General features: G+C 67.5%; 102 protein-coding genes, 1 tRNA gene and 1 pseudogene (1 of these 104 running past the window's edge). 51 read left to right on the top strand and 53 right to left on the bottom strand.

The features are described 5' to 3' along the window. The first annotated feature begins 10 nt into the window (after positions 1–10). Together RKE50_RS13700 and RKE50_RS13695 are read left to right on the top strand one after the other, a co-directional pair. Positions 11–187 carry a BrnT family toxin gene (locus RKE50_RS13700; protein ID WP_350037871.1) on the top strand — a complete coding sequence of 59 codons (177 nt, stop codon included), beginning with the start codon at positions 11–13 and terminating at the stop codon, positions 185–187. Positions 188–296: 109 nt separating this feature from the next. Continuing rightward, positions 297–533, top strand: coding sequence for a hypothetical protein (locus RKE50_RS13695; protein WP_350037202.1), 237 nt, complete (start codon positions 297–299; stop codon positions 531–533). A 142-nt stretch (positions 534–675) separates the two neighbouring features. Here the strand turns inward: RKE50_RS13695 and RKE50_RS13690 are convergent, their stop codons facing one another. From RKE50_RS13690 to RKE50_RS13680, 3 genes are all read right to left on the bottom strand, one after another. After that, positions 676–1,653 (bottom strand): aromatic ring-hydroxylating oxygenase subunit alpha, encoded by a 978-nt coding sequence (locus tag RKE50_RS13690; protein ID WP_350037869.1) that lies wholly within the window; start codon positions 1,651–1,653, stop codon positions 676–678. Positions 1,654–2,050: 397 nt separating this feature from the next. Continuing rightward, positions 2,051–2,995 carry an acetamidase/formamidase family protein gene (locus tag RKE50_RS13685; protein WP_350037200.1) on the bottom strand — a complete coding sequence of 315 codons (945 nt, stop codon included), beginning with the start codon at positions 2,993–2,995 and terminating at the stop codon, positions 2,051–2,053. Between the two features lie 36 nt (positions 2,996–3,031). Next, positions 3,032–5,272: a TonB-dependent receptor gene (locus RKE50_RS13680; protein WP_350037198.1), complete on the bottom strand. Its 2,241-nt coding sequence runs from the start codon at positions 5,270–5,272 to the stop codon at positions 3,032–3,034. A 375-nt stretch (positions 5,273–5,647) separates the two neighbouring features. Here RKE50_RS13680 and RKE50_RS13675 point away from each other — a divergent pair, with 375 nt between their 5' ends. From RKE50_RS13675 to RKE50_RS13660, 4 genes are all read left to right on the top strand, one after another. Continuing rightward, on the top strand, positions 5,648–6,316 hold the full coding sequence (locus RKE50_RS13675) for a TetR/AcrR family transcriptional regulator (protein ID WP_350037196.1): 669 nt from the start codon (positions 5,648–5,650) through the stop codon (positions 6,314–6,316). 71 nt (positions 6,317–6,387) lie between these two features. After that, entirely contained in the window at positions 6,388–8,328 is a 1,941-nt protein-coding gene (locus RKE50_RS13670; protein ID WP_350037195.1) for an NAD(P)-binding protein, read from the top strand. Beyond that, entirely contained in the window at positions 8,294–9,040 is a 747-nt protein-coding gene (locus RKE50_RS13665) for an alpha/beta fold hydrolase (RefSeq protein ID WP_350037193.1), read from the top strand. Before RKE50_RS13670 ends, RKE50_RS13665 begins: the two co-directional genes overlap by 35 nt. 107 nt (positions 9,041–9,147) lie before the next feature. Beyond that, a complete protein-coding gene (locus RKE50_RS13660) occupies positions 9,148–10,341 on the top strand; it encodes an MFS transporter (protein WP_350037191.1) in 1,194 nt (397 codons plus the stop codon). Between the two features lie 118 nt (positions 10,342–10,459). On the opposite strand, the pseudogene RKE50_RS13655 reads toward RKE50_RS13660, so the two are convergent. Further along, positions 10,460–11,037 (bottom strand): annotated as a pseudogene (locus RKE50_RS13655) (transposase); the annotation flags it as partial. Between the two features lie 285 nt (positions 11,038–11,322). On the opposite strand from RKE50_RS13655, the gene RKE50_RS13650 reads away from it, so the two are divergent. The 5 genes from RKE50_RS13650 (at position 11,323) to RKE50_RS13630 (ending at position 14,599) form a co-directional block, all read left to right on the top strand. Beyond that, entirely contained in the window at positions 11,323–11,724 is a 402-nt protein-coding gene (locus RKE50_RS13650) for a GFA family protein (protein WP_350037189.1), read from the top strand. Between the two features lie 18 nt (positions 11,725–11,742). Further along, entirely contained in the window at positions 11,743–12,147 is a 405-nt protein-coding gene (locus RKE50_RS13645) for a hypothetical protein (protein WP_350037187.1), read from the top strand. A gap of 46 nt (positions 12,148–12,193) precedes the next feature. Continuing rightward, a complete protein-coding gene (locus RKE50_RS13640) occupies positions 12,194–12,574 on the top strand; it encodes a VOC family protein (RefSeq protein WP_350037185.1) in 381 nt (126 codons plus the stop codon). 242 nt (positions 12,575–12,816) lie between these two features. After that, positions 12,817–14,145, top strand: a complete 1,329-nt coding sequence (locus RKE50_RS13635; RefSeq protein WP_350037183.1) for an MFS transporter — start codon at positions 12,817–12,819, stop codon at positions 14,143–14,145. A gap of 97 nt (positions 14,146–14,242) precedes the next feature. Next, complete coding sequence (locus RKE50_RS13630) at positions 14,243–14,599, top strand: YkvA family protein (protein ID WP_350037181.1); 357 nt, start codon at positions 14,243–14,245, stop codon at positions 14,597–14,599. A 52-nt stretch (positions 14,600–14,651) separates the two neighbouring features. Here the strand turns inward: RKE50_RS13630 and RKE50_RS13625 are convergent, their stop codons facing one another. Further along, entirely contained in the window at positions 14,652–15,203 is a 552-nt protein-coding gene (locus RKE50_RS13625) for a DUF456 domain-containing protein (protein ID WP_350037179.1), read from the bottom strand. A 154-nt stretch (positions 15,204–15,357) separates the two neighbouring features. Here RKE50_RS13625 and RKE50_RS13620 point away from each other — a divergent pair, with 154 nt between their 5' ends. The 4 genes from RKE50_RS13620 to RKE50_RS13605 all read left to right on the top strand — a co-directional run bounded on the left by RKE50_RS13620 (position 15,358) and on the right by RKE50_RS13605 (position 17,685). Further along, a complete protein-coding gene (locus RKE50_RS13620) occupies positions 15,358–15,735 on the top strand; it encodes a VOC family protein (RefSeq protein WP_350037177.1) in 378 nt (125 codons plus the stop codon). Beyond that, positions 15,732–16,505 (top strand): amidohydrolase family protein, encoded by a 774-nt coding sequence (locus tag RKE50_RS13615; protein WP_350037175.1) that lies wholly within the window; start codon positions 15,732–15,734, stop codon positions 16,503–16,505. The genes RKE50_RS13620 and RKE50_RS13615 overlap by 4 nt, the downstream gene beginning before the upstream one ends. Then, positions 16,502–16,882 carry a VOC family protein gene (locus RKE50_RS13610; RefSeq protein ID WP_350037174.1) on the top strand — a complete coding sequence of 127 codons (381 nt, stop codon included), beginning with the start codon at positions 16,502–16,504 and terminating at the stop codon, positions 16,880–16,882. The genes RKE50_RS13615 and RKE50_RS13610 overlap by 4 nt, the downstream gene beginning before the upstream one ends. Positions 16,883–17,124: 242 nt before the next feature. Next, a complete protein-coding gene (locus tag RKE50_RS13605) occupies positions 17,125–17,685 on the top strand; it encodes a DUF4386 family protein (RefSeq protein ID WP_350037172.1) in 561 nt (186 codons plus the stop codon). Here the strand turns inward: RKE50_RS13605 and RKE50_RS13600 are convergent. Then, positions 17,682–18,344: a 2-hydroxychromene-2-carboxylate isomerase gene (locus tag RKE50_RS13600; RefSeq protein ID WP_350037171.1), complete on the bottom strand. Its 663-nt coding sequence runs from the start codon at positions 18,342–18,344 to the stop codon at positions 17,682–17,684. The two genes, RKE50_RS13605 and RKE50_RS13600, sit on opposite strands and share 4 nt — an antisense overlap. 181 nt (positions 18,345–18,525) lie before the next feature. On the opposite strand from RKE50_RS13600, the gene RKE50_RS13595 reads away from it, so the two are divergent. Genes RKE50_RS13595 through RKE50_RS13585 form a run of 3 tightly spaced genes read left to right on the top strand, consistent with a single transcriptional unit; the run spans position 18,526 to position 20,890 of the window. After that, complete coding sequence (locus RKE50_RS13595; RefSeq protein WP_350037169.1) at positions 18,526–18,897, top strand: PA2779 family protein; 372 nt, start codon at positions 18,526–18,528, stop codon at positions 18,895–18,897. A gap of 23 nt (positions 18,898–18,920) precedes the next feature. Next, a complete protein-coding gene (locus tag RKE50_RS13590) occupies positions 18,921–19,895 on the top strand; it encodes a PA2778 family cysteine peptidase (RefSeq protein ID WP_350037167.1) in 975 nt (324 codons plus the stop codon). Next, positions 19,892–20,890, top strand: coding sequence for an Acg family FMN-binding oxidoreductase (locus RKE50_RS13585; protein ID WP_350037165.1), 999 nt, complete (start codon positions 19,892–19,894; stop codon positions 20,888–20,890). The genes RKE50_RS13590 and RKE50_RS13585 overlap by 4 nt, the downstream gene beginning before the upstream one ends. Here the strand turns inward: RKE50_RS13585 and RKE50_RS13580 are convergent. Then, the gene (locus RKE50_RS13580; RefSeq protein WP_350037163.1) at positions 20,887–21,693 is read right to left on the bottom strand and encodes a M90 family metallopeptidase; all 807 of its coding nucleotides are present in this window, start codon (positions 21,691–21,693) and stop codon (positions 20,887–20,889) included. The genes RKE50_RS13585 and RKE50_RS13580 overlap by 4 nt on opposite strands. A 142-nt stretch (positions 21,694–21,835) precedes the next feature. Here RKE50_RS13580 and RKE50_RS13575 point away from each other — a divergent pair, with 142 nt between their 5' ends. The 3 genes from RKE50_RS13575 (at position 21,836) to RKE50_RS13565 (ending at position 23,980) form a co-directional block, all read left to right on the top strand. Further along, complete coding sequence (locus tag RKE50_RS13575; protein ID WP_350037161.1) at positions 21,836–22,978, top strand: PQQ-dependent sugar dehydrogenase; 1,143 nt, start codon at positions 21,836–21,838, stop codon at positions 22,976–22,978. A 104-nt stretch (positions 22,979–23,082) separates the two neighbouring features. Then, entirely contained in the window at positions 23,083–23,487 is a 405-nt protein-coding gene (locus tag RKE50_RS13570) for a RidA family protein (RefSeq protein WP_350037159.1), read from the top strand. 22 nt (positions 23,488–23,509) lie between these two features. Continuing rightward, positions 23,510–23,980 (top strand): Rv1443c family protein, encoded by a 471-nt coding sequence (locus tag RKE50_RS13565; RefSeq protein WP_350037157.1) that lies wholly within the window; start codon positions 23,510–23,512, stop codon positions 23,978–23,980. Here RKE50_RS13565 and RKE50_RS13560 read toward each other — a convergent pair. Next, positions 23,888–25,201, bottom strand: a complete 1,314-nt coding sequence (locus tag RKE50_RS13560) for a DUF418 domain-containing protein (protein ID WP_350037867.1) — start codon at positions 25,199–25,201, stop codon at positions 23,888–23,890. The genes RKE50_RS13565 and RKE50_RS13560 overlap by 93 nt on opposite strands. A 118-nt stretch (positions 25,202–25,319) precedes the next feature. Here RKE50_RS13560 and RKE50_RS13555 point away from each other — a divergent pair, with 118 nt between their 5' ends. Next, positions 25,320–25,904 (top strand): alpha-ketoglutarate-dependent dioxygenase AlkB family protein, encoded by a 585-nt coding sequence (locus RKE50_RS13555; RefSeq protein ID WP_350037155.1) that lies wholly within the window; start codon positions 25,320–25,322, stop codon positions 25,902–25,904. Here the strand turns inward: RKE50_RS13555 and RKE50_RS13550 are convergent. Then, on the bottom strand, positions 25,901–27,421 hold the full coding sequence (locus tag RKE50_RS13550; RefSeq protein WP_350037154.1) for a CYTH and CHAD domain-containing protein: 1,521 nt from the start codon (positions 27,419–27,421) through the stop codon (positions 25,901–25,903). The genes RKE50_RS13555 and RKE50_RS13550 overlap by 4 nt on opposite strands. 119 nt (positions 27,422–27,540) lie before the next feature. Between RKE50_RS13550 and RKE50_RS13545 the strand changes: the two genes are divergently transcribed. Together RKE50_RS13545 and RKE50_RS13540 are read left to right on the top strand one after the other, a co-directional pair. Further along, the gene (locus tag RKE50_RS13545; RefSeq protein ID WP_350037153.1) at positions 27,541–28,734 is read left to right on the top strand and encodes a cation:proton antiporter; all 1,194 of its coding nucleotides are present in this window, start codon (positions 27,541–27,543) and stop codon (positions 28,732–28,734) included. A gap of 66 nt (positions 28,735–28,800) precedes the next feature. Further along, entirely contained in the window at positions 28,801–29,343 is a 543-nt protein-coding gene (locus tag RKE50_RS13540) for a lipocalin family protein (protein ID WP_350037151.1), read from the top strand. Between the two features lie 60 nt (positions 29,344–29,403). Here RKE50_RS13540 and RKE50_RS13535 read toward each other — a convergent pair whose 3' ends face one another. The 5 genes from RKE50_RS13535 to RKE50_RS13515 all read right to left on the bottom strand — a co-directional run bounded on the left by RKE50_RS13535 (position 29,404) and on the right by RKE50_RS13515 (position 35,545). Beyond that, entirely contained in the window at positions 29,404–29,754 is a 351-nt protein-coding gene (locus RKE50_RS13535) for a hypothetical protein (protein ID WP_350037149.1), read from the bottom strand. A gap of 206 nt (positions 29,755–29,960) precedes the next feature. Then, a complete protein-coding gene (locus RKE50_RS13530; protein WP_350037147.1) occupies positions 29,961–30,293 on the bottom strand; it encodes a DUF3240 family protein in 333 nt (110 codons plus the stop codon). After that, complete coding sequence (locus tag RKE50_RS13525) at positions 30,286–33,357, bottom strand: efflux RND transporter permease subunit (RefSeq protein WP_350037145.1); 3,072 nt, start codon at positions 33,355–33,357, stop codon at positions 30,286–30,288. Before RKE50_RS13525 ends, RKE50_RS13530 begins: the two co-directional genes overlap by 8 nt. Further along, the gene (locus RKE50_RS13520) at positions 33,354–34,364 is read right to left on the bottom strand and encodes an efflux RND transporter periplasmic adaptor subunit (RefSeq protein ID WP_350037143.1); all 1,011 of its coding nucleotides are present in this window, start codon (positions 34,362–34,364) and stop codon (positions 33,354–33,356) included. The genes RKE50_RS13525 and RKE50_RS13520 overlap by 4 nt, the downstream gene beginning before the upstream one ends. Beyond that, positions 34,364–35,545: a TolC family protein gene (locus tag RKE50_RS13515; protein ID WP_350037141.1), complete on the bottom strand. Its 1,182-nt coding sequence runs from the start codon at positions 35,543–35,545 to the stop codon at positions 34,364–34,366. Before RKE50_RS13515 ends, RKE50_RS13520 begins: the two co-directional genes overlap by 1 nt. Positions 35,546–35,673: 128 nt before the next feature. Here RKE50_RS13515 and RKE50_RS13510 point away from each other — a divergent pair, with 128 nt between their 5' ends. Then, positions 35,674–36,180, top strand: a complete 507-nt coding sequence (locus RKE50_RS13510) for a helix-turn-helix transcriptional regulator (protein ID WP_350037139.1) — start codon at positions 35,674–35,676, stop codon at positions 36,178–36,180. Here RKE50_RS13510 and RKE50_RS13505 read toward each other — a convergent pair. Then, positions 36,173–37,591: a Y-family DNA polymerase gene (locus RKE50_RS13505; protein ID WP_350037137.1), complete on the bottom strand. Its 1,419-nt coding sequence runs from the start codon at positions 37,589–37,591 to the stop codon at positions 36,173–36,175. The genes RKE50_RS13510 and RKE50_RS13505 overlap by 8 nt on opposite strands. A 235-nt stretch (positions 37,592–37,826) precedes the next feature. Between RKE50_RS13505 and RKE50_RS13500 the strand changes: the two genes are divergently transcribed. Then, positions 37,827–39,662, top strand: a complete 1,836-nt coding sequence (locus RKE50_RS13500; RefSeq protein WP_350037135.1) for a DUF885 domain-containing protein — start codon at positions 37,827–37,829, stop codon at positions 39,660–39,662. Positions 39,663–39,726: 64 nt separating this feature from the next. On the opposite strand, the gene RKE50_RS13495 is transcribed toward RKE50_RS13500, so the two are convergent. The 11 genes from RKE50_RS13495 to miaB form a co-directional block, all read right to left on the bottom strand. Continuing rightward, complete coding sequence (locus tag RKE50_RS13495) at positions 39,727–39,933, bottom strand: DUF2788 domain-containing protein (RefSeq protein WP_350037133.1); 207 nt, start codon at positions 39,931–39,933, stop codon at positions 39,727–39,729. Positions 39,934–40,086: 153 nt separating this feature from the next. Next, the gene (locus RKE50_RS13490; RefSeq protein ID WP_350037131.1) at positions 40,087–40,521 is read right to left on the bottom strand and encodes an OsmC family protein; all 435 of its coding nucleotides are present in this window, start codon (positions 40,519–40,521) and stop codon (positions 40,087–40,089) included. 91 nt (positions 40,522–40,612) lie between these two features. Further along, positions 40,613–41,341, bottom strand: a complete 729-nt coding sequence (imuA, locus tag RKE50_RS13485; protein WP_350037129.1) for a translesion DNA synthesis-associated protein ImuA — start codon at positions 41,339–41,341, stop codon at positions 40,613–40,615. A 177-nt stretch (positions 41,342–41,518) separates the two neighbouring features. Then, on the bottom strand, positions 41,519–42,538 hold the full coding sequence (holA, locus tag RKE50_RS13480) for a DNA polymerase III subunit delta (protein WP_350037127.1): 1,020 nt from the start codon (positions 42,536–42,538) through the stop codon (positions 41,519–41,521). Further along, on the bottom strand, positions 42,538–43,062 hold the full coding sequence (locus tag RKE50_RS13475) for an LPS-assembly lipoprotein LptE (protein WP_350037125.1): 525 nt from the start codon (positions 43,060–43,062) through the stop codon (positions 42,538–42,540). The genes holA and RKE50_RS13475 overlap by 1 nt, the downstream gene beginning before the upstream one ends. Then, a complete protein-coding gene (gene leuS, locus RKE50_RS13470; protein ID WP_350037123.1) occupies positions 43,062–45,521 on the bottom strand; it encodes a leucine--tRNA ligase in 2,460 nt (819 codons plus the stop codon). The genes RKE50_RS13475 and leuS overlap by 1 nt, the downstream gene beginning before the upstream one ends. A 121-nt stretch (positions 45,522–45,642) precedes the next feature. Next, positions 45,643–47,181, bottom strand: coding sequence for an apolipoprotein N-acyltransferase (gene lnt, locus RKE50_RS13465; protein ID WP_350037121.1), 1,539 nt, complete (start codon positions 47,179–47,181; stop codon positions 45,643–45,645). A gap of 2 nt (positions 47,182–47,183) precedes the next feature. Beyond that, positions 47,184–48,029 carry a CorC family transporter gene (locus RKE50_RS13460; protein WP_350037119.1) on the bottom strand — a complete coding sequence of 282 codons (846 nt, stop codon included), beginning with the start codon at positions 48,027–48,029 and terminating at the stop codon, positions 47,184–47,186. Beyond that, positions 48,022–48,507: an rRNA maturation RNase YbeY gene (ybeY, locus tag RKE50_RS13455; protein ID WP_350037117.1), complete on the bottom strand. Its 486-nt coding sequence runs from the start codon at positions 48,505–48,507 to the stop codon at positions 48,022–48,024. Before ybeY ends, RKE50_RS13460 begins: the two co-directional genes overlap by 8 nt. Then, positions 48,504–49,538 carry a PhoH family protein gene (locus tag RKE50_RS13450; protein ID WP_350037115.1) on the bottom strand — a complete coding sequence of 345 codons (1,035 nt, stop codon included), beginning with the start codon at positions 49,536–49,538 and terminating at the stop codon, positions 48,504–48,506. The genes ybeY and RKE50_RS13450 overlap by 4 nt, the downstream gene beginning before the upstream one ends. A gap of 62 nt (positions 49,539–49,600) precedes the next feature. Then, entirely contained in the window at positions 49,601–50,953 is a 1,353-nt protein-coding gene (gene miaB, locus RKE50_RS13445; RefSeq protein WP_350037113.1) for a tRNA (N6-isopentenyl adenosine(37)-C2)-methylthiotransferase MiaB, read from the bottom strand. Between the two features lie 205 nt (positions 50,954–51,158). Between miaB and RKE50_RS13440 the strand changes: the two genes are divergently transcribed. Both RKE50_RS13440 and lon read left to right on the top strand, forming a co-directional pair. Beyond that, positions 51,159–51,500 (top strand): DUF1820 family protein, encoded by a 342-nt coding sequence (locus RKE50_RS13440; protein ID WP_350037111.1) that lies wholly within the window; start codon positions 51,159–51,161, stop codon positions 51,498–51,500. Positions 51,501–52,092: 592 nt separating this feature from the next. Further along, positions 52,093–54,504 (top strand): endopeptidase La, encoded by a 2,412-nt coding sequence (gene lon / locus RKE50_RS13435; RefSeq protein ID WP_350037109.1) that lies wholly within the window; start codon positions 52,093–52,095, stop codon positions 54,502–54,504. 9 nt (positions 54,505–54,513) lie between these two features. Here the strand turns inward: lon and RKE50_RS13430 are convergent, their stop codons facing one another. Next, positions 54,514–55,245: a sulfotransferase-like domain-containing protein gene (locus RKE50_RS13430; protein ID WP_350037107.1), complete on the bottom strand. Its 732-nt coding sequence runs from the start codon at positions 55,243–55,245 to the stop codon at positions 54,514–54,516. Positions 55,246–55,250: 5 nt separating this feature from the next. Next, complete coding sequence (locus RKE50_RS13425) at positions 55,251–56,192, bottom strand: aminotransferase class IV (protein ID WP_350037105.1); 942 nt, start codon at positions 56,190–56,192, stop codon at positions 55,251–55,253. A 123-nt stretch (positions 56,193–56,315) separates the two neighbouring features. Here RKE50_RS13425 and cmoA point away from each other — a divergent pair, with 123 nt between their 5' ends. Both cmoA and cmoB read left to right on the top strand, forming a co-directional pair. Then, on the top strand, positions 56,316–57,050 hold the full coding sequence (gene cmoA, locus RKE50_RS13420) for a carboxy-S-adenosyl-L-methionine synthase CmoA (RefSeq protein ID WP_350037103.1): 735 nt from the start codon (positions 56,316–56,318) through the stop codon (positions 57,048–57,050). Between the two features lie 24 nt (positions 57,051–57,074). Continuing rightward, positions 57,075–58,046, top strand: coding sequence for a tRNA 5-methoxyuridine(34)/uridine 5-oxyacetic acid(34) synthase CmoB (gene cmoB, locus RKE50_RS13415; RefSeq protein ID WP_350037101.1), 972 nt, complete (start codon positions 57,075–57,077; stop codon positions 58,044–58,046). 13 nt (positions 58,047–58,059) lie between these two features. Here cmoB and RKE50_RS13410 read toward each other — a convergent pair whose 3' ends face one another. Both RKE50_RS13410 and rbsK read right to left on the bottom strand, forming a co-directional pair. Further along, positions 58,060–58,278, bottom strand: a complete 219-nt coding sequence (locus tag RKE50_RS13410) for a hypothetical protein (protein ID WP_350037099.1) — start codon at positions 58,276–58,278, stop codon at positions 58,060–58,062. 152 nt (positions 58,279–58,430) lie between these two features. Further along, positions 58,431–59,357 carry a ribokinase gene (gene rbsK / locus RKE50_RS13405; protein WP_350037097.1) on the bottom strand — a complete coding sequence of 309 codons (927 nt, stop codon included), beginning with the start codon at positions 59,355–59,357 and terminating at the stop codon, positions 58,431–58,433. A 214-nt stretch (positions 59,358–59,571) separates the two neighbouring features. On the opposite strand from rbsK, the gene RKE50_RS13400 reads away from it, so the two are divergent. After that, on the top strand, positions 59,572–60,762 hold the full coding sequence (locus RKE50_RS13400; protein WP_350037095.1) for an amino acid aminotransferase: 1,191 nt from the start codon (positions 59,572–59,574) through the stop codon (positions 60,760–60,762). A 9-nt stretch (positions 60,763–60,771) separates the two neighbouring features. Here the strand turns inward: RKE50_RS13400 and RKE50_RS13395 are convergent, their stop codons facing one another. Further along, positions 60,772–62,682, bottom strand: coding sequence for an ATP-binding cassette domain-containing protein (locus RKE50_RS13395; protein WP_350037093.1), 1,911 nt, complete (start codon positions 62,680–62,682; stop codon positions 60,772–60,774). A gap of 242 nt (positions 62,683–62,924) precedes the next feature. On the opposite strand from RKE50_RS13395, the gene RKE50_RS13390 reads away from it, so the two are divergent. Both RKE50_RS13390 and RKE50_RS13385 read left to right on the top strand, forming a co-directional pair. Continuing rightward, complete coding sequence (locus RKE50_RS13390; protein WP_350037092.1) at positions 62,925–64,874, top strand: acetoacetate--CoA ligase; 1,950 nt, start codon at positions 62,925–62,927, stop codon at positions 64,872–64,874. A gap of 115 nt (positions 64,875–64,989) precedes the next feature. After that, the gene (locus RKE50_RS13385) at positions 64,990–66,090 is read left to right on the top strand and encodes a COX15/CtaA family protein (protein WP_350037090.1); all 1,101 of its coding nucleotides are present in this window, start codon (positions 64,990–64,992) and stop codon (positions 66,088–66,090) included. Here RKE50_RS13385 and RKE50_RS13380 read toward each other — a convergent pair. Beyond that, entirely contained in the window at positions 66,078–66,653 is a 576-nt protein-coding gene (locus tag RKE50_RS13380; protein ID WP_350037088.1) for a helix-turn-helix domain-containing protein, read from the bottom strand. The two genes, RKE50_RS13385 and RKE50_RS13380, sit on opposite strands and share 13 nt — an antisense overlap. A gap of 110 nt (positions 66,654–66,763) precedes the next feature. Between RKE50_RS13380 and RKE50_RS13375 the strand changes: the two genes are divergently transcribed. Next, positions 66,764–67,093 carry a hypothetical protein gene (locus RKE50_RS13375; RefSeq protein ID WP_350037086.1) on the top strand — a complete coding sequence of 110 codons (330 nt, stop codon included), beginning with the start codon at positions 66,764–66,766 and terminating at the stop codon, positions 67,091–67,093. 43 nt (positions 67,094–67,136) lie between these two features. Here RKE50_RS13375 and RKE50_RS13370 read toward each other — a convergent pair whose 3' ends face one another. Then, positions 67,137–69,044, bottom strand: coding sequence for an EAL domain-containing protein (locus tag RKE50_RS13370; RefSeq protein ID WP_350037084.1), 1,908 nt, complete (start codon positions 69,042–69,044; stop codon positions 67,137–67,139). 23 nt (positions 69,045–69,067) lie between these two features. Then, positions 69,068–69,772, bottom strand: a complete 705-nt coding sequence (locus RKE50_RS13365; protein WP_350037082.1) for a transglutaminase-like cysteine peptidase — start codon at positions 69,770–69,772, stop codon at positions 69,068–69,070. Between the two features lie 323 nt (positions 69,773–70,095). Here RKE50_RS13365 and RKE50_RS13360 point away from each other — a divergent pair, with 323 nt between their 5' ends. Beyond that, the gene (locus RKE50_RS13360; RefSeq protein ID WP_350037080.1) at positions 70,096–71,979 is read left to right on the top strand and encodes a TolC family outer membrane protein; all 1,884 of its coding nucleotides are present in this window, start codon (positions 70,096–70,098) and stop codon (positions 71,977–71,979) included. Positions 71,980–72,076: 97 nt separating this feature from the next. On the opposite strand, the gene RKE50_RS13355 is transcribed toward RKE50_RS13360, so the two are convergent. Continuing rightward, positions 72,077–74,608, bottom strand: coding sequence for a TonB-dependent receptor (locus tag RKE50_RS13355; protein ID WP_350037078.1), 2,532 nt, complete (start codon positions 74,606–74,608; stop codon positions 72,077–72,079). Positions 74,609–74,729: 121 nt separating this feature from the next. Further along, positions 74,730–76,196 carry an amidase gene (locus RKE50_RS13350; protein WP_350037076.1) on the bottom strand — a complete coding sequence of 489 codons (1,467 nt, stop codon included), beginning with the start codon at positions 76,194–76,196 and terminating at the stop codon, positions 74,730–74,732. 184 nt (positions 76,197–76,380) lie between these two features. Between RKE50_RS13350 and RKE50_RS13345 the strand changes: the two genes are divergently transcribed. Next, positions 76,381–76,896: a phosphatase PAP2 family protein gene (locus tag RKE50_RS13345; protein WP_350037074.1), complete on the top strand. Its 516-nt coding sequence runs from the start codon at positions 76,381–76,383 to the stop codon at positions 76,894–76,896. Between the two features lie 20 nt (positions 76,897–76,916). Beyond that, positions 76,917–78,011 carry an MJ1255/VC2487 family glycosyltransferase gene (locus RKE50_RS13340; protein ID WP_350037072.1) on the top strand — a complete coding sequence of 365 codons (1,095 nt, stop codon included), beginning with the start codon at positions 76,917–76,919 and terminating at the stop codon, positions 78,009–78,011. Positions 78,012–78,018: 7 nt separating this feature from the next. Here the strand turns inward: RKE50_RS13340 and RKE50_RS13335 are convergent, their stop codons facing one another. Together RKE50_RS13335 and RKE50_RS13330 are read right to left on the bottom strand one after the other, a co-directional pair. Further along, positions 78,019–79,353, bottom strand: a complete 1,335-nt coding sequence (locus RKE50_RS13335) for an MFS transporter (protein ID WP_350037070.1) — start codon at positions 79,351–79,353, stop codon at positions 78,019–78,021. Between the two features lie 8 nt (positions 79,354–79,361). After that, entirely contained in the window at positions 79,362–81,338 is a 1,977-nt protein-coding gene (locus tag RKE50_RS13330; RefSeq protein WP_350037068.1) for a BCCT family transporter, read from the bottom strand. 381 nt (positions 81,339–81,719) lie between these two features. On the opposite strand from RKE50_RS13330, the gene RKE50_RS13325 reads away from it, so the two are divergent. The 7 genes from RKE50_RS13325 (at position 81,720) to RKE50_RS13295 (ending at position 93,947) form a co-directional block, all read left to right on the top strand. Then, a complete protein-coding gene (locus RKE50_RS13325) occupies positions 81,720–84,326 on the top strand; it encodes a TonB-dependent receptor (protein ID WP_350037066.1) in 2,607 nt (868 codons plus the stop codon). 31 nt (positions 84,327–84,357) lie between these two features. Then, positions 84,358–86,343, top strand: coding sequence for a tetratricopeptide repeat-containing sulfotransferase family protein (locus RKE50_RS13320; RefSeq protein WP_350037064.1), 1,986 nt, complete (start codon positions 84,358–84,360; stop codon positions 86,341–86,343). A 33-nt stretch (positions 86,344–86,376) separates the two neighbouring features. Then, positions 86,377–86,850: a MarR family winged helix-turn-helix transcriptional regulator gene (locus RKE50_RS13315; RefSeq protein ID WP_350037062.1), complete on the top strand. Its 474-nt coding sequence runs from the start codon at positions 86,377–86,379 to the stop codon at positions 86,848–86,850. Between the two features lie 93 nt (positions 86,851–86,943). Further along, the gene (locus RKE50_RS13310) at positions 86,944–88,710 is read left to right on the top strand and encodes an ATP-binding cassette domain-containing protein (protein ID WP_350037060.1); all 1,767 of its coding nucleotides are present in this window, start codon (positions 86,944–86,946) and stop codon (positions 88,708–88,710) included. Beyond that, positions 88,711–89,760: an efflux RND transporter periplasmic adaptor subunit gene (locus tag RKE50_RS13305; protein WP_350037058.1), complete on the top strand. Its 1,050-nt coding sequence runs from the start codon at positions 88,711–88,713 to the stop codon at positions 89,758–89,760. Beyond that, positions 89,760–91,187 (top strand): TolC family protein, encoded by a 1,428-nt coding sequence (locus RKE50_RS13300; protein ID WP_350037056.1) that lies wholly within the window; start codon positions 89,760–89,762, stop codon positions 91,185–91,187. Before RKE50_RS13305 ends, RKE50_RS13300 begins: the two co-directional genes overlap by 1 nt. Before the next feature lie 60 nt (positions 91,188–91,247). Next, positions 91,248–93,947 carry a cation-translocating P-type ATPase gene (locus RKE50_RS13295; RefSeq protein WP_350037054.1) on the top strand — a complete coding sequence of 900 codons (2,700 nt, stop codon included), beginning with the start codon at positions 91,248–91,250 and terminating at the stop codon, positions 93,945–93,947. On the opposite strand, the gene RKE50_RS13290 is transcribed toward RKE50_RS13295, so the two are convergent. Next, positions 93,944–95,152 carry an EAL and HDOD domain-containing protein gene (locus tag RKE50_RS13290; RefSeq protein ID WP_350037052.1) on the bottom strand — a complete coding sequence of 403 codons (1,209 nt, stop codon included), beginning with the start codon at positions 95,150–95,152 and terminating at the stop codon, positions 93,944–93,946. The genes RKE50_RS13295 and RKE50_RS13290 overlap by 4 nt on opposite strands. 210 nt (positions 95,153–95,362) lie before the next feature. Between RKE50_RS13290 and RKE50_RS13285 the strand changes: the two genes are divergently transcribed. From RKE50_RS13285 to RKE50_RS13265, 5 genes are all read left to right on the top strand, one after another. After that, a complete protein-coding gene (locus RKE50_RS13285; protein WP_350037050.1) occupies positions 95,363–96,127 on the top strand; it encodes an OmpA family protein in 765 nt (254 codons plus the stop codon). Next, positions 96,124–97,206, top strand: a complete 1,083-nt coding sequence (locus RKE50_RS13280) for a pectin acetylesterase-family hydrolase (protein WP_350037048.1) — start codon at positions 96,124–96,126, stop codon at positions 97,204–97,206. Before RKE50_RS13285 ends, RKE50_RS13280 begins: the two co-directional genes overlap by 4 nt. Before the next feature lie 16 nt (positions 97,207–97,222). Then, positions 97,223–97,732 carry a DUF4124 domain-containing protein gene (locus tag RKE50_RS13275; RefSeq protein WP_350037046.1) on the top strand — a complete coding sequence of 170 codons (510 nt, stop codon included), beginning with the start codon at positions 97,223–97,225 and terminating at the stop codon, positions 97,730–97,732. A 59-nt stretch (positions 97,733–97,791) separates the two neighbouring features. Beyond that, positions 97,792–99,192, top strand: a complete 1,401-nt coding sequence (locus RKE50_RS13270; RefSeq protein WP_350037044.1) for an MBL fold metallo-hydrolase RNA specificity domain-containing protein — start codon at positions 97,792–97,794, stop codon at positions 99,190–99,192. An 86-nt stretch (positions 99,193–99,278) separates the two neighbouring features. Continuing rightward, positions 99,279–99,869: a c-type cytochrome gene (locus RKE50_RS13265; protein ID WP_350037042.1), complete on the top strand. Its 591-nt coding sequence runs from the start codon at positions 99,279–99,281 to the stop codon at positions 99,867–99,869. Between the two features lie 150 nt (positions 99,870–100,019). Here RKE50_RS13265 and RKE50_RS13260 read toward each other — a convergent pair whose 3' ends face one another. The 12 genes from RKE50_RS13260 to RKE50_RS13205 form a co-directional block, all read right to left on the bottom strand. Beyond that, positions 100,020–101,087 carry an L-threonylcarbamoyladenylate synthase gene (locus RKE50_RS13260; protein WP_350037040.1) on the bottom strand — a complete coding sequence of 356 codons (1,068 nt, stop codon included), beginning with the start codon at positions 101,085–101,087 and terminating at the stop codon, positions 100,020–100,022. Further along, positions 101,084–101,245, bottom strand: coding sequence for a hypothetical protein (locus RKE50_RS13255; protein ID WP_350037038.1), 162 nt, complete (start codon positions 101,243–101,245; stop codon positions 101,084–101,086). The genes RKE50_RS13260 and RKE50_RS13255 overlap by 4 nt, the downstream gene beginning before the upstream one ends. After that, positions 101,242–102,318 (bottom strand): nucleotidyltransferase domain-containing protein, encoded by a 1,077-nt coding sequence (locus tag RKE50_RS13250; protein ID WP_350037036.1) that lies wholly within the window; start codon positions 102,316–102,318, stop codon positions 101,242–101,244. The genes RKE50_RS13255 and RKE50_RS13250 overlap by 4 nt, the downstream gene beginning before the upstream one ends. Further along, the gene (locus tag RKE50_RS13245; RefSeq protein ID WP_350037034.1) at positions 102,315–103,193 is read right to left on the bottom strand and encodes an HprK-related kinase A; all 879 of its coding nucleotides are present in this window, start codon (positions 103,191–103,193) and stop codon (positions 102,315–102,317) included. The genes RKE50_RS13250 and RKE50_RS13245 overlap by 4 nt, the downstream gene beginning before the upstream one ends. Positions 103,194–103,239: 46 nt before the next feature. Beyond that, positions 103,240–103,524, bottom strand: a complete 285-nt coding sequence (locus tag RKE50_RS13240; RefSeq protein WP_350037032.1) for an HPr-rel-A system PqqD family peptide chaperone — start codon at positions 103,522–103,524, stop codon at positions 103,240–103,242. 12 nt (positions 103,525–103,536) lie between these two features. Next, positions 103,537–103,953 carry a hypothetical protein gene (locus tag RKE50_RS13235; RefSeq protein ID WP_350037030.1) on the bottom strand — a complete coding sequence of 139 codons (417 nt, stop codon included), beginning with the start codon at positions 103,951–103,953 and terminating at the stop codon, positions 103,537–103,539. A gap of 402 nt (positions 103,954–104,355) precedes the next feature. Further along, positions 104,356–104,432: transfer RNA gene (locus RKE50_RS13230), tRNA-Met, on the bottom strand. Between the two features lie 74 nt (positions 104,433–104,506). After that, on the bottom strand, positions 104,507–104,776 hold the full coding sequence (locus RKE50_RS13225; protein ID WP_350037028.1) for a hypothetical protein: 270 nt from the start codon (positions 104,774–104,776) through the stop codon (positions 104,507–104,509). A gap of 25 nt (positions 104,777–104,801) precedes the next feature. Beyond that, positions 104,802–105,065, bottom strand: coding sequence for a hypothetical protein (locus tag RKE50_RS13220; RefSeq protein WP_350037026.1), 264 nt, complete (start codon positions 105,063–105,065; stop codon positions 104,802–104,804). Between the two features lie 188 nt (positions 105,066–105,253). Next, positions 105,254–106,678 carry a TIGR03013 family XrtA/PEP-CTERM system glycosyltransferase gene (locus RKE50_RS13215; RefSeq protein ID WP_350037024.1) on the bottom strand — a complete coding sequence of 475 codons (1,425 nt, stop codon included), beginning with the start codon at positions 106,676–106,678 and terminating at the stop codon, positions 105,254–105,256. A gap of 162 nt (positions 106,679–106,840) precedes the next feature. Beyond that, on the bottom strand, positions 106,841–108,100 hold the full coding sequence (locus RKE50_RS13210) for a pyridoxal-dependent decarboxylase, exosortase A system-associated (protein WP_350037022.1): 1,260 nt from the start codon (positions 108,098–108,100) through the stop codon (positions 106,841–106,843). Continuing rightward, a complete protein-coding gene (locus RKE50_RS13205; RefSeq protein ID WP_350037020.1) occupies positions 108,097–109,680 on the bottom strand; it encodes an acyl-CoA ligase (AMP-forming), exosortase A system-associated in 1,584 nt (527 codons plus the stop codon). Before RKE50_RS13205 ends, RKE50_RS13210 begins: the two co-directional genes overlap by 4 nt. Before the next feature lie 118 nt (positions 109,681–109,798). On the opposite strand from RKE50_RS13205, the gene RKE50_RS13200 reads away from it, so the two are divergent. Together RKE50_RS13200 and RKE50_RS13195 are read left to right on the top strand one after the other, a co-directional pair. Then, positions 109,799–110,596 (top strand): S1C family serine protease, encoded by a 798-nt coding sequence (locus tag RKE50_RS13200; protein ID WP_350037018.1) that lies wholly within the window; start codon positions 109,799–109,801, stop codon positions 110,594–110,596. Between the two features lie 34 nt (positions 110,597–110,630). Then, positions 110,631–111,119 (top strand): arsenate reductase/protein-tyrosine-phosphatase family protein, encoded by a 489-nt coding sequence (locus RKE50_RS13195; protein ID WP_350037016.1) that lies wholly within the window; start codon positions 110,631–110,633, stop codon positions 111,117–111,119. Between the two features lie 15 nt (positions 111,120–111,134). Here the strand turns inward: RKE50_RS13195 and prsR are convergent, their stop codons facing one another. Next, entirely contained in the window at positions 111,135–112,499 is a 1,365-nt protein-coding gene (gene prsR / locus RKE50_RS13190; RefSeq protein WP_350037014.1) for a PEP-CTERM-box response regulator transcription factor, read from the bottom strand. A 22-nt stretch (positions 112,500–112,521) separates the two neighbouring features. Further along, positions 112,522–113,901, bottom strand: the 3' portion of a protein-coding gene (gene prsK, locus RKE50_RS13185) for an XrtA/PEP-CTERM system histidine kinase PrsK (RefSeq protein ID WP_350037012.1). The gene runs 747 nt beyond the window's last position; 1,380 of the gene's 2,127 nt are visible here — the last part of the coding sequence; its start codon lies off the right edge, out of view — the gene reads right to left on this strand; its stop codon occupies positions 112,522–112,524.

Below are 113,901 nucleotides of genomic sequence, written 5' to 3'. Positions count from 1 at the left end.
TTAGCCATATATTTGTTATAAAGCTATTCTGGAGAAATCTAAATTTAAATGGGATGAGGCCAAGAATGCAGCCAACCAGCGCAAACACTGTGTTTCATTTTACGAAGCTCAATATGCGTTTCTGGATGAACTGCGGATAATCGCTGAAGACTTGAGCCATAGCCAGAAAGAAAGGCGGTATTACTGATTCGGTTCCAATCGCGAAGGCACTGGGATTCTCACCGTTAGATTCACCTATCGATCTGGCCGCATAAGCATCATCGGCGCGGGTTACTGGCATAGAGGTAAAACAGTTTATGAGCAAACCAATCAAGTATAATGATGAACCGATTGGTGAATTCAGGTTGGTGCCTGAATTCCTCCCCTCACCGGAAGAATTAGCACTCAAAAACAAGCAAACAAAAGTCCCGATTTCACTGAGTTCAGAAAGCGTTGCCTTCTTTAAAGAAGCCGCCAAAAAGCACCATATGCAATATCAGAAAATAATCAGGCAGCTGCTGGATGAATATGTAGAGCAGCAAAAACGGCGTTAAGCACTCCGTTGCCAATCAGGGTGGTGATCAATCCCAGGCGGCACCATCGCCACGTTATTGAAAGAAAGCGTGCCGGCACCCACTCATAAATTGCATGGAGTGCTGCATTCCCAGCTGACCGAAGTCCGTTATCTCCAAAAGATCACGAACGGGAAACCTCCTGATGCCGGATATCGCGAACCGGAAGGTCAATGAGCTCCTGAGGAGTTTGATCCTTACCTATGCACATACGGGCTGCCACGATACGAAGGAACTGAAGACTGGTTGCCTCTTGAGGCAGGGCAAATACACCACCATTGAAACCTGGGCAATGCCGGCCCTGCTGCACTTTTTCACAAGCGCCTATATCCTGCGAGTTTATCAACGTAAGAAAATCTGAATTACTTCGCCGTTGATCTGCCAGTGCGTCATCAAGAGCCGCATTCCCATAAAACAAAATCTCAATACGTTCGGAGGTTGTCGCCGGGGAGGTTGGATTTATGATGATTATAAACGTAAAATCCGGAAGCGGCCCGATAATTAAATTTGGGAGCAAGTAGAATGCTTCGTAACTTGTTGTATCTCCGCCGGGTCGACGCGGTAAACCGGCGAGTTCTTCACTCTCACCTGCCGTGTAACTATCGCCGCCCTGACCAAGATAACTGTGGCCACCCAGAATTTGATAATGCATTCGCATTGGGTTTACTTTTTCCAATTCGGGATGCACCGGAGGCACATGATAGCTTTCTACAAAATTCTCCACAACGAGCTTCCAATTGGCATTGAAGCACATTGTAGAGGACAACGGAGAATCCCTGACAAGAGCGTCAGCGGGCAACTCCCCGATACGTTCATCGAGTGGGCCGATAAAATCAGCGAAATCCGACTCCGTAGCGGATATATTGACAAATACCAGGCCTTTCCACGTCGCGGAGCGAATCTCTTTAAGGGAAAATTCTTTTGCATCAAAATCGCAGGGCGTATGCTTACCTGCGCCGCCGGCATGTGGTGTCCGAATCAAAGTACCATCCAGATCATATGCCCAACTATGGTAAGGACAAACGATATTCCGCCGGCAACGCCTGGGCTCGACTGCAAGCACCGATCCCCTATGCACACAAGCGTTCTCGAAAACACGGATGCATTAATCGCGCCCACGCACCATAAGCATTGGTATGCCCGCGAATGTGACTGGCGCTATATCACCAACCTCGGGGACATCCTCCACGAACCCGATACACATCCAACTGGCGCAGAATACTTTGTTGAGTTCCGACTCAAAATGTACCGTGGATGTATACGCAGTATTGGGAAGACCCACCTGACCTTTTAACGGACCCTGGTAATCCGATTGCAAATCAGTCATCGTTTTGTCTCCATGAGATCCAGTCAACCAGAATCAGATTGTTTAAGCACACATGGGCTCCTCCCTCGCCCTCGTACAAGCGCCCAGGTAACATAGGCTCTAATAACTTGCGGTAGTGGCTTCTTTCAGGGAATCGCCAGCGCCGCGAATTTAAATTTTTCTATACAAGCCTTTACTGAAATATCTTATTTGGCATATAGAATGACACAACCCAATTGGGCCTATCGACAATCTCACTTATACGTAGGTCACCGGTGACGCTGCACAACATATACGCTTGGGCGGCGTCCAACTTATGCAGCTTCATTAATCTGTCAATCATTCCCCGGACAGCGTTCTGACTCGCCTCCATAAGATCCGGACCTATACCGGTAGTCACTTCATATCCCAGTTCATCGTGGTGGCGGCTTACAGGCCCCGGCGTTACATATCTCGGGAAACGCAAATTCTCTCCCTTGACTAAATCAAGCCTGACGGTAACTCCCATCGGGGATTCAATGGCAGTGCCACAGACTTCGCCGTCTCCTTGAGCACAGTGAGGATCACCGATCGAGAACAACGCGCCGGGCACTTCGACAGGAATATACAGATCGGTTCCGATATTGATATCTCGAATGTCCATGTTACCGCCCGTCGCATACGGCGGAATGGTGCTGAACTCGCCGGCTTCAGCATGCGCGACACCGATAGTTCCACAGAAAGGTTTAAGTGGGACCCTGGCGTGCGAATTAAATACACACGGCGTCTCGAAACCTAATTCGTACTTCCATATGTTCAGGGAAGGATTGGCAAAGTCGTCAGCGAGTAGTCCAAAACCGGGAATAATGGCTGTCCACCCCCAACCGCTGGGCTCGAAGCCGAGGATCGTAACTTTAAGCGAATCCCCTGGCTCTGCACCATCGACGTATATAGGCCCAGAAATGGGGTTTACCAAATCAAAATCCAGATTCTCCACGTCCTCGACCGTTGACTCGGGTGAAAGCTGGCCACAAACGGCATCGATCACTTCGAATTGCACTTCATCTCCCGGCGCAACAACTTGAGCAGGTGTCCTACTGTTGCACCAACTCATATGTTGATGGTTAGAGTGTATCGTATGCAATTTTTTGCCTTTCATGAGAGTTCTCCTAACCGAAAGGTTTCCCTAACTTCTCTAGTTCCAATTATACTCAAGTTGTACGCCGTACCAGCGAGGCTCTCCTAATGTGGCGCGGGTCGTTCCAATTAAGCCTGAGTTATCGAAACCGTTAATCGTGTACACCTCGTCCGTCGCATTGTCCACAAAGCCGCTCAGCACCCATTTTTCAGCCCGATCACTGATCGACAGCCGCGCGCCGACCACGGTATAGGAATCGCCAAGTGTGATCGGGGCATTTAGTGTGCTAAATTGCTGCTCATCCACATAGGATAGATCAGCCTGCACACTGAGCACGGTCTCCGATAAGACCCACTCCTTGCGAATCAACGCGTTTAAGCTAATGTCAGGTGAGAAAGGCGCCTCACGATCGGCCGCGCGGCCAGAGGGTAAAACAATATCCTCCACAGTTGTGTCCAGTACCGACACACCGAGCAATATATCCAGGCCAGGAGCAGGTGTCGCCTGAAGTTCCAGCTCTCCGCCATAAATCTCAGCATCAGCATTGACGATCAGCGACGTCAGGTTTGAGAATTGAAATGCCTGAAAATCCTGATAATCATAGTAGAAAACACTACCGTTAAGTCGTGCCCTACCACCGAAGAGTGTTGACTTAAACCCGGCCTCATAACTGGTTAACGCTTCACCATCGAATGCTGTTTCCTCAGGAGGAATCGTCGCAACAACTGGTGCATTGAAGCCACCTGCTTTGTACCCACGGCTTACACCTGCAAACAGCAGCGTATCGTCAGTTACCGACCAACTAAGCTGAGCTTTGAATTCATAGTCATTTTCATCCTGGTCCCCTGAAAAGCCGTCGGCCTGAATCGTACCTGGCGCGGAGAAAAAGAAAAGCTCAGGATCGCAAGTCGCACCGAAGCATACCCCGGTAAAGTCAAAATCCTTGTTGTCCTGAGTCCAACGCAATCCCGCGATCAATGACAACTGGCTGGATAAACGATATTCAATCTGACCGAACACGGAGTACGACTCGGTTTTCAACTCGTAGAGGTTTTCTGTTCTGCCTGCATACAGCTCGGCCGTATCCACCCCCCCTAGGTAATCCCCATCTATATATAGATAATATGCACCCACAAGCCAGTTCATGACGTCGGAATCTCCCTCAAGACGAAATTCCTGCGTAAACTGCGTATTTTCCTGTGAAGTAAAGTAGTCTACGGCCAGTACCGGGGTAGCATCAGCGTCCCCCAGGTAATCCTTCTCGAAGGTCTGCCAATCGGTGACAGATACCAGGCGCAACTGTTCACTCAGTGACCAATCCAGATTTAACGAAGCACCATAGTGGTCTCTGTCAAGAAATCCTTCAGTATTTGCAGCACCGGAAAAGGGGTCGTCATTCTCCTTTACATATCCAAAGCAGGTATCCTGATCAGGTACACTCGGGATGAGAAAAAAGCCTTCACAGAATTCGTTATAGGCAGCCTGATTAGGAGGGGCGAATCCAAGGCCATCGTCGTTAATCATGGCTCTTGCTGTCAGCATACCGCCGAAACCATCTGCGCGATCTCTGCTGCCATTGAACGACAACAGAGCATTGACATCTTCTAGACCGATAAACTCCAGATGAGCGCGGACACTGTAATTGTCCTCGGTGTTTTTATCTAAACCTATGCGGTTCTCCCAGTAGCCGTCGGCTTCTCGCTTTGATACTGCCAGCCTTCCCAGCAATTGATCCTCGATCAAAGTACCGCTGACAGCGCCGTCCAGATAAACCTGGTCGTATGATCCAAATGTTCCCCTGAAATAGCCTTCAAATTCTTTAGTGGGCTTTTTGCTGGTCAAGTGGATTACTCCACCGGTTGAGTTTCGGCCAAACAGCGTGCCCTGAGGACCCTTCAGAACTTCCGCTCTCTCAATGTCGAACATCTGGTTTCCGACCGCACTCATGAAACTGATGTAGCTACCGTCACGATAAAAGGCAACCGGAGCCTCCTGATGGTCTTCAAAACTGACCTGCGATACCCCCCGCAACGAGAAAAGAGAGACGGTAGCCCCGCCACCAAAAGACCCCCACTGCAATCCAGGTGTATGCTTCATTAAATCCTGTGACGAGGTCAACCCTAGGCGATTCAGGGTTTCTCCACTCATAGCTGTCACAGAAACGGGTACATCCTGTAGATTCTGCTCGCGCTTTTGTGCCGTAACTATTACCTCCTCCAGCGTTGCGGACATAACGCCCCCGGAAGCGAATGCTGAGATCAATACAGCTGCAACGTTTGATTTATACATATTTTTCATGGTCCATCCTCCTACTATGCCTCGAAGTTACTTTGATAATGGCCTGTCGGCCGAGGGTGAATGCGAGCATCGGCTACGAAGCCTGATACCTAATTAGCAGTTTTCGATATAGATCAGTTTCCTGATCCATTCAGCAAAACCCTCAACTGCATCTGTATAAAACGGAAACCAAACTCCGCGAAAAAATAATTCAGTTGCATTAATTATAATGTAAATGTATTATATGTCAAGACGTCCGCCGGCTTGCGTGACCACCAGGCGGGTGACTTGGACAGAAGCGCGGGAAAAAACAGCGCCGGGAGATGTGCAGCACGCTAACTTATTGTTATTCTTGATAAATATCCGACTATAAAGTAATTGATACAGGCCATCGCTATGACAAACCAATCCAGATACACCAGCGTTGACATAGCAAGCACGAAAGAAAAACTGCTACTGACAGCGCTCACTGTATTCGCGGAGCGGGGAATCGACGCAGTGTCGATTCGCGCATTAACGAAAATGGCGGGGGCGGGGAACACATCAGCTGTTTACTACCATTTCGACTCCAAGCAGGGGCTAATAGAAACACTTATCAACTTTATACAGGACAAGTTTGATGAGGTCAGAGAACCAATGCTTTCTGAGATCGAACTGGATCCGGCGCTGGGACCGAAAGATTTGCGACGGTTTCTATTCAGCGTTGCGAAACCTTACGTTCATATATTGGAGCGGGAGCAGTGGGGTGAATGCGCCATACGTTTTCTCGCACGCATCGAATATGAGGATCACCCGGAAGCGTCAAAGATACTGAGTGCACGATCAAAGCCAGCGGCCAACAGGATGTTCAGCATTCTTAAAACCTGCACACAGGGTATACCAGACAGACGCTTGAGAATGCGCTTCAATTTCTTCATCAATACCATCATCCAGGGTCTGGCCAACGCCAGGCATCTTAAAACAAGCTACCTTGGCGACCTGTCGACGAAAAGTTCAGAAAGACTGGCGCGTTTTTACGTCGATTGCGGCGAGCAGGTAATACTGGCGCCAAAAAATAAATGTTGACAGGCAGGGAGCGTTTAGCCGTGCATGTTATCTCGCCACGGCGACAGCAACACATGTAAAGGACGTTAGAAATGACATACTCGAAACATACTCCTAAAGTAGCCCGCGGCTTTACGAGGCGGGACTTCCTGAATTCGGTGATGATAGGTTCGGGGGCGTTACTCGCTGCACCGCACTATTCCATCGGTTCCGATTCCGGCAGTACCACCCTGCCCGCACCAGTGCTTGGCGATGAGTGGTATGGCTACGGGGGTATCGGAGATTATCAACCGTCGCACGGCAATACACCGGAAGCGGTGGAACGTGCTCATGCGCTGCGCGATGCAAGTATACTAAACGAGCCGCATACCGTTAGTGAAACTGATGAAGTCTACGACCTCGTAATAGTCGGTGGCGGCATGGCCGGCCTCGGTGGCGCATTGCGCTTTACCCAGAGACGCGGCGATAAACAGAGCCTGTTGATCCTCGACAACCACCCGGTGCTGGGTGGGGAAGCAAAGCGAAACATCTTCGAAATCAACGGCCAGCGCCTGGTTGCTCCCCAGGGGGCCAATGGCTTTTCGGTTCCGGCGATTGATGACGGCGGTTTCGCCGATGGCGATGCGAGATACTTCGAGGAACTGGATATTCCCCGCGAGTACAGCTATCCCACACTCCAGGGCAGCGAAAAGCAGTTGCGTTTCGGGCAGGACGACTACGGTTTTCTGTACTGGCTGGAAGATCAGGTGTCCGTGGGCTATTTCGTGGATCAACGCTCCCATGGTGTTTCGCCACGCTGGGTTCGTAACCCATGGCAAACAGGTCTTCAACAGATGCCAATGAGCGATTACCTTCGCAACGAGCATATTAGATGGCGTAACTGGTCAACGAAGGTATACGGGGGAGCGGAGTACAAGCGCTGGCTCGACAGCATTACCTACCGGGAGCTGGTGGTCGAACACATGGGTATCGACCCCAAGGTGGTCGATCACGTCGACCCGATCCTGGCGAGCGGCGCCGGTGGCACATCTGACGTGCTCTCAGCGTATTCCGCATACGCACTCGGAATGCCAGGCACAACCGCTTTCTACCAAGAGCCATTCCAGCTAGGAGAACGGCATTCGTTCCCGGGGGGAAACGATGGCTTCACCCGATATTTCCTAAAGCATATAAAACCGGAGGCACTATCCGGCGGCAGCGAATTCGCTGACATCGTCAACGCCAATATCCAGTTTTCCGAGCTCGACAAGCCCGGGCAACCCGTGCGTATCCGCCTTGGCGCATCGGTGATGAAAGTTGCCCATCGCGGCCCGGCCGACGAGGCGGGGTATGTGGATATTGTCTACGCGAGGGACCGGGAGTTGCACCGGGTAAAAGCCAAGGCAATATTGATGGCAACAGGGGCCTGGATAACCAAGTACGTGGTCAGCGACCTGCCCGAGACCCATTCAAACGCAATGAACGAGTTTGTCCATACGGCATTCCTGGTCGCGAATGTTGCGCTGACGAATTGGCGCTTTATAGAAAGAGCCGGGGTGACCGGCTTCCGGTGGTGGGACGACATCGGGTTTGCAGCGAACCTCAAGCGACCGATGCACGTCGGGAACTACCAACCTCCATTTCATCCGGACAAACCCGCAACCCTGTCGTTTTATATACCCCTGTACTACCCCGGAAAATCCGCGATCGAGCAGGGGATCCTCGGCCGGACGGAACTTCTCAACACCCCTTATGCAGCGTACGAAATGCGTCTCAGAAATCTGTTGAAGCGACTTTTTTCCCGACACGGTTTTCGTGAAGAGCGGGATATGGCCGGATTGATACTCAACCGGTGGGGCCATGCCTATACCGTACCCCGCCCGGGCTTTTACTTCGGCAAGGACGGCAATCTTCCACCACATGAAGTTATTCGGCAGCGCCATGGGCGCATTACCTTCGCGCATTCGGAGTTGCGCGGCAACCAGCACTGGGGGCCAGCGGCGGCTGAAGGTGCAAGAGGTGTCGACCAATTATTTGATGCCGGCATCTGGTGATAACCACTCCTGGTATAGCGTATTCGAAAAAGGTATCCGTATGAGTTTTATTGAGACTACTCACTGCACACTCTATTACGAACAAACCGGTTCCGGTCCTGACATTGTCTGGATCCCGGGCGGCGACAACCGCGGAGAGGACTGGCGGTATCAGGTGGATTACTTCAAATCCAATTTTCGCAATACGACCTACGATCCCCGGGGCATTGGTCAGACACAGTGTAAACAATCGACTCCCTGGGAAATAAAGGATTTTGCTTTAGATTGCGCTGAGCTGATCAGACAAGTCTGCGACCCTCCAGTATCCGTCGCTGGGCTATCAATGGGTTCACTGGTTACGCTTCAGTTGGCAGTGGATTATCCAGAGTTGGTTCGGTGTGCTATACCAATGGGGACCGCCGCAAGATTCACAGGTTACACGCGGGAATGGATGCAGTCTGAAGTGGATTTCAGGCGTGCTGGCGGTACGCTTTCGGAAAATATGGCTGTTGCACATTATGGCGTTCTTATGTATCCGCCGGAAGTTTTGGCGGACGAAGACCTCTGGAGCCGACTCCGGCCATTCGTTGCAGCGAGCTATGGTGAAAGAGACGGCGACATGCTGGCTGCCCAGTGGGAGGCGTGCGTACATTTCGACGTATACGATGAATTAGCGGATTGCCCTGCGCCCATTCATGCTATTGGGTTTGGTGCAGACGTACAAGCTCCCTAGCCTTTGGGAAAAGAGGTCGCTAAGCGTGCACAAAACGGCCATTTCCATCTTCTGGAGGGTCTGGGGCACTTATCGCTGGTAGGTCACAAGCCGGACGTCGTAAATCAGTGTATTCACAGCATCCTGAAATCCTCCCTCTGATCCCGGCGATGTCATTTATACGTTATATCAACAGTCAACACTTCCCGGTTCTTCCCGTCGCAGCGGGATCGCTGATTGGCTTTTCTTCACCTCAGAACGGGCCTTTGTTTATAGGGGCTCTGATCGATGAATTTGGCCTCTCACCCGCGCTCAGCGGGTCGGTTCTCGCAATCGAAATCAGTGCTATCGGAATCGGCGCCGCGATCTGGGCAACACAGGCATCTTTTCTGACCGGCCGTATACTCGTGCTTCTCGGGGCGGTTGCGTTCATCGCCGGACAATGTCTTTCTATTATCGCGGCGAGCACAGTGGCGTTAATAGCGGCCAGAACGATTGTTGGCATCGCCTGTGGCGCGATTTACACGGCAACCAATATCTGCGCCTCGCGCGCAAGCAATCCCGATCGTACACTGGGGGTTGCGGTAGCGGTTACCATGGCGATATATGCCGTTACAATGCCAGTAATTGGTTTTTCTATCAATCTGGCTGGTGCGGACGGTGCGTTTTACGGATACATCGGTCTTATCGTTGTTTTGTTGCCGTTCCTCCTCCGCCTACACGGGTCTGCGCCAAAAGGTATCGAGACAAAGGCAATCAGATTCCCGCGAAGCCTGCTTATCATTCTTTTGCTCTCGGTAATTTTCTTGAATATCGCCCAGGGAGCCGCATGGATGTTTTCAGAACGGGTGGGCCAGAACCTGGGGCTTAGTAGCGCCCATATCGGTGCTATTATGGGGGTGGGTACGGCCGCGGGTGTCGTAGGCTCCGCCTCAGCGGGTTGGCTGGGCGTCCGCTGGGGCAGAACTTTACCGATGGTCGCTGGTTTTTCAGGAGTTGGCTGCGCCTGTCTGCTATTAAATACGGCCAGTGCGCCGTGGAGTTTTGTATTTGCCGTCACAGCCTACTGGATTGTGTACATGTTCAGTTATCCTTACATACTTGGGACAGGTGCTGAAGCAGATCCGACGGGAAAAACTGCGGCGATCGTAGGTGCCGCCCTGCTGTTTTCCATGGGAATCGGTCCTCTTGTGGGCGGCTTTATGTCTACCTTCACATCGCCCGGAACATTGGGCTGGAGCGCACTTGCGCTATGCCTGATTGCCGCGTGTCTGCTTATACCGGTCACCCGGTATCTGAGTCTTACCCGTTCACATCCATGAGCGTTTAAGCAAATCACCCCGGCAGCCAGCCGAACAACTCCTGCAAGACGAATTGGCCGGGATCGCTGACCCCACGCGGCATACCCTTGACGCAAGTCAACGGGTAAACGCTGTCAGGGGATGCGTGGTAACCACCCGAAGGGATACCCGGTCGCCGGCCCGAGCAGGTATATTGAATCCCCTGGTCGGAATGTATCAGAACACTTGCTTCGGGTTTGCGGCGCCAAAGTGCCATCGGCAGCGCATCGATCACCAAAGCGGCACGGAGGTTATTCTTCGTGCTCCAGCCAACGACCTGTCGGGAGAACAGATCCAATACCACGGTTAGGCATAGAAGCCGCTGCGGTGAACTTTGAGCACTCGGCACATCGTTGCGACAGGGTGTTTATTGATTCGGGACTCTATGAATGCGTATCTTTCCTTTGACTCGCTTGCAAAGAACGTGGCGGCTTCCTTTAGTATTTTCCTCTCATCGACGACCCTCCGAAGCTCAGCTTTAAGGCGTAGCAGTTCCTCCTGCTGGCTCGTAATGGTTTGATGCTGCGAGCCCGCATCGCCGTATTGCTTGACCCAGTCACCCAGGCTCTTTGAGCTGATCCCGAGCCGCTGCGCGACCTCCACAATTTTTTAGCCGCGATCGGTGACCTGCTTGACGGCCTCGATCTTGAACTCCTCGGTGTAGCGTTTCCCGCTCACAATCTGACATCCTGTATTAGCATTGATTATAACGCTGTCAGGTGTCTACAGTCGTAGGGGCATACCAGAGTTGTTTCTTCCGTCTGTCTATGGGTACCTTCAGTACCGGGTCTCAGGTCAGGCTGGAAATCTTGCTTGAGCGTGAATGGTTTATGGAGATGAGAACACCGGGAAATGGATGCGGAATCCGCCGCATAGAAAGGCCAGGCATCGGGACGCGCATGCTGTGTGCCCTTGTTGACAGCGTCAACCGCATGTCACCGGCGAAACCATGGGTTGTGCCTGATGACTGACCATAGCGGTTCTTGCCTGTGTGGCACCGTGAAATTCCAGGTGAAGGGTGACTTTGACAGCTTTTACTTGTGTCACTGCCGGCGCTGCCAGAAAGATAGCGGCTCGGCTCATGCGGCAAACCTGTTCTCGCAGTCCGCTCAATTGCTCTGGCACTCGGGTGCCGATGCGGTGACAGCGTTTCGGCTTCCGGGCACCCGCCATTACAAGAGTTTCTGCAAGCGGTGTGGTTCCGCATTGCCCGGCACCCAGCCCCCGGGGTTGCTTGTCGTGCCCGCAGGTTGCCTGGACACGGCTATCGACATGTCGCCCACGGCACACATCTTCGTATGCAGCAAAGCCGCCTGGGAGGAGAAGGCGGGGGATGCGCCGACGTTCGAGAAACTGCCGGATTGAGCGGTCATCACAGCTGCCATGAGCCGCTACGCCCCCTATGCACTGGTCCTCCTGAAAGCCGTCCTGCTCGCGTGGGGCCTGCTGGGCCTAGTCGAGTACCTGGTGCCCTCGGCGGCTTTTGGTCTGCAAAACGCGAACTTTCCTCCCGGCACCCAGCTTTTTCACTGGGTCCTTATCCTGCTGACCGGCCTGGTCTTCCTTCTTGGTTTTGCCAAGCGCTGGAAATACACACCCTTCGCCACGATCACGATGTACGCCACACTTGCTACGCTTTGCTTCGTCGAGACGGTGGATTTCCGGGCCTTCGGAGACGGCGCGGAGCGTTACATCGTGATGTCCGCGGAGTACCTGCTGTACCTCGCGCTGTCCGCCTATCTGCTAAGCTCGACCCGGATCCGGGCGCGCTTTTCGGGGGGCGCCTGACCCCTGGTGAGCGCCCTCACGGCGCGACCGCTAGCGAGGATTCGCGATGAACGTTGAGCAGTGCGGCATCATCCTGAACGTATCCCGTTTCGACGCGTGCGTGTCGTTCTACAGGACGCTGTTCGGTCTCAGGGAGCTGTTCTCGAAGGTGGATGGCGACTTCCGCCTGACCTGTCTCGAGTTCGGTTCCGCCTATCTCATGATCGAGACCGGCGGTGTGGCTTCCGCTGAGGAAAAATCCGTCGCACAGAGTCCGACGATACTGCGTTTCAATGTGGCGGATATTCACGAAGCCTTCGAAGAGGTCCGCGCGCAGGATGGTAACGCCCGGCTGATAGAGAACGACTGGGGAATCATCGTACGTTGTACAGATCCTGACGGGAACCCGATCAGTATCAGAGAGAGTGCGGGGTTCATGCCGTCGTGAGATCAGGGTCAATATTACTGGTCGGGCTCTGCCTTTTTGCCCCCGGGTGCAGCAATCAGCAGGTCTACAACGCTATCCAGGAAAGTCAGCGGGTGGACTGCCAGCAGTACCCGGATACGCGCTACGAAGAGTGCATGCAACAGCTCGAGAAGCCGTACGGTGACTACGAGGAGGAGCGCGAAGCACTCGAGGGTGAGTGATCGTCGTACCGCCGTGGCCCATTGACAGCTGCGGTACGGGGTGTGGCACCTTCAATCCCCTGGCTCGCGCCCGACACCGCCGGGCGCACGGAGGTCGCTATCAGGGAGCTTTCCAGTACCAGTTTTTCGCTTTTCGGTGCCGCGCTGGTCGCCATCAGCTACGGCATCGCGCGCTTTGCATTCGGCCTGTTCGTACCGCCGATCCGTGACGACCTGGCGTTGCGACCTGCGCTCGTCGGCGTTATCGGCGCGCTGCCGCTGGTGAGTTTCGTGCTGGCGACCCTGGTCGCGCCCCTGGCGGCCGACCGGCTGGGTGCGCGCAATGCCGCCGTGCTGTCCGGAGTGTTCGGGACGGCGGGCCTCGCGCTGATCAGTGCAAGCGGCGATGCGTTCATGCTCGCTATCGGCGTGTTTGCCTGTGGAATCTGTACCGGCCTGATGATGCCGGCGCTTACGGCGGCCATGCAGGCGCTGGTCGACCGCTCACTGCACGGCCGTGTCAGCTCAGTCATGAATGCGGGGACCAGCATCGGCGTGGTGCTCTCGGTGCCCGCGGTGTTCTTTCTTGCCGGCGACTGGCGCTTTGCCTACGCGGTGTTCGCGGTGCTGGCGGCGCTCGGTGTCCTCGCGGCGGCCGTGGTCATTCCCGCCGTCTCACGCATTACTCCCGCCGATGCGGCGCCCCCGCCGCCGGTGACGCCGCTGCAGTGGTGGCGGCTCCTGCGCCTCTCGGTTTTTGCGTTCGTCATGGGCTTTGTTGCCTCGGCCTACTGGGTCTTCGCGCCGGACCTCATGGTGACGACCGGCGCACTGCCGGCGGCGGCGACCGGGGGACTCTGGCTGGCGGCGGGCCTGGCCGGTCTCGGTGGCGCGGTGGTGGCGGACCTCGCGGACCGGAACAACCCGCCGATCACGCAGTCGCTGATGCTGATGATGCTGGCGGCGAGCCTGTCACTGCTGGCCGCGAGCCCGGGCCAGCTCACGCTGGCGGTGTTTTCCGCCATGGTCTTCGGCCTCGCCTACATGAGCCTGACGGGGCTTTACCTGATGACCGGCATACGGCTCCTGCCGGGGCGCCTTTCGCTCGGGCCGGTGCTGCCCTTCATGGCGGTTGCCCTGGGGCAGGCCGCCGGGTCACCGCTGGTGGGGCTGCTGGCGCGGGAGCTTGGCTACACGGATACCTTCTCGCTGTTCGCCGCCATCGGGATCATTGCCGCGCTTCTCTCCCCCATGTATCCGCGCCTCATCGACTACGGTCCCGTCGAGGAGGCCGCCGACATGACGGGCCTGCAGGCGGCCTACGACCAGCAGCTGCAGGACGAGACCGGGGAGCCGCTGCAGGTCGTTGCAGTGGGTGGACTCGAGGAGTGAGCAGGCCGGCAGCTGACGCTGGCCGGCCCTCGCGGCCGGGGTGTGATTGTTATACGCTGTCCGCGAGGAAAGCCTATGGCCGGCGGAGGTACTCAGTATGGTGACGGCATCGCAGCGGGCTCTCGTCGAGAGCGGCTTCTGGACGAAGCTCCGCAATCATGCACTGGCGGCGGGGCGAGAGGTCGTCGAGAAGGCGCTGTGGCTTTACTACGCGGCCCGCGCCCCGCAAACGCCCGCCTGGGCGCGCTCGGTCATCTACGGCGCGCTCGCCTACCTGGTACTGCCGTCCGACGCGATCCCGGATGCGCTGCCGGCCATCGGCTTCACTGATGACCTCGCAACGCTGAGCGCGGCCGTGGCCACGGTAGCGCTGTTCATTGATGATGCGGTCAAGGAGAGGGCGGCGGCCAGGCTGTCAGCCTGGTTTCCCCCGGTCGCCGACCGCACGGAGTAAGCCGTCTGCGGGTGCCCCGCGCCTCAGTTTGAGCAGTGCTTCACGCTGTGCCCTACACGACACGGGCGAGCACGAAGATTCCCAGCATCGTGAAAGCGATGGCCATCTTCACCGCGGTGCCGAGAAGGAAGCCCACGGTGGCGCCGATGCCGGCGCGGCTCGCGCGGTGCAGGTCGTCGTGCTCCGTCAACTCGCCGAGCACGGCGCCGACCAGCGGTCCAAGGAGGATGCCCGGCAGGCCGAAGAGAAGGCCGACGACCGCGCCGATCGCTGCGCCCACCGCCGCTCGCGATGACGCCCCGAAATGCCTGGCGCCGAGGGCGCCGGCAATGAAGTCCACAAGGTAGGCAACCACGGTCAGCAGGGTCAGGAACGCAAGCGTCGGCCAGCCGACGTAGCGGAAGTCTTCCGCCCAGGCGGCGACTACGAAGCCCGCGAGCAGCAGCGGCGGCCCGGGCATGGCAGGCAGCAGCATGCCGGCGATGCCGAGCCCGATCAGCACGATACCCAGGGCCCAGAGGGCGATGACCAATTCCATGATGCCTCGCTTCCAGATGAGACCGAAGCGGCCCTCCGGCCGGATCGCACGCATACCGTAGCTCACTTTCCTTCCGGCAGCACACTCAAAGCTGCCTCGCCGCCCACAGCTCTGCACAAACCGGGTAGTGTGCGAGACCCCGATGATCAAGCCGCCGCCGTGTCCTACAATTCAGGGCAAGACGGCCCGGCACAGGGCCGCGAGAGCGGGGGCGGACGCCATGACGACCACTGAGCAGATTGACTATCTCGAGTTCGCGGCCGCGGATCTCGAGGCGACCAAGGCGTTTTTTTCCGATGCCTTCGGCTGGACCTTCACGGATTACGGGCCCGACTACATCGACAGCCCCTCCGGCGGACCCATGGTGGGCTTTTACCGGGCCGAGGGCGGCACGCGGCAGGACAGCGGCGGCGCGGTGGTGGGCTTCTACAGCGGGGACCTCGCCGCAAGCCAGGCCCGGGTCGAGGCCGCCGGGGGCACGATCCTGAAGCCCGTCTACGCCTTTCCCGGGGGGCGCCGCTTCCACTTCCTCGAGCCCAGCGGGAACGAGTTCATCGTCTATGCCATCCTCGGCGACGAGGATGCCGTACCGGCTTGAACCCGCGGCCTCTCTTCGACAGTCACCTGCACATCATCGACCCGCGCTTCCCGCTGGTCGAGAACGCCGGCTACCTGCCGGCGTCCTTCACGGTTTCTGACTACCGGGCGCGCACGGCGGCCTGGCCGCTGGTCGGTGGCGCGGCGGTGTCCGGGTCCTTCCAGGCCTTCGAGCAGTCCTACCTGCTCGCGGCGCTGCGCGAGCTCGGCGAGGGGTTCGTGGGCGTCACACAGCTGCCGCCGACGGTGACCGACGACGAGGTGCTGGCGCTGGCGGCGGCCGGGGTCCGGGGCGTGCGCTTCAACCTTCGCCGCGGCGGATCGGCGGCCGCGGCGGACCTCGAGGCCATGGCAGCGCGCTTCCATGAACTCGCGGGGTGGCACGTCGAGCTCTACGTCGATGCCGCCGAGCTAGGCCCCTTGCGCCACATGCTGCTCGAGCTCCCCTCGCTGTGCATCGACCACCTGGGCCTCAGCCGCGCCGGGCTGCAGGATCTCCTCTCTCTCGTGGAGCGTGGCGTGCGCGTGAAGGCCACGGGTTTCGGCCGCGTGGACTTCCCAGTCGAAGCCGCGCTGCGCGAAATCCATGCGGTAAACCCGGAGGCGCTCATGTTCGGCTCGGATCTTCCCTCGACGCGGGCACCACGGCCCTTCGCGGAGTCGGATATCGACCGGGTAGGGGAGGCGCTGGGCGACGCGGGCGCCCGGGCGGTGCTGTGCGACAATGCGCTCGCGTTCTACCGGGTGCAAAACAGGAGCGACGTGACGTGAATCTCAACCAGGTCACCCTGCCGGTCAGTGACATGGGGCAGGCGACTGCTTTCTATCGCGACATGGGTTTCACCCAGATCGTCGATACGCCGCACTATGCCCGCTTCGAGTGCCCGCACGGCGAAGCAACCTTTTCCCTTTCGCTCGAGGATGCGGCGTTCCATAACGGAGCCATCATCTACTTCGAGCGCGCCGATCTCGACCAGTGGGTCGAACAGCTGAAGTCGCGCGGGTTCGCCTTTGACCAGGACCCCACCGATCAACGCTATCTCTGGCGTGAAGCCGTGCTGCGGGACCCGTCGGGCAACCGCATCAAGCTCTATTGGGCTGGGGAGAACCGCCGGCATCCGCCCTGGCGGGTGGAGCGTCGCGCTTAGGGCCGGCTCCGCATCGACGCTGGCCCGGATGGCCGGTGAAGGTCTGCTCACGAGCGCTCTCGCCGCGGGTCAGGCGCTCATGTGGCTGATCCGGGCCGCGTTCGAAGGCTGAGGCGGGCCATCGGTCGTGAACCGGGGTCGAAGACGGCAGGAGGATGGAATCCTGCGATGAGTGGCGGTACCCCCGGACCGGGTATCGGCGCATACAGAGCAGCCAGTGCCAATGACTCGGGAGCCAGGGCATGATTCACACCGATCGCACACTGGGCCGGCTCCTCGGCGGGCTGATCCTGCTGCAGCTGGGCTGCGGGATTGCCAGTAACCTGTGGCTGACCGCGCCGCTGTTTGGCGAGGGGGGCTACCTTGCGCTGACCTCTGCTGAAATGGCGACGATCCGCGCGAGCGTGCTGTTCACCCTGGCTACCGCCTGTCTTGGCGTGCTGTCGATGGTGATGGTGGCGGAAACCCTCGGGCAAACGGCGACCGGCGGTGCCGACCCCGGGCCCGCGGTGCGGGTACTCGGGGCGCTTCTGCGCAACGCCACGCACTATCTCGGCCTGCTCGCGTCCGGTGTCAGCCTGTTGATCCTCTACGCCGGGCTTCTCGCTCTGCGGCTCGTGCCGCGTTTCCTGGCCAACTTCGGCCGCTTCGCCGTGGCCCTGCAGCTCTACGCCATCGGCAGCGCGGTTCTCGGTGCAGAGGTCAACTTCGCGCTGCTCGCGCCGCTGGCGCTCAGCCAGCTGCTGCTGGCCCTGTGGCTCCTGCTGCGCGGCCTGCCGGCCGAAAAATCCGCCGCCAGCTAGCGCTCCGAAAGCCCCGCCTGCCGCAGGCGCCAGAGCAGCAGGTCGAGCCGGTCCTGGCCGAAGAAGGGCTCGCCGCGGAAGGCGCAGGTCGGCACGCCCCAGTGCCCGGCGGCTTCGTGGGCAGTCTGGTTTTCCTCGATCACGGCTTCCAGCCGGTCCGCTTCCGCCTCGACCTGCCGGTCCAGGGCCGCGAGGTCGAAGCCGGCGCGGGCGGCGGCGCCGGCGAGGTGGTCGCCCTCGTGCCAGTTCTTCGTGCCGCCCCAGATCACGCGCGCGATCTCGTCGGCAAAGGCGATGCCGTCGCCCTGCTCGGCGGCAAGGGCGCCGAGGCGGGTCAGGCGATGGATGTAGGGCTGCTCCTCTCCGGTCTGGCGCACGCCGTCGTCATCGACGTACTGGTTGACCGGATCCGGCTCCGGCCAGCTGATCGGCAGGTCGAGATACTCCGCGCAGCGCATGAGGTCTGTGAGAAAGTAGCCGAGCCATTGCGGGTGCTGGTTATGGAAGAATTCCGGGGTGCGGATGGCCAGTGGGTAGACCGGCCGGAAGTTCACCGTCAGCGCGTAGCGGGCCTGCCAGTCGCGGAGGCGCGGTGTCGCCAGGTAGGACCAGGGGCTGCGGAAGGACCAGAAGACGTCGATTTCCAGGGGAGCGGCCATGGCGGGTCTTACTCGTTGTTCTTGTGCGGTGACCTTAGCACGGAACACGACGGTGTGACGCTAACCGCGGGCGAGGGCTCGCAGGGTGCAGTTCGCGCCCTGCGGCACGCGAGGTGAGCTAGGCAGGGCAAAGACCCTTCGGTAGCATGGCGGTTTACTTCGCTCCTCATGGAGGTGAGCCATGCTTTCCCGCACCCTGGTCCTGTTTCAACTGCTCGTCTTCCTCGCGGCTACGGCGGCCATGCCCGCCCGGGCCGCCATGGTCAGCACCGGCGAGTACCTCGCGGCGGCGCGGGCCGAGCAGTCCCTCGGTGCGGCCGGCGCTGCGCTCGCGCGCGCCGACGTGCGGGCGCAGTTGACGGCGCTCGGTGTCGATCCGCAGGACGCCCGGGCACGGGTGGCCGCCCTGTCGCCGGCGGAGCTGGCCCAGCTGAACACGCGCCTCGACGAACTGCCTGCCGGGAGCAGTGTGCTCGGCCTCATCGGCGCGGTCTTCGTCGTGCTCCTGATCCTCGAACTCGTTGGTGTCACGGACGTCTTCACCGGCGTCTAGCACTGCCCGCGCGCTGCCGTAGGGTGCTCGCGACGCGCATCGCTCTTCTCCTGCCGCTGCTGGTGCTGGCAGCGGGCTGCACGATCCTCGCGCCGGTCGAGCCGCCCGCCGTCGCGGCGTCGGTCGAACTCGATGCCGTGCCGTTCTTTCCCCAGGACCGCTACCAGTGCGGCCCCGCCGCGCTGGCAACGGTCCTGGCCGCCACGGGTCTGCCGGTGAGCGCGGAGGCGCTGGTCGACGACGTTTACCTGCCCGCCCGTCGCGGCAGCCTGCAGGCCGAGCTGGCCGCTGCCGCGCGGCGCCACGGCCGCGTGCCGTTTCCCGTGGCGGCCGGCGAAGAGGCGCTGGTGGCAGAGCTGCTGGCGGGGCACCCGGTACTGGTGCTGCAGAACCTCGGCCTCGACAGCCTGCCGCGCTGGCATTACGCCGTGGTCGTGGGCTACCGGGCGGACGAGGAACACTGGGTCCTGCGCTCCGGGCGCGAGCGCAGGCGGCGCGAGAGCCTCCGTGCCTTTCGCCGGCACTGGCAGGGCGCGGATCGCTGGGGGCTGGTTGTCCTTCCACCCGGGCAGCTGCCCGCGGTGGCGGACGCCCGGGACGTCGTGGATGCGCTCGCCGCCGCCGAGCCCGTGCTCGGCGCCGAGGCCATCCTCCCCGGCTGGACGCAGGCCAGCGCGCGCTGGCCCGGCGACGCCGACCTGGCGTTCGCCGCCGCCAACGGTCTGCGCGCCGCGGGGCGGGCGCAGGCGGCGCTTCGCCACTACCGGCGGGCGATCGCGAACGACCCGCAGCATGCCGCGGCGCGCAACAACCTTGCCGATCTCCTGCTAGCCTATGACTGTGTCGGGCAGGCGAGGGCCGCGCTCGCCCCCGCGCTGGCGGCGGTGGACGATGATGACCCGCTGCGCCTGGTCCTTGCCGCTACGGCCCTGGAGATCGAGCAGGCGGTGTCCACCGCCTGCCGCCTGGAAAACACGCAGGAGGAGATGCAGCCGTGACCGAGAAGACCCCGCCCGCCGGCCCCGGCGAACAGCAACGTGCCTTGCTGGATGCCGCGGTACGGGCCCCTTCCAGCCACAACACCCAGCCCTGGCTGTTCCGGCTCGAGCACGACGCGGTGCACCTGTTCGCGGATCGCACGCGGGCGCTGCCCGTCAACGACCCGGACGACCGGGAACTCACCATCAGCTGCGGCTGTGCGCTCCTCAACCTGCGCGTGGCCGCCGCGGCGGCGGGGCTTCGAGCCGCCTGTCGGCTCCTGCCCGACGACGCCGCGGAAGATCTTCTCGCCACGGTGCATCTCGCCCCGGGTAGCGACGTCGCCGGCGACGCGGCGCTGGCCGGCGAGATCGGCCGCCGGCGCACGCTGCGCAAGCGCTTCGATGACCGGGCGGTGCCCCCGGCCGTGCTCCGCGACCTGCTGCGCGCCGTGGAGGACGAGGGCGCCTGGGCGGTCGTCGTCGATGACGACGCGCGGCGACAGGCTGTCGCGGGGCTGGTCTCCGAGGGCGATGCGATGCAGTGGTCCAGCCCGCACTGGCGCCGCGAGCTGGCGCAGTGGATGCACCCCCGGCGCCGCGGTGACGGCCTGGCGCTCGCCGGCATCGCCGCACCCCTGGCGCAGGTGGTCGTGCGCACGGTGGACATGGGGACCGGCGTCGGCGCGAAGGACCATGCGCTGGCGGAGAACTCGCCGCTGCTCCTCGCCATCGGCACGGCGGGTGACAGCAGCGAAGACTGGCTGCGGGCCGGCCAGGCGCTGGAGCGTCTGCTGCTGGTGGCCTGCAGCCACGGCCTGCAGGCGGGCTATCTCAACCAGCCGGTGCAGGTCCCGGCGCTGCGCCACCGGCTCCAGCACCAGCTGGGGCACGACGGCTTTCCGCAGCTGCTCCTCCGCCTGGGCTACTGTGACGATCCCGGCGAGGCGTCGCCCCGGCGGCCCCTGGACGCCGTGCTCGCCACTGCCGCGGACGGCTGGCACGAGCCCCGCTAGTCGGGCTTTGCCGTGACGGGGGCGGCAGCTGCTGCCGGGTCCTGGCGGTAGAAGCCGGCCAGCTGCCGGTACACGTCGGGAAAGCCGGCCCGGAGCTGCGCGGGCGCCTCGAAGAACTCCTCCGAGAGCACGGCGAAGAACTCGCCCGGTGACTCCGCGGCGTAGGGGTCGATGGCGGTTTCCTCCCCGGCATCCACCGCGCCGCAAAGCGCCGCATAGGCAGTGCTGAAGGCCTCGGTCCAGGCGGCGGGGTCCATGCCGCGGTGCAGCGGCGGCATGCCGTTGGGTCCACCGCTCAGCATGTCGAGCTTGTGCGCGAACTCGTGGAGGATGATCGCGCCGTCGAGGTCGCCCCCGGGTCCCGCCCAGGCAATGTCGCCCCAGGAGAGAATGACCGGGCCCTGCTCCCAGGACTCGCCGGCCAGTTCCTGCCGGCTCTCGTGGAGCACACCGGCCTCGTCGACCTCGTGGCGGTCGACCAGGAAGGTGTCGGGGTAGACGATGACCGTGCGCCAGCCCCGGTAGGCCTCGAGGCCCAGCTCGAGTACCGGCAGGCACGCCTGTGCCGCGATGACCGTGCCCATGTGCTCGTCCACGGTGAGGCCGCCGGCGCCGGCGATCGTTTTCTCGGCGAGAAACAGGCCGGCGAGCACGCGCAGCCGCACGCGTCGGCGCCTGTCCAGCCAGGCGAGGGCAGGCAGGCGGCGACAGGCAGCGTGCCAGGCGCCGTAGCGGATCCGGGTCTGCTTCAGAAGCCGTGCGCGGCGGGCGCGACGACGGCGTTGGCGCAGGTGAGCGAACATAGCTTGCGTTGCGGCCAGGGTGGGGGCGACAGGCGAACGATAGCAGGTTACCTTGCCGCCGTGCCTCGCTGGCGGCACCGGCGGCGTTCCGCTAGAGTCAGGGACTCAAAGCCACCCAGCACCCAGTCCGAGGAGCCAGACCATGTCCATGTTCCGCCACCTCCTGTGCGCGCTCGCGCTGATGCCCGTCCTTGCCTGTGCCGACGCCGGGGCGCCGTTCGAGCGCGAGGTGATCGCCGATTTCGACGAGCCCTGGGCGCTCGCCTTCCTCCCGGACGGCCGCATGCTGGTGACGGAGAAGAAGGGCAGCCTGTTCGTCGTGTCCCGGGACGGCGCCAAGGCCGGCCCGGTCGACGGTGTGCCCGACGTGGCCTACGGCGGCCAGGGCGGCCTGGGAGATGTCGCGCTGCACCCGGACTTCGCGGAGAACGGCCTCGTCTACCTGAGCTATGTCGAGAGCGGCACCGGCGACACGCGCGGTGCCGCTGTCGCCCGCGGCGTGCTGGATACGGGCGGCCGGAGCCCGGCGCTCCGCGACGTCGAGGTGCTCTGGCGCCAGTATCCGAAGGTGTTCGGTTACGGCCACTACGGCCACCGGCTGCTGTTCGACGACGAGGGCTACCTGTGGATCTCCTCCGGTGAACGGCAGAAGTTCACGCCGGCGCAGGACATGCAGGCCAACCTCGGCAAGATGATCCGCCTTCACGACGACGGCTCCGTACCCGCGGACAACCCGTTCGTGGATTACCTCAGCGAGGAGCCGCTGGTCGATGACGTCGCCGTGTACGGTGAGATCTGGTCCCTGGGGCATCGCAACCCGCTGGGCATCGCCCTCGATGAAGCGGGCCGGCTCTGGGAGATCGAGATGGGCCCGGCCGGGGGCGACGAGCTCAACCTCATCCAGCGCGGCGCCAACTACGGCTACCCGGTCGTCTCGAACGGCGAACACTATGACGGGCGCCCCATGCCCGACCACGACACCCGCCCGGAGTTCGAAGCGCCGAAGGCCTGGTGGACCCCGGTCATCTCGCCCGGCGATCTCATGATCTACCGCGGCGACCTGTTCGCGGACTGGCGCGGGGATGCACTGGCCGCCGGCCTGTCGTCCCAGGCCATCGTCCGCATCCGCCTGGGGGAAGACAGCGCCGAAGAGGTGGCGCGCTACCCCATGGGGGCGCGGATCCGCAGCGTTGTCGAGGGGCCGGGCGGCGCCCTCTGGGTGCTGGAGGACGAGCGCCGAAGCAGCCAGGGCCGGCTGCTTCGCCTGACCCCCGCCGGCGGTTGAACCCCGCGACGCAGCGGCTGCGCCGATCCGTCCACGATGTCGCCCGGATGTCGCTTGAAAATTCGCCTGTCAGAGGCTGTTGGTAACGAGGAGTTCGATTGACCATGGATGCAGTGCAAGTCAGTACCGAGCCGGACCCGCTGGCCCCCTACCGGATTTCGCAGGCCTTTCGCGTCGGCGACCTGGTGATCACCTCCGGTCAGGCGGCCATCGACAGGGATGGCAACCTGGTCGGCGTCGGCGACTTCGCCGCGCAGGCGGAGCAGGTGTTCGCGAACCTGGCGGAGGTCCTGGAGGCCGGTGGCTCCAGCCTCGCCCAGGTCATCAAGGTCACCATTTACCTCACGGACATGGCTCGCTTCCCCGACATCGTCGCCCTTCGCGAGCGCCACTTCTCGCCGCCTTACCCGGCGGACACGATCGTCGAGGTCAAGGCCCTGGCCCTGCCGGAGCTCGAAATAGAGATCGAGGCCACGGCGCTGGCGCACGGCCGTACCGTCGACGCGTAGTAGGGTCGGCCCCGCTGACGCCGTGCCCGGCTTCGTGTTTTCCTCGACCCTGGCGCTGCCGCCGGCGGAGGCTTCGGCGCAGCTGCTCCGCCCGGCGGCGGTGAACGCCGAGCTGGGTCCGTGGCTGCGCATGACGATGCCGGCCCCCTGGGGCGAGCGGCCCCTGCCCGCCTGGCCGGTGGGCCGGCCGTTGTTTCGGAGTGTCATTCTGCTGCTCGGCGTGCTGCCGCTGGACCTCCACCATTTTCGCCTGGAGGCCACGGGGGAGGCGGGTTTCTACGAGCGCTCGAGCTCGCTGGTCATGCGCAGCTGGCGGCACAAGCGGCTGCTGCGCGCGGTGCCGGGCGGGACGCTCGTCGAGGACCGGGTGGTCTTTGCCTGCCGCCTGCCCGTGCTCGGGTCACTGCTCGCGCCGGTGTACCGGGCGGTGTTCCGGCACCGGCACCGCTGCCTGCGGCGCTGGTACGCGCAGGTAGGTGAGCAGGCGCCATAGGTATTCCAGCGGCCCGAAACGGTGCCGCGCCAGCCACCAGGGGCTCAGCCACAGCTGCAGCGCCCACAGGGCGAGGACCACGAGGTAGAGCTGCGCCCGTCCCAGTTCCCCCACCAGGCCCAGGCCCGCACCGGTGAACAGGAACAGCGCGACCACGGAATGCAGCAGGTAGTTGCTCAGGGCCATGCGCCCGACGGCGGCAAGGCGCCGGGTAAGGGCGGCGAGCCGACCGTGCCGCAGGAGCCAGGCGACCAGGCCGAGATAGCCGAGGGTCATGCCGAAGCGGCCGAGGTGGTAGCTCCACTGCAGTTGCGCGAACGTCCCCATCAGGTCCAGGCCTCCGGCGATGGCGCGGGCCACCTCCCAGCCGTTCACGCCAAGGCCCAGGGCGAAGCCACCGAGCATGAGCCCGCGAAGCCTTCCCGGGGAGCCCTCGCCGCGCAGGATTGCCAGCCGGTACAGCGCCATGCCGAGCAGCATCATCATCAGCGCATCCCAGAGCAGGAAGAGGGGGTTCACGAAGAAGAGGATGCTGTTCACCTGCGGCAGGTTCCAGGCGAAGGCGCTGGCGTAGGATTCCCGGCGCTGGCTGAGCTCCTCCTGCACCGCCTCCGCCCCGACCAGGTAGGGGGCACTGAACTCCCGCCAGCCCGCCGCGGCGCTCTCGAACTCCGCGGGCAGCGTGGCCGGATCCGCGCCGGCAGCCAGCGCCTCGTGGGCATCGCGGGCGAACTGCAGCATCAGGTAGAGCACACTGTAGAGCGCCGTGCTCAGCAGCGCGACCAGTGCGGCGAGCACGATCAGCGTGCGCGCCCGGGCGTTGCGCAGCGGGTAGAGGAGAGCGCCGCAGACGGCGTAGCAGACGAGAATGTCGCCGAACCAGAGGAGCAGGTAGGCATCGACGAGGCCGAACACGAGCAGCCAGCCCATGCGCCGGTAGTGTATCGCCGCGCCCTTGGCGCCGTCGCCGGTGGTGAAGAGCAGCAGGCTGGCGCCGAAGAGCAGGGAGAAGAGGCCGCGCATGCAGCCCTCGCCGAGGATTTCGACCGTGGCCCAGGCGACGAGGTCCGGGGACAGCGCGGCGGACACGTCGAAGCCGGGGTGGGAATAGGACGGCGAGGGCAGCCCGAAGCCGACGATGTTCATGAGCAGGATGCCGAGGACCGCGAAACCTCGCAGCACGTCGAGGAGGAGGATGCGGTCCGCCGGCGGGGTCGGCACGTTGGTCAAGGCGGGCTCCCGGGCAGTGGTCGGGCGGCGGGCGCCGGCCCGCCTGGGCAGGCACTGTCGTCCGCTTCATAATTGTGCCATGGATCTTTTCCCGGAGACCTCATCGGAGGTGATCAGTGCCCCCGGGGCCGCGCTGGTGCTGCACCGCGCCGTGGCGCTCGGCCTCGCCAGCGACGCCCTGCTCGCGGAACTACTGCGGGACACGCCCTGGCGAACCGGCGACGTGGTGCTCTTCGGCAAGCGCTACCTACAGCCGCGGCTGTTCGCCTGGTACGGGGACCCCGGTGCCAGCTACCGCTATTCGGGAACGACCCTCGAGCCCCTGCCTTGGACGGCGCGTCTCGACGACCTGCGCCGGCGCATGGAGCGCCTCGCCGACGCGCCCTTCAACAGCGTGCTGCTCAATTACTACCGGGACCAGCAGGATGCCATGGGCCTGCACGCGGACGATGAACCGGAGCTGGGTGACCGCCCGGTGATCGCGTCCCTGAGCCTCGGTGAAGCGCGCCCCTTCCGCCTCAGGCACCGCCACGACAAGGCCGTCAAGGCGCTGAAACTGCCGCTGCCGTCGGGCAGTGTCCTGGTGATGGCGGGGGACACGCAGGTGAACTGGAAGCACGAGATCCCGCGGCAGGCGCGCCCCTGCGGTCCCCGGGTGAACCTCACCTTTCGCTACATCCACCCTTCGCGCTAGCGGTACCAGCGCTGGTGCAGCCTGTCCCAGGCGCGGCGTGCCTTCGCCAGCTGCTTGCGCCTGGCCGCCTTCTTCAGCACGGGCAGCCGGGCCTGCCGCCGCGCCATGGCGCGGGCGAGTGCCGGGTCGTCCAGGGTGAGCTGCCGGCCGGCGAGGTTATCGGCATCGTTCAGTACACCCAGGGCGTCCTGCAGGCGTGCAAGGGTCTTCAGGAGCCCGGCGGGGGGTGGTGTTTCCGGGTCGAGGGCAGCGAGCTCCAGCATGTAGCGCAGGACCTTCAGGTCCTTGCGCAGGCGATGGCGGGCGGGCGCATCGAGCTTGCCGAAGCCCTCGCCGTGGCGTTTCACCTTGGCCCACTGCGCATCCAGCGCGGGGCCGAGGGCCTTCGCCAGCGGCTGCCGCAGCCGCTTGCGGCGACCCTTCCCACGCTGCACCCAGCCGCCCTCGTCGACGAGGCGGAGGAGCGTTATCACGAAGCCGGTAGCGCCGGCCTCGCGCAGCGCGTCGCGGACCGCCGCGCGCACGGCGTGGTGGCGCGCGACAAGCGCGGCGTCGAGCTCGTCGTCGCGCCCGGCCTCGAGCAGCAGCGCCGTGAGTACGTCGGCATCGCGCAGGGGGGCGACGATCCGGCCGAGATCCCTGGCCCCGCGCGCCATCCCATCCCCGGCGCCCTTGCGCAGCAGGCCGTCCGTTGCCTGGAGCAGGGCGCGCAGGCGGCGCAGGGCGACGCGCAGCTGGTGGGGCCCCTCGGGATCCTCGCTGGTGTAAACGACGTAGAGGTTCTCGGCAATGCTGCGCGCCAGCTGCGCGAACATCGCCTCCACGGCGGCTTCCGTATCGCGTTGCGGGCCGAGCGCGGAAGGGTTACTGCGGTCGGCGGCAGCGCGCAGCGGTTCACCGCCGGCCGCGAGCGTAAAGCCGCGGGCGGCCTTGCTCGGCTGCACCAGGCGGGCGGGTTCCCGGCCGAGGAGGGTCTGTGCCCAGCACCAGGCCGGTTCCGCGCCGCCCTCGATGCATTCGATCTCCACCTCGCAGAACGCGTCGACCACGTCGCCGGCGCTGACCGCGCCCCGGTCGAGGGCGAGCTCGACGCGACCCTCCGGTGTCTCCAGCAGCCGCGTGGTGCGGTGGATGTCGGAGCGGCACACGGGCTGCAGGGCGGCGCCGGCGAGCGCGGCCTCCAGCGCCCCGCGCAGGGCGGCGTGCGAGACGCGTGCCAGCGACGGGTTCGGGCTGTCAGCGGGGTCTGTCACCTCGGTGACCCGCTGCAGTCCGGGCAGGGCCAGCCGCGCCGCCTTGACGGTCTGCTCCCAGCGGCCCCCGCTGCGGCGCATGCGCAGGAACAGGCCCGCCTGCATGAGCCGCAGGTCGCCGGCATCGTAGTAGATGGAGAGCAGCTTGCGGGTGCTTGCGCGGCCCAGGGTGGCGGGGCGCAGGGCACGGTGCCGGCGCAGGCGCGCCAGGGTGGCGGCATCGACGCCGGCCTTGAACTCGATCTCTTCGTGCTTCCCGCCCATGGCCTAACGATCCGTCATGGCCGCGGGAAAATCCAGTGGCGCCTCGTGCCGGGGCGCTATACTCGCGCGGAGCGAGGGCGGGGAACCACCATGACGGGACGGCAGGGCACGCGCGACTGATGGAAGGCCTCGAGACATCCTACCAGCTGCTGCTGACCCTCGGCGGTGTCTTCCTCCTGGGGCTCGTGACCTCGACCATCGGCCGGCGCACTTTCCTGCCCCGGGTCACGCTGCTCCTGCTCTTCGGCATACTCATCGGCGAGGCGGGGCTCGGCCTGGTCCCGGCCGAAGTCAGCGAACTTTTCCCCGTGGTGGCGGACATGGCCCTGGTCATGGTCGGGTTTCTGCTTGGCGGTCAGCTCACCCCGGCGCAGCTGCGCAGCGCCAGCGCCGAGGTGCTGTCCGTCTCCCTCGTGGCGGCGCTGGTAACGGCGGCGGTGGTCGGCCTTGGGCTCTGGGCCCTCGGCTTGCCGCTGCCGGTGGCATTGGTGCTCGGCTGCATCGCCTCGGCAACGGATGCCGCCGCGGTCTTCGACGTGGTACAGGAAACCGGCAGCGACAGCCGCTTCAGCCGGGCACTCCTCGCCATCGTCGCCCTGGACGATGTCTGGGCGTTGGTTCTGTTCAGCGCCGGCATGGCCCTGGCGACGGCGGCGGTGGGCGCCGCGGGCGAAACCGGCTTCGTGCTCGCGGCGCTGCGCGAGGTCTTCGGTGCGCTGTTCCTCGGCGGCGCCCTCGGCGTGCCGGCGGCCTACCTGACCGGCCGGGTGCGTCCCGGTCAGCCGGTGCTCTCCGAGGCGGTGGGCCTGGTGTTCCTCTGCGGCGGTCTTGCGCTCTGGCTGGAGGTATCCTTCCTGATCTCGGCCATGACCCTCGGTGCGGTGATCGCCAACCTCGCCCGGCACCACGAGTATCCCTTCCACGCGATCGAGGACATAGAGGCGCCCTTCCTGTTGCTCTTCTTCGTGCTCGCGGGGGCGAGCCTCGATGTCGGCGCGCTTGCGCAGATCGGGGTCATCGGCGTCTGCTATCTCGGGCTGCGATCCCTCGGCAAGGTGGCCGGCGCACGCCTCGGCGGGTTCGCGGCCGGTATCGACGGCGCCTCGGGTCGGCAGCTCGGCTACGCCCTGCTGCCACAGGCCGGCGTCGCCATCGGCATGGCGCTGGTCGCGGCGAACCACCTGCCGGAGTACCGGACCCTCCTCCTGACCCTGGTGATCAGCTCCACGGTGATTTTCGAGATTGTCGGCCCGGTCTTTGCCCGCCGCGCGGTACTGCGCGGTCAGCGGCACGAGGGCGCTGCCCGTCCTTGAGCAACATCAACGGCGGGCGCCCCCGGGGCAGCTATACTGGCGGCACGATCCTGCCGGGAGAAGCCCATGCTGCACCGCCTGTTCGCCGCCCTGCTTTTCGCGGCCCTCGCCGCTCTCAGCGGCTGCACCGGCATGCCCGACGGCGTCGAGCCGGTCGAGGGCTTCGAGGTGGAGCGCTACCTCGGCCGCTGGTACGAGATTGCCCGGCTGGACCACAGCTTCGAGCGCGGGCTCGATGGCGTGAACGCCAACTACAGCCTCAACGACGACGGCTCGGTGCGCGTGCTCAACCGGGGCTATGATGTGGAGGCAGGCGAGTGGGACGAGGCCGAGGGCGTCGCCCGCTTCGTCCAGGGGCCGGGCACGGGACATCTCAAGGTGTCGTTCTTCGGCCCGTTCTACGGCTCCTACGTGGTCTTCGAGCTGGACAAGTCCGCCTACCAGTACGCTTTCGTGTCCGGCTTCAACCGCTCCTATCTCTGGCTGCTCGCGCGCACGCCCACGGTGGACGAGACGCTCAAGGAACGTTTCGTGGCCCGGGCGGAAGCGCTCGGTTTCGCAACGGAAGAGCTGGTCTGGGTGGACCAGTCGAGGAACGGGGCGCCCTAGCTCACGCGGGGCGTGCCGCCCGGCACTACTGGCTAGCCAGAGGGCCGGGCGGCGGGGCGGTCAGATGGCGCCGTCGGAGCTCTCGATCAGCTGCCATTGACCGCGCTGGTTGTCGCGCTCGATGTAGCGGTACTTCACGGCGGCGCCGTGGGGCGCATCGGTGATGTCATCGGTACTCGGCGCCTTGAACTGGACGCGACGGCTGCGGTTGCTGCGACCCATGTCGCAGGGCGCCTCGTCGCCGGCCTCGGCGCTGCGGAACTTCACGTAGACATCCTGGCCGAGCTGGGCGGCCTTGCGCTTGTCGACGTTACCTTCGAGGATGCAATCCTGGGTGATTTCAGCGTGGGCGCTGCCGACAACGAGGGGCAGGGCCAGGGCGCCGAGGATGCTCAGTGTTTTCGTTTTCATGGTCAGACTCCTTCGCCTCACGGCGATAAATTCACGTCCCTGTAACATAACTGTCACGATGCCATGCTAGGCACTGCCTAAAACCCTACCCCGCGGCGGGGTAAAAGGCAAATTTGTAACCGTATTGTCATAAAATATTCATATTCCGGGTTTCCGGGAGCGCAGGGCCCTGCCCCGGTATCCCCGCAGGAAAGCCCGGGGCGGGTTCAGGAGGGGTCGGTGTCCTGCGCGGGTCCCCCCAGGTGACCCTCCGCGGTAACCGGTGACACCCAGTAGCGCAGCCGTTCGCGGCCACCGGCCGCCGACAGGCGATCGAGCAGGGGCTGCAGCGCCGTGGCCTCCACCAGCACCTCGAAGCGGTCGAACTCCCGGTACCCGGATACCTGCTCGGGGATGCTGAAGTGGCTGTGTTCACGGCTGAAGCCGAGGGCCGGCAGCAGGGTGAAGCCGGACAGCGCCTCCCAGCCCATCAGCACGTCGACGAAATCATCCCGGCGCTCCCGGGGCACCATGAGAACGAGGAGTCGGGGATCAGTCATGGCGCCGGGCCTCCGCAAACTGGTAGAACACCGGCAGCAGGTAAAGCGTGGTCAGGGTGGAGGTCAGCAGCCCCCCGATGACCACGATCGCCAGCGGCCGCTGGATTTCCGCCCCCGGCCCGCTGGCAAAGACCAGGGGCAGCAGGCCGAACATGGCGGTGGTCGCGGTCATGAGGATCGGCCGCAGCCGCTGCCCTGCGCCGCGCAGGATACGCTCCTCGAGGCCCAGGGCTGCGCTGCGCAGCTGTTCGAAGTAGCTCAGCATCACCACGCCGTTCAGCACGGCCACACCGAGCAGGGCGATGAGACCCACCGAGGCGGGGACGGACAGGTACTCGCCGCTCGCGAACAGCGCCATGATGCCGCCCATGAGAGCGAAGGGGATATTGCCCAGGATCAGGCCGGCCCGCACCAGGGAGCGGAAGGTCGTGAACAGGATGATCAGGATCAGCGCCAGGGCCACGGGGATCACCAGCAGCAGGTTGCGCATGGCGCGCTGCTGGTTCTCGAACTCGCCGCCGAAGGCGACGTTGTAGCCCGGGGGCAGCGGGGCGCGCTCGCGGAGCTGCGTGCGCAGCTCGTCGACGAAGCCGACGACGTCCCGGCCGGCGACATTCAGGGTAATGGAGCCGAAGCGGCGGCCCTGCTCGCGCTCGATGAGCAGCGGCCCCTCTTGGTAGCTGATGCTGGCAAGCGCGGCAAGCGGCGCGACGCTGCCGTCGGGCAGCACCACCGGCTGCTGCGCCAGCGCAGCCGGACTCGCAGGCCGGTCCGTCGCGCCGGCGGGGGCGGCGAAGACTACCGGTGTTCGCCGCCGGCCCTCGATGATCTCCGAGACGCCGAGGCCTTCCAGGCTCGCGCGCAGACGGTCGGCGAGGGCCTCCGTGTCAAGACCGTGCCGCGCTGCCACCTCACCGCGCACGCGAACCGCGAGGAACTTGCCGCCCTCGGTGACCGCGGCCTTTACATCCACGGCGCCCTCGATGTCCCGCGCGACCGCGGCGCTGCGCTCGACGAGGTCTGCGAGCGTGGCCAGGTCGTCGCCGAAGATCTTGATGGCCACATCGCCGCTCGAGCCCGTGAGCATCTCCGACACGCGCATCTGGATCGGCTGCGTGAAAGTGGTGTTGATGCCGGGAAAGCGCGCGAGCACGGTGCGGATGTTGTCCTCGATGGCGGCCTTGTCCGCCGCCTCCCACTCATCGCGCGGTGCCAGCTCCATGAAGATGTCTGTCTCGTTGAGGCCCATGGGGTCGAGGCCGAGTTCGTCGGAGCCGGTGCGCGCCACCAGCTGGCGGATTTCCGGAACGCCGGCGAGGAGCGCCGTCTCGATCTGCCTGTCGAGGTCCACGGAGGCCGCCAGGGTGATGGTCGGTGACTTCTCCAGCTGGACGATGATGTCACCCTCGTCCATCACCGGCATGAAGGTCTTGCCGACGATTGCGGCGAGCACCGCGCTGATGACCAGCAGCACCGCGAGCACTGCAGCAAGGGGCGCGGGCCGCGCGAGCACCCGGCGCAGGGTGGTCGTATAGAGCACCTGCAGCCGCTGGATGAAACGCGGGATCGTCGCCGACTCCGCCGAGAGCATCAGCGAGGCGAGAATGGGCACGATGGTGAGGGACAGGACCAGCGCCGCCAGCATGGCGTAGACGATGGTCAGGGCCACCGGCGTGAACAGTTTGCCTTCCAGCCCCGTGAGGGTCAGGAGCGGCGAGAACACGATCAGCACGATCACGGTGCCGGATACGACCGGCGTGGCGACTTCCCTGGTCGCGCGGTAGATCACGTGCAGCCGCGGCAGCGGCGCGCGCTCTGCGAGCCGCGTGACGGTGTTTTCCACCACCACGACGGAGGAATCCACGATCATGCCGATGGCGATGACCAGCCCGCCAAGGCTCATGAGGTTGGCAGACAGCCCCGTCATGGCCATGAGCAGGAAGGTCACCAGCGCAGCCAGCGGCAGCGACAGGGACACGACCAGGGCCGCGCGCAGGTTGCCGAGGAACAGGGCCAGCAGGCCGATCACCAGCAGCACCGCCTGCACCAGGGCGCTGGTGATGGTGCCGATGGCCGTGTCGATCAGTCGCGCGCGGTCGTAGAACACGTTCAGCGTCGTGCCCGGGGGCATGCTCCGCTCCAGCTCGGCGAGCTTTGCCTTCACGCCCTCGACCACGGCGCCCGTGTTCGAATCCTTGAGCGCAATGACCAGCGCCTCGGCGGTCTCCTCGCCGTCCCGGGTCACCGCGCCGTAGCGCGCGAGATGGCCGATCTCCACCCGGGCCAGGTCCTCAAGGCGGTAGAAGTCACCGGAGGGCGCGGGCACGGGGACGGCGGCGAGATCCGTGGCGTCTAGCAGGCGGCCCTCGGTGCGCACCACCAGCACATCGTTGCCCTGGCTGATCCGTCCGGCGCCGACGTTGCGGTTGTTGTTCTCGATGGCGCGGCGCAGGTCCTCGAGACCGAGGCCGAGCTGCGCCAGCCGGTTGCTGTCCGGGGTGACCTGGTAGCTGCGCGCGTAGCCGCCGAGGATGTTCACGTCCGCCACGCCGGCGACGGTGCGCAGCACGGGACGGATCTCCCAGTCGAGGAGCTGGCGCTTCTCCATGAGGTCCAGGTCCGGGTTCTCCAGGGTGAACATGAACATCTCCGAAAGCGGGGTGCTCATGGGGGCAACGCCGCCCTCGACGGTAGCGGGGAGCCGGTCGCGGACGTTGGTCAGGCGCTCGTTCACCTGCTGCCGGGCCCAGTAGATGTCGGTGCCTTCGACGAAGTCGAGGGTGATCGCGGTGATCGCGTATTTCGTGGTCGAGCGCAGCATGGCCTGGCGCGGAATGCCCAGGAGCTCGGTCTCGATCGGGTAGGTCACCCGCCGCTCGATCTCCTCCGCGGTCATGCCGGGGGCTTTCAGGATCACCTTGACCTGGGTCGGGGCGATATCGGGGAAGGCGTCGATGGGCAGCTGCAGCCAGGCGCGCAGACCGAGGCCGGTCACCGCCAGGGCGAGGACGGCGACGAAGAGGCGCTGGGTGAGCGAGAAGCGGACGATCGCGGGCAGCATCATTCACTCCCCAGGCCGAGGAGAATGCCCTGCGCCGCGCTTACCGAGGCGACGAGTACCTCGCTCTCCGACAGCGCCGGGTCCCGTTCGACCGCGTAGCCGCCGGCCGTGTCGCCGAGCACGGTGACCGGCCGGGCGTGCAGCCGCTCGCCGTCGCGCACGAAGACATGGGCTTCGCGCTGCCACTGGAACAGTGCTGCCCTCGGGACGACCAGCGCAGCGGCCGTGTAGCGCGGGTTGATGCTGAGCACCGTGCCCGGGGTCCAGCGGCAGTTCCCGTTCAGCGGTTCGCTCCAGGCCGCCACGAAGAAGCCGTCAGCGGCCCGGTCGATGCTGGCGATGGCGAGGGTGCAGTCGCCGACGGCGAGGTCCCGGAGGCTCTCCGCCCGGTCGACGGGGACTTCGACCTGTACACGCAGGGCATCGTCGGGCACTACCGAGAACAGGACCTCCTGCTCGCCGCGCGCCGGGCTGCGTGAATCGAAGTGGAGTATCCCGTCGATGGGCGCACCCACGAGGAGCGCGTCCGGGTTGTCATCGGGCAGCAGCAACTCGCCGAAATGACGCATGTGCTCGTACTCGAGGCTGAGCTCGAGGAAGCTGTCCTGGATCGCCGCCCAGCGTTCGGCTGGAAGGGCGCCGTCCACATAGAGGGGCCGGTTGCGCTTGTAGCGGGCCTCTGCGAGGGCGTGCCGCTCGGTGACGGCCTCGAACTCGAGTTCCCAGTGATGGATCTCCGGCCCCTCGAGGTGCACCACCGGGTCGCCGGCGGCGACGTGCTGACCGGGCACGGCAGTGAAGGTCGCCCGGTGGGCGGTGCGGGGCAGCAGCACCCGGTAGTCCTCGCCGCCCCGGGCTCGGACGACGCCGCGGAGCGGGGCGCCGGGGACCCGGTCGATCGCGGTCGCCGGCGCAAAGCGCAGGTCGAGGTCCCCGAGGGCGGCGAGGGGCACGTCCTGGGCGCGGGTCAGCCCGGCGACACAGAGAAGCAGGAACAGGGTGATGCGCATCAGGGGGTCCTCCCGGCGGCCTGGCGCAGGCGCGCCGCGTTGCGCCCGATCAGGGCTTCGGTCCGCGCCAGGGCGGCGCGGGTGTCCAGTACGTCCAGCAGCCGTTGCAGGCGCAGCTCCGCCTCGATCTCGTTGCTGGCTTCCAGGGCGGTGACCTGGGCCTCGATGCGGTCCGCCAGCACGGCCGCCTCGCCCAGCAACGCCCGGCGCCGGTCGAGATGCCTTGCCTCGGCGCGGAGCGTGTCCCACTCCCGGCGCAGCGACAGCCAGAGCTGGTCCCGGGCGATGAGGTAGTCGCGCCGGGCCGCGTTCTGCTGGCTGCGGTTGCTGCTGCTCTGGGTGCCGAGGAAGTTCAGGGGCATCTCCACGGCGAGGCCGTACTGGTCTTCCGTGAACTGCGGCCCTTCGAACTCGCGGGCGATGAGAGAGACGTTCCAGTTCGCCGTGGCCGGGGCGGACAGGGCGAGCTGGGTCGTCTCCTGCGCGCGGGCGGCCTCGAGGCGGCGCAGCGCCGGGTGGCCCTGCCAGTCCGGGGCCGTCGGTAGCGGGCCGGCCTCGGCGAGGTCCGCGGGCAGGCTCGCCAGGCCCGTGAGGGCCTGGAAGAGCGTTTCCTCCCGGGCGAGGGCCCGTTCCGCCTCGTCCACCGCGAGTTCCGCGTCGACCAGGGTGCGCGCGGTGATGAGCGCCGTGTAACGGGGGATCACGCCGCTGTCAGCGAGGCGGCCCAGGCGGTCGTTCAACCCGGCGAGCAGGCTGCGGCGCTTGCGCGCCGCGGCGAGGTCGAGGGCCGCCAGGCGGTGGGTCCAGGCCGCCTCGCGCACCTGGCCGGCGTAGAGCCAGCGCCGGTAGGCGGCTGCGGCCTCGGCGTAGTCATTCGCCTGCGCTTCCAGTTCGCCGTCGAGGCGCCGGCGCGCGCCGGACTTGATCGGCAGGTTCAGGCTCACCTCCGCCTCGTCGGTGCCCAGCGGCTCCTGGCTGTCGACATAGCTGGCAGAGAAGGTCGGCACGCCGGACAGCCAGCTGCTGGCCGCGGGGAGTTCCGTGTCGTCGAGCGGGCCGGCGCGCTCCAGGGCGCCGGCGAGGGCGTCCTCCAGGGTGGCGGCAGCAGCCGGGTCGGCGGCGAGCAGGAAGGCAACGAAGAGGCAGGGCCGTGGCATCGATCGGTATACTTCTCGTAACATGGGGGCGGTCCGTGGCTGTCTATGCCAGCCTAGGCCCATACCCGCACGGGTAACATCCGGCAAGTGCCCTCTCGGCTGTTCTGGGGCATATGTCCCATGAGGCTAAGTGCCTGTTGTCCGGAGAAAAAATGAAAGATCTTCTGATTGCCCTGCTGCTCGGGGTCATCGTGCTGCTGAAACTGGTCGATGTGCTCGCCGATATGGACATGGACTTGCCCGTCGCCCACCTGGCCCAGGAATGGACCCTGCTGCTTCTCTCGCTTTTCGGGTGTGTTTACCTGATCGGCGAGTTTCGGCGGCGTACCCGGGAGCAGCGGCAACTCGCTGCCTCGCTCAGCCTCTCTAAGGAGCGGCTGGCGTCCCTTGATGCGGAGCTGCGCGAGGCCCGGCATCGCCATGGTGAGGCGGTGCTCCGCCAGTTCGCGAGCTGGCAGTTGACCCGCAGCGAGCAGGAGGTGGCCATGCTGCTGCTCAAGGGACTGAGCCTCCGGGAGATCGCCGCTGTGCGCGACACCCGCGAGAAGACCGTGCGTCAGCAGGCCTCGAGCATCTACGCGAAGTCGGGCCTCGAGGGCCGGCATGCCCTGGCGGCCTGGTTCCTCGAAGATGTGCTGTTTACGCAGCCTGCTAGCTAAAAACGCCCTGCAGGTACCAGCGGTCCCGGCGCCGGTCCCGGAAGACCCAGTAGCGGCCGCCGTCCCGTCCCTCGGCGACGAAGTAGTCGCGGCTCACGGGTGCCTCCCACCAGTTGTCCTCGATGCGCTCCGGCCCGTGCAGCAGTACCAGGCGGCCGTGGCCGTGGAGGCTGCCGTCGTCGCCGGCGCGCAGCGGCACGGGCTCCGGCATGAGCCAGAAGGGGCGCAGGGTGCCGCAGGCCGCCTCGCCGGTCGCGGCGGGCTCGGGGCTGGTTGCCGCGGCCAGTTCCGGGAGATGCTCGCTGCGGCAGGCGAGGTGGCGGATGGCCTGCTGCCCGAGGCGGTTGCGCAGCCGGTCGCGGAGGCTGGCCAGGGGCTCCGCCCCGGCCTCGGCAAAGAGGTCGCCCCCGCCGGGGGTGGCCGGCGCCAGCTCGTCGCAGCTCAGCACCAGGGTCTCCGCGCCCCCGGCCAGCGGGTAGCGCTCCAGGCGCGTGCGGGTGAGCCCGGCCCAGGTCGCCGCGTCGCCGGTTTCCGCGCTGGCGCGCACCGTGAGCGCCTGGCGCTGCCCGCGGGCGTCGATGAAATGCCAGTGCAGGGTGCCGGTCTGCTGCTGCGTATTGCGCAGGAAGGCGACCAGGGCGTCCAGCAGGTGGCGGATCGCCGGCTGCAGCTCTTCGCTGCCGGTCACCTCGTAACCGAAGCGGTGCCGGGCGCGAAAGCGCAGCGGCGGCCGGAAATCCGGCGGGCGGTCATGGGCACGGCCGATTACCTGCTGCAGCAGGGTTACGGCCTCGCGGCCGCAGCGCCGCCCGAGGGCCCGCTCCGGCAGGGCGAGGACATCGCCGAGGCGCGCGAGGCCGGCCTCCTCCAGGGCCCCGAGCGCCGGCAGCAGGACAGCCAGGCGGGCAAGGGGCAGCGGCGCCAGGCGTTCCGCGAGGGGCTGCTCGATGGCGCTGGCCGCCGGCTCCCCGGCGAAGCTCAGCAGCCAGGCCGCCTTCGGTGTCGGTGCGAGGCCGCGGCGGCAGCTGAGGGCACGTTGCGCGAGGCCCCGGTCAACGCTGGCGAGGAGCGCGGCGATGCCCCCGAACAGGCGCAGGCAGCCGCCGATCTCGAGGAGCAGGCAGTCTTCGCGCCAGCGGTGCAGGCTGGGGGTGATGCCGTAGGCCCAGCAGCACAGCTCTTCCAGGCTGCCGGCCTCCCGGTCCGGGTCCCGGGCCAGGAGCTGCAGCTCGTCGCCGGCGAGGGCCCGGGCCGTGGCGACACCCTGGCCCGGCGCCAGCCCCAGGGCGGCGGCGGCATCGTTGACCTGCAGCAGCCGCTGCCGTTCCACGAGCGCGAGCGGGCGCTCCCCGCTGCCGTCCTGGCACTCCAGGGCCAGCCGCGGAAAGTGCAGGCACAGCCACAGGGTCATGGCTGCACCACGGTGCGCTGCGGACGAGGGGAAAACTCGGCCAGCTTACGATAAATACTGTACATGCATACAGTATCTTCGTGCCCCCCGCGCCTGTCCAGCGCTATGCTCCCCTGGGGAGGCGTTGGCAATCCGGTTCCCGCTGGTTCATCATGCGCGCCCTTGGCGGCGCTTCCGCCGCATTGCCTTTCACGCCCAGCCAGTTCTTCACGCACAGCCAGTAAAGGAGCATCCCGTGTTTCGAGCCTTTCGCCTGCCGCTGGCCTTTCTTCTCGCCGCCGGCCTCCTGGCCTGCAGCCAGGACGGCGGCCCGGCGGCTTCCAGCGCCCCCGACGACAGCGGCGAAGCCGTTGTTTCCGACTTTCGCGCCTTCCTCGACGAGGCCTATGCCGAGGACATGGCGCGCTTCCCGCTGACCGCGACCTACCGCGGCATCAAGACCTGGAATGACCAGTGGAACCCTGTTTCGGAGGCCTTCCAGGACGAGACCCGCGCCATCAACGAGCGCCGCCTTGCCCGGCTGCAGACCTTCGACCGCGACGAGCTGCCGGCGGACGAGCAGCTGTCCTGGGACCTCTACCGGCTCAACCTCGAGCGCCTGCTGGCCCGGGACGCCTTCCGCCACCACGACTTCGTCATCACCCAGTTCCGCGGGCCGCACACGCAGGTACCGAGCGTGCTCATCAATATCCACCGGGTACAGAGCCAGGCAGACGCCGAAGACTATATCGGCCGCCTGAATCGCGTCGGCGACTACTTCGACCAGGTGATCGCCCAGCTCGAGATCCGCACGGAGAAGGGGCTCACCCTCGCCGACTGGCAGTACCCCAAGATCGTGCAGTCGGCGCGCAACGTGATCACCGGCGCGCCCTACGACGACAGCGGCGAGGACTCCACGCTGTGGGCGGACTTCCAGGACAAGGTCGCCGGGCTGGCCCTCGACGGGGAGACCCGCGACCGGCTCCTCGCGGAGGCACGCACGGCGCTGGTGGAGGTCGTCGAGCCCGCCTACGAGCGGCTCATCGCGGCTGTGGAGGCGCAGGCGAAGAACGCGGCCGAGGCCGACGGCATCTGGCGCTTCCCCCGGGCCGAAGATTACTACGCCACGCGCCTGAACTGGTACACGACCACGGAGCTCGGCGCCGACGAAATCCACGAGATCGGCCTGGCCGAGGTTTCGCGCATCCACGGCGAGATGCGCGCCATCATGGACGTGGTCGGCTTCGAGGGCAGCCTGCAGGACTTTTTCGCGTTCATGCGCACGGACGAGCAGTTCTACTACCCGAACACGGACGCCGGCCGTGCCGATTACCTGGCCGAGGCCCGGCGCAGCATCGACGCCATGCGTAAGCGCCTGCCCGAATACTTCGGCTTGCTGCCGGAGGCGGAGATCGTGGTCAAGCGGGTCGAGGCCTTCCGCGAGCAGTCCGCGGGCAAGGCTTTCTACCAGGCGCCGCCGAAGGACGGTTCCCGCCCGGGCATCTACTACGCCAACCTCTACGACATGGCGAACATGCCCACCTACCAGCTGCAGGCCCTGGCCTTCCACGAGGGCATTCCCGGGCACCACATGCAGCGCGCCATCACCGTGGCGCTGGAGGATATCCCAGAGTTCCAGAAATACGCGAGCTTCACTGCCTATACCGAGGGCTGGGGCCTCTACTCCGAGGAACTGGCGAAAGACATGGGCTTCTACGAGGACCCGTACTCGGACTTCGGCCGCTTGGCCATGGAGCTCTGGCGCGCCTGCCGCCTGGTGGTCGATACCGGCATCCACAGCAAGCGCTGGAGCCGCGAGGAGGCGATCGACTACCTCCTCGAGAACACGCCGAACCCGGAGGGTGACGCGGTGAAGGCCATCGAGCGCTATATCGCCATGCCCGGCCAGGCCACGGCCTACATGATCGGCAAGCTGAAGATCATGGAGCTGCGCGAGGAAGCGCGCCGCGCCCTGGGCGAGGATTTCGATATCCGCGCCTTCCACGACGAGGTACTGAAGGACGGCCCGGTGCCGCTGTCGATCCTGGAGCGGAAAATCGAGCGCCTGGTGTCGGCGGCGCAGGCGGGCTGACAGCCATCCGCGGGCGCGCGGCCCCTGGCCGTGCGCTCGTCTCCCGGCGTGGCCCGGTCCCGGGCTAGATCCCGCCGTGTTCCATCAGGTAGGTGATCGCGCCCTTGATCAGGAAGCCGACGATGCCCATGGCGAGGGCCAGGAACAGCACGAAGGTCCCGAAGCGACCGGCGTCGCTGCGCCGTGCCAGGTCCCAGACGATGAACACCATGAACAGCATCAGGCCGCCGACGCCGAGCGTTACGCCGTAGTCTGAGAGCCATTGGTCCATGGATGGGTCCGTCTTGCGAAGGGGGGCGGAGTCTAACGGACTTCCTGCCGGGGACAAAGTTCCAGCCCGGCCCTGCGTTGCCCGGGGCCGGCCTTGCCGGGCGATCAAGACCCCCCGCTCCCGCACAGGGCGGGGAGCGGGGGGATGAGGGGCTTAGTCGCTCACGACCTCGGTGGTGAGGGCGGTGCTGGCCGTCATGGAGTTGGTGATGAGGCAGGCCTGTTCGGCCTTGTGCAGCAGGCGGTCGGCTTTTTCCGGGTCGGTGTCGGCGGGGATGCGCAGGGTGGCGCTGACCTGGACCTCGGTGAAGCGGGTGACGCGCTCGACGCGGTCGAGGGTGCCGGTCGCGGTGCACTCGATGTCGGTCCACTCGAGCTTCGAGGCGCGGGCGATGGCGCGGAAGCTGAGGATGAAGCAGTCGGCGACGGCGGCCATGAGCAGGGACTCGGGGGACCAGCGGTCGCCGGGGCCGCCGAACTCGGCCGGCGCGGCGGTGACGATTTCCGGGAGGTCCGGGGCCCGGACCAGCACGTTGTCATCGGCGCCGGCGCTGGCGGAAACGGTGTAGTGGTGGGGTAGCTCTTGCATGGGGTGCCTCCCTGGCTGCAGGTGAATGGGCTACGGGTGAATGCGGCGAGGTTATACCCCATGGTGCCATGCCCCGCCACCTGGTGCGACGCTATGCCACGGGGGCGGCGGTGCTCGCTGCCGCCGGCGTGAAGGCCGGCAGTTCCCACAGCTGCGGCTGGCCGGGCACGTCGTCGCTGGCCGGCAGGGAGACATCGATGCCCTGGCGGCCACCGCGCTGCTTGAGGAGGTGCACCTGGCGATAGGCCGGGAGCTGCAGTCGGAGGGGTGCCGGTGCGTGCTGCTGGGCTGCCGTGGTGGCCCGGAACAGGACCGCTAGGCTGTCGCCGGCGGTGGCCGCCAGCTGCAGCTTGCGCAGCTCCGCGTAGCGGTAGTCACCGGCGCCGAGCCAGCTGAAGACCGCGCTGCAGGTGGGGCTGCGCAGGGCCTGCTCGGTGCTCCAGAGCAGGTCTTCGCGGCTGCGCGGGTGCACCAGCAGTACCTGTTGCGTGTCGATGCCGCGGGCGGCGAGCAGCGGCGCATAGGGTGTGCAGGGCGGGGCGATGAAGACCTGCCAGCGGCCGCGGCTGCTCAGCCGCTCCATGGCCGGGAGGAACAGGCCCATGGCCCCGAGGCCGTTGGCGTCGCTGAGCAGCTCGACGGTGTTGCCCAGGGGCCAGCCATTGTGGACCAGGGCGCCGTCGAGGGCGGCGTAGCCCGTGGCCAGGGTATCCCGGCCGTGGTGGTCGCTGTTCGCCGGCGCGCCGCCGAAGAGCGGCTGGCCGTCACGGCCGAGCCAGGTGTCGCGGCGACGGACGACTTCCCGCAGTGCATCGTTCATGGTGTGCTCTCCCGGTACGAATACTGTATGTCTGTACAGTAGTCGCCGTCGCCGGGGAGCGCAAGCTGGCCGGGAATAACCTGCCCGAAAAGGCGACAGGTGGTCGTGGGGGCGGTCCCTGCGGGCCCTTCCGCGCAGGCCGGCCTCGCTGGCCCGGGTCGCGCCGACGCGCCGCTCCTAGGCGGCTGCGTACTGCGGGGCCGCGATGTGGAGGAGCAGCTGCTCCAGGGCGAGCCAGGGGTCGCCGGGACCGTAGCCCTTGGCGGCGGCATCCGCGGCCAGGGCCAGGGAGAGGGCCGTGGCGGAACTGGCCGGGTCGTGGCGGCCGAGCGCCGCCTGCAGCAGGCCCATGCGCGACTTCCAGACCCGCCGCGCGGCCAGCGCCTGCTGCGGCCGCTGGCCGCCGGCGACATCGCGCACCAGGTCATCGAGCAGGCACACCTCGCGGCTGGTGGCCCAGCAGGCCACCGCCGGCTCGATACCTTCGCCGCGCAGCCCCGTCAGCATGCGCAGGGCGTGGGCCGTGTCGCCGGCCAGGGCGGCGTCGATGGTCGCGAAGAGGTTGTAGCGGGCGTTGTCGAGGACGCTGTCGGTGACCGAGTCCAGGGTGACGTGGTCCGTGCCCAGGAGCTTGAGCTTCTCGATCTCCTGCAGCGCCGCGAGGAGGTTGCCCTCGACGCGGTCGGCGAGCAGGGCCAGGGCGTCGCGGTCAATGCGCATGCCGGCGCCGCGGATGCGCCGCTCGAGCCAGCCCGGCAGCTCCCGCGGGCGCACGGGCCACACCTGTACCGTGCCGCCGGCGCGGTCGATGGCCTTGTACCACTTGCTGTTCGCGGCGCTCTTGTCGAGCTTGCCGGCCACGATCAGCAGGCGGTCGCCGGGGTCGGCGAGCTCCAGGTACTCGCAGAGCGCCTTGCTGCCCTCGGTACCGGGCTTGCCGCCCGGCAGCCGCAGCTCTACCAGCTTGTGTTCCGCGAACAGCGACAGGTTGGCGGCGCAGTCGCGCAGCGCCTGCCAGTCGAAGTCGCGGCCGTCGGCGTCGAGCACCTGCCGCTCGCTGCAGCCGCCGGCGCGGGCAGCGGCCCGCAGCTGATCGGCGCATTCCTGCACCAGGAGCGGCTCGTCGCCGCTGACGAGGTAGACGGGCAGCACCGACTGCGCGAGATGGGCCGGGAGCTGCTCCGGGGTGATGCGCATCAGCTGCTGCTGGCGGCGAAAAAGGCGATCCGGCGGATGATCTGCTGCGCCAGTTCCCCGCGCATCTCGTCGCGGAGGATGCGGACCTCCTCCGCCTTGCCCACCACGTTACGCGGGTCGTTCTCCATCTGCTTGGCGACCTGGGCCGTTTCCGGGCCCATGACCAGGGCGCCCCGCTCGTCGCGCACCGAGAAGGTGGCGCGCAGCGTCAGCTCGAACTCCGCGGCCCGGGCCTCGGCGTTGATGGAGAGGTTGCGCTGGGCGAAGCGCTCGGGCCCCAGCTCGAGGCGGTGCGTCGCCTCGCCGAGGTCCACCCAGCGGATGCCGCTGGCCGTGAAGCGCGCGCGCAGCACCCGGGTGAACTCGCTGTTCGGGCTTGCCGCCTGCAGGTGCATGGCCTGCCAGCTGTCCGGCAGCGCGGTGCCCCCGCCGGTGCCGCGCAGGTGGAAGCCGCAGCCGGTCGCCAGCGCCACGAGCAGCGTGACCAGCGGGATGGCGGCAAGCCGTGGCAGCAGCGCGGCCATCAGCCGACCACGATATTGACGAGCTTGCCGGGCACCACGATCACCTTGCGCACGGTCTTGCCCTCGAGGAAGCGCTGGGCGTTGGGCTGCGCGAGGGCTTGTGCCTCGGCGCCGGCCTTGTCGATGGCTGCCGGCACCGACATCTTCGCGCGTACCTTGCCGTTCACCTGGACCACCATCTCGATACTGTCGCGCGCGAGGGCGCTTTCGTCCACCGTGGGCCAGGGCGCCCAGGTCACGTCGTCCTCGTGCCCCAGGGCGCGCCAGAGGTGGTGGCAGGCGTGGGGCACGACCGGGCAGAGCAGGCGCACGGCGGCGTCCAGGCCCTCGCGGAGCACCGCGCGGGCCTGCGGGTCAGCGGTGTCGAGGCGGCCGAGCTCGTTGCACAGCTCCATCACCGCGGCGATGGCCGTATTGAAGGTCTGCCGGCGGCCGTAGTCGTCGCTGACCTTGGCGATGGTTTCGTGCACCTTGCGCCGCGCATCGCGGGCCGCGTCGCCGAGGGCGGCCGGGTCCAGGGCGGGGACGGGGCCTGCGGCGAGGTGCTCGGCGACCATGCGCCAGAGCCGCTTCAGGAAGCGGTGCGCGCCCTCCACGGCGGAGTCGGACCACTCCAGGGACTGGTCCGGCGGGGCCGCGAACATGCTGAACAGGCGCACGGTGTCGGCGCCGTAACGCTCGATGAGCGCGGTCGGGTCCACGGTGTTGCCCTTGGACTTCGACATCTTGGCGCCGTCCTTGAGCACCATGCCCTGGGTGAGCAGCCGCTGGAAGGGCTCGTCCGAGTCCACCAGGCCCTCGTCGCGCATGAGCTTGTGGAAGAAACGCGCGTAGAGCAGGTGCAGGATGGCGTGCTCGATGCCGCCCACGTACTGGTCCACGGGCAGCCAGTAGTTGGCGCGCGCGCTGTCGAGCATGCCCGCCTCGTAGTCGGGGCAGGTGAAGCGGGCGTAGTACCAGGACGACTCCATGAAGGTATCGAAGGTGTCCGTTTCGCGCTCGACGACCCGGCCGTCGAGCTCGAACCTGCGCCACTCGGGGTCGGCCTTCAGTGGCGAGGTGACGCCGTCCATGACCACGTCCTCGGGCAGCAGCGCCGGCAGCCGGTCCGCCGGGATCGGAATTTCGCCCCCGTCGGGCAGGTTGAGCATGGGGATCGGCGCGCCCCAGTAGCGCTGCCGGGAGACGCCCCAGTCGCGGAGCCGGAACTGCGTGGTGACCCGGCCCGCGTCGCGCTCGGCGAGGGCCGCGGCGATGGCGTCGAAGGCGTCCTCGAAGGGCAGGCCGTCGAAGTCGCCGGAGTGAGTGAGGCGGCCGTGCTCCGTGTACGCGGCCTCACTGACATCGGCCGGTGCGTCGCTGTCGTCGCAGATGACCACGGTCATCGGCAGGTCGTAGCGCCGCGCGAACTCCCAGTCACGCTGGTCGTGCGCCGGCACGGCCATGACCGCGCCGGAGCCGTAGTCCATGAGCACGTAGTTGGCGACCCACACCGGGATTTCCTCGCCGGTGAGCGGGTGCCGGGCGGTGAGCCCCGTGTCCATGCCGCGCTTCTCCGCCTGCGCCGTCTCTGCCTCGGAAACGCCGCTCTTGCGGCATTCCTCGATGAAGGCCGCCAGCGCCGGGTCGTCCGCCGCCAGGGCCTGGCTGATCCGGTGTTCGGGCGCAAGGCTCAGGTAGGTCACGCCGAACAGCGTGTCCGGGCGGGTCGTGTAGACCTCGATGCGCGCCTCGCCAGCCACGGTCTCATCGAGGGTGAACGCCAGCTCCACGCCGCGGCTCTTGCCGATCCAGTTGCGCTGCATGGTGCGCACCTGCTCGGGCCAGCCGTCGAGCCGGTCGAGCCACTCGAGCAGTTCGTCGGCGTAGGCGGTGATGCGCAGGAACCACTGCGGGATCTCCCGGCGCTCCACCAGCGCGCCGGAGCGCCAGCCGCGGCCGTCGATGACCTGTTCATTGGCGAGCACGGTCTGGTCCACCGGGTCCCAGTTGACCGTGGCCATCTTCTTGTAGACCAGGCCCTTCTCGTACAGGCGCGTGAAGAACCACTGCTCCCAGCGGTAGTACTCGGGCCGGCAGGTGGCGAGCTCGCGCTGCCAGTCGAAGCTGAAGCCCAGCGCCTTGAGCTGGCTGCGCATGTGGTCGATGTTGCTGTAGGTCCAGGCCGCCGGTGCGGTCTGGTTGGCGATGGCGGCGTTCTCCGCCGGCAGCCCGAAGGCGTCCCAGCCCATGGGGTGGAGGACATTCCTGCCCTGCATGCGCTGGTAGCGCGCGATCACGTCGCTGATGGTGTAGTTGCGCACGTGACCCATGTGCAGCTTGCCGCTGGGGTAGGGGAACATGGCCAGGCAGTAGAACTTCTCGCGCGCGCGGTCTTCGCTGGCGGCAAAGCTTCCCTGTTCCTCCCAGTAGGCCTGGGCCGCCGCCTCCAGTGCCTGCGGGTCGTAGTGTTCGTCCATGGATCGATTCTGGTTCCGTTGCGTCAGGTCGTCGGGCAAGGGCCCGGCTCCGCGCTGCCGCGGGAATGCGTGCGCGAAGAAGAAGCGGGATGGTATCAATATTCCGCGGTAGCGGCGACGCTCAGCGGCCCTCGCGCCAGAACAGCCGGTAGGCCAGCGTCATCAGCAGCAGCAGGAGCGTACAGCCGCCGATCACCGGCGCCGTGCCGAAGCTGGTGAAGGGCGTGTGGCCGAGCATGGCGCGGGCGTCGCCGACCAGCGTGGCCTCCTCGAACTGCCCGGTGCGCGCCCGCACCCGCCCGCGGTGGTCGATGATGGCGGTCACCCCGTTGTTGGTGCCGCGCAACAGGTAGCGGCCATTCTCCAGCGCGCGCATGCGCGCCATCTCGAGGTGCTGCAGCGGGCCGATGGAGGCTCCGAACCAGGTGTCGTTGCTGATGGTGACGAGCAGGTCGGCGTTGCGGGAGCCGCTCGCCACCAGCCCCGGGTAGACGATCTCGTAGCAGATGAAGGGCGCGGCGCGGTAGCTGCCGGCACGCAGCGGCTCCTGGCCGGCGGGGCCGCGGCTGAAGTTCGACATGGGCAGGTCGAAGAAGGCGATCAGGCCGCGCAGCCACTGCTCCAGGGGCACGTACTCGCCGAAAGGCACCAGCCGCTGCTTGTGGTAGAGCCCGGAGCCCTGGCCGAGGGCAACGATGCTGTTGTGGAAGACGCCGGCTTGCGACGCCGTCGGGATGCCGGTGATCAGGGTGCTGTCGGCGAGGCGGGCGCGGCGCTCGATGGGTTCCAGGAAGGGGCGCACGTTGCGGTAGAGGCGCGGGATGGCCGATTCGGGCCAGATAACGAGGTCGTGCTCAAGCTGCGGCCCGATGGCCGCCTCGTACTGGCGCAGGATATCCGGGTAGTAGCGCGGGTCCCACTTCCTCTCCAGCGGAATGTTCGGCTGGTAGAGGGCGACGGAGAGCGGCAGCTCGCTCGCCGGCGCCACCCACTCGACCCGCGCCAGCTGCCGGCCGCCGCCCCAGAGCACGACGAGGATGGCAGCGTAGATCGCCAGCGCCGCGGGCCGGCGGCTGCGCCAGGCGAGGAACAGGCAGCTGGCGGTGAGCGCCACGGCAAAGGAGATGCCGTAGACACCGGCCACCGGCGCCCAGCCGGCGAGCCAGCTGTCGAGGTGGCCGTAGCCGAGGTAGAGCCAGGGGAAGCCCGTGAGCAGCCAGCTGCGCAGCCACTCGAACAGCACCCAGAGAGCCGGGAAGCCGAGCAGCATGCCGCCGGGGAGGGGGCGGATCCACGCCGCGTAGGCGGCCGCAAAGGCCGCCGGCAGCAGCGCGAGGCCGGCGCAGAAGATCACCGTGAGGAACAGCGCGAGGGGAACGGGCGCGGCGCCGTAGACGTGGATGCTGACGTAGACCCAGGACGCGCCGGTACCGAAGAGCCCCGCGCCGAAGAGCCAGCCGCGCCAGGCCGCCCGGCGCGGGCCGCAGGTGCACAGGCTGTAGCCGAACAGCGCGGCGCCGGCGATGCCCGCGGGCCACAGGCCGAAGGGTGCGAAGGACAGGGTGAGCAGCGCGCCGGCGACCGGCATGAGCGCGCTCATCCAGCGCGCCGGCTCGCGGGTGCTGCTGCCGGCTTCCCCGCTGCCGGGGGCGCGGGCCACGCTCAGTCGTCCACGGGCCGCATGCGCAGGCTGTGGATCTTGCGCTGGTCTGCGTTGATGATCTTGAACTCGAAATTGCCCACCCGGGTCGTTTCGTTGCGCGCCGGCATGTGACCGAAGGCGTGGATGACGAGGCCGCCGATGGTGTCGAACTCCTCGTCGCTGAAGCGCGCCTCGAAGTACTCGTTGAAGTCTTCGATGGGCGTCAGCGCCTTGATGAAGTAATCCTCGTCGCCGATGCGGCGGATGAACTGGTCTTCCTCGACGTCGGTCTCGTCCTCGATCTCGCCGACGATCTCCTCGAGCACGTCCTCGATGGTCACCAGCCCCGCGACGCCGCCGTACTCGTCGATGACGATGGCCATGTGGTTGCGGTTCTGGCGGAACTCGCGCAGGAGCACGTTGAGGCGCTTGCTCTCGGGCACCACCACGGTCGGCCGCAGCAGGTCGCGGATGTCGAATGCGTCGGTCTCCTTGCGCAGGATCTGCGGCAGCAGGTCCTTGACCAGCAGGATGCCGAGCACGTCGTCGGGGTTGTCGCCGATGACCGGGTAGCGGGAGTGCGCGGAGCGGATGATCTGCGGCAGGATCTCCTCGAGGCTGCTCTCGGCCTTGATCACCGCCATCTGCGCGCGCGGGATCATGATGTCCCGGGCCTGCATGTCGCTGACCTGCATGGCGCCCTCGATGATGCTGCGGGCGTCCTCGTCGATCACCTCGTTCTCGGCGGCGACACTGAGCACGTCTTCGAGGTCGCGCCGGCTGCGCGGTTCCGAGGAGAACAGCTGGCCGATCTTGTTGAGCCAGGAACGTTCGTCGCCGTCCTGGCCGTTGCGGTCGTCACTCACAGTGCAGGGATTCCTCCGCGGCTTCGCTGCCGTAGGGACAGGGCAGCCCGAGGCTGCCCAGAATGTCGGTTTCGAGGGCCTCCATGGCGGCGGCCTCGGCCGGCGCCTGGTGGTCGTAGCCGAGCAGGTGCAGCGTGCCGTGCACGGCGAGGTGCGCCCAGTGGGCGCTGGTGGTCTTGCCCTGCTCGCGGGCCTCCCGCTCGACGAGGGGCGCGCAGAGCACCAGGTCGCCGAGGAGCGGCAGCCCGAGGCCCGGGGGCAGGTCGGCGGGGAAGGACAGGACGTTGGTCGGGCCGCTGCGGCCCCGGAAACGCTTGTTCAGCGCCGCCATCTCGGCCTCGTCGACCACGCGCAGGGCGATCTCGGCGTCTCCTTCGCGGCCGGCGCCGGCGAGGGCGGCGCCGACCCAGCGCTTGAACTCTTCCTCCCCGGGCACGGACGCCTCACAGGCCTTGAGTACCTCGAGGTCGAGCGTCATGATCGGCGGCTGTTTTCCAGGGTGGTGGCGCGGTCGTCGTGCTCGTCGTAGGCCTCGACGATGCGCTGTACCAGCGGGTGGCGCACCACGTCGCGGTTGGCGAACCAGGTAAAGCCGATGCCGTCGACGCCCTGGAGAATCTGCGCCACGTGGGTGAGGCCCGACTGGGCGCCGCGGGGCAGGTCGATCTGCGTGGCGTCGCCGGTGATCACCGCCGTGGAGCCGAAGCCGATGCGGGTGAGGAACATCTTCATCTGCTCGCGGGTGGTGTTCTGCGCCTCGTCGAGAATGATAAAGGAGCCGTTCAGCGTGCGGCCGCGCATGAACGCGAGCGGCGCCACCTCGATGATGCTGCGCTCGATGTACTTGTTCACGGTCTCGAAGCCGAGCATCTCGTAGAGCGCGTCGTAGAGCGGGCGCAGGTAGGGGTCGATCTTCTGCGCCAGGTCGCCGGGCAGGTAGCCGAGCTTCTCGCCGGCCTCCACGGCGGGGCGCACGAGGAGGATGCGCCGCACCCGCTCCTCGAGCAGCGCCTCCACGGCGCAGGCCACGGCCAGGTAGGTCTTGCCCGTGCCCGCGGGCCCGATGCCGAAGTTCACGTCGCAGTGCTTGATGCTGCGCACGTAGCCCTGCTGGTTCCTGCCCCGGGGCTTGATCGAGCCGCGGCGCGTGCGGATCACCTGCAGCGGTTCCACGGCCGTGCCGTCGGCGGCCTCCCGCGCCGCCTCCGCCCGCGCCTCCAGGCCCGCCTGCTGCAGCTGCAGGTGCAGGGACTCGGGGGTGAGCGCCACGCCCTGGCAGACCTCGGCATAGAGGTGCTCGAGCAGGTCGGCGGCAGTCTGCGCCGCCGCCTCGGGGCCGGTGACGAGAAACGTGTTGCCGCGGGAGGCGATGCGCACGCCCAGCCGGCCCTCGACCTGGCGCAGGTGCGCGTCGAGCTGGCCACAGAGCATGGCCAGGTGGCGGGCGTCGTCGGGTTCCAGGGTGAGGCTGAGTTCTACCGCCTCGCTGTGTGGGTTGTCGTCGGTCAAAATGTCGGGTGCGGCGGATGCCGGTGCATGAGTAAGAGAGAATAACGGGGATTTGCGGGCCGTCAACCTGCGGAAACGGCCGCCGGCGCGGGCGCCAGGGTGCCGCGCAGGGAGTTCGGCAGGGCTTCCTCGATGCGCACCTCGACGAATTCGCCGATCAGCGCCTGGTCGGTGCAGGCGAAGTTGACCACGCGGTTGTTCTCCGTGCGGCCCTGCAGCTGCCCCGGATCCTTCTTCGAGACACCGCTGACCAGGATCGTCTGCGTGCTGCCGACCATGCGCCGGCTGATCGCCTGCGCCTCCTGGTTTATGCGTGCCTGCAGGATGTGCAGCCGCCGCTTCTTGGTGTCTTCGTCCGTGTCGTCGGGCAGCTCGGCCGCCGGCGTACCGGGCCGGGCGCTGTAGACGAAGCTGAAGGAGGTGTCGAAGCCGATGTCCTCCACCAGCTTCATGGTAGCCGCGAAGTCCGCCTCGGTCTCGCCGGGGAAGCCGATGATGAAATCGGAGGAGATGCTGATGTCCGGGCGCAGCTTGCGCAGCCGGCGGATTTTCGACTTGTACTCGAGAACCGTGTGGCCGCGCTTCATGGCTGCGAGCACGCGGTCGGAGCCGCTCTGCACCGGCAGGTGCAGGTGGTCCACCAGCGCCGGGATCTCGGCGTAGCAGTCGATCAGCGCATCGGAGAACTCCACCGGGTGCGAAGTGGTATAGCGGATGCGGTCGATGCCCGGCACCTGCGCCACGAAGTGCAGCAGCTCGGCGAAGTCGACGATCTCGCCGAGGTGGTTCTCGCCGCGGTACGCATTCACGTTCTGGCCGAGCAGGGTAACTTCGCGCACGCCGCCCCCGGCGAGCTGGCTGACCTCGAGGATGATGTCGTCCAGCGGCCGCGATACTTCCTCGCCGCGGGTATAGGGGACGACGCAGAAGGTGCAGTACTTGCTGCAGCCCTCCATGATGGATACGAAGGCCGTCGGCCCCTCGACCCGCGGCTCCGGCAGCCGGTCGAACTTCTCGATCTCCGGGAAGCTGACGTCCACTACGAGGGTGCCGCCGGGCCCGCGCTGTTCCATCATCTCGGGCAGCCGGTGCAGCGTCTGCGGCCCGAACACGAGGTCCACGTAGGGCGCACGCTTGCCGATCTCGGCGCCTTCCTGGCTGGCCACGCAGCCGCCGACACCGATCACGAGGTCCGGGTTTTTCTCTTTCAGGTGCTTCCAGCGGCCGAGCTGGTGGAACACTTTCTCCTGCGCTTTCTCGCGGATGGAGCAGGTGTTCAGGAGCAGCACGTCGGCCTCTTCCGGGTCGTCCGTGGGCACGAGGCCGTGGCTCTCGCGCAGCAGGTCCTGCATACGCGCGGAGTCGTACTCGTTCATCTGGCAGCCATGTGTCTTGACGTACAGTTTCCTGGCCACGTCCAATCTCCGGGCGATGCCCTGTGCTCCTGTGGATGAAAAGGGCGCGCATTATACCGGCGCAGCCCGCCCAAACCTAGGGTCGATGGCTTTTGCGTTTTTTGGTGGTACCATGGCCGGCCGCCCGCGCGGCGGGCCCTGTCACAGCCCACCCGGCTTTCAGCACACTAACAGCACGCAACCAGCGAAGAACCAACGCAATAACATGGCGCAGCAACCGGTCTACAAGGTCATCTTCCAGAACGGCAACGAGGTCGTCGAGGTCTACGCCCGGCAGATTTATCAGAGTGACCTGTGGGGTTTCATCGAGATCGAGGAGTTTGTTTTCGGCGAGCGTTCGCAGGTGCTGGTGGACCCGAGCGAGGAGAAGCTCAAGAACGCCTTCAGCGGGGTCAAGCGCAGTTACATCCCCCTCCACTCGGTGATCCGCATCGACGAGGTCGACAAGGAGGGCACCGGCAAGATCTCCGAGGCCAAACCCCGCGGCAACGTCGCCGCCTTCCCTTTCCCCCCGAACCATCCCGGGCAGCACGGGCCAGAGGAGTAGGACGTTTCTCTTTCGGCCCCTTTGTAGTGGCGCTCTCATAGCCTGAAGGCCCTATTGTGGTGCTTCGTAGCCCGGGACCGCCGCGGGAAAAGGGGTTCCGGGATAGGAATTCTGTCCGCTGTCGTGGCGACTTCGTAGTTCGGAGCCGCCGCGGGGGAGGGCCCTCGGGATACGCAAAAAGCGCCATCCATGGCAGCTCGGCCGCGGCCGTCCCTGGCCGCGGACGATCCCGAGGGCCCTCCCCCGCACCGTCTCCTAACGGCGTAGCCAGCGAACGGCCTCACAGTTGACACGGCGCCGATCTATGCGCCTGCGGTAGCGGCGTGGCGGGAGGGGGTGTCCCGGACCGTGCGAGGCATGGATGCCGAGCCCGAGCCGCCATGGATGGCGAATTGGCGTGTCCGGGACACCCCCTCCCGCCGCGACGCGGCAATGTGGCACCACTGAGCGTGGAAGTGGTGCCACTGGTCACCTACCTGTCGCGACGCGACAACGTGGCACCTCCCGAGTCAGCGGGCTCCACAAGCGCTCGAAGCTTGAATATGCGCAAAAAAGCCCCCACATCCTGAGCTTTCGGCGATTGGATGGCGGCATGAACGACGAGCAGGGAGCGAAGGCGGGGCAGGGGAGCCAGGCGGCGCCGGCGGTGGCCGATGAAGTGCTGCCGGATACCATCTACCTGATGCCCGTGCCGAACCGGCCGTTCTTTCCCGGGCAGGTCCAGCCCGTGGCGATCAACCCCGAGGAGTGGGGCGAGACGCTGAAGGCCGTGGGCCGGAGCGGGAGTGGCGTGGTCGGGCTGGCGTTCGTGCCCGGGGTGGCGCCGGGGGATGTCGAGCAGCGGCAGTTCCCGGAGCTCGGGTGCGCGGTCCGGCTGCACAAGCCGCAGTCCATGGCCGAGAACCCGGCCCACTTCCTGGCGCAGGGGCTCAAGCGCTTCCGAATCGTGCGCTGGCTCACCGACGGGGCGCCGTGGCTGGTGCAGGTGGAGTACCCGCGCAGCCAGGGGGACCGGGAGAGCGACGAGATCAAGGCCTATGCCATGGCCCTGATCAAGGCGATCAAGGAACTCTTGCCGCTGAACCCGCTGTACAGCGAAGAGCTCAAGCAGTACCTCGCCAACTTCAACCCGAACCAGCCGAGCCTGCTCGCGGACTTTTCCGCAGCGCTGACTACGGCGTCGGGGGAAGATCTGCAGGAAATCCTCGAGACCCTGCCGCTGCAGTCGCGCATGGAGAAAGTGCTGGGGCTGCTCCGGCGGGAGCGCGAGGTGGCGGAGCTGCAGGGCAGGATCAGCGAGCAGGTCAACGAGAAGGTCTCGAAGCAGCAGCGGGAGTTTTTCCTGCGCGAGCAGCTCAAGGTCATCCAGAAAGAGCTCGGCATTTCCAAGGATGACCGCACTTCCGATGCGGAGCTGTTCCGCGAGCGGCTGGCCGCGCTGTCACCGCCTGCGCCGGTGGCGCAGCGCATCGAGGACGAGCTGCACAAGCTGGGGGTGCTCGAGACCGGGTCGCCGGAGTACGGCGTGACCCGCAACTACCTCGACTGGGCGACCAGCGTGCCCTGGGGGGTGTATTCCGAGGACCAGCTGGACCTCGGCCACGCGCAGCAGGTGCTCGATGCGGAGCACGACGGCCTCGACGATGTGAAGGCGCGTATCCTCGAGTTCCTCGCCGTGGGCGCCTTCCGCGGTCGCATCGCTGGCTCCATCCTGCTGCTGGTGGGTCCGCCGGGGGTGGGCAAGACCAGCATCGGCCGCTCCGTCGCCGAGGCGCTGGGGCGGGAGTTCTACCGCTTCAGCCTGGGCGGCATGCGCGACGAGGCGGAGATCAAGGGGCACCGGCGCACCTACATCGGCGCCATGCCCGGCAAGTTCGTGCAGGCGCTGAAGGAAGTGAAGGTCGCCAACCCGGTGATCATGCTCGACGAGATCGACAAGATCGGCGCCTCCTACCAGGGCGACCCTGCCTCGGCGCTGCTCGAGGTGCTGGACCCGGAGCAGAACGCGGCTTTCCTCGACCATTACCTGGACCTGCGCGTCGACCTTTCGCAGGTGCTGTTCATCTGCACCGCGAACCAGCTCGATACCATCCCCGGGCCGCTCCTGGACCGCATGGAAGTGCTGCGCCTCGCCGGCTACGTGGCGGAGGAGAAGCTTGCTATCGCGAAGCATCACCTGTGGCCGAAGCAGCTCGAGCGCCACGGCCTGCCGCCGGAGCAGCTGAAGATCAATGACGCCGCGCTGAAGTACGTGATCGAGTCCTACTGCCGCGAGGCGGGGGTGCGCAACCTGGAGAAGCAGCTCGCCCGCATCATGCGCAAGAGTATCCGCAAGCTCATGGACGACGATCGCAACGCGAAGCTGCGCGTGGGCAAGAAGGATATCGAGGAGCTGCTCGGCAAGCCGCTGTACACGCAGGAGCGCCCGCAGCGCGGCGTCGGTGTGGCGACGGGGCTGGCCTGGACGGCCATGGGCGGGGCGACGCTGGCGATCGAGTCGTCGCAGGTACACACGCTCAATCGCGGCTTCAAGCTCACCGGCAAGCTCGGTGACGTGATGAAGGAGTCGGCGGAGATCGCCTATAGCTACGTCGTCGCCCACCTCAAGGACTACGGCTGCGACCGGGACTTTTTCGACATGGCCATGGTGCACCTGCACGTACCGGAAGGGGCGACGCCCAAGGACGGCCCAAGTGCGGGCATCACCATGGCGACGGCGCTGGTGTCACTGGCGCGCCGCGAGCGGATCCGGCGCCCGCTGGCCATGACCGGCGAGCTCACGCTCACCGGGCAGGTGCTGGCGGTGGGCGGTATTCGCGAGAAGATCATCGCCGCGCGGCGCAGCCGCATCTTCGAGGTGATCCTGCCGCAGGCAAACAAGCGCGATTACGAGGAACTGCCGGATTACCTGCGCGAGGGCATGACCGCCCACTTCGCGCGCAGCTTCCGCGAGGTGTTCGAGTACGTGTTCTCCGGGCACCGCCGGGACGGTGCCCTGCACTGACAGGGCCCGTCAGGGGCGCAGGGCATGCGGAAGCATCTCCGCGTAGATCGCCTCGGCTTCCTCGCACATGGCCTCGTACTGCGCCGGTAACGGCGGGGGCGGTGCGTCCGACTCCGGGGGCGCGAAGCCCGTGGAGGCCTCCACGGCGGCGTACCAGTGCGGTGCCCAGACGCCGTCGCTGTCCCGCGGGCCCGCGGGCCAGCTCAGCATGCACTCGTCGAAGGCGATTCCGATGCGCTCGCAGAGCTGGCGCAGGACACTCGCCGGGTCCCTCAGCGTGAGCGCCGAGTCGATTACCGGCGGAACGCTGCCAAGGCGCTCGAGGACCCGGCGGAAAAGGGCGATCTGCTGTGGAAAGCCGACCTCCTCGAGGCTGAAGTCCGGGCGGATGCGTGCATAGGAGGCGAGGATCCGCCGCGGTTCGCGGATCAGGAAGCAGTTCTCGAGACCGTCGGTGAAGGCGAGGTCCATGGACGGCAGCAGGTGCTGCGTCATGTGCTTCTGGTAGAACACGCCGGCATCGCCGCGCTCGCCGTGCACGAGATCCTCGGCGACCACGCGCCAGTCCGTGGGCTGGCTGGCGATGATCGCCTCCCGCGCCGGGTGCTCGAGGCCGGTCGCCACCAGGTAGGCGGCGTAGAACGGTTCGTCGGCCACGACGCAGTCCGGCCGGTTCTCGAACGCCCGCATCATGGCCGTGCTGATGTTGCGCGGCCCGGACCACATGGCGATACGGCGCACGGTGCTCAGCCCTTCCGCGGGTGGCTGGCCCCGGGGCCGTCGATGTAGCGCTGTACCCAATCGCGGTAGCCCCGGCGCAGCCGCGCGATGAACGGGCGCTCGCCGCTGCCGTCGCCGATGCTGCGGCCGTCGACCTCGCGCACGGGCACCAGCCCCGCGAAGGTCCCGGTGACGAAGGCTTCCTGCGCGTTATAGACGTCATTGAGGGTGAAGTTCTTCTCCCGAGCCGGGATGCCGAGCTCGCCGGCGATCTGCAGTACCTTCTCGCGGGTGATGCCGTCGAGGCAGTAGTCCCCGGTGGAGGTCCAGAGTTCGTCCCGGCGCACGATGAAAAAGTGCGTGCTGTTGCAGGTGGCCACGAAGCCGTGCGGGTCGAGCATCAGCGCCTCGTCGTGACCGGCCTTCGCGGCCTGGATACAGGCGGTGACGCAGTTCAGCTTGGAGTGGGTGTTCAGCGTCGGGTCCTGCACGTCGGAGTAGCCGCGGCGCACGTGCACGGTGAACAGGCGAACGCCGCGGTCCACGGTTTCCGGCAGCGGGTCCTTGTACTCGGCGATGATCACCACCGTCGGCGGTGTCACGGTCATGCGCGGGTCCTGGTAGGGCGTGGCCTTGACTCCTCGGGAGACCATGAGACGGATGTGCACGCCGTCGTGCATGGCATTGGCGGCGAGCACCGCGTAGAGGCGGCGGGTGAGGGCCTCGCGGTCGAAGTCCGGCTCGAAGTCCAGCGTCTTCATGCCTTCGAACAGCCGTTCCAGGTGGCGCTCGAGGAAAAGCACGGTGCCGCTCTCCACGCGCAGGCCCTCCCAGACACCGTCGCCGAGGATGAAACCCGAGTCGAAAACGGAGACCTTCGCTTCGGCCCGGGGCACCAGTTCGCCATTCACGTCGATGAGGATCTCGGCGTTGCGGGGGTCGTCGACGTACTCGTGCGTGCCTTTCATGGGCGGGTCTCCGGGTGTGGGACGGGCGTGTAAAAGGCGGCGATTATCAACCCTCGCCGACACCGCTGCCAAGGGCACTGCGTGGTACGATGGCGCCACGCAGTGCCAAGACCGCCGAGGACAGTGAACGACGCCCGCGACAGGCTCTTTGCCGACCCCCTCGGGGCCACGGCACCCTTCACCTTCGACAGCGAGGTCGCTCGGGTTTTCCCGGACATGATCCGCCGCTCGGTGCCCGGCTACCCGACCGTCGTCGCCCTGTCCGGGCTGCTCGCGGCGCGCTTCGCCACCGCCGGCAGCACCCTCTACGATCTCGGCTGCTCGCTCGGCGCGTCGACGCTGGCCATGCGTCAGCACATCGAGGCCGACGGCTGCCGCATCGTCGCCGTGGACAACTCCCCGGCCATGCTCGAGCGCTGCCGCGCGGTGATCGACGCCGACGCGCATGCCACCCCGGTGGAGCTGCGCGAGGCAGATATCCGCGAGGTGCCCATCGCGGACGCCTCGATGGTCGTGCTCAACTACACGCTGCAGTTCATCCCCGTGGCGGACCGGGAGCCGCTGCTCGCGCGCATCGCCGCGGGGCTGCGCCCGGGCGGTGTGCTGGTGCTGTCGGAGAAGGTGACCTTCGCGGATCCGGCCCTGGATGCGCTGAACATCGACCTCCACCACCAGTTCAAGCGCGCCAACGGTTACTCGGAGCTCGAGGTCGCGCAGAAGCGCAGCGCGCTGGACAACGTGCTTCTGCCCGAGACCCTCGACGTGCACCGCGACCGCTGCCGCGCCGCCGGCTTCGCCTCCTGCGACGTCTGGTTCCAGTGCTTCAACTTCGCGTCGCTCATCGCCCTCAAGGCGTGACCCCCGCAAGGCGTGGATCCAGTCGTGGACACTGACGCGCTGGCGAGCCGCTGGGCCGAAGGCCCGCTCGCTGCCTGGGCGCCCCTGCTGGAAAGGCAGGTGGCCGCGGGGCTCTCGCCGGCGCGCCACGGCGACCTGCCGCGCTGGCAGGCGGCGCTCGACGCACTGCCTGCGGTCGAGGTTGCTGCCGTGCACCTCGACCGGGGCCGCGTCGGTGCGGAGGCCTCCGCGCCGCTGGCGGCGGCAACGCGGGAGGCGTTGTCCGGGGCGCTTCAGGGACTGCACCCCTGGCGCAAGGGGCCCTACGAGCTGTTCGGGCTGCACATCGATACGGAATGGCGCTCGGACTGGAAGTGGGACCGGCTCGCCCATGCCATCGAGCCGCTCGCCGGCCGGCGCGTGCTCGACGTCGGCTGCGGCAACGGCTACCACTGCTGGCGCATGCGCGGCGCCGGCGCCGCGGAGGTGGTCGGCGTCGACCCGAGCCCGCTCTTCGTGCTGCAGTTCCGGGCTCTGGCCCACTACCTGCGCGACAGCGCCGTCAACGTCCTGCCCCTGCCCCTGGAGGCGGTGCCGCGGCCGCTGCCGGCCTTCGACACGGTGTTCTCCATGGGTGTTCTCTACCACCGCCGCTCACCGCTGGACCATCTCCTCGCCCTGCGCGACTGCCTGCGACCCGGGGGGGAACTGGTGCTGGAGACGCTCGTTATCGAGGGCGGTGCGGGGATGACGCTGATGCCGCGCGCGCGTTACGCGCGCATGGGCAACGTCTGGTTCCTGCCCAGCTGCGCGACGCTGCTGGAGTGGCTGGCGAAGGTGAAGTTCCGCGACGCGCGGGTGGTGGACGTGGCGGTGACCAGCACGGACGAGCAGCGCAGCACGCCGTGGATGCGCTTTAACTCGCTGGCTGATTTTCTCGACCCGGAGGACCCGGGCCGGACGATCGAGGGCTACCCGGCGCCGCGCCGGGCGGTGGTGGTCGCGAACGCGCCCTGAACCCCGGCGGGGTTCAGTTGGCGCTGCGGATGACGAAGTTCTCGTCCTTGGGGCGGCGACGCTTGACCTTGGCCTGCAGGCCGGCGAAGTGGCCGTCGCACTCGGCGACTTCCTCGCGCTTGCCGCCGCGGCGGAACTTGATGCTTTTCAAAAAGGCGACCAGGCTCTTGCGATTCTCTTCGCCGGCCTGTGCCCCTTGCTTATCGTTGTTCTGGGGTGCTTCGTCAGTCATGGCTCGCAACTTCACAGTGGGTATTTAAAAGGAACTGTAGCGCAGTCAAGACTTGTGCTCGCGTAAAAACTGCGCAGCTTTGCTGTGAAATTGTGACAGTACGCGCCGGCGAGGGTTCCCCGCGGCCCGGAAAACCCCGGGCGGCGGGCCGCTCAGGCGGCGCGCAGGAAAGCCTCGATGGCCGCCCGCTCCGGCACGCTGTCCTGCGCCCCCGGACGCTGGACCGAGAGTGCGGCACCCGCCTGGGCGAAGGGGATCGCCCCGGCGAGGTCCCTGCCCTCGGCGAGGGCGGCCACCAGGCAGCCGTTGAAGACATCCCCGGCGGCGGTGCTGTCCACGGCGCTCACCGCGAAGGCGGGGAAGGCCCGCTGCCCGCCGCCGGCCGCCGCCTCCGAGAGGAACACCCCGCGGGCACCCCGGGTGAGCAGTACCGTGGCGACGCCCTGGCGGTGCAGGGCATCGGCGGCGGCTGCGGCGCTCGCGTCGTCGCTGACCGCGATGCCGGTGAGGTGTTCCGCCTCGCTTTCGTTCGGCGTGAGGAGGTCCACCAGGGCAAGGAGTTCCTCCGGCAGCGGCTGCGCGGGTGCCGGGTTGAGCAGCGTTCGGCAGCCGGCGTCCCGGGCCCGGGCCAGCGCCGCCTGCACCGTCGCCAGGGGCGTCTCGAGCTGAAGGAGCACGATGCTGCCGGCAAGGAAGTGGTCCGCAGCCGCCGCGAGGTCCCCGGGAACGAGACGGGCATTGGCCCCCGGCGCGACGGCGATGCAGTTTTCACCGTGTGCGTCGACGAGAATCTGGGCGACGCCTGAGGGGCTGTCCGCATCGACGATGCAGGGCCCGGTGTCGATGCCCGCTGCGCCGAGGCTATCCAGGGCGCGGCGCCCGAAGTCGTCATCCCCGACGCGGGCCAGGAAGGTGACCGCGCCGCCGGCCCGGGCCGCGGCCAGGGCCTGGTTCGCACCCTTGCCGCCGCCGTTGATCGTGAACTCCCCGCCGAGGACCGTCTCCCCGGGCCGCGGCAGCTCCGGTACGCGGATGACCATGTCGGTGTTGGAAGAGCCGATGACGAGAATACGCGACACGCGAAACCTCCGGGGCTGGGGGCGGCGCTGGGCAGGCGTCGCCGGAGTACGCTATTCTTCGCTGCGAATCGCCGGGGCGCAATCCCGCGCCGCTTTCGCGCCGCCCCCCGGTGTCCGTCACGGCCTCGACCGCGCCCCGGCCGGACACTCGCCAGACGCCTGCCAGCGACAGGCTGGACCCAGGCTGGATACAGGCCAGAAAAAGGAAGCTGACATGCTGCACACCCTGGAGCGCCTCCCGGACGACCCGATCCTCGGTCTCGCCGCCGCCTGCCGCGCGGACCCCAATCCCGACAAGGTCGATCTCACCGTCGGCATCTACATGGACGAGGACGGCGTCTGCCCGGTCTTCGGCGCCATCCGCGATGCCCAGCGTGCCCTGGTGGAGGCGGAGACCAGCAAGGCCTATCTGCCGCCGGCCGGTGACCCGGACTTCAACAACGGTATGCGGGCCCTGGTCTTCGGCAGCGACAGCGCCGCCCTCGCCGATGGCCGCGTGACCTCGGTCGCCGCGCCCGGCGGCTGCGGCGCGTTGCGCATCGGCGCGGAGATCGCCCGCGTCGCGTCCCCGGACGCGAAGGTCTGGGTATCGGACCCGACCTGGCCCGTGCACATCCCGCTTATCGGCAGCGTCGGACTCGAATTCGAGAAATACCGCTACTACGACGCCGCCAGCCACGGGGTCGACTTCGACGGCATGGTCGAGGACCTGAAGGGGGCGAAGGACAAGGACCTTGTGCTGCTCCACGGCTGCTGCCACAACCCCTGCGGTGCGGATCTCACCCTCGAGCAGTGGGGCGTTATCGCCGGGATGGCCGAACGCCAGGGCTTCCTGCCCTTCATCGACATCGCCTACCAGGGGCTCGGTGACGGTATCGAGGCGGACGCCGCGGGCCTGCGCCTGCTGGCCGAGCGGTTGCCCGAGCTGATCGTCGCGGCGTCCTGCTCCAAGAACATGGGGCTCTACCGGGAGCGCACGGGCATCGCGCAGTTCCTCTGCCGCGACGCCGGCAGCGCCGAGGCGATCCTCAGCCAGGCCAAGGTCGCGGCCCGGCGCATCTACTCCATGCCGCCGGCGCACGGCGCGCTGCTCGCGGGCCGCGTCCTGGCGGACCCGGCCCTCGAGGCCGCCTGGCGCGAGGAACTGCACGGCATGTGCGACCGCATCAACGTCCTGCGCGAGACCCTCGTGGAGAAACTCGAGAGCACGACGGGCCGCGACTTCGCGTTTATCCGCCAGGAGAAGGGCATGTTCTCCTTTCTCGGCCTCACGGAAGAGCAGACGCGGCGACTGCGCGAGGAGCACAGCGTGTACATGCTGGGCTCGTCGCGGATCAACGTTGCCGGCATCAACGCCCGCAACCTCGACTACGTCGCCGACGCGGTGGCGAAAGTCATCGCCTAGGGTCCTGGGTCAGGGCGCCCGCTCCTCAAGCTCCGCCCAGCGCTCCACGGCGGCCTCCAGGGTCGCCTGGAGGTCGGAGAACTCGGCCAGGGTCGCCTGCACGGCGGCGGCATCGCCCTGGTAGAAATCCGGGGCGGCGGTCATCGCCTCCAGCTCCGCCTGCCGGGCCTCCAGCGCCTCGATGCGCGCGGGCAGTTCGGCCAGCTCCTGCTGCTCCCGGTAGGAGAGTTTCTTCCGCTCGCCGCGCGCGGGCTGGGCCGTGGTTTTCGCCACCGGTGCAGGGGTCCCCGCTGCCGCGGGGGGATTGTCGTCCGCGGGCGCGCGCTCGGCGACGAGCCCGCCGCCGCGCGCCTCCCAGTCGCTGTAGCCACCGGCCTGCTCGTCGATCGTGCCATCGCCGGGCAGCACCAGCAGGCTGGTCACTACGTTGTCCATGAAAGCCCGGTCGTGGCTGACCAGCAGCACCGTGCCCTCGAAGTTGAGGAGGATTTCCTCCAGCAGTTCCAGGGTCTCGATATCGAGGTCGTTGGTGGGTTCGTCGAGGACCAGGACGTTGGCGGGCTTCAGGAACAGGCGCGCGAGCACGGCCCGGTTCTGCTCCCCGCCGGAGAGGGCCTTGACCGGCGTGCGGATGCGCTCGGGCGTGAACAGGAAGTCGCCGAGGTAGCTGATGGCGTGCTTGCGCCGGCCGTTCACCTCGATGAACTCGCGCCCGGCGCAGATGTTGTCGATAAGATTCTTCTCCGGTTCCAGCTCGGAGCGCAGCTGGTCGGCGTAGGCCACCTGCAGGCGGCTGCCGTGCTGCACCTCGCCGCTGTCGGGCTGAAGCTCGCCGAGGATCAGCTTGACCAGGGTCGATTTGCCCGCGCCGTTGGCGCCCACGATGCCGATGCGGTCGCCGCGCTGGATGATCAGTGACTGGTGGTCGAGAATCGTGCGCCCGCCCAGGCCCAGGCTCACCTCCCGGAGCTCGGCCACGATCCGCCCGCCGGCCTCCGCCTCGTCGACGCCGAAGCGTGCACGGCCGACGGCGGTGCGCCGCTGCGCGCGTTCCCGGCGCAGTTGCTCGAGGGCGCGCACCCGGCCCTCGTTACGGGTGCGCCGTGCCTTGATGCCCTGGCGGATCCACGCCTCCTCCTCGGCGAGCTTGCGGTCCTGCTTTGCGTCCGCGCGGGCCTCCGCTGCGGCCTCCCGCTCCCGGTGGGCGAGGAAACCCCGGTAATCGCCGTCCCAGGTCACGAGGTGCCCGCGGTCCAGCTCGGCAATGCGGTTTGCGGTGGCCTGCAGGAACCGCCGGTCGTGGGTGATGAGCACCAGGGCGCCGCCGTAAGCGGCGACCTGTGCCTCCAGCCAGGCGATGGCCGGGATATCGAGGTGGTTGGTCGGCTCGTCGAGGAGCAGGATGTCGGGCTCGCCGACGAGGGCACGGCCGAGGGCAACGCGGCGCCGCCAGCCCCCGGAGAGTGTCGCCAGCTCCCGGTCCGCCGGGAGTTCCAGGCGGCTCAGCACCGTTTCCACCCGCTGCTGCAGGCGCCAGCCGTCGGCGGCCTCCAGGGCCTGCTGCACTGCGGCGAGGGCCGCGAGGTCGGCCGCCTCGCCGGCGTGGGCGAGGCGGTGATAGCGCGAGAGCAGTTCGCCGACCTCGGCGAGACCGCCGGCGACCGCGTCGTAGACGGTCACCGCGTCGCCGGGCGGCAGCGCCTGCGACAGCCGTGCGAGCCGGGCCCCGGGCCGCAGCCAGCGGCCGCCGGCGTCCGGCTCCTGCTCCCCGGCGAGCACCTTGAGCAGGGAGGTCTTGCCGGCGCCATTGCGGCCGAGGAGCCCCAGCCGGTCACCCTTGCGCAGCACCAGGTCGACGCTGTCCAGGAGTACCTGGGTGCCGTAGGCGAGGCTGGCCTGGTCGAGGCGGAGGAGTTCCATAGAGCGCGGGTCCTGGTTCGGGCTGCGGCGACGGGCGCTGCATTCTACGGCAGCCCGCTGCCCGCCGGCCAACGGTGCTGGCGGCCCCGGTCCCGTTGTGCGACCCTTGGCGAGATAGTTGCAAAGGTAACGAACTGGGCAACGATCATCGAAAGAGTAACGACCAGGCGAAACGCAGCGACCCGGCGAAACGCAGCGACCCGGCGAAAAAGCGACGACCAGGCGCAGAAGGGACCCCAACAATGACCGAGCCACTCTGGACACCCGACGCGGCGCGCCTTGCCCGTGCGCGACTCACCGCCTTTGCCTCGACGGTGGAGCCGGCCGCGGGCGCTGACGTTGCGGGGGACTATCACGCCCTGCACCGCTGGTCCGTGACCGCGCCGGAGGCTTTCTGGCGGGCGCTCTGGGACTTCGCCGGCGTGATCGGCGATGCGGGCGACACGGTGCTGCTCGACGGCGACCGCTTCCCCGGGGCGCGCTGGTTCCCCGACGCGCAGCTGAACTTCGCCGAGAACCTGCTGCGCCACCGCGGCCCGCAGCCGGCCATCGTCTCCCTGCTCGAGAACGGCGAGCGGCGTGTCCTTTCCCGGGACGAGCTCTACGGCGAGGTTGCGGCCGTGGCCGTCGCGCTCCGCGGCGCCGGTGTGGGCCCGGGGGACCGTGTGGCCGGCTTCCTGCCCAACGTGCCCGAGGCCGTCATCGCCATGCTCGCCGCCGCGAGCCTCGGCGCGCTCTGGACCTCCTGCTCCCCGGATTTCGGCGTCAACGGCGTTCTCGACCGCTTCGGCCAGGTGCGCCCGAAGGTGCTGTTTGCCGTCGACGGCTACTACTACAACGGCAAGACCATCGACTGCCTGCCGCGGGTGGCGGAGATCGCCGCGGCCATCGACGGCATCGAGCAGCTGGTGGTGGTGCCCGTGCTGGGGGCTGCCGACCCGGCCGCCGCGGTGCCCTCGGCGCGGTGCTGGACGGAGTTCCGCGAGCCCGCGGCCGGCGCCATCGCCTTCGAGCGCCTGCCCTTCGACCATCCGCTCTACGCGCTCTATTCGTCCGGGACCACCGGCGTACCCAAGTGCATCGTGCACGGCGCCGGCGGCACCCTGCTGCAGCACCTCAAGGAGCACCAGCTGCACACGGACCTCGGCGAGGGGGACGTGTTCTTCTACTTCACCACCTGCGGCTGGATGATGTGGAACTGGCTGGTGTCGGGCCTCGCCAGCGGCGCGACGCTGGTGCTGTACGACGGTTCCCCGTTCGCCGCTGACGGACGCATGCTCCTCGACGCCATCGACCGCGAGGGCATCACCGTGTTCGGCACCAGCGCGAAGTACATCGCGGCGCTGGAGAAGGCGGGCCACCGGCCGCGGCAGAGCCACGATCTCGGCTCGCTGCGCACGATGCTGTCCACGGGCTCGCCGCTGTCGCCGGAGCAGTACGATTACGTCTACCGAGACTTCAAGGCGGACCTCTGCCTGTCCTCGATTTCCGGGGGCACCGATATCGTGTCCTGCTTCGTGGGCGGCTGCCCGGTGCTGCCGGTCTATCGCGGCGAGATCCAGGCCGCGGGGCTGGGCATGGCCGTGGCGGTCTGGAACGAGGCGGGCGAGGCGGTCACGGAGGAGAAGGGCGAGCTGGTTTGCACCCGGCCCTTCCCGTCCTGCCCCCTGGGCTTCTGGAACGACCCGGATGGCGACCGTTTCCGGGCTGCCTATTTCGACCGCTGGCCCGGGGTCTGGGCCCATGGCGACTATGCCGAGGTGACCGCGCATGGCGGTTTCATCATCCACGGCCGCTCCGATGCGGTCCTGAACCCCGGCGGTGTCCGCATCGGCACCGCGGAGATCTACCGCCAGGTGGAGCGCGTGGAGGAAGTGCTCGAGAGCGTTGTCATCGGCCAGCGCCGGGACGACGACGTGCGCGTGGTGCTGTTCGTGGTGCTGCGCCCGGGGGTCGAACTCGACGAGGCGCTGGCCGCGCGCATCCGCGCCGTGATCCGCGAGAACGCCACGCCGCGGCACGTGCCGGCAAAGATCCTGGCGGTGCCTGACATCCCGCGCACGATCAGCGGCAAGCTGGCGGAACTGGCGGTACGCAGCACCGTGCACGGCGAGCCCGTGAAGAACACGGACGCCCTCGCCAACCCCGGAGCGCTGGCGGCGTTCCGGGACCGGCCGGAACTCGCCGACTGAAGCGACGGGCGGAATCGGCGCCCGCGATGGGGCGGGGACGGTGACGAGGGGTATTTTCCGCTATCATTGCCGCCGCCGCAGGCCCCGTCCCCGAGAGCATGAGTACCCCGAGCGCATGAGCACCGCAGCCTCCGACATGCCCCGCTACACGCCACGCCATGATCGCCAGGTGGGTCTCTGGCTTGCCGCCTGTGCCGCGGTCATCTTCGGCATGATCCTGCTCGGCGGCGTCACCCGGCTGACCGAGTCCGGCCTCTCCATGGTGGAGTGGCGGCCGCTCATGGGGATCGTCCCGCCCCTCTCCGAGGCCGAGTGGCAGGCAGTCTTCGACAAGTACCGGCAGTACCCGGAGTACCGCCTGGTCAACCAGGGCATGTCCCTGCATGAGTTCAAGGTCATCTTCATGTACGAGTACCTGCACCGGGTGCTCGGACGCCTCATCGGCCTGTTGTTCTTCATTCCGCTTGTCTACTTTGCCGTGCGCCGGCGCATCCGCCCCGGTCTCATGCCCAAGCTCCTGCTCCTGTTCGTGCTCGGGGGCTGCCAGGGCTTCCTCGGCTGGTACATGGTGCAGTCGGGCCTCGTGGACCGGCCGGACGTCAGCCAGTACCGGCTCACGGCACACCTCGGCCTGGCGGTGGCGATCTATGGCTACATGCTGTGGCTGGTGCTGGACCTGCTGGCGCCACCGGGCGGCGCCGGCCGCTCACCGCTGGCGCCCTGGGCCCTCGGCCTGGTGCCGCTGGTCTACCTGATGATGCTGTCCGGGGGATTCGTCGCCGGCACCAACGCTGGTTTCTCCTACAACACCTGGCCGCTCATGGGACCGAGCTTCATTCCCGCGGGGCTGTACCGCACGGACCCCGCCTGGCTCGCCGCCTTCGAGGACGTGGTCACGATCCAGTTCAACCACCGCATCCTCGCCTACCTGCTGACGCTGCTGGTGCTCGCCCTGGTCGTCGCGGTGCTGCGGCGGGAGCAGGCCCCCCGGGTCCGCGGGGGGGCCTGGCTGCTGCTCGCTGCGCTGGCACTGCAGGTCGTCCTCGGTATCAGCACGCTGCTCAAGCACGTGCCGGTGCCGCTCGCCGCGGCCCACCAGGGTGGTGCTGTGCTGCTGCTGTCCTGCGCCCTGTTCCTGGCCCACGGCCTGCGCCGTCTGCCCGTAACGCAGCCGGCGTCCCGGCCCGCCGCCCGGCCGGCGCCTCAGCCGGTGTAGGTCACCACGAGGTAGCCGCGCAGGGGCTCCGCGCCGCTGTTGGCGATGACGTGGTCGACGTCGGCGCGGTAGTGGGCCGTGTCGCCTGTCGCGAGGGGGCAGTGGTCTCCCCCGGCGCTGACCTCCGCGCTGCCGCTCGCCACCGTGAACAGCTCCCGCGTGCCCTCGTAGTGCGCGCCGCTGGCCAGCCGGGCCCCGGGCTGCAGGACGATCTCGTAGAACTCCACGGACTTTTCCTGATGCAGCGGTGACAGCGTGCGGATGCTGCACTCCTCGTCGCCGCGGAAGAGCATGCCCGGGTCGTCGCCGCGGATCCGCTCGATGCTCGCGCCGGCATTCGGGTCGTCGACGAGCTCGCCGATGCTGATGCCGAAGGCCTGGGCGATGCGGTAGGTCACCGCGAGCGTGGGGTTTGCCTGGCCGCGCTCGATCTGGCTGAGCATGGAACGGCTGACGCCGGAGGCGGCCGCGAGCTGCTCGAGGGTGAAGCGGTGTTTCTGGCGCAGCGTCGTCACCCGCTCGCAGAGCACCTTGCTGGCGGGGTCGCCGGGGGCGCTGGTCATGGTGTCGGGTCTCTCCCGGGGCATCGGTCAGGCGCAGAGTCTACCATCGCCGCGCCCTTGCCCGGGCCGCGCTGCCGGTGCATCATTGCCCCGACCGCGAGGGGATGTCCATGCCATTCGTCAAGCGCAATGCCGAGGGCGCGATCGTCGCCGCCAGCCACGGGGCGGAGGGAGACTGCGTCGAAGAGATCAGCGAAGCCGAGCTGCTGGCATCGGGTTTCCTCGAGCGCCTGGTCGGCACCGAGGGCAGCGAGGGCCTGCATCTCGCCAGCTCGGACCTCGAGCTCGTGCGGGTCATCGAGGACGTGGTCGACCTGCTCGTGGACAAGGGCGTCATCCTGTTTACCGAGCTGCCCGAGTCGGCGCAGAAAAAGGTCCTTGCCCGCCAGCAGCTGCGCAGCCGCATCGGCGGCAGCCTCAACCTTCTCGGCGACGACTGATCCGGCGACGCCTGAGCTCGGCAGCCACTGCCCGACCGTACTCTCAGTCCGCTGCCAGGCGAACCCCCGGCCCGCCTACCGCATCCACCCCCAGCGTTTCCAGCGCCCGCCACTGCGCCCGGCTTTCCACGCCCTCGGCGATCACCTTGACCCCGACCGCGTGCACCAGGGTGCTCAGGGTGCGCAGCAGGTTCTGGTTGGTCGCGTCGCTGTCGATGTCGCGCACGAACACCGCGTCGAGCTTGACGTAGTCGATTCCCACGTCGTGGAGCTGGCCGAGATCGGCCAGGCGGCGGCCTACCCGGTCCATGCCCGTCTGCATGCCGTGCCGGTGGGCCACCGCCGAGAGCCGGCGGAAGTTCGGCATGTGGTGGTAGGCCACGCTCTCGGCGACCTCCAGGGACAGCCGCGCGGCGCCCGCGGCCTCTGCGGCGCGGCGGTCCAGCCAGCCGGGGAAGTCGTCGTCGGCGAGGGCGGCGGTTGACAGGTTCACGGCAAGCGGCTCACCGCTCTCGGCGGCGAGTCGCAGGGCGAGGTCGATCACGCGCCGGTCGAGTTCCCCGCCGAGCTGCATGCGGTTGATCCAGGGAAGGAACTGGGCCGCAGGCAGCAGCTCGCCATGCTCCCGCAGGCGTACCAGTCCTTCCCGGTGCAGCACGGTGCCGTTGTGCTCCAGCACCGGGAAGGTGACGAGAGTGAAGCCGTTAGCCGAAAACGCGGTGGACAGGCTCGCGCGCCAGCGCTCCAGCTGCTCCCTTACCGGCGTGCTGGCGCCGCGCTGGGCTAGGGTGATTTCACCGACGCCACCTTGCTCCGCGCTCTGCAGGGCAGCGTCCAGGGCCGTAAACAGGTCGCTGGCGCGGTCGCCCGGCCGGTACTCGCCGCAGGAGACCGGAATCTCGGGCAGCTGCACGTCGTGGGCGGTGAAAGCCGCTGCGAGCACATCCTGCAGCTGGATACCGACGGCCCGCGGGTCCTCGGCGCCGGGCGCGAGCAGCGCGATATCGGAGCCGTTGAGGCGGCCGCAGGACCAGTCCCGATCACGGCAGAGGGCGTTCAGGCTGCGGCCGGCGCTGGCCAGGACAGCGTCCAGGGCTTCGTGGCCGTAAGCTTCGTTGAAGCGCGCGAGCTCGGTGAGCCGGCCGATGCAGAAGCTGCCCGTCGCGCCCGCGTCGTCGCCGGCGAGCGTGCCCGCGAGCTGTGCGCCGAACGCATTGCGGTCGAGGAGTCCGGTCACCGGGTCGGCGGTGGTCGCGCGCTGCAGCTGCTCCAGCCGCTCCCCTTCGCTGGCCAGCATGTCGCGGACGCGGGCGGAGAGCCGGTTCATCGCGCCGACGAGGTCGCGGAACTCCCGCGTGTGCGGCTCATCCAGGGTGACGAAGCGGCGCTCGCCGATGGCGCTCGCCTGGCCGACGACGCCGGCCAGCGGCGCCAGCAGCCGGCGCAGGAGCAGCGAACCGACCGCGCCCGCGGCCAGGGCCGTGAAGAAGAAGGCCAGCGCCTGGGTCCAGGTCGTCCGCCACAATTCGTCGTAGGCAAAGCGCGAGTGGCTGCGGACCTCGAGGGTCCCGGCCTGGCTCCAGCCGCGCTGGATCGTCGCGATCCCCGGCGCGGCATCGATGGGCAGGAGGTCCGTGAACCAGCCTGGCGCGCGGGTGCCGGCGCCGCTATCGCGGCGCTCGAGGAGCACCTCACCGTCGGGTCCGGTCAGCCGGATGAGCTCGTAGAAGCCGGTATCGAACTGAGCGGCCAGGGTCAGCTCCATGAGCACCGGGTCCGCGTCCTGCTGGGTGAGGGAGATCGCCAGGGCGGTCGCGTTGTCGGTGTTCTTGATGGCGAGCTGCTGCTCCAGGTAACGCTTCGCCGACACGCTGCTGAGCGCCACGCTGACACACAACACCAGCGCGAGCAGGAAGACGATCGCCAGCCAAAGCTGCTTGTAGAGGGACATGGACTCACTCCCAGTCGGCCCGGTCAGTGTAAACCCTCCTCCCGCATCCGTTGCAGGAGGTCCCGCCAGCGGGACAGGCGTGCCGTTGGGTCGCGGCTCGCGGGGGCGGCCCCGGCGCCGACCCAGATCCCGGCCGTGTTGAAGCCGAAAACGGGGGTCAGGTCCGTGCGCTCGGAAGCGGGCAGCACGTAGGCGGCGAGGTTGTCGAGAATCAGGGGTTCCGCGCCGGGGCGCGGGTAGTAGGCGAGCACCATGTGGGCCCGGGGCTCGCCCCCGCCCACGGGCCGCGCCCGGACATAGGTGATGCGCAGAGCCTCCACGGGGACACCGAGTTCCAGCAGGCTGACGTACTTGGCGATGCTGAAGTCCTCGCAGTCCGCGGCGCCGCGGGAAAAGGCTTCCATGGGGGTGGCCCAGTAATCTTCCTGTCCCCAGGTTGCCCGGTCGTCGCGCCAGGCCAGCTGCAGGTTGAAAAAGCGATTGACGCCGTCGAGCTGGTCCGGGACCGGCCGGCCCGCCATGGCCTCGATCAGGTCCTGCCAGAGGGCGACGCGCGCGGCGGTCTCGTCGCCATAGCGGTCCCGGGCCGTCGCCAGCAGCTGCTCGCGTTCGGCAAAGCGCGACTCGGCCAGCAGCGCCAGCAGCAACAGCACGGGCAGCAGTCCCCGCAGGGATCGCGCTGCCGCGGCGGGCAACCGCTCGCGCTGTTCCGGGCCCGGGGCCGTCACGGTCCGCCGCTGCTCACTGGAACCAGTGTCCTTTCGGGTGGTCCGGCCGGGCGATCGCAGGGAGATGCTTCACACGCTTTCTGTTCCTTGTCGGCAGTCCGGGTCGGCGGTCTGTGTGCAGCGCGCCTCTGGCGCGGGCCGGAAAGTGTGACTAGGCGCAAAAAAGCAGAAAAAAGTGCCTGCCGCAAGCCGCCGAAGCCGGTCCGCTGCTGTAAAGTGGCGGCGTTTCGAGGCCATCGCGGCGTCTTTTACCCGGGTGCCATCCCCGGCCAGCATAGCAACCGGACGCCCGTCGTGCGCGGGCGCATCCTGAGGAAAGAGTCATGAGCCTGCTGTATCGCTTCGCGAAACGACTGCTGCCCGCAGCCGTCGGTGTCGCCCTGGCCGGGCAGGTGGTCGCGCAGAGCGCCCCCGCCGATTTCCGCTCGGCCATCAACCAGGCGGTGAATACCAACCCCCGCGTCAGCGCGGAGTACTACAACTTCGAGGCGGCGCGGGAGTCCGAGCTGGCAGCCCGCGGCGGCTACCTGCCGAGCGTGGACCTTTCCTCGGAGATCGGTCGCGAGCAGCGCGACACGCCGCTGGTCAACCTCGGCAGCTACACCCGCGATGCGACCCGCTTCACGGTGACGCAGATGCTCTTCGACGGCTTCGAGACGCGCAACACCGTCGCCACCCGAAACTTCGAGAAACTGTCGCAGTACTACAACCTGCGCAGCATCTCCGAGACGGTCGCCCTCGAGGCGGCGCAGGCCTACCTTGACACGCTCCGCTTCCAGCAGCTCGTCGAGTACGCCGAGGACAACTACGTCTACCACCGGCAGATCTACAATCGCATCCGCGAGCGTGCCCGGGGCGGCGTGAGCCAGGGCGTCGACCTGCAGCAGGCCGAGGCGCGGATCGCCCTTGCCGAGTCCAACCTGGTGACGGAGCTCCAGAACCTGCATGACGTGCAGGCGCGTTTCCAGCGCATCATCGGCGGCCTGCCCGCGGAAGATCTGTCCGTGCCGGCGCTGCCGGACACGCTGATCCCGGAGCTGCGCACGGCGGCCCTCGACGTGGCCTACAGCCGCAGCCCCGTGATCAACGCGGCGATCGAGAACCTGCGCGCGAGCCAGGAGTTCGTTAACGCGCGCAACGCGCCGTTCATGCCGCGCATCGACCTGCGCTACCGCAACGAGATCGAGCACGATACAGACGGTTTCAACGGCACCTACGACGAGGAAGCGCTCGAGCTGGTGCTGAACTACAACCTGTTCCGCGGTGGCGCGGACAGCGCGCGCAAGCGCGAGGCCTACGCCCTCTACAACGCGGCTATGGAAGAGCGGAAGCAGGCCTGCATCAACGTGCGCCAGGAGACGATGATCGCCTTCAACAACATCCGGGCGCTGACCGAGCAGGTACAACTGCTCAAGCGCAATCTCGAATCCCAGGACCAGACGCGCCGGGCCTACAAGGACCAGTTCGATATCGGCCAGCGCACGCTGCTCGACCTCCTCGACAGCCAGAACGAGTTCTTCGACACGCAGCGCGCCTACATCACGGCGCAGACCAACCTCGTCGGCGCCCGCGCCGAGACGCTGGCCAACATGGGCCTGCTGCTCGCCGCCCTCGAGCTCGACGGGCTGAACGCCGATCAGATCGAGGCCCTGAAGCTCGACTTCAGCCGCGACCCGGACGACGACAACGCCCAGCCGCTCTGCCCGCCGGAGCCGCCGCCGGAGATCGATATCGACCGGGAAGCGCTGTTCGACCGCCTCGACCGGCGCGCGACCAACGGCGGTGGCGCCAGCGCCGAATCGAAAGCGGCCCTCGCCGCCATGGCCGCGGGCAGTTCCACCTTCCTGGCCGCCGGCAGCGACCGCTACGAGGCCGAGGTGGACGTGACCTTCGCTCTCAACTCAGCCGAGATCACCTCGGAGTTCGACAGCGAGATCCGCCGCGCCGGGGCTTTCCTGCGCGACCACCCGGACGTGGAGGCAATCATCGAGGGGCACACCTGCAATATCGGTGACGAGGCGTACAACGCCAGGCTCTCCCGGCAGCGTGCCGATGCGGTGCGCAACAAGCTGGTGAAGGACTACGGCGTCGACCCGGCCCAGGTCGTTGCCGTCGGCCGCGGCGAGACGGCCCCGAAGGCCGACAACGGCACCGCCGAGGGCCGGGAGCGCAACCGCCGCGTGGAAATTGTCCTGAGCGCCAGCTGATTGGCGCCGTCGGGCCTGGCCCGGGCTGCGTTTCCCCGAATCGTAAGAACAAAAAAGCCCGCCTTACGGCGGGCTGTGTCGTTTCCGGCCTGCGCCGTCAGAAGCGGGCGGTGAGTCTCGCGCCCCAGATCTGCCCTTCTTCGAGGTACTGGGCGTGGGAGCCGACCAAGACGGGAACGTCGAAGCTCTGCATGAACACCTCCTCGTCGAAGATGTTGCGCCCGTAGGCCATGAGCTCCCACCAATCGCCGCGGAGGCCCAGGCGCAGGTTCACCTTGGTGAAGGAGTCGATCACGTCCAGTGGATCGTTGTCCCCGGCCGAGTTGAACTCGTCGCGGTAGTTGGCCTCGCCGCTCATGAAGAACTCAAGGCCGCCCATAGGCTGCACGTAATCGAAGAGGAACGAGGCGCTGTAGTCCGACGCGTAGAGCGTCGGCTCGCCGGAAAGGTCGTTCTCGCTGACTCCGAGGGGGCTGCCGCAGAGCGGGTCAGCGTCGATCTGGATGACCGTGCAAGGGCCGTCCTGGAACTTGTCATAGGTGGCGTCGAGCCAGGCAAAGTTGAGCCCGAGGCGCAGCGAGTCGGTCGCCTGCCACATGCTGTCCACTTCGAGGCCCATGACTTCCGAGCTGGCGGCGTTCTTCACGTTGAAGCCGACGCCCTCGAAGACCGCGGTCTGCAGGTCGCTGTACTCGGTGTAGAACAGGGCCCAGTTGAAGCGCATGGCGCCGTCCAGCAACGTGTGCTTGCCGCCGATCTCGTAGGCGTCCACCTCCTCGTCATCAAACTCGAAGTCGTCGTTGGGGCGCGTGGGGTCGTAGCAGCTCTCTATGTCGACGGTGAAGTCGGGATTCGGCGCGCAGGGGAAGGTGCCCTGAGTGAGATCACCGGGTTCGCCGTCGTCTGCCGCCGTGAAACCGCCACTCTTGAAGCCCTGGGAGAAGCTTGCGTAGAGCATGGAGTCCTGGCCCAAGTCCCACTGTAGGTTGAAGGAGGGCAGCAGGGCGTCCGTCTCCCGGTCCTCCTCGTAGTCGTAGCGATAGGCGTTGAAGGTCGTCGCCTGAATCAGGGCGAGGAAGTAGTTGTCGCTGGGGGCACCGAGGCCGGTGTTGCTATCCGACGTGAACTGCCGGCTGACGACGTCCTTGGTTTCTTCCGTGTAGCGCACGCCGACGGTGAGGCGCAGGCGGTCGGTGAAGTTGAAGGTGCCCTGGCCGAACAGCGCCCAGGACTCCGATTCCAGCTGGTAAAAGCGGTTGCGGCCGATCTGGTTCGCACTGTAGGCACCTTCCGTCTGCACGGCGAGCAGGTTCTGCGGCAGTGCCGCCGGCGGAATCGCGCCGCCGCTCAGCAGGTCGGACAGGAACTGCGGGAACAGCCCGTCGAAGTTCGTATCGAGGGTCACGCGCCGGTTTATGTCGAGGTCTGAGGTATCGTAGTAGAAGCCGGCCACGTAGTCGAAGAACTCGCCGCCGGGCGAAGTGATACGGAACTCCTGGCTCCACTGCTCAAAGCGCTGGTCGTCATCGCGGTGGATAAACTGCAGGGGCAGCCAGTCGACGTCGGCGCCGTCGATATAACGGTACTCGGAATAGCCGGTTACGGAGGTCACTGTGTGATTGGCGACCGTCCAGTTTAGCGTGAGCGCCGCGTTGTCGATATCGTTCTCGCTGCTGTCCGGGTTGATGCCGATGCCCAGCCCGTCCGCCTGCGACTGGCCGTAGCCGTTGTCCTTGAAGATGGTGAATTCTTCCTGGGTGGTGGCTGCGTATTGCGGGAAGTAAAGGTCCATGATCGAGTAGGCGGTGTCGGCAAAGGCATTGCGGTTTGGAAACTGCGCATCCCGCTCCTCCGGGCTCGGGTAGACCTTGCCCGTGGTCGTTGAGCCGATCCGCTCATAGTCGGAGTTGCTGTACTTGAAGTTGATGTCGAGGTTATCACTCGGCTGCCAGGCCAGCGTGAGGCGGTAGGTGAACTCGTCGATCCGGCCCTCGCCCTCGCCGAGGAACGCGTTGCGCGCGTAGCCGTCGGTCTCGCGCGACTTGAACGCCAGGCGGGCGGCGAGCGTGTCCGTCAGCGCGCCGCTGATATAGCCCTCGTAAAGCTCGCCCTCGTTCGACTCGTAGGAAGCTGCAAGCTGCCCGTTGAATTCCTCGCCCATGTCGGGGGAGGCGCTGGTGATATTGACCGCACCGGCCACCGTGTTACGGCCGAACAGCGTGCCCTGCGGCCCGCGCAGCACCTCCACCCGCTCGACGTCGAGGAAGGCCGCGCGATACTGGCGGCCGCGGCCCATGTAGACGCCGTCGATGTACATGCCCACGGATTGTTCGAAGCCCTGGTTGTTACCGGAGCCGACACCGCGCATGTAGATGTTAGTGTTTACCGGGGCGTCGGCGATGTGCAGGTTGGGTACGTAGTCCGCCAGTGCCGCCATGTTGGGGATGCCGGCGTCCTGGATCTGTTCGCCCTGGATGGCGGAGACGGAGATCGGCACGTCCTGCAGGCTCTCGGCGCGCTTCTGCGCCGTCACGATGACTTCTTCGAGTTGCTGGGCGCCGGCGATGGGCGCGGCGAAAGACAAGGAAAGGACCGCTGCGAGCGGCAGTTTGCGGAATGGCGCAGCCATGAATTACCCCTTTGTGCTGTTATCGATTATGTGTGGTCCGGCGGGCGGGTAACCGGCCGGACCTTCAGCGATGGTAATGCAGCGCCATTCCGCGAAACAAGCCTGCCCGCGGCCCGGCCGTCTAGCTCGCGTAACCGGGCGGCGGCACGAAGGCGCGGTGGTGTTGTTCCAGCAGGGCAGCCACCGCCAGTGTCGTGCGGTCGCCGAGGAAAGGCCCGGCAACCTGGCAGCCCACCGGCAGGCCGTCGTCGGTGGTGCCGAGGGGGACCGCGGTCGCGGGCAGGTAGGCGTTCAGCGTCAGGCCGGCCCAGCGCAGGATGTCCGTGTAGGGGCGGGCGTCGCCGTCGACGTCCAGCTGGCGCGCCTGCATCGGCTCGCTGTGGTCGTGGGGGAAAGCCGGGACGTGAGCGCAGGGACAGAGCAGCACGTCGAAATCGCCGAAGAAGTCGGCCCACGCCCGGCGTGTGCGCTGCCGCCGCACGTTCTCCCGCAGCCAGTCCCGGTGCGACAGGGCGATGCCGCGCAGCTGAAGGAGCGGCTCGCTCATGTCGTCGGGCGCCGCGGCGGCGACCGCCGCCTGCGCCTGCTCGCGCACCGCCTCGGGCATGTCTGCGCCGAGAATCGACAGCATCAGCATCGTGTAGTTCTCGTGGTTCCCCTGGGGGTCGAAAGCCGGCCGCGCAGCCCGGTCCACCCGCGCGCCCAGCGCCTCGAGCGTGTCCGCCGCGGCGAGGATGTGTTCGCGGATCGCCGGGTGTACGGGGCAGAAGGGATCGTCCGCCCAGACGGCCACGCGCAGCTCGCCGGCTTCCCGGAAGCGCGGTGCCGGCAGAACGGGGCCGGCGGCGCAGGGGCCGGCGATGGCCGCTGCCGGACCTAGGAGCAGCTCCAGCGCCTGCACGAGGTCTGCCACGCAGGTGGCGAGCGGGCCGGCGACGGAGAGGTCGGGCTCGATGAGAAGTCCCTCCGCGGGCGGAATATGGCCGATGAGACTGATCAGTCCGTGGCTTGTCTTGTGCCCGAAAATGCCGTTGAAGTGGCTGGGGGTGCGGATGGAGCCGCCGATGTCCGACCCCAGCTCCAGCGGCGTGAGGCCGGCGGCCAGCGCCGCCGCCGCGCCCCCGGAGGAACCGCCGCAGGTCCGGTCCGTCGCCCAGGGGTTGTTGGTGGTGCCGTACACGGCGTTGTAGCTCTGCAGGTCGGCGCTAAGGAAGGGCACGTTGGTCTTGCCGAGGAGGATCGCGCCGGCGTCGAGATAGCGCTGCACGGCGACGGCATTCTCCGCCGCCGCCTTGCCCGCCCGCTCGGGCACGCCGGCGACGGTGGGCAGGTCCCGGGTGCCGTAGGCGTCCTTGATCGTGAGCGGTACCCCGTGCAGGGGCCCCCAGTCCTCGCCGCGCGCGGCGGCCGCATCGGCCTCCCGGGCCCGCACCCGGGCGGCCTCCGGGTCCATGGCGACCACGGCGTTGACCCCGCCGTTGTGCGTCTCGATGCGATCGAGGAAAAACTCCACTGCATCCACCGCGCTGGCGCGGCGGGCTTTGATGTCTTCGGCGATGGCGAAGGCGCTTCGATAGAGAAAGCTCACGGCAGGCTCCTGTTCCCGGTCCCGGTCCCGGTTGCGGTCCAGGCCGCATCATAGCAGCCCCTGTTTCTGCCCCTCGGAGCGGCTGCAGGCGAGGATCGCCGGGGGGCTGCATTTGTCACGGAAAATTCATAAAAACGCGCTTGCGCGTCACGCCGCTGTCACCGTCGGTGGTTAGCCTTTACACATGCGAATGCTTGAAGACATCCAGGTCATCGATCGCCAGCTGCTGCTCCTGCTCCGGCAGTCGGAGAGCTGGCTGGCCATGCGCGCCCGGGCTGTCTCGCGAACGGCGGATGGCCACCTCTACGTGATCCTGCCGCTGCTGCTGTCCATGGTCAGCGACGTCGGCGACCGGCTCGTGCTCGCCACGGCGCTGGCCTTCAGCGCCGAGCGCGCGATCTACTGGGTGCTCAAGAATACGCTCCGGCGCAAGCGTCCGGCGCAGGCGCTGCCGGGCTTCGAGAGCACCATCATTGCCTCGGACGAGTTCAGCTTCCCCTCGGGGCACACCTCGGCGGCCTTCCTTTTCGCCACGCTGCTGTGCCTGCACTTCGGGCCCCTCGCCCTGCCGGCCTACGGCTGGGCGATGGCCGTCGGCATGTCGCGGGTCTACCTGGGCGTCCACTTCCCCACGGACACGCTGGTCGGTGCCGCCCTCGGCACCGGTCTCGGCCTCGCGGTGACGGGGCTGCTCGCCTGAACGGCGGAGGCAGCGGCACCATGCGTCTTCTCTACGGTGTGCAGGGCACGGGGAACGGCCACCTGAGCCGTGCCCGCGCCATGGCCGCGGCTTTTGCGCAGCGCGGTGTCGCCGTCGATTACCTGTTCAGCGGCCGGCCGCGCGCCGGCTTCTTCGCCATGGAGGGCTTCGGTGCCTTCCAGTGGCGGCGCGGGCTGACCTTCGTCAACGAGCACGGCCGGGTGAGTTACCTGAAGACCGTCCTCGGCAACGACTACCTCGCGTTCCTGCGCGACGTCCGCACCCTGGACGTCACCGGCTATGACGTCATTCTCAGCGACTTCGAGCCCGTGACCGCCTGGGCGGGGCGCCTGCGCGGCAAGGCGGTGGTCAGCCTGGGTCACCAGCCCGCCTTCGATCACGCCGTGCCCGTGGCGCAGCGCGACCTGCGCACCATGCTGGTCATGCGCCTGTTCGCGCCGGGCAGCGTGCGCGTCGGCATGCACTGGTCGTCCTTCGGCGCGCCGATCCTGCCGCCGCTGGTCGATCTCGATGACGCACCCCCGCAGCGCCGGCGCGGCAAGATTCTCGTCTACCTGCCGTTCGAGGACCCGGCGGAGGTGCAGGCGCTGCTGCGCCCGTTCCTGGCCCACGAGTTCTTCGTTTACGCGCCCGGGTCGCCGCATCGCGACGAGGGCAACCTTCGCCTGCGGCCGACGTCCCTCGAGGGTTTCCGCCGCGATCTCGCGGACTGCGACGGCGTGATCAGCAACGCCGGCTTCGAACTGGCCAGCGAGTGCCTGGCGCTCGGCAAGCGCCTGCTGGTCAAGCCCCAGGGGCGGCAGATGGAGCAGGCCTCGAACGCGCTGGCACTGCGCCAGCTCGGCTACGGGGCCAGCATGGAGCGCCTCGACGCGCGGCGCATCGGCGACTGGCTGGACAGCGACGCCACGCCGCCGCGGCTGCACTACCCGGATGTGGCGGGCGCCCTGGCCGACTGGCTGCTGGCCGGCGATTACCGGGACGACGCCCTCGCCGCCCTCAGCGACCGGCTCTGGGGCGCGGTGCACGCGGAGCGCATCGGCAGCCGCGCCGCGGCCGGGAGCCGCCCCCGGCCCCTCGCTCTCACCGCCTAGTGCGCCCTCAGTCCACGCGCTGCAGCGTGCCGCAGCGCAGGGCGGCGGCCAGGGCGATGAGCGCCAGGGCGGCCAGGACCGCCGGCGTCCCCAGGAAGGTATCGATCACCCCCAGGCCCACCCCCGCGAACAGCACGATTCCGAGCACCGTGTTGCTGACCGCGGTGTAGGCGGCGCGGTTCTCGCCGGAGGCGAGGTCGACGAGGTAGGTCTTGCGGCCGACGCGGGCGCCCTGGTGGGCGACGGCGCAGAGGAACAGCAGCGCCGCGCCGACGAAGCCGCTGCCCAGCGCCCCCTGCCCTGCGAGCAGCAGCGCGAGGCCGAGGCCCAGGGCCGAGAGCAGCGCCGCGGCGGCCATGACGCGGTGCGAGGCGACATCCGACCAGAAACCCCAGAAGGGCGCCGAGAGCAGGGCGGCGAGGCCCTCGGCGAGCAGCAGCGTGCCCAGCGCCAGGTCCCCCGCGCCGCTGGCGCGCAGCAGCACCACGAGGTAGGGAATCGCGAAGGCCGTGGCCACGAGCAGGCTGCGCGCGATCACGAAATCCCGGAACGGCGCATCGTCGCGCAGGAGGCGCAGGCTGCGCAGCGCCTCGTCGAGGGCGTTCCCGCCGCCTTCGGTGGCGCCGGGCACCTCGGGTACCCGCGCGTAGACCAGCGCGGCCGCCGCCCAGGCCAGCGCGGCCGCCGCGAGCAGGCCCGCGAAGAGACCGCTCTCCGCGGCGTCGCGGCCGCCGGCGACGACGAGAACCCCGGCGACCGCGAGCGTGGCGAGGCCGGCGGCCGAGCCGGCCAGGCCCGTGAGCCGGCCGCGGCGCGATTTCGACACGGTCTTGCCGAGCACGTCCTTGGCGGCAACCGAGCAGACCCCGCGCGCCAGGCTGAAGACCGCGAGCAGCAGGCACACGGCCATGCCCAGCGCATGTCCCCCGAACAGGAACAGTGCCGGCACCATCGCTGCGAGCGCCGCCGCCTGGATGAAACCGCCCGCGACCCAGAAGCCCTTGCGCAGTGGGCGCTTCCGCAGTGCCTGGGCGACCGCGAGCTGCGGCAGCAGGGAGAGCGATTCGCGCAGCGGCACCAGCAGCGACAGGTAGATGGCGGGCGCGCCCAGGCTGGTGAGAATCCAGGCGAGCACCAGGCGGCTGGAAGAGAGTGCATCGCCCAGCTTGCTCAGGGTCTGCGCCGCCAGCTGCAGGGTGAAAGCCGCCGGCTGCTCGTGGCAGGCGGCATCGGGGATGTCGCGGCAGACCCGCGCATCCTCTTCCTCGGCGAGCAGGGTATAGAGGGCCGCGTAGGCGACCTTCTCCCGGCGGGGCAGCTCTGGCTGCGGTGTTGTTTCCACGGGCAGCCTCAGCGCATTGCGTGAAGAAACTGGAGGTGGTTCTCGTACTGGCCGAGGACGTCGTGGGTGACCTGGGCGCGGGTCCAGCCCATGACGCTGTAGTCCTGGCCGCCCTCCGCGAGGTGCACCTCGGCGCGGTAGAACTTCTCCTCGTCGCCGAGCTCCTCGAGCGCCTTGCCGACGAAGGCATCGCCTGGCAGGGCGTGGGCCCGGCAGCGGACCTCGTAGACGAAATCCGTCTCCTCGCCGTGGTAGACCTCCAGGCGCACGGCGCCGCGGCTGCCGATGTCGTTGAAGACCCGGGCCTCGATATCGTGGCCGGCGAGCTCGCCGGCGAACTCCCGCAGCGCGGGCAGCACCGTCTCCCGTATGAAGCCGTGCACCGTCGTGTCACCGGGGTAGTTGAGCAGGGTGTCTAGGCGCGCGCGCCAGTCGCCGGGGTTGGCGATCAGCGGTGACACGCTCTGCGTGTCGCGCTTGGTCACGTCCAGGTGCAGGGCGCGCGCGAAGCCCCAGATCGCGCCGAGCAGCGCGACCGAGAAGGGCAGGGCGCTGGCGATGGCCGCGGTCTGCAGGGAAGAGAGCCCGCCGGCCAGGAGCAGGACGATGGCGATGAGGCCGATAATGACGGTCCAGAAGATGCGCTGCGGCCAGGGCGTATCGTCGCGGCCGTTGGCGGCGAGCATGTTCAGCACCATGGCCCCCGAGTCCGCCGAGGTGACGAAGAACACGACCACCATGAGCAGGGAGATGGTCGAGAGCAGCGTCGGCAGCGGCAGGTACTCGAGGAAGCGGAACAGGGCGATCGCGTTGTTCTCCTGCACTGCGTCTGCCAGCGCCGTCTCGCCGCCGTGGAGAATCAGTTCGATGGCGCTGTTTCCGAAGACGCCCATCCACAGCAGCGTGAAACCGCAGGGCACGAGCATGGCGCCGAGGATGAACTCGCGGATCGTGCGCCCGCGGGAGATGCGCGCGATGAACAGGCCGACGAAGGGGGACCAGGACAGCCACCAGCCCCAGTAGAAGATCGTCCAGCCGCCGAGCCAGTCGGTGGGGTCGTAGGCGTAGAGGTTGAAGGTGTAGCTGACCAGGTCGCTGACATAGCTGCCGAGGTTCTCGATCGTGCCCTGCAGCACGATGACCGTCGGCCCGGCAAGGAGCACGCCGACGAGCAGCAGGATGGCGAGCACGATGTTGATCTCGGAGAGGCGCTTAATGCCGGCGTCGAGGCCCATGACCACGGAGATGGTCGCGAGCAGCATGGTGCCGACGATGAGGATGACCTGCATGCCCGGCCCGATCGGCAGGCCGAGCAGGTAGTTGAGACCGCTGTTGATCTGCAGGACACCGAGGCCGAGGCTGGTGGCGACACCGCAGGTGGTGCAGACGATCGCGAAGATATCCACGATCGCGCCCGGGGCACCGTAGATGCGCTCGCCGATGAGCGGGTAGAAGGCGGAGCGCAGGGTCAGCGGCAGGCTGTGCCGGTAGGCGAAGTAGGCCAGCACCAGTGCGACGATGGCGTAGATGGACCACGCGTGCACGCCCCAGTGGAAGAAAGTGAGCTTCATGGCCTGGGCCGCGGCGTCGATGCCGCCGCCGTCGCCGTGGGGGGGCTGCAGGTAGTGCATCACCGGCTCGGCGACCCCGTAGAACATCAGGCCGATACCCATGCCCGCAGCGAACAGCATGGCGAACCAGGAGGTGTAGTTGTAGTCGGGCTCGGAGTGGTCAGGCCCCAGCTTGATATCGCCGTAGCGGGAGAGGCCGAACACGAGGATGGTGATCAGGATGATCGCAACCACCAGCACGTAGTACCAGCTGGCGTAATGGACGATGGCGTCCTGCATGGCCTGGAAAACGGCGTTGCTCGATGCCGGGGCGATACCGGCGATAAGCACCAGCAGCACCAGGACCGCGGTGGCGGGCCAGAACACGCTGTGGTCGACGACGAGCCGGGGCTTGGCTGCCGGCGTTTCCTCCATGAATCTCTCCCTCTGCCGGATGGGCCCGCACGGCTTGCCGCGTGGCAGGCCGGCGCAGCCCGGCGGCCGCCCGGGCGGTCAATGCCGGCCGGCCCGCTGTGAATACCGCGCGCAGTATAACGCAGCCGGGAGCAAACACTTTTGCTCCGTAGTGATTCCGTGTGTCGGGATAAGCGCAGTATGCGACGAAAAGTCGCTAAAATATTATTTTTGTTGATATTTACTTCCATCGCCTTCGAGGGTGGTAAGGCCAAATTCCTTTGGCCTATAATTACCGCCGTTTCAAAGTAATGCCCGTCAATAATAAGCGCGCGGCACCTCCTGCCTGCCAAGCCGCGACCGGGTCCAAGCACGCGAAAGCAAACAACAGAGGGACTAGCCATGTCACGACTGCCCGTATTCAACCGAAAAGCGCTCAGCCGCGCCGTACTCTCGGCGGTGGCCGGTGGCACCATCGCCACGGGCGCCCAGGCGCAGATGGAAGAAGTCATCGTTACCGCGACCAAGCGTTCCGCGAGCACCCAGGATATTCCCCTGTCCGTCCAGGCCCTCGGCCAGAACAGCCTCGAGCAGATGGGTGTCGGCAACTTCGAGGATTACCTGATCCAGCTTCCCGGCGTCACCGCCGGCGGCAGCGGCCCGGGCCAGAACACGATCTACATCCGCGGCATCGCCTCCACCACGCCGAACCTGACCACTGCCGGTGTGGCGGGCCTGTCGCCGAACGTGGCCTTCTATCTCGACGAGCAGCCGCTGGCCCAGCCCGGCCGTAACCTCGATGTCTACGCGGCCGACATCAACCGCGTGGAGGTGCTGGCGGGCCCGCAGGGCACGCTCTTCGGCGCCAGCTCCCAGGCCGGCACCGTGCGCCTGATCACCAACAAGCCGGACTTCACCGGCACCTTCGGCCGTCTCAAGGCCGGCACCTCCTGGACCAAGGGCGGTGAGATGAGCAACAACCTCGAGGGCATGTTCAACCTGCCCGTGACCGACAAGCTGGCCCTGCGCGGCGTGGTCTACACGGACAACATGGGCGGCTACGTGGACAACGTTCCCGGCACGCTGACGGCGCGCGAGAGCGCCCGTTTCCGCCCGGCCGGCACCGTGCGCCCGAACGGCGTCCCGGTCAGCGACCGCCGCGCCGGCTTCCAGTCCACCTCGGACCTCTCCGGCGTGACCTTCCTGGAGGCCGACAACGGCAACCTCGCCGAGGACGACTTCAACGACACCTCCTACAACGGCTTCCGCCTCACCGGTGTCTACCTTATCAATGCGAACTGGGACCTGACCGTCTCGCACATGCAGCAGCAGCTGGATTCGGACGGCGTGTTCTACTCCGATGGCGACCAGGACGACTACGAGGTCACCCGCTTCACCGAGGACAGCCTCGAGGACAGCTTCAACAACACCTCCTGGACCCTGAAGGGCCGCATCGGTGAGCTGGAGGCGCTGTACACCGGCGCCTTCACCAACCGGGAAACTGACCAGCTGGTCGATTACTCCGACTACCTGTTCGTCGGCCAGTACCTGCCCTACTACATCTGTGACAGTTCCGTGAGCTACCCGGGCGACGCCGCGCCGGCGGGCACCTGCCAGCCGCCGGACCTGCAGGTGAACTCGATCACCGATACCCAGGTCTGGACCCACGAGGTGCGCTTCAATACGCCGGAAGACCGGCGCCTGCGCGCCACTGTCGGCGGCTTCTACAGCGACCTGCAGCTCGAGGAGCGCAACGACTTCGTCTATCCCGGTTCCGCGGTGGTCGACGGCTACGGCGTGCAGACCGGCTTCTCGCCGAACTTCCCCTTCACGACCGGCTACGTGTCCGACCCGGGCCCCTTCCCCGAGGGCACGATCTTCCGCAACGACGTGAAGCGGACCGACGAGCAGATCGGGCTCTTCGGTGAGGCGACCTTTGACATCAGCAAGACGCTGGCGCTGACCCTCGGTGCGCGCTACTACGATATCGAGGTGGACCTCGAGGGCGGCGCGAACGCGTCCTTCTGCAACCTGTTCCAGCCGGACGTGAACGCTTTCGGTACGGATATCTCCGATATCTACAACGGCGACGGCCAGGTCACTTTCCGCGGCAGCTGTGATCCCGCCGACCACATCACCTATACGCTCGATACGATCGACGAAGCGCCGGCACAGGTCGCCAACGCGCTGCAGAACGCGCCCGACACGGCGCAGACCGACGGTGTTATCGGCAAGGTCTCCCTGTCCTGGACGCCGACCATGAACCAGCTCTGGTTCGCCACGGTCTCCGAGGGCTTCCGCCCGGGGCTGCTGAACCGGCCCGGCGGCGCCAACGGCCCCGGTGACTACACCGTGCCCTTCGCCCTCGACACGGACGACGTGACCAACTACGAGCTCGGCTGGAAGCTCGACCTCGCACAGCAGACGCTGCGCTTCAACGGCAGCCTGTTCTTCATCGATGTCGAGAACCTGCAGACGACGATCTTCGACCCGAGCATCGTCAACCTGTTCTTCTCGGACAACGCGGCCAATGCCGAGATTCTCGGCATGGAAGGCACCGTGACCTGGGCCCCGGCCTCGATCCCGGGCCTGACCGTGAGCGGTGCCTTCTCCATCCTCGATACGGAGATCACGGATGTGCTGACGCCCACGGACGACGTGCAGGAGGGCGACACGCTCGCCTTCGCGCCGGAGTTCCAGGGCAACCTGCGGGCCCGCTACGAGTGGGACCTGGAGAACGGTATGCGCGCGCATTTCATGCCGCACCTCGCCTACTCCGAGGAGGCCTACAGCGATATCATCACCATCAACCGCCAGAAGCTGGATTCCTGGCTGCTGCTTGGCGTGACCGCCGGTGTCAGCACCGGCAGCTGGATGGCGGAGCTGTTCGTGGACAACCTCACCGACGAGGCCGCGGAGCTGTCGATGAACTTTGTCAACGACCGCAACCGTCCGACCCTCGCCCGTCCGCTCACGGCCGGTGTACGCTTCAGCTACGACTTCCAGTGAGGCCACCGCCGGTGGCCGCGGGGCTGCCAGCGTGACGGACAGCACGGCGCCGCCCGACCGGGCGGCGGTGCAGGAGAAGATGCGCGCCGGCGATTTCGCCGGCGCGCTCGCCCTGCTGGACCCGGCGTCGCCGGGTGCCAGCAGCGAGGCCCTGTACCTCGCCGCGGTCTGTCACCGCTTCCTCCGCGCCTTCGATGACGCCGGCGCCTGCCTGGAACGCGTCTTCGCCGTCGAGCCGGAGCACGGGCACGGGCTGCAGGAACTCGGTCACCTCTGCCGCGATCGCGGCGACAGCGATGGCGCGCTGCGCGCCTACGCCGAAGCCTGCCGGGTCAACCCGTCGCTCGCAGCGAGCTTCCGCGGGCAGCTCGCGATCCTCGAGGCGCGCGGCGAGCGCGCGGCGGCCTCTGTCGTTGCCGCCCAGCTCGGGCGCCTGCAGGCGCTGCCGAAGCCGCTGGTCAGGGTCACCGACCTGCTCGCCCGGGGCCGGGTGCTCAAGGCGGAGACCCTCTGCCGGCGCTTCCTGCTGGAGGTGCCTCAGCATGTCGAGGGGATGCGCCTGCTGGCGGAGATCGGCGTGCGCCTCGGCGCGCTGGAGGAGGCGGAGTTCCTGCTCGAGAGCGCCGCGGCCTTCGAACCCGGCAATCTGCCGGCGCGCATCGACCACGTGCGGGTGCTGGGCCGGCGGCAGAAGTTTGCCCGCGCCCGGGAAGAGGCTGCGCGGCTCCTCGAGGAACACCCGGACAACGTCCAGCTGCGCTCCCTGCACGCCGTGGAGTGCCTGCAGGCCGGCGCCTACGAGGAGGCCTTGGCGGGGTTTGCGGCGGTGCTCGAGCGACTGCCCGGCGACCCCGTCACGCACACCTCCCGCGGCCACGCCCTGAAGACCTGCGGCGACTACGGGGCGGCCGTGGCGGCCTACCGGGCCGCGCTGTCGAGCCGGGAGCGCCATGGCGAGGCCTGGTATTCGCTGGCCAACCTGAAGACCTACCGCTTCGACGACGGGGAACTCGCCGCCATGGAGCGGGTCCTGGCCACGCCGGGGCTGCCCGCGGCGGACCGGGTCTACCTGTCCTTCGCCCTCGGCAAGGCTGTGGAGGACCGCGAAGACTACGGGGCGTCTTTTCGCCACTATGCCGAGGGCAACCGCCTGAAGCGCGCGGCCAGCCGCTACGACGCCGATGCCATGTCCCGGGAACTCGCGGCGCAGCGCGAGCACTGCGACCGGTCGCTCTTCGAGGTGCTCGAGGGCGCCGGCTGCAAGGCCCCGGACCCCATCTTCATCGTCGGCATGCCGCGCGCCGGCAGCACCCTGCTCGAGCAGATCCTCTCGTCGCACAGCCAGGTGGACGGCACCCAGGAGCTGCCGAATATCCTCGCCCTGAGCCAGCAGCTCAGGCGCCGGGCCGTGGACGGCGAGACGCCGGGGTACCCGGCGGTGCTGCACGACCTGGACGAAGAAACCCTCGAAGCCTTCGGCGAACGGTTCCTCGAGGAAACGCGGATTCACCGCCAGGGCGCGCCGCGCTTCATCGACAAGATGCCGAACAATTTCCGCCACATCGGCCTTATCCACCTCATCCTGCCCAACGCGCGCATCATCGACGCGCGCCGCGAGCCCATGGCCTGCTGCTTCAGCAACTTCAAGCAGCTGTTCGCGGAAGGGCAGGAGTTCAGCTACGACCTCGCTGATACCGGCCGCTACTACCGCGAGTACGTCGAACTGATGGCGCACTGGGACGCGGTACTGCCGGGAAAGGTACTGCGCGTGCAGCACGAGGACGTGCTCGACGACCTGGAGGGCCAGGTGCGGCGGATGCTCGATTTTCTCGACCTGCCCTTCGAGCCCGCCTGCCTGCGCTACTGGGAGACAGAGCGCGCCGTGCGCACCCCGAGTTCGGAGCAGGTGCGCCAGCCGATCTTCCGCACGGCGCAGGAACAGTGGCACAATTACGTGCCCTGGCTGCAACCCCTGCGCGACGCGCTCGGCGAGCGCCCGGCACCGGCGGGGGCCTGAAGCGCCTTGGCGGAACAGCATCACGCGAGGATCATGGCCGAACTGGAAGACGAAGTGCTGGTGTCGCTGCGCCGTATCATGCGCGCGACCAGCATCCACTCGCGCAAGCTGGGCAAGGTCATGGGCCTGACCACGCCCCAGCTCGTGGTGATCCGCGCCATCGGCGAGGAGGGGCTGCCGACGGCGAGCGACATCGCCCGCGCCGTCAGCCTGAGCCAGGCGACGGTAACGACGATCCTCAACCGTCTCGAGGACAAGCAGCTGCTTACCCGGGAGCGCAGCGTCGTGGACCGCCGGCGCGTGAAGGTGCTGCTCACTGATCTCGGCAAGCAGGTGCTGCGCGAGGCACCCATGCCCCTGCAGGAAAGCTTCTCGGCGCGCTTCTCGCAGCTGCCGAGCTGGGAGAAGCACCAGATCGTTTCCGCGCTGGAGCGGGTGGCGACCATGATGGACGCCGAGGAGCTCGACGCGGCGCCGCTGCTCGCCAGCGACGATGAGGTTGTGTAGGCGAGCTTTTTTGCGCGAATTTTTTCTGCGCCGGGCATCCCCTCGCCACGGCTGGACGTATACTAGACAACCCCGCAGGCCAGAAAATCCGTCATGGCAGAGTCACCCACCGTCGATACGCGATCGCTGACGACGCTGTTCCGTTATTTTGTCCAGATCCTGGGCCCCGAGCACCGTTTCTACACGCTGACGATTCTCTACGGCATCGGCATCAGCATCCTCTCGGTGGCCACCCCCGTGTCGGTGCAGATGCTGGTGAACAGTGTGGCGGCCACCGGGCTGCCCACGCCGCTGGTCGTATTGGCGTTGTCGCTGTTCGGTTTGCTGCTGATCGCGGGCACCCTGCGGGCGCTGCGCATCTACATCATGGATGTCTTCGGCCGCCGCTTCTATGCACGGCTGGTGTCGGATATCGCCCTTCGCGCCCTCTATGCACGCAACCCGCACTTCGAGGACACGCGCCGGGGCCCGCTGTTCAACCGCTACTTCGACATCATCCAGGTCATGATCCGCATGCCCGATATCCTGATCGGCGGTTTCACGATCATCCTGCAGGCCGCCGCGGGCTTCGTCCTCACGTCCTTCTACCACCCGTTCCTCCTGGTCTTTAACCTGGTTGTGATCGCGCTGCTCTGGCTGGTCTGGTTCATCTGGGGCCCCCGCGCCATCCGCTCCGCCGTGGAGCTGTCGCACCGAAAACACACCACCGCGGCCTGGCTCGAGGGGCTGGCCAAGTCCAACGGCTTTTACAAGAGCGCCCGGCACATTGACGACGCGCTCGAGCGCACGGACCGCTTCACCGGTGAGTACATCGAGCAGCACCGGCATCTTTTCCGCCAGCACTTCTCGCAGACGCTGTGCTTCCTGTTTCTCTACGCGGCGGGCAGCGCGGCGCTGCTGGGCCTCGGCGGCTGGCTGGTCATCCAGGGGCAGCTCTCCCTCGGCCAGCTGGTGGCTGCCGAGCTGGTGCTCTCCGTGGTGCTCTACGGCATTTCCCAGCTCGGTATCTATCTCAACTATTTCTATTACCTCTGCGCCGCAGTGGACGAGCTGTCGCTGTTCATGCAGATCGAGCAGGAGCGGCCGGAGGAGCCCATCCACCGGCTGCCGCTCAGCGCCAGTCTCGATTTCGTGGCGGTGCGCACCAGCATCCGCGGTGCCACCGTGGCGCTGGACTGCCGCCTCCCGGCCGGTGCCCGCGTCGGCGCCTACGCCGACAGCCACGTGGCCCAGCGCCTGTTTACCGAGCTGCTGAAGTGCCACGAGGAGCCGGAGAACGGCTATATCGCCCTAGGCGACCAGGACCTGCGCTCGCTGAAGGCCCACGAGGTCCGCCATGAGATCATCGTCCTCGACCGGCCCTCGGCGGTGGAAATCGATATCCGCGACTACCTGCGCCTGAGCGCGGATGACGACGAAGGCATCGATGTCATGACCGCGATGCGCGTGGTCGGGCTGGAAAAGACCGTCACCGAGCTCGCCGAGGGCCTGGATACCCCGCTGGTCGCCACCGGTTGGCCGCTCGCAATCACCGAGACCATGCAGCTCAAGCTGGCGGCGGCGCTTATTGCCCAACCGCGCGTGCTGGTCCTTGCGCAGGTCTTCGACGCGGTGCCCGAGCGCCACCTCAAGGCGTCGCTCGACCTGCTGCAGTCGAGCGCTGGCACCACGGTGATCTACTTCACCAACAAGCACACGGATTTCGCCTTCAGCGCCTATCTCCACCTCGGCCGGGAGGAGCAGCGCCTGTTCGACAGCTACGAGCGCCTCTGCGATGAGATGCACTTCGAGCGCCTGACCCTGCGCGAACCCGTCGAGGGCCACGGCATGGAGCCGAGCCGCAGCGGGGAGGGCGCGTAGATGCCCTACTTCGATATCCACGGGGACAGGTTCACCACCCTTAACAGTATCCGCACGCCGCGGGTGGCCCGGGCGATCGGCTTCAGCCTGATCTTCTTCATCACCTTGATCGTGCTCTTTCTCACCTTCGTCCCCTGGGTACAGACGGCGAGCGGCCCGGGCAAGGTCACCGCGCTCAACCCGAACGACCGGCTGCAGGAGATCAATGCACTGGTCTCCGGGCGAATCCAGGAATGGTACGTACGCGACGGCAGCCGGGTGAGCGTCGGCGACCCGATTGTCCGCATCGTCGACAACGATCCCCAGCTCCTCGAGCGGCTGCGCAGCGAGCGCCAGCAGGTAGTCGCCGACCTGAGCGCGGCCGAGACAGCCCTGGAGATCGCGGAGATCGACCGCCGGCGCATGGAGGAGCTCTTCGACCAGGGGCTCGCCGCGCGCCGGGAATTCGAGCAGGCGCGGATCCGCGTGGAGGAGCTCCGCTCCCGCGTGGCCCAGGCCGCCGCAGAAGTCAGCCGGGTCGACGTGAAGCTGTCGCGGCAGTCCGTGCAGATCGTGCGCGCGCCCCGCGACGGCACAATCCTCCGCGTCAATGCCGGCGATGCCGCCACCTTCGTCTCGACCGGGCAGGTGATAGCGACCTTCGTGCCGGACAACGTAGAGCGCGCTCTCGAGCTGTACATCGACGGACGCGACGTCGCCATCACCCGCGTCGGCGCCCCGGTGCGGATCCAGTTCGAGGGCTGGCCCGTGATCCAGGTGAGCGGCTGGCCGTCGAAGGCGGTGGGCACGTTCGCGGGCCGGGTCGTGGCCATCGACGCCTCGGCTCAGGCCAATGGCCGCTTCCGCATCCTGGTCGAGGAAGACAAGGACTGGCAGACGCCCTGGCCGGACCAGCGTTTCGTGCGTTTCGGCTCCAAGGCCCGCGGCTGGGTGCTCCTCGATACCGTGTCGGTCGGCTACGAGATCTGGCGCCAGCTGAACAACTTCCCGCCGAACTTCCCGGTCAACGGCGAATCCCCGGGCCAGGCGCAGGGCGGCGGGGGCAACTGATGCGCCGCTGGCTGCTCATCCTGCTGCTGGCCCTGGCGGCCGGTACCCGTGCCGCTGAAGACGGCGAGGTCACCAGCCCGCTGACACCGGAGGAGGTACTGCGGGCCTCCGGCGAGCATTTCCCGGGGATCCTCAAGGCGATCGCCGAGCGCCGTGCGGCCGAGGGCCAGGTCACCGAGGCCCTCGGTGCCTTCGACCTCGTGTTCAAGGGTGACAGCACGACCTGGGCCGACGGCTTCTATGACGGGCGCTATGCCGAGGGTGGCGTGAGTCGCGCCCTGCGTCCCCTGGGGGCCGAGCTCTACAGCAGCTACAGCCTCTCCCGCGGGGACTTCCCGATCTACCAGGACGAGCTGTTCACCAACGAGGGCGGCGATCTCAAGCTCGGGGTCCTGTTCAGCCTGCTGCGCGACCGCGACATCGACGAGCGCCGTTTCCGCGAGTTCGACAGCCGCCTGGCCCTTGAGCAGGCCGACCTCGAGGTCCTGCTCACCCGGGTCGGCGTGCAGCAGCAGGCGCTCGTGGCCTACTGGGAGTGGGTGGCGGCCGGCCAGCAGCTCGACATCTACGAGAACCTGCTCACGATCGCCCTGGACCGGGAGAAGGGCCTTGAGCGGGAGGTCGAGAGCGGGCGCCGGGCGGAAATTTTCCTCACCGAGAACGCGCAGAACATCACCCGGCGGAAAACGCTGGTCACCACCGCCGAGCGCGACTTTCTCCGCGCGGGCAACCGGCTGGCCTTCTTCCTCCGCGACGACAGCGGCCTGCCCGTGATTCCCGATCCGGCCCGCCTGCCGCACCCGGAGGTGGTCACGCCGCGGGAGAAGGCGGCGGCGCCGCCCCTGGATATCCCGTCGACGCTGGATAAGCGGCCGGAGCTGCGTATCCTGCAGACCGCCATGCAGCGCGCCGTGCGCAAGGTCGAGCTGTCCGAGAACGCGCTGATGCCGCAGCTTGACCTCAACTTCGAGCTGTCGCAGCCCTTCGGCGACATCGGCGAGGGCGGGGTTTCCCGGGACGAGACCGACGCGATCGTCGGCCTCACCTTCTCCGTGCCCCTCGAGCGCCGGGCGGCCCGGGGCAAGCTGTCCCAGGCGGAGGCGAAGCTCGAGGCGCTGCGCGCCGAGCGACGGCGCCTCGAGGACAAGGTGGAGATCGAGCTGCGCAACATCCTCCTCGAACTCAATATCGCCCTGCGTCTCATGGAGCTCGCTGCACTCGAGGTGGACCAGTCCGAGATCATGCGCCGGGCGGAGGTCGCGCGCTTCGAGCGCGGCGCCAGCGATTTCTTCCTCGTCAACATCCGCGAGGAGACGGCGGCGAATGCGCGGGTACGCTATTTTGATGCCTATCGCCGCACGCGGATCGCCCGCGCCAACTACGATGCGGCGACGGTCAACCTGGGGCGCCTCGGTATCAGCGACTGACGCCGGCCGGCCCGGGGTCGTTTCAACAGCCTGTCATGCTACGGAGGTAAGGTCCCGGCCATGGCGAAACCCGTTTACCAGCTCGACGTCGATGCGGTCTTCACGGAACTCGAGACGGCGTCCGGCGGCCTCGCCGCCGCCGAGGCCGCGGAGCGCCTCGACCGCTACGGCCCCAACGAACTCGCCTTCCGCAAGACACCGGCGTGGGTGCGCTTCCTGCGCCAGTTCGAGGACCCCATGGTCCTCATCCTTCTCGCCACCGGCCTTTTCACCGGCACCCTGACAGCCTTTGGCAGCGAGATGCTGCCGGACACGATCGTGATCTTCGGTGTGGTCTTTCTCAATGCCATCCTCGGCTTCGTGCAGGAGGGCAAGGCCGAGGGGGCCCTCGATGCGCTACGCAGCATGCTGGTGCAGGAGTGCATGGTGGTCCGCGACGGCGTGGAGCAGTCCATCGCCGCGCGCGACCTCGTCCCCGGGGACGTGGTCCTGGTCGAGGCCGGGGACAAGATCCCCGCGGACCTGCGTTTCACCCGGGTCAGCAACCTGCACGCCGACGAGTCTGCGCTCACCGGCGAATCCGTGCCCGTGAAGAAGGTGGCGGATGCGCTTAGCGGCGATGACCTGGTGCCCGGCGACCAGCGCAACATGGGTTTTTCCGGCACCTACATCACCCTGGGCTCGGCCCACGCGGTGGTCTGCGCCACCGGCGGCGAGACCGCCTTCGGCCGCATCGCCGACCTGGTGAGCAGCGCTGAGGTCCGGCCCTCGCCGCTGCAGCGCAAGATCGCGAACTTCGTGCGCGGCCTGACCATCGCCATCCCCATCGTCGGGCTGGCCAACTTCATCTACGGCCTCTACCTCGGCTTCCCGCTCAGCTACAGCTTCCTCGGCGCCGTGTCGCTCGTGGTGGCCACGATCCCGGCCATGCTGCCTGCGCTGATCACCTCGATCCTCGCCCTCGCCGCAATCGTCATGGCCAACAAGAAGGCCCTCATCCGGCGCCTGCCCGCGGCGGAAACCCTGGGCGCCACCTCGGTGATCTGCTCCGACAAGACCGGCACGCTGACGGAGAACCGGATGACGGTGACGCGGGTGCTGGCCGGCGGGATCGTCTACCGGGTGACCGGGGACGCGCTGGGCCAGCGCGGCGGCTTCGAGCTCGAGGTGCCCGTGGACGAGGCCGCCGAGCACGCCCTCGGCAGGCTGCTTTCCACCGGCTATCACTGCAACAATGCGCACGTGCACGGGGGCAACGTCAGCGGCGACCCGACGGAAATTGCACTGCGCGTTTCCGGCATCAAGGGAGGCATCAGCGACGGCGCCGTGAAGCGGCTGGTGGAGCTGCCCTTCGATTCCTCCACCAAGTACCAGGCCGTGCTGGTGGAAGAGGGGAGCCGGCGCCAGGTCCTGCTCAAGGGCGCGCCGGAGGTGGTCCTGGCCATGTGCGCGACCGAGCTCGATGCCGCCGGCGGTACCCGGGCGCTCAACCGCGAGGCGGCACTGGAAAAGGCGCACGAGTTCGCCGGCGATGCCCTGCGCACCCTGGCCTTTGCCTGCCTGCCGGTGGCCGATGACCGGGATGAACTAGGTACCCACGACCTCAAGGACATGGTGTTCCTCGGCCTTCAGGGCATGATCGACCCGCCGCGGGAGGCGGCGGTGCAGGCGGTGGCCGCCTGCCGCCGGGCGGGGATCCGCACCGTGATGATCACCGGCGACCACCCGGAAACGGCGCGCGCGGTGGCCGGCCAGCTCGGCATCGACGCCCACGAGGCGCTGACCGGTGTGGACCTCAACCACCTCGACGAGGCGGCGCTGCGCGAGACGGTAGAGCGGGTGTCCGTCTTCGCCCGTGTCGCCCCGGAGCACAAGCAGGCGATCGCCGAAGCCCTGCAGGCCAACGGCCATATCGTCGCCATGACCGGCGACGGCGTCAACGACGCCCCGGCGCTGAAGACCGCGGATATCGGGGTGGCCATGGGGCAGGGCGGCACGGAAGTCGCCAAGGAGGCCTCGGACATGGTGCTCGAGGATGACAACTTCGCCACCATCGTCGCCGCGGTGGAGGAGGGTCGCCACGCCTGGAACAACCTGCGCAAGGCGATTCTCTACACGCTGCCGACCAACGCAGCCCAGGGCCTGCTGATCATGGGGGCGATCCTGCTCGCGGCGCAGGTGCCTTTGTTCGCCACGCGCTTCGTGCTCGAGCCAGTGCAGATCCTCTGGATCAACCTGCTGGATTCGGTGCTGCTGACCATGCCGCTGATGATGGAGCAGAAGGAGCGCGGGTTGCTCGACGCGCCGCCGCGGTCGGCAAAGGCAGAGATCATCGACGGGCTGTTCCTGCGCCGCTTGATCTTCGTCGGCTCGGCGATCGCGTTGCCGGGCTTCCTGCTCTACTACCACTTCGGCAGCGCGGCGATGGTCGACGGTGAGCTGGTGGATCCGCTCCTGCTGACCCAGGCCCAGACCGCCGCCTTCTGGGGCATTCTCCTCGCCCACTTCGGCTACGTGTTCTCGGCCCGCTCCGTGGAGCGCTCTCTGTTCACCTTCTCGCCCTTCAGCAATCCCTGGCTCCTTGGCGGGGTGGCCCTCAGCATCGCGATCCGCTTCGTGCCGACCCTTGTGCCCGCGGCCGAGTCGCTGTTCCGGACGGCGGAGTTTCCGGCGGAGTGGTGGCCGCTGATCCTCCTCAGCTGGCTCCCGCCCCTGCTGGCCGTGGAGCTCGACAAGTTCTTCGCGGCGCGCCGGCGCTAGTCGAGCCCCAGCTCGCGCAGCGAGTCGTCGGTCCAGCAGATCGCCTCGGTGAGGAGTTCGCCGAGGTCCCCGGCGGCCAGGCCCAGGCAGGCGAGCCGCGCCGTATCGCCGCTCTCCAGGCGCCGGGCGCAGGCGAGGACGGCGCCGCTGCCGCCGCTTTCGGAAAGCAGCGCCGCCGCCATCTCGCCGCTCAGGCTCATGTGCCGGATGACCTCCGGCAGCGGCGTGTCGAGCAGCGTATCCAGCATTGAGAACAGGCCCACGGTGAAGCAGGCGTCCGCGTCTTGCCGGCCGCCGTGGGTGGCAATGAGTTCGCAGAGCTTGGCCCGCTGCAGGGCGAGCGTCATGCGCTCGTCGGGTTTGCTCCCCGCGCTCGCCAGCACGAACAGGGAGACCCAGCGGCGGATGCGGTCGCGGCCCAGGTAGACGATTGCCTCGCGGATGGATTCGACCCGCCGGTTGAGCGCGTAGGCGGCGGAATTGACGTGGGTCAGCGCTCTCACGCTGAGGGCGACGTCCCGGCTCACCAGCTCGTGAATCTCGTCGACCGAACTCTCCGGGTCGTTGAGGCGGGCGAGCGCCTGCACGAGGTTGATCTGCGCCGGCTGCAGCTGCCGGCCGCTGATCACGCGGGGCCGGGCGAAGAAATAGCCCTGGAAGTAGTCGACCCCCAGGTCGCGGAGCGTGTGGAAAGCCTCGCGGGTTTCCACCTTCTCCGCCAGCAGCTTGCAGCCGTGACCGCGCAGGCGTTCGATTGCCGCGGCCCACTCGGACTCCGGCAGCGCCAGGATGTCGAGCTTGACGATATCGACGAGATCGAGGATGCGGTCGAAGGCGTGGCCGGTGACGAAATCGTCCAGGGCGAGGGTGAAGCCGCGCGCCCGCAGCGCCTCGATCCCGGCGATGGCGCGATCGTTGAGCTGCACGGTCTCGAGGATCTCGAGCACCGCGTGTTCCGGGCCGAGGGGGATCAGCTCCGGCTCCTCGAGGAAGCGCTGCGGCAGGTTGATGAAGGCCGGGTGGCCCCGGGTCAGGCGCTCGAAGCCGACCTCCGCCGCGTTGCTGATGACCTGCGCGGTGGTCGCGTCGTCGTCGAGGGCGCCACTGTTGGCATTGAGGGGCGAGTCGCGGAACAGCAGCTCGTAGGCGTGCATGTGCAGGTTGCGATCGAAGATCGGCTGGCGAGCCAGGAAGAACGGGACCACGGTAAACCCTGCGCTGAGTGATGGGCAGGATGGTACCCCGGCGCCCGGTGCAGGCAAGGTTCCCGGTCCGGATTTGTGGCGTGGGTCACGCCCCGCCCCGCTGCCTCCGCCTGTAGGCAAGGTTCCCCGGACTATGCTACAAAGTAGGGGTTCAAGCACGCGGTACCCGCGTCCACAGACAACAACAATCGACTGTTCCAGGAGTCCTTCATGAACGCTTCCCAGCGTCTCCTTATCGCCCTGCCGCTCTGCCTGCTGCTCGGCGCCTGCTCCAACCTCACGCAGCGTGAATACGAGCGCTGCATCGTCGGTGTCACCGCCCTCGGTGGTGTCGTCGGTGGCGGTATCTCCGGCGGCTCCGGCGTCCTGCCCGGCGGCGCCGTGGGTGCCGGCTTCTCCGCGCTCTGGTGCGAAGAGGCCGAGCCGCCGCCCCCGCCGCCGCCCCCGGCCGACAGCGACGGCGACGGCGTGATCGACGACAATGACGACTGCCCCGGCACCCCCGCGGGCGCCCGGGTCGACGCGCGCGGCTGTGCCCTCGACAGCGACGGTGACGGCGTGCCGGACTACCGCGACCAGTGTGCCCGCACCCCGTCCGGCGTGACCGTCGACGACGTCGGCTGCCCGGTGAAGGACGAGGTCGTGCTCACGGTGAACGAGGTGAACTTCGCCTTCGACAGCGCCGAGCTGGACGCCGCCTCTAAGCGGGCCCTCGACGGCATCGTCGATATCGTCAAGGCCCACGGCAGCGTTACCCTCGGCGTGATCGGCCACACCGACAGTTCCGGCCCCGAGGCCTACAACCAGACGCTGTCCGAGCGGCGCGCGGCAGCCGTGCGCGATTATCTCGTGTCCCAGGGTGTCGACGGCGACGCGCTGGTGGCCTCCGGCCGCGGCGAGTCGGAGCCGGTTGCCAGCAACGACACCCGCGACGGTCGCGAGCAGAACCGCCGCGTCGAGCTGGTGGTGCAGTGATCGCGAGGCGGGCCGGCGCCGCCCGGCGGCGGCTGGCCCGCCTCGTCGCCGGGTTCGCTCTCGGTGCGTCCGCGGTGGCGGCTGGCACGGGGAACCCGTGGCAGACCATCGAGCGCGCGGGCGACACTGGCTGCGCGGACGGCAGCCCCTATCGCTTCCACGTGCGGGTGGCGGATGCTTCGCGCCTGCTGGTGTTCTTCAACGGCGGCGGCGCCTGCTGGAATGCGGCCACCTGCGACCCGGCGGGCAAACCGACCTACCGGGTTCATGCCGGCGAGGGCTCCGGCAACGACCCGCGCGAGTACGGCGGGGCCTTCGACCTCGATAACCCGGAGAACCCCTTCCGCGACTGGTCGCAGGTGTTCGTCAGCTATTGCTCCGGGGACGTGTACCTCGGCGACGCCACGACCCGCTATGCCGGCCAGGATGGCGACGTGGTCATACGCCATGCCGGCCGGGCGAATGCCGAGGCGGCCCTGGCCGAGGCCTACGCACGCTTCCCGGCGCCGAAGGAGGTGGTGGTGGCCGGGGGCAGCGCCGGTGCCCTGGCCTCCCCGGTGTACGCCGCGGTGCTGGCCGGGCGCTACCCCGATGCCAGCATCACCCAGCTCGGCGGTGGCGGCGCCGGCTATCGCCTGCCGCCGCCGACGGTGCTCTGGGAGTCCTGGGGGGTGATCCCGGCCCTGCCCGCCGTGCTCGACACCGCCGGCGTCAGCAGCGACAGCCTCAGGATCACCGATCTGCACCGCCTCGCCGCCGCTGCCGCGCCGGGGATCCGCTTCCACAGCTACGACAACGCCTACGATGCCGTTCAGGAGCAGTTCCTGGCGCTTCTCGGTCACCCGGCAGAGCTGCTGCCCGTTCTCGATGCCAACCTCGACGACCTGCACGCGGACCTGCCCTACCTGCGCAGCTATGTCGCCGGCGGCGAGTTCCACACGCTGCTGCGCTACGATGAGCTGTACACCCGCGAGACGGCCGGCGTGCGCGCCGTGGACTGGCTGGCCGGCGTCATCGACCCGGCGCGCGACGCCCCGAACGTCCATTGCAGCTGCGACGGTGAGTGCCGCGGGCCCTGAGGCAGTGGCGGGGCGGGTGACCTATACTCCGGGGATGCTGCGCGCCCTCTGCCTTGCCTGTTGCCTGATTCCCTGCCTGCCCGGCGCGCAGGCGGAGCCGACCACCGTCTATCGGACCGTGGACGCGCAGGGCAATGTGACTTTCAGCGACCAGCCCCCGGCGGACGGGCCCGCCGAGGTACTGTCGATCGACGTGCCGCCGCCGGCCGACCCCGTCGTGCTGGAGGAGCGCCTCGAGGCCATGCGCGAGACCACGGACCGCATGGCGGCCGACCGGCGCGCCCGGGAGAGCCAGCGCGCCGAGCTTGCGGCTGCGCGGCAGCCCGCGCCAGAGCCAGAGCCCGAACCGGTGCCGCGTACGCTGGTCGTCCCCGCGGCGCCGCTCTACGGCTGGCCCGGCTACCGCCCGCCCTGGCGGCCCCGGCCGCCGGTGCGCCCGCACCCGGTGCACCCACCGCTGCAGCCGGGGATCCCGCTCGAAAACAACCAGCAGCTCATGCGCCCGATCGTCTCCTCCCGCCGCTGACGTGACCCGGCGAAGAGCCCGTTGCCTTTGACCATCGAACCTTTAGCGGGAGAGCCGCCATGGCCCGCCTGACCTTCTACGGGGCCGCCCGCGAGGTGACCGGCTCCTGCCACCTGCTCGAGGCGCCGGCCGTGGGCCGCGTGCTGCTCGACTGCGGCATGCACCAGGGCGGTGACGCCGTGGACCGCAACGACGGCGACTTCGGCTTCGACCCCGCCGCGATCGATGCGGTGGTCCTGTCCCACGCGCACCTCGACCACTCGGGGCTGCTGCCGAGGCTCTACCACCAGGGTTTTCGCGGGCTCATCCACTGCACGGCGGCAACCGCGGAACTGCTCGAAGTCATGCTCAAGGATGCGGCCGGGCTGTACTTCCGGGACCTGGAGCGCGCCAACCTGCGCAATGCGCGCCGCGGCCGTCCCGAGGAGCCGGCGGCCTACGCGTGGGACGACGTGGCGGCGGTGCTGCAGGCCTGCGCGGGTCACCGCTACCGGGAGCCCGTTGCCCTGGAGCGGGCGGGCACGCTCCGCTTTCACGACGCCGGGCATATTCTCGGCTCGGCGATCTGCGAGCTGTCCTTCGAGGAAGAGGACGGGCCGCGCCGCCTGGTCTTCTCCGGCGACCTCGGCAAGCATGACTCGGTGCTCATGCGCGAGCCCGAGCGGCTGGCAGAGGCAGACCTCGTGCTCCTCGAGAGCACCTACGGCGACCGCGAGCACAAGACCGAGGAGGACACGCTGACGGAACTGCGCGATGTGCTCCACGAGACCTGGCGCCGCGGTGGCAACGTGATGATGCCGAGCTTCGCCGTGGGCCGGGCACAGGAGATCCTCTTCCACCTGGGTCGTCTTTACTCGGCGGGCGAGCTGGACCCCTGGCAGGTCTTCCTCGACAGCCCCATGGCCATCGCCGTGACCCGGGTCTACGACCACTGGCTGAAGCTCCTCGACGAGGACGACGTGCGGTCCCTGAGCGAGCCGCACCGGCGCTCCCTGGAGACGTTCCTGCCGACGCTGCGCCTGACGGAGGATACGGATGCCTCCATGGCGATCAACCGCATCGACCGCGGTGCGCTGATCATCGCCGGCAGCGGCATGTGCACCGGCGGGCGGATCCGTCACCACTTCAAGCACCGCATCTGGGATGCGCGCAATACCGTGGTCTTCGTCGGCTTCCAGGCCGAGGGGACGCTGGGACGCCTGATCGTCGACGGCGTCAGCCCCATCCGCATGTTCGGCGACGAGTTCGTGGTCAAGGCCAGGGTGGCAACGCTGGGCGGGCTTTCCGCGCACGCGGGGCAGAGCGGTCTCGTCTCCTGGCTCGGCGCCTTCGACCCGGCGCCGCAGACCGTGCTGGTCCACGGCGAGGCCGGCGCACAAAAGGCGCTGGCCGCACGGATCCGCGGGGAACTCGGTATCGAGGCGGAAATCCCCGGCCGCTACGACAGTATCGACTTCTGACCGGTGACTTTTGCAAGAGGCGCTGTGGCAGCGCCCGGCGGCAGCCGCTAAAGTAGCGTTAACGTAAACAGTTGAGGAGAGCGCCCATGCGCCGGCTCGGTTTGTGCCTGCTTGCCGCGGTGTTTCCCGCAGTCCTTCCTGCACTGGCTGCGGACCCCTTCGAGGACTTCGAACCGGTCGAGAACGCCCTGGTGGTCGCCGCCCCGGCGCCGGCTCGGGACGGCGACGACCCGGTGGTCCAGCGCGGCCGCTACCTCGTCAACCTGCTCGGCTGCGCCAGCTGCCACACGGACGGCGCGCTCATCGGCGCACCGGAAGAGGCCCGCGCGCTCGCGGGCTCGCAGGTGGGCATCGCCATCTCGGACCCGATGCGGGTCCGCTACCCGGCGGTGGTCTATCCCCCGAACCTCACGCCGCACCCCACGGCCGGCCTGGGCAACTGGAGCGAGGAGGACATCGCGCGCCTGCTGCGCGAGGGCATGAGCCGTCACGGCGGCCGCGCGCTGCCGGTGATGCCCTGGCAGAGCTATGCCCGGCTCGCGGAGGAGGATGCCGTTGCCATCGCCCGCTACCTCCAGCGCCTCGCGCCCAACCCGCACCGGGCGCCCGCGCAGGTGCCGGAAGGCGAGCCGGCGAGCGCGCCCTACGTGCACGTGGGGCTGTACCAGCGGCGTTGATTCAGATGGGGGTTGGCACCGCCGCGAGGTGAGCACCGCGGCTGCTGCCTGCCGGCGGTTAACCGGCCGCTTCCGCTCAGGCTCTCGGACTGCACGGCCGGTTAAAGCCTGACTGGAAACGCCAGGTTGAGACAGCCAGAATTGGCCTGTTCAGCGGTCGACGTCGACCACTCGCCCCTCCGCCGCGCGCAGCAGGCGGTCCCAGAGCGCCGCGCCCAGGCCTTCGCGGCCGAAGTCCCGTACCAGAATGGTATCCATGCCCCGGCGGTCCAGCGCGCGCAGCGCCTCGAACAGCCGCCGGCTGATCGCAGCGTGGTCATCCTCGCCGCCGAGTACCTCGACCGCCGCCCTGTTGGTCAAGCCCTGTTCGGCGAAGGCCTCGGCATCTTCCGCGGCCAGCAGCAGCCCCACGGCGAGCCGCTGCGCCGCGAGCCGCTGTACTTCTTCCTGCATCCGCGTCAGGGTTGCCGCCCGGCTGCCGGTGAACAGCAGCACCCTAGCCCGCGGCGAATAATGCTTGAGCAGCTGCCCGGGCGCATCCGTTCCGGCGTCCTCCGCGAGGTAGCGCGGCGCCAGGGTGGTCTCCGGCAGCACCGCCTGCAGGTCCTCGAGCGTCACGCCGCCGGGGCGCAGGACCACGGGCGCGGGCCCGGTGAGGTCGAGCACCGTGGACTCCACGCCGATGGGCGTGGGCCCGCCGTCCAGCACCAGGTCGATGCGCCCGTCCAGGTCCTCGAGCACGTGCGCCGCCGTGGTCGCCGAGGGCCGGGTGAAGGTGTTGGCGCTGGGCGCACCGATCGGCAGGTCCACGGCCTGCAGCAGCGCTCGCGCCAGCGGATGGGCCGGCATGCGCACGGCCACCGTGTCCCGGCCGGCGGCGATGGTGTCCGGGACCCCGGGGGCGCGCTTCAGCACCAGGGTGAGGGCGCCGGGCCAGAAGGCCTCGGCGAGCGCACGCGCCGCCGGCGGGATGTCGCGGGCCAGCTGGTCCAGCTGCTCGATGCGGGCGATGTGGGCGATGATCGGATCGTTGGCCGGACGCTCCTTTGCCGCGTAGATCCGCCCCAGGGCGTCCGCATCCAGGGCGTTCGCCCCGAGGCCGTAGACCGTCTCCGTGGGGAAGGCGACCAGGCCGCCGGCGCGGAGGATGTGGCCGGCCTCGGCGAGGGCTTCAGGGGTGGGGTGTTCGGGGTCGACGGTGAGGACCCGTGTCTTCATGCGTAGCCCTCCAGAGTGTAGTCCGCAGCATAGCGGTCGGCGGCGCACAGGATAGCAGTCTTGATCGACACCGTGGGTAGAGCGCCGCCGTGCTGACGGCGCGAGCGGTGTTCGGTTTCAGCCCGCCTGCCCCACAGCAGCGGGATCTCTCCTGTCATGCGCCCTCGGTCGCCGGCCCCAGGCGGCGCAAGCCTTTTCGCGCCAGGTGCGGGAGCAGGAGCCAGGGCGGCATGCGCAGCGCATGCCCGCGGACGAACAGTAGCTGCTCGGCGGTGGCGTGAAAGCGTAGCCGGGTGGACGGGTGGTCCGGACGGAAGATCCGCCGAAACAAGAAGTCCCACCACACGGACCGCAGGGCGGCGGCCTTCGGCCGCAGTCGAGCGAGGACTTCCGGCGGCGGACTGATGGCAAAGTGCATGTCGACGTAGCGCAGGCTTAGCCAGAGCGGGGTTTCCAGGTCCATTATGCCGGCGCGCGCTGCCAGGCGGTCCCAGAAATCGGGAATCTGCTCAGAGAACTGCAGAAGCAGGCACCGCTGGTCCCAGAGGTCCCGGAGGGCATGGGGGAATTCGCTCTCGTAAAAGAGGTGTGCTGCGCTGTGCAGGACCATGTCTTCCGCACCGAGCCCTTGGACTCCGGGCACGATCGGCTGCAGTTCCTCGAACAGGCGCTCCGCCGGCAACCGGGGACCGGCCGTGGGCGGGAGAATCGTGTGGTGAACATCCAGCACCGAGCCCCGCGATCGATGTACGAGGGGCGGAATCTCGTGCATCCAGCGACGGTAATAGCGGTCGTCGTAGGTATCCTGCTTGACGCCCTCCCAGCCGGCGCTTTGCAGGGAGCGCTCTGCACGGTCGATGGACGCTTCCGTCACCAGCAGGTCGATATCGGAGATCAGGCGGCCGCGGCTGCAGTCCAGGCCGGCCGCGATGTAGGCGGCGCCCTTCAGCAGAACGAGCGGCTCGCCGAGGGCATTGAAGACGCGGGCGAGGTGGGACAGTTCGTAGGCGAGGTCCCGTTGCTGTTTCTCCTGCGCCAGCACTGCCGACCTGAAATGGCGCCGGGCTTCCGGGGCAAGGTCCTCGAGTACACCCGCTGCCTCGAGGCGAAGCCCGAGCGCGGCCAGCAGGTTCGTGGTCCTCGCCTGCGCCACCAGCAATGTCAGCGCCGCCGTCGAAAGACTGGCTGCGGACCGGGGTTGCCGCAGGGCCTCCAGCAGCACCGGTGTCACGCGTCGGCGTCTCCACGTGCGAGGTAGTCGAACGCGCGCAGCGCCCAGGCCGGGTCCCGGTACTGGAGGTCATAGCAGGGAGTGCCGTCGATCAGGGTCCGCATTGCCTCGAAGCCCGCGGTGCCGAGCAGGCTGTAGTTGAACGCGTGGTAGGCCGCGGTCAGGAAGCTGCTGGTCTTGCTGCGGCGAGCGAGTTGCTGCTCGCCGTCGGCACGATATTGAGGAAACACGATCGCGCGCACGGTGACCGGCGCAGGGTCAAACGTATCGGGGTGCTGGTCCGCTTTCAGGTGCGACACCGTGCCCTTGTGCGTGTCCACGATGGGTGGCCCGAAGATCGCGTCGCCATGCAGTGTTTCGATGAGAGTAATGCTCTCGTTCTTGAGGCTGATGGGGCGGTAGATGGGCGTGACCTCCTTCGTGCCGGGGGTTACCAGCGCGTGCTCGTCAGACAGGACCCGCCAGCCGTTCAGCCCGAGCAGTGCACAGAGCGTACTCTTGCCCGCACCGGGCACACCGGGGAGCACTATGGCGCCTGTTTCCGTGGCCACCACACCGGCGTGGAGCTTGAGGTACTCGTTGCAATGCACGCTGACGCACCAGTTCATACCCCATTCCAGGGTCGCGAAGGCGTGGCGCCGCTCCACGGGTGCAAAATGGTCACGGTGATCGAAGCGGAAGATCGCGCGCGCCGGTCCGCCCGGGCGTCGGCGGACCGGCGAGAGGCTCACATCGAAATCGATGTAGCTGCCAGAGTCGGCCTTCGGGAAAGTGCCGTAGAGAGAGGCCACGGGCGCGGCCAGCTCCGGCAACTCACTGCGGATACGGTAGGTGTACGGGCCGATACGCAGGGCCTGGTCGAGGGCGGGTGCCATGGCGGGAGTATACCGCCGGACTCAGCGCCCGTGGGGAAACCCGCAACTAGTGGGCGCGGCGGATGAGGCCCAGGGCTTCCATTTCCTCGAGCAGTGCGCTGACGTCCACGGACTGCCCCTCGCTACCAGCGGCTCCAGCGGAAGCCGCCAGTTGTTGCTCGAGGCTATCCAATGAGGCGGGATGCTGTGAAAGCTGTGAGAGGAGGGTGGCGGCAGGGCGGGACAGACGATAGGTGTCACCACTTGCCGGGTTGTAACAAACTACGGTGTCCTCGCCCGGGTCGTACAGCAGGGGGGGGTCGGGGCCCGTGAGGGCCCATTGGTTGTTCAAGGAACCGAACCGCTAGTCCTTCCAGTCCTTCTTCTTTTCCTTCTTGGGCTTCTTGCCAATGCCGGATTGCTGCAACGCCAGTGGTTCTGGATCCTGCGGTGGTTGCCGAACGAGGCAGGCCTGGTTGTCGATGTCGATGATCTCGAGGCTGTCATCGCCGTCTGCGCGCGCCTGCAGGTCCTGCGCCGTCCTGACGCCGCCGGTCAACGAGGAAAAGTCGCCCATGTTGAAGGAAGCCCAGGTCGTTGCTGAGACACACTGCAAAACCTCGGGATCCTGTCCCCAGGCGGGCCGGTTGGCGAGCGTTGCTACCGCCGCCGCGCCCATCGCGGCCTTCAGCGCGAACGCGCGGCGGGAGGCTTCCGGCTGCTGTCCCGCGCCGGCCTGCTCCCCATCAACTATCTGGTCGTGCGATTCCACGTCTCTCATTACATCGCTCCCGGGAGTGCCGCGCTTCTTCGCGGGCGCCCCTGTGGTATCCCTCCGGCACCTTAGCCCAGCCGGTAGCTGGCGGCAAAGATATCGCGGTCTTCTGTGACCGTCTTCACAAGCCCTGTTCCAGGCGTGCAGCCTTCGCCCCAGGGGGGGCGTCCGTGCCTACCATGCTTTTCATGTGTGCAGGAGCGCCATGCAAAGAACGTGCAAGGAACGCTCCCATGACAAAAGCTTAATGAAAACAGAGAGTTAGCGTCAGTCGGCAAGTTGCATGGACGCGTGGTGTAAAGATTGGTGACACCCTGGCAGGATGTCACAGGCGAAAGGATACCGTGGTTGGTGGTGAAGCCTGAAGCGCAGAGAAGGGGCCAGCAATTCCGGTCGATACGGGGGGATTGGTAGCTACGGCTGGACTTGAACCAGCGACCCCAGCATTATGAATGCTGTGCTCTAACCAACTGAGCTACGTAGCCATAGTACATTCTGAAGCTGCCCCCTCGGGCAGGGCTGCGAATTTTCACCACTTGCGCTGGGCAAGTCAAGGGCATCACCGGCGGGTTCTCCGGCGCTCGCCCTTGCGCCGGTCCTCGCGGATCAGCTTGCCGTTGATCTTTGCCGGGAACACGATCGAGTCGTTGTTGCGCCGCCGGTCCAGGCCGCTGCGGTAGAGCGCCTTGCGGCCCCGCCCCAGCCTTGGCAGCGGCAGCTGCCGCATGCGGCCGGTGAGGGACTGGTCGATGGCGGCGTAGAGGACGTAGAGGGCAAGCCCCAGCGAGACCGCGGCGGCGATGAGGATCAGCGCGAGGCCGGCATCCACGCGCCATTCCTGCCCGGCCGGGCGGTCACGCGGCGCGCCGCTGGCGGCGGTCGCGGCCCTGGCGCCGGTCTTCGGTGATCAGCTCACCGTCGATGGTGATCGGAAACAGCACAGGCCGTCTGTTCTGGCGCCGGTCCTGGCCGGAGCGCTCCACCCAGTCCGCACGCGCTGCGAATTCCTCGTAATCGTCGTCGCTCACGAAGCGCCGCGCGGCAACCGCAAAGATGTACACGGAAATGATGAGAGCGCCGAGGCCTAGAATGCTGACGACCGAGAGGATCGCGTCCATCAGGGTATTGCTCTCCCGATTGCTTCAGGGGGGTGCTGGTCATCGAAGAGCAAGATGCAGGCCAGCTGCATGTTTCTTCCGTTAAACGAAGGTTACAAAAGCGTGAACCCGCGAACAACCGCCGCGGGTGCGAAAAAACGTAAAGTTTGGTGACACGGCCTGCCCCTTTCGGGGCAGGCAGAAGGCCCTCAGCGTGCGCCCTTGCCGAAGAGGATCACCTCGGCGGTCTGCAGGAGGATCAGGAAGTCGAGGAACAGGCTCTGGTTCTTGACGTAGTAGAGGTCGAACTCGAGCTTGCAGCGGGCGTCATTCACGGAGGCGCCGTAAGGATAATTCAGCTGGGCCCAGCCGGTGATGCCGGGCTTCACGCAGTGGCGCTTGTCGAAGAAGGGAATCTGCTCGGCCAGCTCGCGGACGAACTCCGGGCGCTCGGGCCGCGGCCCGACGAAGGCCATGTCGCCCGCAAGCACGTTGGTGATCTGCGGCAGCTCGTCGATGCGCAGCTTGCGGATGACGGCGCCGACGCGGGTGACCCGGGCATCGCCGGGGGTCGCCCAGCGGGCCTTGCCGTCGCCCTCCGCGTCCACGGTCATGCTGCGGAACTTCTTGACCTCGAAGATCCGGCCGTCGAGGCCGACCCTGCGCTGCCGGAAGATCACCGGCGCGCCGATGCCGTCCTCCCACCAGATGGCGAGCACGGTCGCCAGCATGAACGGCCAGGCCAGCATGAGCAGGAAAAACGCCGCGCCGACGTCGAAGGCGCGCTTGAAGATCGCGTAGAGATTCCCATTGCGGAACCCCTGGGAAAAGATGAACCACTCCGGCTGGGCGTGGTTTACGAGAATCTTCCCGGCCTCCTGCTCGAAAAAGTCGAGGATATCGACCACGTCGACGCCCATGGTGCGGCAGCGCATGAGCTCCTCGCCGGGGAGGAACTCGCGGCGGTCGTCGAGGGCGACCACCAGCTGCTGGACGTCGTTGTCGCGAACATAGTCCGACAGCGGCCGGTCCAGGGTGAAGACCTTGCCCGAGTCGACCGCGGTCTCTTCGCCGCTGAAGCGCAGGAAGCCGTGGATCCTGAAACCGCGCCGGTCGCTCTTGCGGCGCATGCGGTCGATGACCTGCTTGGCGGTCTCGCCGGAGCCGAGCACCAGCACGAGCCGCTTGAAGGCGTCGAGTTCCACGGTGCGGGTGAACAGCGACCGCGTCGCCAGGCAGGCGATGAGTGACATGGTGCCGGCATAGACGAACACGCCGCGCCAGAGGTGCAGGGCCGGCAGGAAGTAGAACAGGGCGGCCATGGCCAGGGTCATCATCGCGAAGGCGCCGAGCGTGCGCAGCAGGATGCCGTTCGGCCCTTCCCGGAGCCGCGGCTGGTAGAGGCCCATGGAGAACAGGGCGGCGCTGGTCATGACGGTGAAGGTCCCGGCGCGCAGCGGCAGCGTCTCCAGGTGGCTGGGGAGCAGCTGGGGCTCGGGCAGGAAATAGAGATAGGAGGCGAGATAGCACGCGCCGAAGAAAAGCACGGCATCCACGAACGCGAGCCAGTAGTAGGCGACGTGGATATGGTGATTGAAGACCCGCGCCGTGCCGAGGAGGGTGCCGGCGTTCATGGTTATTGCTCCTGCGCCGGGATCGGGCCCGACACTGTTCGTATTAAATGCGAGCGGGCTGCAAAAGCTGCTCTGCCGTTCATTCAGCCCGGCTAGTAAACATAGCAGGTCACTGTGACATTGCATGGTGCGTGTCAAAATTTGTGACACGCATCGCAGCGATCAGCCCGTAAGGAAAAATTCCAGTGGCTCGGGGTGGCTGAGGAAGCCGTGGGGGCTTGCGCTGAAGCCGTAAGCGCCGCTCTGGAACACGACGACCAGGTCGCCGATGTCGGCACGGGGCAGCTCCATGCGCTCCGCCAGCAGATCCATGGGGGTGCACAGGGGCCCTACGATGGTGACGGGCTCCCGATCCTCGCTTTCCACCCGGTTGCCGATACACACGGGGTAGTTCTTGCGGATGACCTGGCCGAAATTGCCGGACAGGGCGAGGTGGTGGTGCAGGCCGCCGTTGGTGACCAGGAAGACCTGGCCCCGGGAGACCTTGCGATCGGTGACGCGGGCCACGTAGACGCCCGCCTCGGCGACCAGGTAGCGGCCCAGTTCCATGACGATCGCCGCCTCCGGTAGGGCCCCCCGCAGTTCCTGGACCCGCCGGGCCAGGTTGGCCATGACCGGGCCGAGATCGAGGGGCTGTTCCCCCGGGAAATAGGGCACGCCGAGGCCGCCGCCGATGTTCAGCCAGCGCACGGGTGCCGGCGCCGCCGCAGCCAGGCGCAGGGCCAGCTCCGCGGTGCGGTCGTGGGCCTCGATCAGCGCCTCCGGGCGCAGGTTCTGCGAGCCGGAAAAGATGTGCAGCCCGCGGAAGTCCAACGGCAGCTCGCCGATGCGGGCCAGTACCCCGGGCACCTGCTCCGCGTCGATGCCGAAGGGCTTGGGGCCGCCGCCCATCTTCATGCCCGAGGCCTTGAGCTCGAAGTCGGGGTTCACGCGCACGGCCACCCGGGGCGCGACCGGCGCGCCCGCCGCCAGGGCCGCGACGCGCTCCAGCTCGGTGGGCGACTCGAGAATGATGATCACTCCGGCCGCCACGGCCGCGGCGAGGTCCTCCTCGGACTTGCCAGGCCCCGCGAAGCTGATGTCCAGCGGGTCCGTGCCGCTGGCCAGGGCGGTCGCCAGCTCCCGGGCCGAGGCGACGTCGAGGCCGTCGGTGAGCGCGGCCAGGTGGTTGACCACGGCCTGCAACGGGTTCGCCTTCATTGCATAATGCAACTCTACCCCTGCCGGCAGCACCGCCCGCAGCGCGGTGACCCGCTCGCGCATCAGCGCCCCGTCATAGGCGTAGAAGGCGCGGCCGCCGGCGCGCTCTGCCAGCGCCGTGACCGGTTCACCGCCGACCTGCAGCGTGTTGTCGACCACCGGGAACCGGGTCTGCGGCGGGTGTGCGGGCTTTGCCCGTTTTTGGGGTGACGGCTGGGTCACGAGGCCTCCTCCAGGAACCGGTCGCGGTACTCCTCGGCGAGGGCGCGCCGGTCGATCTTGCCGTTCTGGTTGTGCGGCAGGGCGTCGCGGACCACGATGGCCTGCGGCTGCATGAAGTTGGGCAGCGCCTGCCGGAAGCGCCCGGCCAGGGCTTTCTCGAGGCCGGCCGCGGCGCCGGGCGCCGCCGTGACCACCAGCAGGATGGCCTGGCCGAGCATGGCGTGGGGCAGCCCGAGGGCCGCCGCGCCCGCCACCAGGCCACTCTCGTAGGCGACTTCCTCGACCTCCGTCGGGCTGACCCGGTAGCCGGAGGTCTTGATCATGTCGTCCTTGCGGGCGACGAAGTAGAGGTAGCCCTCCTCGTCGCGGGTGACCTGGTCCCCGGACCAGACCGCGAGCTCGGGCACGGGCAGTGCCGGGTCCTGCCCGGGGCACGGCCGGAAGCGCTCGGCGGTTTTCTCCGGGTCGTTCCAGTAGCCGAGCGCCACCAGGGCGCCGCGATGTACCAACTCGCCGGGTTCGCCGGGCGCGCAAGGGTTGCCGTTGGCGTCGACGACCAGGATTTCCGCGTTCGGGATCGCCTTGCCGATGGACTCGGGGCGCCGGTCGAGCTCCGACGGCGGCAGGTAGGTGGAGCGGAAGGCCTCCGTCAGCCCGTACATGAGGAAGATGTCCGTCGACGGCAGCAGGGCCTGCAGGCGCCGGGTGGTGGCCACGGGCATGGCGCCCCCGGTATTGGTCACGTAGCGCAGCGTTCCGGCGACCTCCTCCGGCCAGTCGAGCTGGACGAGCTGGTTCCACAGTGGCGGCACGGCGGCGAGGCCGGTGCAGCGGTGGCGCACCAGGGCGCGCAGCACGTCTTTCGGCAGCAGGTAGTCCATGAGTACCACCGAGGCGCCGGCGCGGAAGGCGGTGGTCAGCTGTGACAGGCCGGCGTCGAAGCTCAGCGGCAGCACGGCCAGGATCCGGTCTTCGGGCACGTTGGCCAGGTAGCTGCTCACGCTCTCGGCGCCGGCGACGAGGTTGCGGTGCGACAGCACCACCCCCTTCGGCTTGCCGGTGCTTCCCGACGTGTACAGGATTGCCGCGACGTCCCGGTCGATGCGGCGGTGCGGTTCCGCGGGCGGGGCGTCCAGCAGGCGGGGCCAGCCCTGAACCCGGGGGTCCGCCTCGGTGGCGTCGGGCTCGTCCACGAGCAGCACGGCCTGCAGTGCCGGGCATTCCCCGACCGCATCGCGCAGTGCCTGCCAGCGCTGCCGCGAGGTGGCCAGGCAGCGCACCGCACAGTGCGCCAGGATATAGGCGACCTGCGCGGGCTTGAGCGCCGGGTTGACCGGCACGAAAGCGCCGCCGGCGGCGCTGGCCCCGAACAGGGCGATGACCGTCTCCGGCTGCTTGGGGAGGTAGACCGCGACCCGGTCGCCGGCCTCCAGGCCATTCCGCAGAAAACCGTGGGCGGCCGCGTGTATCGCGTCGTTGAGCGCGGCGTAGTTCAGGACCTGGTCGCGGAACAGCAGCGCGGGCGCCGCCGGCTGCCGGCGCGCCTGCTCCTCTACCAGGTGGTGTAGCTGCTCGATCATTCGGTGTCTGCGCCCGGGCGGATTGCGCCGACGGCTCCATGAAGCTAAGGTCTGGCGACTAGTGTCGGCGCCGCGTCGTTCGCAGACAAGCGCCGATGTGGCAGCAGATGTGGAAATTGTGAACTCCATCCCCCGGGACACCGCCATGCGTGCCTGCGTCGCCCTCGTCCTCCTGTTCCTGCTCAGCCCGCCGGGCTGGGCCGCGAGCCTGGCCGATGTCATCGACCGCGTCCGACCCGCGGTCGTCGGCGTCGGCACCGCCTACCCGCCGCGGCAGCCGATCGGCGGCGAGCGGCCCAACCAGCTGCGCGGCACCGGCTTCGCCGTGGGTGACGGCCGGCTGGTGGTCACCAACAGCCATGTGCTGCCCGAGCTGCTCGACTACGAGAACCGGCAGGTGCTCGCGGTGTTCGCCGGCCGCGGCCGCGAGGCGCGGGTGCGCGAGGCGCGCGTGGTCGCGCGCGACCCGGCGCACGACCTCGCCCTGCTGCAGATCGAGGGCGAGCCCCTCGCTACCCTGCCCCTGGGTGACGGCAGCGGCGTGCGCGAGGGTGACGAGGTGGCGTTCACGGGCTTTCCCATCGGCGCGGTGCTGGGCCTGTTCCCGGTGACCCACCGCGGGATCGTGTCCGCCATCACCCCCATGGCCCGCGTCGCGGACAGCGCCCGCGACCTGTCGCCGGCGCAGCTGCGGGGGCGCCGCGAACCCTTCAACGTGTTCCAGCTCGACGCTGTCGCCTATCCCGGCAACAGCGGCAGCCCGGTCTACCTCGCCAATACCGGCAAAGTGATCGGCGTGGTCAACAGCGTGTTCGTGAAGGAATCACGGGAGGCGGTGCTTGAGCGTCCGTCGGGGATCAGTTACGCCATCCCGGTGCGCTACCTGCACGTCCTCCTCGATAGCCTGGCCCCCTGAATGCTGCCAGTGCAGCCATGAAGGAAGGGCGGCGTTGCTAGGCCTGCTCCAGCCACCCAGGCTCCGCGTGCTCATCGTCTGCACGGCCAACGTCTGCCGCTCGCCCCTGGCCGAAGCGCTCCTGCGCGACCGCCTCGGCCGGGTGCCGGCGGGGCGCCGCATCGCGGTCTCCTCGGCGGGCACCCGGGTCGCGGCGCCGGGACGGGCGCCGGACCCGCGGCTCAGGCCCCTGCTCGCGGAGCTCGGGGCGCTCCTGCCGCGAATCCGCGCCCGGCAGGCGACGGGGGCGCTGCTGGCCCGGGCGGACCGCATCCTGGTCATGGAGCAGAGCCACGCTGACGAACTTGCCGAGCTGGCCGGTGGCGAATTGCCGCAGCTATCGCTGCTCGACCCCGCTGGAGACATCCCCGATCCCTATTTCGCGGACGGGGAGACCTTCAGGGCGGTGGCCGGGCAGATCGTTGCTGCGGTCGATCGCCGGGCGGAGGAGTTGCTTGCGTCGCTGGTGCGGGGCAGCGTTTGAGAGTGCCCGCGGCGCCTACTTCATGCCGTACTTTTCGAGCATACTGTAGAGCGTGGGCCGGGTGATGCCGAGCAGCGTCGCCGCCTCGGAGATATTGCCGCCGGCGTAGCCCATGGCGCGGATGATCGCCTGCTGCTCGGCGGTCTCGCGCACCTGGCGCAGGTTCAGCGGCAGCTCCTCGCCGCCGCTTTCCGAGAGGTCGGCAAGTTCGAGGTCCTCGGCGGTCACCTGGCTCCCCTCGGCCATGATCACGGCCCGCTTCACCCGGCTCTCCAGTTCCCGGACGTTGCCGGGCCAGCTGTAGTGCTCGATGGCGTTCATGGCGCCCTGGTCGAAGCCCTTCACGGGCGTTCCGTGCTCGCCGGCGAAGCGGGCGAGGAAAGCCTTGGCAAGGACGAGCGCGTCCCCGGTGCGCTCGGCCAGCGCGGGGATGCGGATGGTCATCTCGCTGACCCGGTAGTAAAGGTCCTCGCGGAACCGCCCGTCGGCGATGTGCTGCGCCAGGTCCTGGTGGGTCGCGCAGACTACCCGGGTATCCACGGGAATCTCCTTGCGCCCGCCTACGCGCTCAACGACCCGTTCCTGCAGGAAGCGCAGCAGCTTGGCCTGCAGTTCGTGCGGCAGGTCGCCGATCTCGTCGAGGAACAGGGTGCCGCCGTCGGCGTACTCGATCTTGCCGGGGGTCGTCTGGCTCGCGCCGGTGAAGGCGCCCTTCTCATAGCCGAACAGCTCGCTCTCCAGCAGGTTCTCGGGGATGGCGGCGCAGTTGATGGCGATCAGCTTGCCTTTGGCGCGCGGGCTCAGCTCGTGCAGCGCCCGGGCGAAGCGCTCCTTGCCGGTGCCCGAGGCGCCGAGGAGCAGGGTGGTGATGTCCGTGGACGCGATCTTCTCCACGGTGCGGCAGACCTTGAGCATTTCCGGGCTGGTGGCGATGATGCCCGCCAACGGCATGTTCTCCTCGCTGCGCTGCAGGCGCCGGTTTTCCACCTCCAGCTCGTAGACGTGCTGCGCCCGGTCGACGAGGAGCGAGAGCAGTTCCGGATCGGCCGGCTTCTGGTGAAAGTCGTAGGCGCCGCCGGCAACGGCTTTCACCGCATTGGCGCGGTCGTTGTCGCCGGTGACCACGATGACCTTGGTCTCCGGTGCCAGGCTGAGGATTTCGGCCAGCGCTGCCAGCCCCTCGGTGACCCCGCCCGGGTCCGGCGGCAGCCCCAGGTCCAGGAGGACAACGCCGGGCTGGTAGCGGCGCAGGGCGGCGATCCCCTCGGTGCGCTCGCCGGCGACGACCACCTCGTAGCCGTCGAAGGCCCAGCGTAGCTGGCTCTGCAGCCCCTTGTCATCCTCGATCACCAGCAGGTGTCGGGCCGTGTCTTTCGCCATCGTCGTTCTACCCTGTCTATGCTCAGCCGGTCTTCAGGTCAGCCGGGTCGGGGGCGGCTGCTGTGATTCGTGCCGGTTCGTCAGCACCTTCCTGAGCGAGCGCCGGAATCCGCACCCGGAAGATCGTGCCCTCGCCGGGCGCGCTTTCCACCTCGATATCCCCCCCGAGCTGACGCACGTACTCGCGGCTCTCGAAGGCGCCGATGCCCATGCCGGTGAGCCCCTTGGTGGAGTCGAAGGGGCGGAACAGCCGATCGCGAAGAAAGCCCGCGTCCATGCCGCGGCCGCTGTCGCTGACCGTGACCGTGACCCATCCGTCGCTGCAGGCGAGGGACAAACGGACCTCGCCATCGTCGGGCGTGGCCTCCTGGGCATTCTGCACCAGGTGGCCGAAGACCGTCGCCAGGCGATCCCGGTCGGCTTCCACCGGGCAGGCATCGGCCGCGCATTCCAGCGTCGGGGCCGGTCTTGCCTCGGCGCGCTCGGCAGCCACCTGCTCGAGGAGCGGGCGCAGGTCGACCCGGCCCGCCGGCGCGCTGCGCACGCCGGAGCGCATCTGCTCCATCAGCCGCTGCATACGGGTCACGGAATTCCCCACCGTGGCGATCATGTCGTCGATGAAGGCCGGGTTGTCCCGATGCTTTTCGGCATTGGAGACGATCAGCGACTGCTGCGCGAGGATGTTCTTGAGGTCGTGGATCACGTAGGCCGAGAGGCGGTTGAAGGCGTCGAACTGGCGGGCCTCGACCAGGGCCTCCGCGGCGAGGTGCTGCGCCAGGTGGCTGGCCGCCTGGCGGCCGGCGGTCTTCAGCAGGTCCCGGTCTTCCCAGTTCAGACGTTCCTTCAGGTCGGAGCGCCGCAGCATGAGGATGCCCTCCAGGCTGTCGCGGAACACCAGCGGGATGATCAGCCACAGTTGCGGGTCCTCCCTCAACCACGTCGGCAGTTCCAGGCCCTCGTAGAGATCCGGTTGCTCGTGCAGTTCGCGCAGGTCGATCACCCAGTCGGTGCGGGCCAGCCAGGCCGGGAGATTGCCCAGGCCCTCGTGCCGCCGCTCCGGGGGCGGCATCTGCCAGTGAGCCAGCAGCCGCGGCGCCCCCTCGCCGGCGGCGAAGAGCAGACCCGCGGGGCTGCTCGCCAGCGGCGCCATGGTGGCGATGATCCCCTCTGCGACGTTGTCGCTTAGCGCCGCGAGCGCCTGCGTGAACTTGAGCCACTCCTCCCGGTAATCGTAGCGGTAGCTGAAGAAGTGCTTGCTGAGCAGCACCCGCAGCTGGGCCCGCAGCTTGCCGGAGAAGAGCAGGCTTGCCAGCAGCCCGAGCGCCGCCGCCAGGAAGCCGACCTGCAGGACCCCGCCCCAGCTGCCGCCGAGGAAGCGGATGAAGTAGCCGATGGCCGCCAT

Origin of the sequence: Pseudohaliea sp. (assembly GCF_040217025.1) — a bacterium.
Taxonomy (GTDB): Bacteria; Pseudomonadota; Gammaproteobacteria; order Pseudomonadales; family Halieaceae; genus Pseudohaliea.
This window is presented reverse-complemented; position numbering and strand designations above follow the sequence as displayed.

Bases quoted from the DNA above. Each gene is read 5' to 3' on its own strand.
- RKE50_RS13695 (WP_350037202.1), top strand. From the start codon at position 297: ATGAGCAAACCAATCAAGTATAATGATGAACCGATTGGTGAATTCAGG.
- RKE50_RS13685 (WP_350037200.1), bottom strand. From the start codon at position 2,995: ATGAAAGGCAAAAAATTGCATACGATACACTCTAACCATCAACATATG.
- RKE50_RS13680 (WP_350037198.1), bottom strand. From the start codon at position 5,272: ATGAAAAATATGTATAAATCAAACGTTGCAGCTGTATTGATCTCAGCA.
- RKE50_RS13675 (WP_350037196.1), top strand. From the start codon at position 5,648: ATGACAAACCAATCCAGATACACCAGCGTTGACATAGCAAGCACGAAA.
- RKE50_RS13670 (WP_350037195.1), top strand. From the start codon at position 6,388: ATGACATACTCGAAACATACTCCTAAAGTAGCCCGCGGCTTTACGAGG.
- RKE50_RS13650 (WP_350037189.1), top strand. From the start codon at position 11,323: ATGACTGACCATAGCGGTTCTTGCCTGTGTGGCACCGTGAAATTCCAG.
- RKE50_RS13645 (WP_350037187.1), top strand. From the start codon at position 11,743: ATGAGCCGCTACGCCCCCTATGCACTGGTCCTCCTGAAAGCCGTCCTG.
- RKE50_RS13640 (WP_350037185.1), top strand. From the start codon at position 12,194: ATGAACGTTGAGCAGTGCGGCATCATCCTGAACGTATCCCGTTTCGAC.
- RKE50_RS13630 (WP_350037181.1), top strand. From the start codon at position 14,243: ATGGTGACGGCATCGCAGCGGGCTCTCGTCGAGAGCGGCTTCTGGACG.
- RKE50_RS13620 (WP_350037177.1), top strand. From the start codon at position 15,358: ATGACGACCACTGAGCAGATTGACTATCTCGAGTTCGCGGCCGCGGAT.
- RKE50_RS13605 (WP_350037172.1), top strand. From the start codon at position 17,125: ATGATTCACACCGATCGCACACTGGGCCGGCTCCTCGGCGGGCTGATC.
- RKE50_RS13600 (WP_350037171.1), bottom strand. From the start codon at position 18,344: ATGGCCGCTCCCCTGGAAATCGACGTCTTCTGGTCCTTCCGCAGCCCC.
- RKE50_RS13595 (WP_350037169.1), top strand. From the start codon at position 18,526: ATGCTTTCCCGCACCCTGGTCCTGTTTCAACTGCTCGTCTTCCTCGCG.
- RKE50_RS13580 (WP_350037163.1), bottom strand. From the start codon at position 21,693: ATGTTCGCTCACCTGCGCCAACGCCGTCGTCGCGCCCGCCGCGCACGG.
- RKE50_RS13575 (WP_350037161.1), top strand. From the start codon at position 21,836: ATGTCCATGTTCCGCCACCTCCTGTGCGCGCTCGCGCTGATGCCCGTC.
- RKE50_RS13570 (WP_350037159.1), top strand. From the start codon at position 23,083: ATGGATGCAGTGCAAGTCAGTACCGAGCCGGACCCGCTGGCCCCCTAC.
- RKE50_RS13550 (WP_350037154.1), bottom strand. From the start codon at position 27,421: ATGGGCGGGAAGCACGAAGAGATCGAGTTCAAGGCCGGCGTCGATGCC.
- RKE50_RS13545 (WP_350037153.1), top strand. From the start codon at position 27,541: ATGGAAGGCCTCGAGACATCCTACCAGCTGCTGCTGACCCTCGGCGGT.
- RKE50_RS13540 (WP_350037151.1), top strand. From the start codon at position 28,801: ATGCTGCACCGCCTGTTCGCCGCCCTGCTTTTCGCGGCCCTCGCCGCT.
- RKE50_RS13535 (WP_350037149.1), bottom strand. From the start codon at position 29,754: ATGAAAACGAAAACACTGAGCATCCTCGGCGCCCTGGCCCTGCCCCTC.
- RKE50_RS13530 (WP_350037147.1), bottom strand. From the start codon at position 30,293: ATGACTGATCCCCGACTCCTCGTTCTCATGGTGCCCCGGGAGCGCCGG.
- RKE50_RS13525 (WP_350037145.1), bottom strand. From the start codon at position 33,357: ATGATGCTGCCCGCGATCGTCCGCTTCTCGCTCACCCAGCGCCTCTTC.
- RKE50_RS13520 (WP_350037143.1), bottom strand. From the start codon at position 34,364: ATGCGCATCACCCTGTTCCTGCTTCTCTGTGTCGCCGGGCTGACCCGC.
- RKE50_RS13515 (WP_350037141.1), bottom strand. From the start codon at position 35,545: ATGTTACGAGAAGTATACCGATCGATGCCACGGCCCTGCCTCTTCGTT.
- RKE50_RS13510 (WP_350037139.1), top strand. From the start codon at position 35,674: ATGAAAGATCTTCTGATTGCCCTGCTGCTCGGGGTCATCGTGCTGCTG.
- RKE50_RS13505 (WP_350037137.1), bottom strand. From the start codon at position 37,591: ATGACCCTGTGGCTGTGCCTGCACTTTCCGCGGCTGGCCCTGGAGTGC.
- RKE50_RS13495 (WP_350037133.1), bottom strand. From the start codon at position 39,933: ATGGACCAATGGCTCTCAGACTACGGCGTAACGCTCGGCGTCGGCGGC.
- RKE50_RS13490 (WP_350037131.1), bottom strand. From the start codon at position 40,521: ATGCAAGAGCTACCCCACCACTACACCGTTTCCGCCAGCGCCGGCGCC.
- imuA (WP_350037129.1), bottom strand. From the start codon at position 41,341: ATGAACGATGCACTGCGGGAAGTCGTCCGTCGCCGCGACACCTGGCTC.
- holA (WP_350037127.1), bottom strand. From the start codon at position 42,538: ATGCGCATCACCCCGGAGCAGCTCCCGGCCCATCTCGCGCAGTCGGTG.
- RKE50_RS13475 (WP_350037125.1), bottom strand. From the start codon at position 43,062: ATGGCCGCGCTGCTGCCACGGCTTGCCGCCATCCCGCTGGTCACGCTG.
- leuS (WP_350037123.1), bottom strand. From the start codon at position 45,521: ATGGACGAACACTACGACCCGCAGGCACTGGAGGCGGCGGCCCAGGCC.
- ybeY (WP_350037117.1), bottom strand. From the start codon at position 48,507: ATGACGCTCGACCTCGAGGTACTCAAGGCCTGTGAGGCGTCCGTGCCC.
- RKE50_RS13440 (WP_350037111.1), top strand. From the start codon at position 51,159: ATGGCGCAGCAACCGGTCTACAAGGTCATCTTCCAGAACGGCAACGAG.
- lon (WP_350037109.1), top strand. From the start codon at position 52,093: ATGAACGACGAGCAGGGAGCGAAGGCGGGGCAGGGGAGCCAGGCGGCG.
- RKE50_RS13425 (WP_350037105.1), bottom strand. From the start codon at position 56,192: ATGAAAGGCACGCACGAGTACGTCGACGACCCCCGCAACGCCGAGATC.
- RKE50_RS13410 (WP_350037099.1), bottom strand. From the start codon at position 58,278: ATGACTGACGAAGCACCCCAGAACAACGATAAGCAAGGGGCACAGGCC.
- RKE50_RS13400 (WP_350037095.1), top strand. From the start codon at position 59,572: ATGCTGCACACCCTGGAGCGCCTCCCGGACGACCCGATCCTCGGTCTC.
- RKE50_RS13395 (WP_350037093.1), bottom strand. From the start codon at position 62,682: ATGGAACTCCTCCGCCTCGACCAGGCCAGCCTCGCCTACGGCACCCAG.
- RKE50_RS13390 (WP_350037092.1), top strand. From the start codon at position 62,925: ATGACCGAGCCACTCTGGACACCCGACGCGGCGCGCCTTGCCCGTGCG.
- RKE50_RS13385 (WP_350037090.1), top strand. From the start codon at position 64,990: ATGAGCACCGCAGCCTCCGACATGCCCCGCTACACGCCACGCCATGAT.
- RKE50_RS13380 (WP_350037088.1), bottom strand. From the start codon at position 66,653: ATGACCAGCGCCCCCGGCGACCCCGCCAGCAAGGTGCTCTGCGAGCGG.
- RKE50_RS13375 (WP_350037086.1), top strand. From the start codon at position 66,764: ATGCCATTCGTCAAGCGCAATGCCGAGGGCGCGATCGTCGCCGCCAGC.
- RKE50_RS13370 (WP_350037084.1), bottom strand. From the start codon at position 69,044: ATGTCCCTCTACAAGCAGCTTTGGCTGGCGATCGTCTTCCTGCTCGCG.
- RKE50_RS13360 (WP_350037080.1), top strand. From the start codon at position 70,096: ATGAGCCTGCTGTATCGCTTCGCGAAACGACTGCTGCCCGCAGCCGTC.
- RKE50_RS13355 (WP_350037078.1), bottom strand. From the start codon at position 74,608: ATGGCTGCGCCATTCCGCAAACTGCCGCTCGCAGCGGTCCTTTCCTTG.
- RKE50_RS13345 (WP_350037074.1), top strand. From the start codon at position 76,381: ATGCGAATGCTTGAAGACATCCAGGTCATCGATCGCCAGCTGCTGCTC.
- RKE50_RS13340 (WP_350037072.1), top strand. From the start codon at position 76,917: ATGCGTCTTCTCTACGGTGTGCAGGGCACGGGGAACGGCCACCTGAGC.
- RKE50_RS13330 (WP_350037068.1), bottom strand. From the start codon at position 81,338: ATGGAGGAAACGCCGGCAGCCAAGCCCCGGCTCGTCGTCGACCACAGC.
- RKE50_RS13325 (WP_350037066.1), top strand. From the start codon at position 81,720: ATGTCACGACTGCCCGTATTCAACCGAAAAGCGCTCAGCCGCGCCGTA.
- RKE50_RS13315 (WP_350037062.1), top strand. From the start codon at position 86,377: ATGGCCGAACTGGAAGACGAAGTGCTGGTGTCGCTGCGCCGTATCATG.
- RKE50_RS13310 (WP_350037060.1), top strand. From the start codon at position 86,944: ATGGCAGAGTCACCCACCGTCGATACGCGATCGCTGACGACGCTGTTC.
- RKE50_RS13305 (WP_350037058.1), top strand. From the start codon at position 88,711: ATGCCCTACTTCGATATCCACGGGGACAGGTTCACCACCCTTAACAGT.
- RKE50_RS13300 (WP_350037056.1), top strand. From the start codon at position 89,760: ATGCGCCGCTGGCTGCTCATCCTGCTGCTGGCCCTGGCGGCCGGTACC.
- RKE50_RS13295 (WP_350037054.1), top strand. From the start codon at position 91,248: ATGGCGAAACCCGTTTACCAGCTCGACGTCGATGCGGTCTTCACGGAA.
- RKE50_RS13285 (WP_350037050.1), top strand. From the start codon at position 95,363: ATGAACGCTTCCCAGCGTCTCCTTATCGCCCTGCCGCTCTGCCTGCTG.
- RKE50_RS13270 (WP_350037044.1), top strand. From the start codon at position 97,792: ATGGCCCGCCTGACCTTCTACGGGGCCGCCCGCGAGGTGACCGGCTCC.
- RKE50_RS13265 (WP_350037042.1), top strand. From the start codon at position 99,279: ATGCGCCGGCTCGGTTTGTGCCTGCTTGCCGCGGTGTTTCCCGCAGTC.
- RKE50_RS13260 (WP_350037040.1), bottom strand. From the start codon at position 101,087: ATGAAGACACGGGTCCTCACCGTCGACCCCGAACACCCCACCCCTGAA.
- RKE50_RS13255 (WP_350037038.1), bottom strand. From the start codon at position 101,245: ATGACAGGAGAGATCCCGCTGCTGTGGGGCAGGCGGGCTGAAACCGAA.
- RKE50_RS13245 (WP_350037034.1), bottom strand. From the start codon at position 103,193: ATGGCACCCGCCCTCGACCAGGCCCTGCGTATCGGCCCGTACACCTAC.
- RKE50_RS13235 (WP_350037030.1), bottom strand. From the start codon at position 103,953: ATGAGAGACGTGGAATCGCACGACCAGATAGTTGATGGGGAGCAGGCC.
- RKE50_RS13220 (WP_350037026.1), bottom strand. From the start codon at position 105,065: ATGGACGCGATCCTCTCGGTCGTCAGCATTCTAGGCCTCGGCGCTCTC.
- RKE50_RS13215 (WP_350037024.1), bottom strand. From the start codon at position 106,678: ATGAACGCCGGCACCCTCCTCGGCACGGCGCGGGTCTTCAATCACCAT.
- RKE50_RS13205 (WP_350037020.1), bottom strand. From the start codon at position 109,680: ATGATCGAGCAGCTACACCACCTGGTAGAGGAGCAGGCGCGCCGGCAG.
- prsR (WP_350037014.1), bottom strand. From the start codon at position 112,499: ATGGCGAAAGACACGGCCCGACACCTGCTGGTGATCGAGGATGACAAG.